The organism is Cupriavidus sp. JZ107 (assembly GCF_053903255.1).
Genome location: NZ_CP096481.1, coordinates 57,672 through 172,440, shown reverse-complemented (window position 1 = coordinate 172,440; position 114,769 = coordinate 57,672). Strand labels below are relative to the sequence as shown.

Genomic DNA, 114,769 nt, shown 5'->3' with positions numbered 1-114,769 from the left:
GGCGGCCGGTCGACGTGCGGGTGTCGACGCTGCCGACCGGCCACGGCGAGCGCGCGGTGCTGCGTCTGCTCGACAAGGAGGCTGGCCGGCTCGACCTGGCCAAGCTCGGCATGGCGCCCGCGACGCTGCACGCGTTCGACGAGCTGATCCGCCAGCCGCACGGCATCGTGCTGGTGACCGGCCCGACGGGCTCGGGCAAGACCACCACGCTGTACGCGGCGCTGTCGCGGCTCGATGCGCGCACCACCAACATCATGACGGTCGAGGATCCGATCGAGTACGACCTGGACGGCATCGGCCAGACCCAGGTCAACGCGCGCATCGACATGACCTTTGCCAAGGCGCTGCGCGCGATCCTGCGCCAGGACCCGGACGTGGTGATGATCGGCGAGATCCGCGACCTCGAAACCGCGCAGATCGCGGTGCAGGCCTCGCTGACCGGCCACCTGGTACTGGCGACGCTGCACACCAACGACTCGGCGTCGGCGGTGACGCGCCTGGTCGACATGGGGATCGAGCCCTTCCTGCTGTCGTCGTCGCTGCTCGGCGTGCTGGCGCAGCGGCTGGTACGCCGGCTGTGCCCGCAGTGCAAGCGCGAGGAGACCATCACGGTAACGCCGGCGCAAGCGCAGACGCTGCTGGCCGAGGGCAAGCCGTTGCAGAAGCTGTGGCACCCGGTCGGCTGCGACAAGTGCGGGCAGTCGGGCTACCAGGGACGGATGGGCGTCTACGAGCTGCTGGTGGTCGACGACCGCATCCGCACGATGATCCATCGCCAGACGCCCGAATCGGAAATCAAGCAGACCGCGCTCGCCAACGGCATGCACACGATGCGCGGCGACGCGCAGCGCTGGATCGACAGCGGCGCGACCTCGCTGGAAGAGGTGCTGCGCGTGACACGCGATTGATCCCGTTGACCTGAGCCATGCCAGCCTATCGCTACGAAGCCGTCGACGCCGCCGGCAAGACCGACCGCGGCGTGATCGAGGCCGACAGCCCCAAGCAGGCCCGGACGCATCTGCGCACGCGCGGGCTGACTCCATTGACCGTCGATGCGCTGGGCAGCGCGGCGCAGGCCGCGCGCGGCACCGCCGGCGGCTTCGGCCGCAAGCTCTCGACCCAGGAACTGGCGCTGTTCACGCGCCAGCTGGCCAGCCTGATCGTCGCCGGCCTGCCGCTCGACGAAGCGCTGGGCGCGCTGGCCGACCAGGCCGAGCGCGCCTACGTGCACGAGTTGCTGGCCGGGGTGCGCGCCGAGGTGATGGGCGGCAGTTCGCTGTCGGTCGCGCTGATGCAGCATCCGCGCGACTTTCCCGATATCTATCGCGCGCTGGTCTCGGCCGGCGAGCATTCGGGCCACCTGGGCCTGGTGCTGGAGAAGCTGGCCGGCTATATCGAGACCCGCAACGCGCTGACCGCGAAGATCCGGCTGGCCTTCACCTATCCGGCCATCGTCACCGTGGTGGCGTTCGCGATCGTGATCTTCCTGCTGTCGTACGTGGTGCCGCAGGTGGTCAGCGTGTTCGCCAACACCAAGCAGAAGCTGCCGTTGCTGACGGTGATCATGCTGGCGCTGTCGGATTTCGTGCGGCAATGGTGGTGGGCCGCGCTGATCGTGCTGGTGCTGGCGGTGATGGCGGTCCGCGCCCTGCTGCGCCAGCCGGGCGTGCGGCTCGAATGGCATCGCTGGCTGCTGACCGCGCCGCTGGCCGGCAAGCTGATCCGCGGCTACAACACCGCGCGCTTTGCCAGCACGCTGGCGATCCTGGTGTCGGCCGGCGTGCCGATCCTGCGCAGCCTGCAGGCCGCGGGCGAGACGCTGGGCAACGAGGCACTGCGCGCCAACGTCGACGACGCCACCACGCGCGTGCGCGAGGGTTCGTCGCTGGCCCGCGCGCTGGCCGCGCAGAACCAGTTTCCGCCGGTGCTGGTGCACCTGATCCGCTCGGGCGAGGCCACCGGCAATCTGCCGACGATGCTGGAGCGCGCCGCGCAGGGCGAGGCGCAGGAACTGGAACGGCGCACGCTGTTCCTGACCAGCCTGCTCGAACCGCTGCTGATCCTGACGATGGGCGTGGTGGTGCTGCTGATCGTGCTGGCGGTGCTGATGCCGATCATCGAGATCAATCAGCTGGTGAGGTAGCGGGCCTGACACGGGCTCCGCGGAGATTAAACCGCCTCCCTCTCCCCAACCCTCTCCCCCTGAGGGGGAGAGGCAGAACACCGTCGGTACACGGCGGAGATTTGCCTCTCTCTCTGCCCCCCGATCGCTCCCTGATGCCAGACCGGCTGACCCGAAGTGGCACACCGCTGGTCTTCTCCCCTCTCCCGCTTGCGGGAGACGGGTGGGAGGGCAAGCGGCGTTCGCTGTTGCGGGCAGGCTTATTCCGCTGCCGCCGTCTTCTTCGCCGCGCGCTTGCGCGGAGCCGTGCTGCGGCGCTTGCGGGCCGGCGGCGCGGGCTCGGCGGCCTGCGCCGATTCGGCGGTCTCGACGGGCTGCTCAGGCTCCGCGATTGCTGGCGCTTCCGCACCCGGTACCTCCAGCGCTTCGCTGGCCGCCGCCGGCGCGGCAAACACCGTGCTGTCGATCGGCCAGGGCGTGTCGCTGAGCTTCACGTCGGGGCGACGCGAGCCGCGGCGGCCGCGCGACGAGCGCGGCGGCGCGGCGGGTTCCGGCGTGGCGGCATGGCCGGCGGTCTCGATGACATCGGCCGCAACGGGCTCGTCCGCCTGCAACGGCTCCGGCGCAGGCACCGGTTCGCCGATCTCGAGCTGCGTCTGTTCGGCCGCTACGGCGGACGTGGTGGATACCGCTGCCTGTGCCGGGGCGGCGTGGCCACGGCCGCGTCCGCCTTGCGTGTCGTGGCTGCCCTGCCCCTGGCCGCCTTGGCCACCCTGGCCGCCCTGGCCGCCCTGGCCACCTTGACCTCGTTGCTCGCCCTGGCTGCGCTGCTCGCCGTGCCCACCCTGGCCGCGCTGATCACCCGCATGCCCCTGCCGCTCGCCACCGCGTTGTTCCGCAGGGCGCTGCTCGCCGCGGCGCTTGAGCCGGACCCAGATGGTCTTGTTGTTGCCGCCGTTGCGGGTCTCGACCTCGAACAGGCCGGTCGCGGCAACCAGCTCCGACAGCTTGCCGTAGCCGTAGTTGCGCGAATCGAATTCGGGCGCCTGCTTGGCGATGTGGGTGCCCATGCTGCCCAGCGTGGTCCAGCCTTCCTCGTCCGAGACCGCCTGCGCGGCCGATTGCAGCAGCCGTACGAGGCGCGTGTCCTGCCGTAGCTCGCCGCCGCTGCGGCGGCGCGCCGGCGCAGCGGCCTCGTCCGCTTCGTCGGCACCGACGTCGCCGCGCAGCAGGTCCGAGTAGATGAACTTGTCGCAGGCGGTGACGAAGGGCTTGGGCGTCTTGCGCTCGCCGAAGCCGTAGACCGTCAGGCCCTGCTCGCGGATGCGCGAGGCCAGCCGCGTGAAATCGCTGTCGCTGGAGACGATGCAGAAGCCGTCGAATCGGCCGGTGTACAGCAGGTCCATCGCGTCGATGATCATCGCGCTGTCGGTGGCGTTCTTGCCGACCGTGTAGCGGAACTGCTGGATCGGCTGGATCGAATGCGACAGCAGGCATTCCTTCCAGCCCGACAGATTGGGCTTGGTCCAGTCGCCGTAGATGCGCTTGACGGCGGCCACGCCGTACTTGGCCACTTCGGCCAGCAGGCCTTCGACGATGCCCGGTCCGGCATTGTCGGCGTCGATCAGAACGGCCAGGGTCGCGGTGCCCTGGCGAGGATTTGGATTCATCGGTTTGTCCTGGGGGAGCGGTCGCTCCAGCAGTGGGAGGTTGCACCACCGCGGCGGGGGGCATCCGGCGGACGCCGCCCGCTGCCGGGCTTGGATGCAGTGCAGTGTACACGCCGGGGCTTGTCCATTCGGGAAATCGCCGAGCCGGAAGGGGCTTGGGATGCTGCGCCGCAGGGTGCCGTGTCAACGTCGCCGGTGCTACCATGCCGGGCAGAGACACGGTCGCCAACGCCTTCACAAGAGGCCTGCCGCGGCTGCCCACCACTGAAGTGTGTCGGCGATCCCGACAACATGCCCGAAGAGGAGCACCCATGAATGCCCCCCTGACCGCCCCGGTCAGCGACGCCATCCGTCGCGCGCTCGCCAACGTTACCCTCGACGACAAATACACGCTCGAACGCGGCCGCATCTACATCAGCGGCACGCAGGCGCTGGTCCGTCTGCCGATGCTGCAGCAGGAACGCGATCGCGCCGCCGGCCTCAATACCGCCGGCTTCATCTCGGGCTATCGCGGCTCGCCGCTCGGTGCGCTGGACCAGGCGCTGTGGAAGGCCAAGTCGCACCTGGCCGGCCACAACATCGTGTTCCAGCCGGGCCTGAACGAGGACCTGGCCGCGACCGCGGTGTGGGGCTCGCAGCAGGTCAACATGTACCCGGGCGCGCAGTACGACGGCGTGTTCGGCATGTGGTACGGCAAGGGGCCGGGCGTGGACCGCACCGGCGACGTCTTCAAGCACGCGAACTCGGCCGGCTCGTCGAAGCACGGCGGCGTGCTGGTACTGGCCGGCGACGACCACTCGGCCAAGTCCTCGACGCTGGCGCACCAGTCCGAACACATCTTCAAGGCCTGCGGGCTGCCGGTGCTGTTCCCGGCCAACGTGCAGGAATACCTCGACTACGGGCTGCATGGCTGGGCCATGAGCCGCTATTCGGGGCTGTGGGTCGCGATGAAGTGCGTCACCGACGTGGTCGAATCGTCGGCCTCGGTCGAGCTCGACCCGCATCGCGTGCAGATCGCGCTGCCGCAGGACTTCGCGATGCCGCCGGGCGGCCTCAACATCCGCTGGCCCGATCCCCCCCTCGAACAGGAAGCGCGGCTGCTCGACTACAAGTGGTACGCGGCGCTGGCCTATGTGCGGGCCAACCGCATCGACCGCATCGAAATCGATTCGCCGCATGCGCGCTTCGGCATCATGACCGGCGGCAAGGCCTACCTCGACACGCGCCAGGCGCTGACCGACCTGGGCCTGGACAAGGAGACCTGCGAGCGCATCGGCATCCGGCTGTACAAGGTCGGCTGCGTCTGGCCGCTGGAAGCGCAGGGCGCGCGCGCGTTCGCGCAAGGGCTGCAGGAAATCCTGGTGGTCGAGGAAAAGCGCCAGATCATGGAGTACGCGCTGAAGGAAGAGCTGTACAACTGGCGCGACGACGTGCGGCCCAAGGTCTACGGCAAGTTCGACGAGAAGGACAATGCCGGCGGCGAGTGGTCGATCCCGCAGAGCAACTGGCTGCTGCCGGCGCATTACGAGCTGTCGCCGGCGATCATCGCCAAGGCGATCGCCACGCGCCTGGACAAGTTCGATCTGCCCAGCGACGTGCGCGCGCGCATCGCCGCCCGCATCGCGGTGATCGAGGCCAAGGAGCGCGCGCTGGCCACGCCGCGCGTCGCGGCCGAGCGCAAGCCGTGGTTCTGCTCGGGCTGCCCGCACAACACCTCGACCAACGTGCCCGAGGGCTCTCGGGCGCTGGCCGGCATCGGCTGCCACTACATGACGGTCTGGATGGACCGCAGCACCAGCACCTTCAGCCAGATGGGCGGCGAGGGCGTGGCCTGGATCGGCCAGGCGCCGTTCGCCGGCGACAAGCACGTGTTCGCCAACCTCGGCGACGGCACCTACTTCCATTCCGGCCTGCTGGCGATCCGCGCGTCGATCGCGGCCGGCGTCAATATCACCTACAAGATCCTGTACAACGACGCGGTCGCGATGACCGGCGGCCAGCCGGTCGACGGCCAGCTGTCGGTGCAGGACATCGCCTTCCAGGTCGCGGCCGAGGGGGCGAAGCGGATCGACATCGTCACCGACGAGCCGGAGAAGTACAGCGCCGCGATCAAGCTGCCGCCGGGCGTGACGATCCACCATCGCAACGATCTGGACCGCGTCCAGCGCGAGCTGCGCGAGGTGCCGGGCTGCACCATTCTGATCTACGACCAGACCTGCGCGACCGAGAAGCGCCGCCGCCGCAAGCGCGGCAGCTTCCCCGACCCGGCCCGCCGCGTGTTCATCAACGACACCGTCTGCGAGGGCTGCGGCGACTGCTCGGTCAAGTCGAACTGCCTGTCGGTCGAGCCGCTGGAAACGGAGCTCGGCACCAAGCGCAAGATCAACCAGTCGTCCTGCAACAAGGACTTCTCGTGCCTGAACGGCTTCTGCCCCAGCTTCGTGACCGCCGAAGGCGCGCAACTGCGCAAGCCCGAGGCGCACGGCGTATCGATGGCAAGCCTGCCGCCGCTGCCCCAGCCGGCGCTGCCCGCGCTGGAGAAGCCGTACGGCGTGCTGGTGACCGGCGTCGGCGGCACCGGTGTCGTGACGATCGGCGGCCTGCTCGGCATGGCCGCGCACCTGGAACAGAAGGGCGTCACGGTGCTCGACATGGCGGGCCTCGCGCAGAAGGGCGGCGCGGTGCTGTCGCACGTGCAGATCGCCGCGCGGCCCGAGGACATCCATGCCACCCGCATCGCGATGGGCGAGGCGGACCTGGTGATCGGCTGCGATGCGATCGTGTCGGCCACCGACGAGGTCCTGTCCAAGGCGCAGGCCGGACGCACGCGCGCGATCGTCAATACCGCGCAAACCCCGACCGCCGAGTTCATCCGCAATCCGAAGTGGCAGTTCCCCGGTCTGTCTGCCGAGCAGGACGTGCGCAACGCGGTCGGCGAGCAATGCGACTTCGTCAATGCCAGCGCGCTGGCGGTGGCGCTGCTCGGCGACGCGATCTACACCAATCCGCTGGTGCTCGGCTATGCCTGGCAGAAGGGCTGGGTGCCGCTGTCGCTGGACGCGATGGTGCGCGCGATCGAACTGAACGGCGTGTCGGTCGACAAGAACAAGGCCGCGTTCGAATGGGGCCGCCACATGGCGCATGACCCGGAACATGTGCTGTCGCTGACCGGCGAACTGAAGCGCACCGCCGAGGGCGCCGACGTGGTCAAGCTGCCGACGTCGTCGGGCGCGCTGCTGGAGAAGCTGATCGCCCATCGTGCCGAGCACCTGACCGCCTACCAGGACGCCGCCTATGCGCAGACCTATCGCGACGCGGTCAATCGCGTGCGCGCGGCCGAGAGCGCGCTGGTGGGTGCAGGCAAGCCGCTGCCGCTGACCGAGGCGGTCGCGCGCAACCTGGCCAAGCTGATGGCGTACAAGGACGAGTACGAGGTCGCGCGGCTCTATACCGATCCGGTCTTCCTCGAGAAGCTGCGCAACCAGTTCGAGGGCGAGCCGGGCCGCGACTACCAGCTGAACTTCTGGCTGGCGCCGCCGATGATCGCCAGGCATGACGACCAGGGGCGGCTGATCAAGCGCCGCTTCGGCCCGTCGACGATGACGATCTTCAAGCTGCTGGCCAGGCTCAAGGGCCTGCGCGGCGGTCCGCTGGACGTGTTCGGCAAGACCGAGGAACGCCGCACCGAGCGCGCGCTGATCGGCGAATACCGGGCGCTGCTCGACGAGCTGGTGGCGGGGCTGAACGCCGCCAACCATGGCACCGCGGTCGCACTGGCCAGCCTGCCCGACGACATCCGCGGCTTCGGCCACGTCAAGGCCAACAACCTGAAGGCAGCGCGCTCGCGCTGGCAGACGCTGCTGGCGCAGTTCAGGAATCCGGCGCAGGGGCAGCAGGCGGCTTGAGTGCGCCTTCGCCCCCGCGGGCCGGCTCCCCTCTCCCACTTGTGGGAGAGGGGTCGGGGGAGAGGGCCGGGCGGCAGCTTGACGATGCTGCCTGCCATGCCCGACCGCCCTTGCCCTCTCCCCCGCCCCTCTCCCGCCGTGCGGGAGAGGGGAGAAAACCGACGGGAGATGGCAGTCGCCGCCCTACTCCACCTGCGCCAGCTTGTCCTCGCCCTTCTTCACATACATCGAGTTCTTCGGCTGCGCGAACACGCGCCGCACCATCGGCTCGAAGAACGACAGCGGCAGCGTGTCGTAGTCGGTCATGAAGGCCGCCGCATCGTACTTCGCGCAGAACTCCGCGGTGCGCTCGAACAGCTCGGGCTGGCCGCGGAATTGCTCGCGCAGGTTGCGGTCCAGGCCGAGGTGGTGGAAGAAGTAGTAGCCCTGGAACACGCCGTGCTTTTCCACCATCCACAGGTTCTCGGCGCTGACGAAGGGCTTGAGGATCGCCGCGGCGATGTCCGGATGGTTGTAGCTGCCCAGCGTGTCGCCGATGTCGTGCAGCAGCGCGCAGACCACGTATTCCTCGTCGCGGCCGTCGCGATGGGCCAGCGTGGCGGTCTGCAGGCAGTGGGTCAGCCGGTCGATCGGGAAGCCGCCGCAGTCGCCTTCCAGCAGCCGCAGATGGGCCAGCACGCGGTCGGGCAGCGCGGCGGCATAGGGCATGAACTCGGCCGAGATCGCGGCCCAGTCTTCGCGGGTGCCCTGCTCCATATGGCTGAATTGCGCGCGCGGCGCCTGGTGGGATTCGCTCATCGTGGTCTCCTGGTGGGGTCGGCGCTGATGCGCTCTTGGGGATTCCGGCATTGTGACACCGCTTGATGCCGCTACACTGTCGGGATACCGACAATCGCCGCCACCAGCCCGAACCCACCGGCTGGAGCCCACCCGCTGAAGCGACCCGCGGCACCTTCCACAGAATCGAGGAGAACACCATGCCATACCAGGGCAGCTGCCATTGCGGCCGCATCGCATTCGAGGTCGAAGGCGAGATTGACGCCGTGCTGTCGTGCAATTGTTCGATCTGCCAGCGTCGCGGCCATCTGCTGTGGTTCGTGCCGCGCGAGCGCCTGCACCTGAAGACGCCCGAGTCGGACTACTCGACCTATCGCTTCCACACGATGAAGATCGCCCACCATTTCTGCCCGGTGTGCGGCTGCGGCCCGTTCGGCGAAGCCATCGACCCGAAGGGCAACCCGACGGCGGCGGTCAATGCGCGCTGCCTCGAGGGAATCGACCTGGACAAGCTGAAGGTCATCCCGTTCGATGGGCGACGCCTGTAGTGTCGCCTGTACCGCCTCCGCCATGACGCCATGCTGACGATCCGGGGCATCGATCATCTGGTGCTGCGCAGCGCCGACGTGCCGGCGCTGCTGCGCTTCTACATCGACGTGCTGGGCTGCACGCTGGAGCGCGAGCAGCCGAAGCTGGGGCTGACGCAGTTGCGTGCCGGCGCCAGCCTGATCGACCTGGTCACGCTGGACGGTCCGCTCGGCAAGGCCGGTGGCGCGGGACCCGGCCCCGAGGGCCGCAACCTGGACCACTTCTGCCTGCGCGTCGAGCCCTTCGATGCGCAGGCCATCGCCGCCCATCTGCGCGCGCACGGCGTCGAAGCGGGACCGGTCGAATCGCGCTACGGGGCCGAGGGCACGGGACCGTCGATCTATCTGCGCGACCCCGACGGCAATGTGGTCGAGCTGAAGGGACCGCCCGACACCACGGCATAGCGCGCCAAGGCGCAGAGGCGGGACTGCGCGATGCCGCCGCGCAACGCCCCGCGCACGCGGCGCCGGAGCGCCGCTACAATCGGGTTTCCCCCTAACATGCGCCGCCGGCATCGCATCGGTGGCCACGGCGCCGGCCTCCCCGGCGCATGCCATGACGACACCCGACCTCTCCTCCGGCCCCCGCCCGGACACCGCCGGCTCCGCCCCCGCTGCGGCGAACGCCGCCGACCCCACGGAACCCACCGAACCACAGCCCCACCCCGCCCCCAGGTCCGAACCACCCCGACATCTGGCCTGGGTGCTCGGCCTGACCGAGACCATTTCGTGGGGCACGCTGTACTTCACCTTCACGGTCTTCATCGAACCGATGAGCCAATCGCTCGGCTACGGCAAGCCGTTCCTGGCGGGCGGCTATTCGCTGGGGCTGCTGGTGTGGGCGCTGTGCTCGTTCGCGGTCGGCCGGCTGCTCGACCGCGCACCGGCCCGCTGGGTCATGGGTACCGGTTCGGTGCTGGCCGGACTGGGACTGCTGCTGTGGGCGTGGTCGCCGAACCCGACGCTATTCCTGCTGATGTGGGTGCCGCTCGGCCTGGCGATGGCCACCACGCTGTACGAGCCGGCGTTCGTCGTGCTGCGCCAGGCCTACGGCGACGGCTACCAGAAGTCGATCGTCATCGTCACGCTGGTGGCGGGCTTCGCCAGCACCATCTTCATTCCGCTGGCGCAATGGCTGGTGTTGCATATCGGCTGGCGCGGCACGCTGCTGATCTTCGCCGCGCTGAACCTGCTGGTCTGCGCGCCGCTGCATGCCAGGTTGCGCTTCAAGCCGAATCCGACCTATGCCAGCGTGCAGCCGGTCGCGCCGCTGGGCGCCGGCTCGCCCGGCATCGCCACGCTGGCGCTGCGCGATCCGGTGTTCTGGTCGGTGGTGCTGGCCTTCACCGCGCTGGCGGTGGTGGCTTCGCTGCTGGGCGCGCACCTGATCCCGATGCTCAACGAGAAGGGCCTGCCGGTCGGCGAGCAGCTGATGGTGGCGGCGCTGATCGGGCCGGCACAGGTGATCGGCCGGCTGGCGATGGCACGCATGCCATCGCGGCAGCCGGTGCGGATCGCGATGCCGGTCTATCTGGTGATGTGCCTGGGCCTGCTGACGCTGGCGCTGGGCCACGGCAGATGGCTGATGCTGGCCGCGGTGCTGTACGGCTGCGCCAACGGCATCAACACGATGCTGCGCGCGATGGCGATGCCCGAGCTGATCTCGCGGCACCACTATGCGACGCTGAACGGGCTGATGATGACGCCGGTGCTGCTGATGCAGGCGATCGCCCCGTGGCTCGGCGCGCTGATGTGGAGCGCGGCCGGCGGCTATTGGCTGATGCTGTGGGTGATGGTGTTGCTGGGGCTGGCGGCGCTGGGCGCGTTCGCCTATGCGCTGCGCCGGCGCGGCATGCTGGGGGCGCCGCCGGCGGGCGCGTAGCCGGCCCCCTGAGTACTCACGTCGCGGTCGACGCGCCCATGCCTTCGAAGACGAAGGTATCCATTGCCAGCACGCCGTAGGTCACCGCATCGGTGGCACGCTCCACCTTGGCGCCCTTGGTGACGTTGGCCGCCTGGGCCGCCTCGGCCGCCTTGGAGGGCACGGGCGCGCCGGCGGCCCCTGCGGCGGGCCCGAGCGCGGCGCCCAGCGCGACGAAGAACGGCAGCAGATGCTCGTCGGTCGGATGAGCCCGGCGCGCATGCGGCGCCTCGCTGCGGTAGCGCGAGATGCGCGCGGTATCGCCGGTGCGCAGCGCTTCGTCCAGCGCCTGGACCATCCAGCCGCGAAACGCCTCGACATAGGGCTCGGCGTCGACACCATGCTGGCTGGGCCGTTCCTCGCGAAACACTTCCCTCAGGTTATGCGTGAAGCTGCCGGAGCCGACCACCAGCACGCCCTCGTCCCGCAACTGCGCCAGCGCGCGGCCGACCTCGATCTGCACGGCCGGGTCCAGATAGGGGTTCAGCGCCAGCTGCACCACCGGCAGGTCGGCTTTCGGGAAGAAATACCGCATCGGCAGCCAGGCGCCGTGATCGAGCGGCCGCGCTTCGTCCAGCGCGACGAAGCCCGCGCCCGGGATGCCGGCGGCCTCGATCAGCGCCTTGACGCGCCCCGCCAGCGCGGGAGAACCGGGCGCGTCGTAGCGCAGCGCATAGAGCTCCGGCGGGAAGCCGCCGAAGTCATGCCATGCCTGCTGCCGCTCGGCGGTGGTCACGGCCAGCGTGCTGTAGATCCAGTGCGCCGAGATCACCAGCACCGCGCGCGGCTGCTCGGCGCGCAGCCGCTCGCCCAGCGCATCGAACGCCGGGCCGACCGGCCCGGGTTCGATCGCCAGCATCGGCGAACCGTGGGAGACATAGAGCGCGGGCAGCATGGGGAGTCCTTTGGCATCGTGTGTTCATGGAATACGAGCCAAGTTTGACAAATCCCCACCGCCCGGGCGTGAAGCGTTGCGGACGGGTCGGTCAAATATTTTGAAATTCAGCGTTGCGGCGTTGTCCCTGCCAGCGGGGGCGAAGTGGCACTAACATGGCGGCTTGCCTGCCGGGTCGCCAGCCCCGGCTGATCAAAGCCCTCGAGACAACCCAGACTACCGAGACGACGGAGAGACAATGACCACCATGCCCGCCACCACCAGACCGAAGCAGGCCGGACCGGCGCCCGTCACGCCGCTGCCCCGCTGCGGCTGGTGCGGCACGCTCGAGGACTATTGCCACTACCACGACAACGAGTGGGGGTATCCGGTCGACGACGACCGCCGGCTGTTCGAGAAGCTGTGCCTCGAGGGCTTCCAGGCGGGCCTGAGCTGGCTGACGATCCTGCGCAAGCGCGAGGCCTTCCGCAAGGCGTTCGCCAACTTCGATGTCGAGAAGGTGGCGCGCTTCGGCGAGCGCGACATCGAGCGGCTGCTCGGCGATGCCGGCATCGTGCGCCACCGCGGCAAGATCGAGGCGGCGATCAACAACGCCCAGCGCGCGCTCGAACTGCTCGAGACCGAATCGTCGCTGGCCGCCTATCTGTGGCGCTACGAGCCGGATCCGAAGAGCCGGCCGGCCGTGCTGACGCCCGAGGTACTGCGCACGATGACGACCTGCCCCGAGGCGACCGCGCTGTCCAGGGACCTGAAGAAACGGGGCTGGCGCTTCGTCGGCCCCACCACGATGTATGCGCTGATGCAGGCGATGGGGATGGTCAACGACCACCAGCAGGGTTGCTGGGCGCGCGAGGAAGCGCAGCGTAAGCGGGCAGCCTTCCAGGTGCCGCGTTAACCGACGGCCGCCGTGGCCGTATCCGGGGCTGCTGCGGCTACGTTCGTAACGTGCATCACCTGCATAACGTGCGAAAACGCACGTCCAGCCTCCGCCCTGCGCAACGGTGCTCCATGGTCTTTAAAGATTGTTTACGTATACGTAGATAGTAGTAGTAGGTAAACGGCGCCCTCGGCAGTGGATAAGGGCGCCGCGCCCTTGTGGCACAAGCTCTGGCAGGCTGGACAACTCTCAGGGAAAACCCCGACGTATACGGGATAACCCGACACCCCCGCGGAAATGGGTTCGGGACGCGCCGGACTTGTCCGTCCGCCGTCCACAGGCGCCTCACAGTCTTCCCAGCGCTTGTCCCTCGTGCGGCGCACAGGACGGGCACAGGGTTGTCCCCGGAGTTATCCCCAAGGGGCGCCATTGCCAACCCTGCAGCATTCAGTGCGAACTCGGCCGCAACGCCCGCCGGCCCCGCTGCACCAGCATCACGCCGGCCAGCACGATGGCACCGGCGATCACGCCGCCAACCAGATTGATCAGCAGCGGTCCCAGCCAGGACAGGAAGGGCCCGACGCCAGGGATCGCGCCCAGCCATTGCGCGGCGCTCTCTTCCAGATGGTGCGCCCACGGCAGCCCGTGGACCAGGATGCCGCCCCCGACCAGGAACATCGCGACGGTACCGGCGACCGACAGCGTCTTCATCAGCATCGGCGCCAGCCGCAGCAGGCCGTCGCCGACGCGGCGCGCGAAGCCATTGCCGCGCTCGCTCAGATAGAGGCCGGCGTCGTCGAGCTTGACGATGCCGGCCACCAGCCCGTAGACGCCGACCGTCATCAGCAGGGCGATTGCGGTCAGCACCGCCAGCCGGGTGCCGAACGGCGCGTTGGCCACCGTGCCCAGCGAGATCACGATGATCTCGGCCGACAGGATGAAGTCGGTGCGGACCGCCCCCTTGATCTTTTCCTTTTCCAGCGCGACCAGGTCGACCGCGGGATTGGACGCCGCCTGCCGCAGCGCGGCGCGCTCGACCGCCTCCCTGGCGCGCTCGGTCGGCTCGGCGTGGCCGGGCAGGAAGCGATGGGCGAGCTTCTCGAAGCCCTCGTAGCAGAGGAAGGCGCCGCCGATCATCAGCAGTGGCGTGACCGCCCAGGGCGCGAAGGCGCTGATGGCCAGCGCCGCCGGCACCAGGATCACCTTGTTGCGCAGCGAACCGAGCGCCACCGCCCAGACCACCGGCAGCTCGCGCTCGGCCTTCAGGCCGGTCACCTGTTGCGCGTTCAGCGCGAGGTCATCGCCAAGCACGCCCGCGGTCTTGCGCGCGGCGACCTTGCTCATCGTGGCGACGTCGTCGAGGATCGTCGAAATATCGTCGAGCAGCGCGAGCAGGCTGGCACCGGCCATCTCAGCGGCCTCCCTGCGGCGGCTGGCCTGCAACGGTACGGCGATCGAAACTCGGCATGGTTCTGGCTCCTGTGAGGATGGACGATCGGCAAGGCGCGGCGGGCCGCGGGTGGCGCCGCCATCGCGCCATACTGCCATAGCCGGTTGCGCTTCCAGCATGGCCGGCATGTCGGATTTTGTCTGATTTTTTTACGTCACTCGGGCCGGTAGCATGGGGCGTCATGCGCAGGCACCGGGCGGCTTTTGCGCCGGGGCCCCCGCCTCCTTCCCATTCCACCCGGTCGCCCATGCCCCAAACCCTTGCGCGCAGCGATCTGCTGCGTACGCTCGTCATTCCGCTGCTGCTCGCCGCGCTGCTGTTCGCGGACCTGCTGACGCCGCTCGGCGTCGCCGAATGGATCTTCTATCTACTGCCGATCTGCCTGTGCGTGTTCGTCGACCGTCCGACGATGCCGCTGTGGACGGCTGCGGGCGCGACGCTGCTGATCGCCGCCGGCTATATCTTCTCGCCGGAAGGCGGCGATCCGACCATCGGCCTGATCAACCGTCTGTGCGGCGCCGTGGTGATGTGGTTCCTCGCCGCGGCAATCTATCGCTACGTCGCCAGCCAGGTGCAGATGCGGCGCTTCGTCTGGCTGCAGGAAGGCCAGGTCCGCGTGGTCCAGCAGACGCGCGGGCTCGATACCCCAGCAGAGGTCGGCACCGCGCTGCTGCGCGCGCTGGTGCCGCTGGCACAGGCCCAGGCCGGCGTGGTGTACGGACTCGAGAACGGCGGCCTGAAGCGGCTGGCGGGCTGGGCGGCGCCGGCCGACACGCCCGAGAGCCTGGCGCTCGGCGAGACGCTGGCCGGGCAGGCCGCCAGCGAGAACCGGCCGCTGCTGGCGCGCGGCCTGTCTTCGCACTATCTGCGCATCGCTTCGGCGCTGGGGCGCGACGTGCCGCAGGCGGTCGTGGCCGCGCCGCTGACCTCGGACGGCCATGTGGTCGGCGTGGTGGAGCTGGCGTTCGCCAGCGCGCAGCCGAAGCTGGACGATACCGTCGAACTGATCGGCCGCATTGCCGAGGCGGCCGGCGTGGCGCTGACCGCCTCGGCGTATCGCGCGCGGCTGGAGACGCTGCTGGCGCAGACCCAGCGCCAGGCCGAGGAACTGCAGGTCCAGCAGGAAGAACTGCGCGTCTCCAACGAGGAACTGGAAGAGCGCGGCCGTGCGCTGATGGAATCGCAGGCGCGGCTGGAGACGCAGCAGGCCGAGCTCGAGCAGAGCAACGTCCAGCTCGAGGAGCACACCCAGCTGCTGGAGGCACAGAAGCGCGACCTGCTGCAGTACCAGGCCGAGCTAGCCGCCGGCGCGCGGGCACTGGAGCGCGCCAACCAGTACAAGTCCGAGTTCCTGGCCAACATGTCGCACGAACTGCGCACGCCGCTGAACAGCGCGCTGATCCTGGCCAAGCTGCTGCAGGACAACAAGGAAGGCAACATGACGCCGGAGCAGGTGCGCTATGCCGCCACCATCCATTCGGCCAACACCGACCTGCTCAACCTGATCAACGACATCCTCGACCTGTCCAAGATCGAGGCCGGCCATCTGACCGTGCAGCCCGAACCGGTCGATATCGAGGCGGTGGTCGGCGGACTCGCGCAAGGCTTCGCGCCGATCGCCGCGCAGAAGTCCGTGCAGTTCCGCATCGAACGCGCGCCCGGCCTGCCGGCGACGCTGGTGACCGACAGCGTGCGGCTGCAGCAGATCCTGCGCAACCTGCTGTCCAACGCGTTCAAGTTCACCGAGCGCGGCGAGGTGGCGCTGTCGGTCATGCGCGATGGCGAGGACGGGGTGCGCTTCGCGGTGCGCGATACCGGCATCGGCATTGCGCGCGACAAGCAGGCCATCATCTTCGAGGCCTTCCAGCAGGCCGACGGCACCACCAGCCGACGCTATGGCGGCACCGGCCTCGGGCTGTCGATCTCGCGACAGCTCGCGCAACTGCTCAACGGCACGCTGACGGTCGACAGCGTGCCGGGCTCGGGCAGCACCTTCACGCTGACGTTGCCGCTTGAATTCGTCGGCCCCGCCGCGCCCGCGGCGGCGGTGTCGTCGGTGCCGCCGGCCCCGGCCGCGGTGCTCGAAGCGGCGGCGCAGGTCGCGGCCGACGGTGGCATCGACGTGACCGAGGCGCTCAGCTCGCCGCAGCCGGCGCCCGTCCCCGACGCGGTCGCCGACCATGCCGCGCCCGCCCACGCCACCGGCGGCGCCAGGCAGCCGCAGACCGCGCCCACCGCGCCGCCGATCACGATCAGCGCGCCGCCGCTGCATACGATGCTGGGCCCGGCGCCGATCGACGACGACCGTGACCGGCGCTCGCGCGGCAACCGCCTGATCCTGGCGATCGAGGACGACGTCGCGTTCGCGCAGATCCTCTACGACCTGGCCCACGAACTGGACTTCGACTGCCTGCACGCGACCACCGCCCAGCAGGGTCTGGAGCTGGCCCGCGAATACCAGCCCTGCGGCATCCTGCTCGATGTCGCGCTGCCCGACCATTCGGGACTGACGCTGCTCGACTGGCTCAAGCGCGACCCGGCGACGCGCCATATCCCGACCCATCTGGTGTCGATCAGCGACCATGCCGAAGCCGCGCTGCATCGCGGCGCGATCGGCTACACGCTCAAGCCGAGCGGCCGCGACGATCTCGCGAGCGTGATCCGCGAGCTGGAGGCGCGCATGGCGCGCGGAGGCATGCGCACGGTGCTGGTGGTCGAGGACGACGCGACGCTGCGCGACAGCATCCGCGCGCTGCTGCAATCGGCCGATATCGACATCGTCACCGCCGACACCGTGTCGGCGGCGCTGGCGCGGCTGTCGGAACGCCGCTTCGATTGCGTGGTGATGGACCTGGCGCTGCCGGACGGCTCGGGCCACGACCTGCTCGAGCAGATGGCGGCCGATTCCTCGTATTCGATGCCACCAGTGATCGTCTACACCGGCCGGCAGCTGTCGGCCGAGGACGAGCAGCAGCTGCGCCGCCATTCCAAGTCGATCATCATCAAGGGCGCGCGTTCGCCCGAGCGGCTGCTCGACGAGGTCACGCTGTTCCTGCACAGCGTGGAATCGGCGCTGCCGCCCGAACACCAGCGCATGCTGCGCGCGGTGCGCAGCCGCGACGATGCCTTCGAGGGCCGCAGGCTGCTGCTGGTGGAGGACGACGCGCGCAATATCTTCGCGCTGTCCAAGGTCATCGAACCGCTCGGCGCGCAGGTCGAGATCGCGCGCAACGGCCGCCAGGCCCTTGAAATCCTCGATGGCCGCGACGATATCGACCTGGTGCTGATGGACATCATGATGCCGGAGATGGACGGGCTGACCGCGATGCGGCACATCCGCCAGGATGGCCGCCATGCGCGGCTGCCGATCATCGCGCTGACCGCCAAGGCGATGTCGTCCGACCGCGAGGCCTGCCTGCTGGCCGGCGCCAACGACTACATCGCCAAGCCGATCGATATCGACAAGCTGCTTTCGCTGTGCCGGGTATGGCTGCACGCACGCTGACCCCTCCCCCCGCGCCGTCGTCCGCGCCGTCGTCCACGCGTTCGTCCGCGCCTTTGTCCGGATCGGCGCCGGCCGACGATGCCTTCGCGGCCGTGCCCGCCGACGACTTCGACATCGAGCTCGAACTGCTGCTCGAGGGGATCTTCCGCAAGTACCAGCACGATTTCCGCGGCTATTCGCGCGCCTCGCTGCGCCGCCGGCTGTCGCAGGCGCTGCGCGACCTGAAGCTCGACACGCTGTCGCAGCTGCAGGACCGCATGCTGCGCGATCCGGCGCTGTTCGGCCGGCTGTTCCAGTACCTGACGGTGCAGGTCAGCGAGATGTTCCGCGACCCGTCGTACTTCCGCGCGATCCGGGAGCAGGTGGCGCCGGTGCTCAAGACCTACCCGTCGATCACGGTATGGGTGGCCGGCTGCAGCAGCGGCGAGGAACTGTGGTCGCTGGCGATCCTGTTCGCCGAAGAGGGCCTGCACGAGCGCACCACGTTCTATGCAACCGACATCAATCCGGCGGCGCTGGCCGAGGCGCGCGCCGGGGTCTACGACGCCGGGCGGCTGCGGGGCTTCGGCCGCAACTACCTGGCCGCGGGCGGCCGGCATTCGCTGGGGGACTACTATCACGCCGCCTATGGCAAGGCGAAGTTCGACGCCGGCCTGGTTTCGCGCGCGGTGTTCGCCGACCACAGCCTGGCGACCGACAGCGTGTTCCAGGAAGCGCAGCTGATCTCGTGCCGCAACGTGCTGATCTACTTCGACCGCACGCTGCAGGACCGCGCGCTCGGGCTGTTCCGCGACGCGCTGGTGCGCCACGGCTTTCTGGGCCTGGGCAGCAAGGAGACGTTGCAGTTCAGCGCGCACGCCGAGGCCTTCGAGGCCGTGGTGCCTTCGGACCGGCTGTACCGCAAACGATGAGCGCCGCATGAACGACGCACCGTACGCGCCGCGCGCGGACCTGAATCCATCGCCCGAGGCCGTCGTCATCGGCGGATCGGCCGGCGGCATCGAGGCGCTGAACGTGCTGCTGCCGATGCTGCCCGCGGCCTTTCGTCCGGCGCTGATCGTGGTGCTGCATCTGCGGCCCGATACGCCGAGCCTGCTGCCGCAGCTGTTCTCGCTGCGCTGCGCGCTGCCGGTATGCGAGGCCGAGGACAAGATGCCGGTGCGGCACGGCCATCTGTACCTGGCCCCGCCCGACTACCACCTGCTGGTCGAACGCGACGGCGGGCACGGCGGCGGGCCGGCACGGGGTGTACGGCTCGCGCTGTCGGTCGATCCGCCCGAGCGCTTCTCGCGTCCGTCGATCGACGTGCTGTTCGATTCCGCCGCGCACGCCTGGCGCGAGGCGCTGCTCGGCATCCTGCTCAGCGGCGCCAACGATGACGGCGCACGCGGGCTCGAGACCATCCGCCACTGCGGCGGACGAACCTGGGTGCAGGCCCCGGATACCGCGTCGGCCGAGACGATGCCGGCGGAGGCGATCGCGCGCGGCGCGGTCGACGAGGTGCTGACCCTGGAAGCGATCGGCAGCCGGCTTCGGCTTGCCGTCCACTGAACCTTGCCATGTCCGATCCCATCAAGATCCTGACCGTCGACGACATCGCCAGCAATCTGACCGCGCTGGACGCCGTGCTGGCGCGGCCCGATGTCGAACTGGTGCACGCCAACTCGGGCCCGCAGGCGCTGGACCTGCTGCTGGAGCACGAGTTTGGCCTGGCCATTCTCGACGTGCACATGCCGGGCATGGACGGCTTCGAGCTGGCCGAGCTGATGCGCGGCAGCACCCGGACCAACCATATCCCGATCCTGTTCCTGACCGCGGCCGGCTACGACAGCCAGCGCACCTTCAAGGGCTATGCGACCGGCGCCGTCGACTTCCTCTACAAGCCGCTCGACGCCAACATCCTGGCCGCCAAAGTCGACGTGTTCGTGCAGCTGGCGCGGCAGAAGCAGCAGCTCGCCGAGCAGCTGGCCACCACGCAGCGGCTGCTGAAGGCCAACGAGATGCTGATGGCGGTGCTGGCGCACGACCTGCGCACGCCGCTGTCGGCGATCCTGGCCTCGACCTCCTTCCTGGAGCGCTTCTGCCACGACGACAGGGCCGCGCCGGCGGTCGAGCGCATCCGCCGCAGCGGCACGCGCATGGTGCGGATGGTCGATCAGCTGCTCGATGTCGCGCGGCTGCACGGTGGCCGCATGCAACCGGCGCTGCAGCGCGAGGACCTGCATGCGCTGTGCGCGGCGATCGTCGACGAACACGAGAGCCGGCACGGCAAGGGCCGGCTGCTGCTGGAACGCATCGGCGACACGGTCGCGACGGTGGACCCGGGTCTGCTGTCGCAGGTGCTGGCCAATCTGATCGGCAACGCGCTGCAGCATGGCGACACCGCGGTGCCGGTGCGCGTGCGGATCGAAGGCGGGGACGCGCGCGTGACCGTGGCGGTCAGCAACGGCGGCACCATCCCGGCCGATCTGCTGCCGCATCTGTTCGACGCGTTCCGCTCGGGGCGCTCCGCGACGGAATCGGAAGGGCTCGGGTTGGGCCTGCATATCGCGCGCGAGCTGGCGATGTTGCATGGCGGCGATATCGAGGTGGTGTCGCGCGAGGGGGCAGGGACGACCTTCACGGTGTGGGTGCCGCGCCAGGGTTCCGCGTAGCCGTTCGTTTTCCCTCGGCGCCGGTCATTCGGCTTTCGTCATTCGGCTTTCGTCATTCGGCGCGCAGCACACGCGCCATCTGCTGCGCGGCTTCCTGCAGCACCGGCACCGCGCGCAACAGCCCTTCCAGCGGCACGCGCGCGGTCGGCGCGTGGCAGGCGATCGCGGCCAGCACCGGACGGGCGGCCGTGGCCGCCGTGCCGTTCGCCTCCGCTGCCAGTTCGCGCACCGGTACCGCCACTGCGGTCATGCCGCGCACGAATTCCTCGTTGTCGACGCCGATGCCGCGCGCGCCGAGCCGATCCAGTTCGGCCTCCAGCAGCGACAGATCGGCCAGCGTGCGCGGCGTATTTCGCGTCAGCACCAGCCGCTGCAGCGTCTGCTGCCGTTCGAGCCGGCTCATCGCCGACAGGAACAGCTTGCCGCTGGCCGTGCAGTGCAACGGCACGTGAATGCCCGGCGACAGCTGCAGCCGCAGCGGCTCGTGGGTCTCGACACGTTCGACATAGAGCACGCGATCGCCGTCCAGTGCGGTCAGGTTGCAAGTCTCCCCTAGCGCGGCCACCAGCCGTCCCAGGATCGCGCGGCATTCGCGCAGCACCGGCGGGCTGCGCAAGGTCTGCAGCGCCAGTCCCGCGGCCCGAGGCCCCGGCACGAAGCCGCGCTCGGCCGGCATCTGCAGCACGAAGCCGGCACCCTCCATCGCCGCCAGCAGCCGCATCAGCGTGGTCTTCGGCACGTGCAGGCGCTGCGACAGTTGTGCCAAGGTCTGCGGATGCTGCGCTCGCGCGAGCGCATCGAGCACCATCAGCACGCGCAGGCTGCGCGCATCCTCGTCGGCCGCCCGCGAGTCCGCCGCATTGTCTGCTGCGCTGCGATTCTGAAACGGAATTTGCACGTTCTGTTTCACTTTCCGCGCCTCCACGCGTATTGCCTTTTCATTTCCGGCTCGACAAATAAAATCGGGACAAGTCGTTCCATTATAAGAACGTTGCTGGCTGGCCCCGCGGCCAATCCGCCCCGGACAAACCCTGCCCGCAACACCCGACCAGGAGACAGCGACGATGTCGCAAACCGTTGACTACATCGTGGTGGGCGCCGGCTCGGCCGGCTGCGTGCTGGCCAACCGGCTCAGCGAGGATGGCCGCCACGCGGTGTGCCTGCTCGAGGCCGGACCGCCGGACCGCTATCCGTGGATCCACATCCCCATCGGCTACGGCAAGACGATGTTCCACAAGGAGGTCAACTGGGGCTTCCATACCGACCCCGACCCCAACATGCTGAACCGGCGCATTTATTGGCCGCGCGGCCGCACGCTGGGCGGCAGCAGCGCGATCAACGGCCTGATCTACGTGCGCGGGCAACGCGAGGACTACGACCACTGGGCCGCGCTCGGCAATCGCGGCTGGAGCTGGGACGACTGCCTGCCCTACTTCCGCAAGCTCGAGAACAACGACCTGGGCCCCGGCCCGACGCGTGGCACCGATGGGCCGCTGAACGCGACCTCGATCGATCGGCGCCATCCGCTGGTCGATGCCTTCATCGAAGCCGGCCAGTCGCTCGGCCTGCCGCACAAGGCCGATTTCAATACCGGCGACCAGGAAGGCGTCGGCTACTACCAGCTGACCACGCGCAAGGGCTGGCGCTGCTCGACCGCGGTGGCCTATCTGCGGCCGGCGCAGTCGCGTTCCAATCTGCGCATCGAGACCGGCGCGCATACGACCGCGATCCTGTTCGAAGGGCGGCGCGCGGTCGGGGTGCGCTATATGCAGAACGGCCGCCAGCAGGTGCTGCGCGCGCGCCGCGAAGTGTTGCTGTGCGCGGGCGCACTGCAGTCGCCGCAGCTGTTGCAACTGTCCGGTATCGGTCCATCGGCCCTGCTGCGCGAATTCGGCGTGCCGGTGGTGCACGCGCTGCCGGGCGTCGGCGAAAACCTGCAGGACCATCTGCAGATCCGGCTGATCTACCAGGTGGCGCGGCCGATCACCACCAACGACCAGTTGCGCTCGCTGTTCGGCAAGGCCCGCATGGGGCTCGAATGGCTGTTGTGGCGGCAAGGGCCGCTGGCGATCGGCATCAACCAGGGCGCGATGTTCTGCCGCGTGCTGCCTCAGGAAAGTGCGACGCCAGACACGCAGTTCCACTTCGCCACGCTGTCGGCCGACATGGCGGGGGGCCAGGTCCATCCGTTCTCGGGCTGCACCTATTCGGTCTGCCAGCTGCGGCCCGAATCGCGCGGCACGGTGCGGATCCGCTCGACCGATCCGTTTACGCCGCCGTCGATGCAGCCCAACTATCTGTCGGCTGAGCTGGACCGGCGCAGCGCGATCGCCTCGGTCCGCTTCGCGCGCCGCGTGGCGCAGACCGAGCCGATGCGCACGCTGATGCAGGCCGAATTCCGGCCCGGCGACGCGGTGCAGTCGGACGACGAGATCCTGCATTTCTGCCGCGAGTACGGGGCCACCATCTTCCATCCGTCCGGCACCGCCAGGATGGGCCCGGCCAGCGATCCGCTCGCCGTGGTCGATGAGCGGCTGCGCGTGCATGGCGTGGCGGGCCTGCGCGTGGTCGATTGCTCGGTGATGCCGACGCTGGTGTCGGGCAATACCAATGTGCCGGTCGTGATGATGGCCGAGCGCGCGGCGGACTTCATTCGCGAGGACGCGCGCGCGGAGACCGTCAGCGAGATCGTCGGCGCGGCGGCGGCCGGTTCCGCCCGGGTCGAACGCGAGCCGGAGCATCAAGCCGAAGGCGATACCGGGCGCCAGGCTGAGGCCGGGACCGAGCGCCAACCCGAGCGCCAACCCGAGCGCCGCATCACCGAGCCGGTCTGACCCCGGCCCGCCATCGCGCCGCCAACGCATATCGCAGCGAACCCGGGCTCGGTTCGCTGCGCAACCGAAGGCCGAGCCCCAGTAGCGCGAGCGCCCGCATACTCATTCGACCAAGGGCGCCGTCCATCCAAAGGAGACAAGCATGGCAAGCCCCAACGAGCAGGCGGTACGCAAGGTCGCGATGGCCGCGGTGATCGGCGCCACCATCGAGTGGTACGACTTCTTCCTGTACGGCGTCGTCGCCGGCATCGTGTTCAACAAGCTGTATTTCCCGGCCGGCGATCCGGTGGTCGCCACCATGCTGGCCTACACCACCTTTGCGGTGGGCTTCGTCACGCGGCCGCTCGGCGGCGTCATCTTCGGCCACTTCGGCGATCGCGTCGGCCGCAAGAGCATGCTGGTGATCACGCTGATGATCATGGGCATCTCGACCTTCCTGATCGGCCTGGTGCCCACCTACGACAGCATCGGGCTGTGGGCGCCGATCCTGCTGCTGTTGCTGCGCGTGCTGCAGGGCATCGGGCTCGGCGGCGAATGGGGCGGCGCGGTGCTGATGGCCTACGAATACGCCCCGCCGGGCCGCAAGGGCTTCTATGCCTCGCTGCCGCAGATCGGGCTGTCGATCGGCCTGTGCCTGGCCTCGGGCGTGGTGGCACTGCTGTCGCTGACGCTGACCGACGCGCAGTTCCTCAGCTGGGGCTGGCGCGTGGCCTTCCTGATCTCGGCCGGCATGGTGTTCGTCGGCATGTATATCCGGCTGTCGATCAAGGAGACGCCCGAGTTCACCGCGGTCAAGCAGCGCAATGCCGAGACGCGCATTCCGTTCGTCGACATGATGCGGCGCTACCCCGGCAATATCCTGAAGGGCATGGGCGCGCGCTATATCGACGGCGTGTTCTTCAACGTCTTCGGCGTGTTCTCGATCAGCTATCTGACGCAGACCGTCAAGATCAGCCGCACCGAGGCGCTGACCGGCGTGATGGCCGCCGCCATCGTCATGTGTTTCTTCATCCCGTTCTTCGGCCACCTGTCGGACCGCATCGGCCGCACCCGCGTCTACTTCTGGGGATCGCTGATCACCGCGTGCTCGGCCTTCCCGGCGTTCTGGCTGATGCTCAACGGCGGCGGCAACGTGATGCTGCTGTGGCTGGCCATCATCGTGCCGTTCGGCGTCTTCTACGCCGCGGTCTACGGCCCCGAGGCGGCGCTGTTCTGCGAGCTGTTCGACGCCAAGGTCCGCTATACCGGCATCTCCTTCGTCTACCAGTTCTCCGGCATCTTCGCGTCGGGCATCACACCGATCATCGCCACCGCGCTGCTGAAGTCGGGCGAGGGCAAGCCGTGGCAGATCTGTGCCTACGTGATGTTTGCCGGGCTGGTGTCGGCGGTGTCGGCCGCGTTGATTGGGCGGTCGTCGGGGACCGGTGAGGTACGCGAGGCGTCAGGGGTGGCCGCGGCGCCTGCCAGGCCGATGCGTTAAACGTTAATCGTCGGCCAGGGCCGGAGCCGAGGCTTCGGCCTTTTCTTCGACCAGGAACTTGACGTTCAAGGTCGTCCACTCGGTGGACCGGATCACCAGCCGATTGCCCTCGATGGGATAGAAGCGCCCGTGCTCCTCCAGGCCGCGTCCCCGGTCGTCGGTCAATTTGCGGCGGGACGCGGCCGACAGGATGATCCGCTCCAGTTCCCCATCGCTCTTGAACTCGAAATCCTCCAGCAGGCCGGTGTAGAGATACGACTGGTCCTTCATTGGTACGACGGCGCTGACGACCACCATCGCGCCGTCGCTGATGCCCGAATCGATGCCGCTGAAGAGGTAGTACCAGGGCGCCTGCTGGCGGAAAAAAACCGCTCGCCCAGCTGTTCGGATGGTCCAGGTGAAATCGGCCGACCAGCCACCGGCGCAGCATGGCCAGCGCGAAGGCAAGCCCGAACGTCCCCGCAAAGTAACCGAACACCGGCCATGGATGTTCATTCAGCCATTCATAGCGGTGCGGCGGGACGCTGGCCGCCGCAGTACCGCCTGACAGCATGCGCAAGGCGTCGCCGAGATAAAGCTGGTAGCCGAAATATTCGGTGGCGGCGAGCCCGACCGCGGCATCCACGATCAGCGCCAGCACGATGGACTTGATGGCCGTCGCCCCGAAGGGCGTCATGTCGGCTTCGCGCGCCTCTCTGGCTTGACTGTAGTGGTGGTAAAGAAAGCCCGGCGCGACCAGGAAAAACAGCAGGATCGCGGGCAGCGCGATGTTCAAGGTCAGCCCTGCGCGGGAATCAGCTTCAGCTTGACCTCACGCTCAACGCCCTTGGCGGCGTCCCGGATCTTGAACGTCCTGGTGGAGTTCAGCTTCCCGGTGGCAATGAATTCGCGCAGCGCCTTGTCGCTCTCGGGATCGTTGCGGATCAGCTTGACCGTGGTCCTGACAGTGGCTTTCATCGCTTGTCCTCCAATGGGAAAAGTATAGTCGACGTGCCATGGACGGCATCGGAGATAAGCGGACGTGGAAATCAGCGCGTGGAAACAAACTCAGCCGCACCGAAGCGCTGACCGGCGTGATGGCCGGCGTGATGGCCGCCGCCATCGTCATGTGTTTCTTCATCCCGTTCTTCGGCCACCGGTCGGACCGGATCTGCCGTACCCGCGTCTACGTCTGGGGGCAAGCGCGCCAACAGCGTCGGCGCGGCAGATGCGATGAACCTGTTTCCCCGGAAGAGTCTGGGCGGCCTCAAAGTGCCATCTTCCACTGCCGCAGTACACCTACCGTTTGTGTCAGGCCTTGCCTGAGCAGGACATCGAGGTACTCATCGGCACTCTTTGGCGGATTTCTCAAAGAGCGCCGATGATTCGCCGCAGCCTGGCAGACCAGAGAGGGATGGAGGTCGAGCAGGTCGAAGATGAAGTCGTCCGGATGCTGCGCGCAAAGCTGGTAAGGCTGCAGGCTCGCGGCAGGGAAATCTTTCAGGTTGAACGTGACGATCAAGCTGGCGCCAGCCTGGATGGCCGCCGCGACGACATGCCTGTCATTGGCATCCGGCACGCTGATGGAGGGAATCAGATGCTGGAAGTTGGACACGAGGCAGTCTCGTACATTGGCGTTCATCAGCTCGCGTGTTCGCTCCAGAACTTCCCCGCTCAGGTGGGGACGGTCGCGCAGGACAGCGCGCATCCACTCGTCGTGTATCAGGTTGGTCCAGCGCGCCCGGAACAGGTCGGTCATCGCCAACCACATCAGGAAGTCGCGCAGCGGTGCCGAATAGAGGACGCAGGCGTCGTACACGACGGTGAAGTGCGAACTCATTCATACCCCATGTTCAGTTTCTGAGCCTGCTCGGCCAGGTCCTCCAAAGAACGCCGGCGCTGCGCGTCGATGCGTTCCTTGTAGTCGAGCACATCCTGGTAGCGGACCCGCCGATGCGTGCCCACCCTGTGAAACGGAATCTCCCCGCGCTCGAGCAATTGAACGAGGAACGGCCGGGAAACGTTCAGCACATCGGCGGCCTCCTGCGTGGTTAATTCGGCGTGGATCGGGATGATGCTGACCGCGTTGCCCTCGCCGATCTCCGTCAGCACATCGATCAGCAATCGAAGAGCGGACACCGGGAGCCGTACGGCATGCGACGATCCCTTGTCATCGATGATCTGGATCCGCTGCGTTTCGGCCCGCGTGGCCAGGACGGCGGAGAGGGTACGCCCCGATTCCCGCGCCAGTACGGCTTCTTCGGGAGAAGGCAGAGGAGTTGCGGGGGTGGTGTTCGTGGCCATTTCGTTCTCCGGTTCAGTACGAGCCAGTATAAACGAAATAAACGAACAATCGAAACAAACGAAACGAGGCTTGCCCGTGGGCGGCAAGACCAGTACACCCACTCTCGGCCTGCCAGGCATCCACGCATAAAAAAGTAACCCGCCGGTTCGAGGGTACGTATGTGCGCATAACCTTGGCGGGTTTTGTTCTGGGTATGGCAGGAGCACCGACGCGGGCTGCTGGAGATGGTCTCGTTCCATCGCCCGAATATGACCATGCCTATCCCACAGCGTCGACTTCAACGCCGCAGCGCAGTTTAGGTTTTCGCGTACCCGGTGACCGCCATCCCAAATGCAAAAAGGCCAGAGCGCACGCTCTGGCCTTTGAATTTTGGTGGACCGAAGGAGGATCGAACTCCCGACCTCTGCATTGCGAACGCAGCGCTCTCCCAGCTGAGCTATCGGCCCGTAGCGGGCGATTATAGCGTGAGCTTCCCGGCGATTTCAAGCCGGGGCGGCGCAGCCGGCGCCTCAGATTTCACGCCGCCATGCCGGGGTTGCCGCCCATCCCCTTGACCGACGGCAGGTTCAGCGGCGCGGCGGCCACTTCCTTGCGCTGGCGCAGCCAGCCGGCCATCAGGTCCCAGATGGGCGGGCCGCCATTCTGGCGGGCTTCCTCGGCGACCGGGGCCCAGCCGGCGACCTTGTAGGTCTTGCCGGCCTCGATCGGCTTGCCCTTCAGGCGCATCTCGGTGATGCGCTTGCCCATCGGGGCGGCCGGGTCGATGGTGTACTGCAGGCCGCCGACGCGGACCATGTCACCGCCCTGCTGGTAGTAGGGGTCGGGATTGAACAGGTTGTCGGCCACGTCTTCCAGCACGGTCTTGATGGTCTCGCCGCTCATCTGCGTCACCGTGGTGTACGGATAGGTGATCGCGGTCTGGTCCATCAGCCTTTCCATCGTGATGCCCTCGCCGGGCAGCAGCGTGGTGCCCCAACGGAAGCCGGGCGAGAACGCGATTTCGGCGCCCTGCACGTCCATCAGCCCGTCCAGGATCAGCTGGTCGAAGGTGCCGTTGAAGTTGCCGCGGCGGTACAGCAGTTCCTTGTTGACCGCCAGCACCTCGCCGAGCTTCTGCTCGTAGGGCGCGCGGACCTTGCGGATCAGCGCCTCCATCGCCGGATCGGCCGGCAGGTAGTCGGCGAACACCGGCAGCAGCCGGTAGCGGAAGTCTGCAACCTTGCCGCTGCGCACGTCGAAGTCGAGCACGCCGAGGAACTTGCCGTTCGAGCCGGCGTTCGTGACCAGCGTGGTGCCGCCGGCGTTGCGCACGCGGACCGGCGCCGGCACGCCGTCATGGGTGTGGCCGCCGAGGATCGCGTCGAGTCCGCGCACGCGCGAGGCGAGCTTCAGATCGACGTCCATGCCGTTGTGCGACAGCAGCACTACCGCCTGCGCGCCCTTGGCGCGGGCCTCGTCGATGATGCGCTGCAGGTTCTCTTCCTGGATGCCGAAGGTCCAGTCCGGCACCAGGTAGCCCGGGTTGGCGATCGGCGTATAGGGGAAGGCCTGGCCGATGATGGCGACCGGCACGCCGTTCATCTCGCGCAGCGTGTAGGCCTCGAAGACCGGGTCCTCGAAGTCCTTGGTCTTGACGTTCTGCGCCAGGAAGGCGACCTTGCCCTTGAAGTCGCGATCGACCACCTCGCGCACGCGTTCCGCGCCCAGCGTCATTTCCCAGTGCGGGGTCATCGCATCGACGCCGAGCGCCAGCGCGGCGTCGACCATGTCCTGGCCGCGCGTCCACAGCGCGGTCGCCGAGCCCTGCCAGGTGTCACCGCCGTCGAGCAGCAGCGCGCCGGGGCGGCTCGCCTTCAGTTGCTTGACCAGCGTGGCCAGATGGGCGAAGCCGCCGACCTTGCCGTAGCGGCGCGCGGCCTCGGTGAAATCCAGGTAGGTGAAGGCGTGCGCCTGCGCGCTGCCCCGCGCGATCTTGTAGTGCTTCAGCAGCGCCTGGCCAACCAGGTGCGGCGGCTTGCCGGCATAGTCGCCGATGCCCAGGTTGACGCTGGGCTCGCGGAAATGGACCGGCAGCAGTTGCGCATGGCAGTCGGTGAAATGCAGCAGGTGCACGTTGCCGAAGCGCGGCACGTCGTACAGCTTCGCCGCGGCCTGGGCCGCGTGCGCGTCGCGCGTGGGAAAAGCCATGCCCGCGGCGCTGGCGATGGCCAGCACCTGCAGGAACTCGCGTCGGTTCATTGTCGTCTTCCTCTCGATGGCGGCCGTGCCGTCCGGTGCGACACCGGGCACAGGCCGCGTTGCCGCAGCGTCAAGGCTTGGCGTACTTCGCCAGCGCGGCGACCTCCTCCTCCAGCATCTCGCCGACTTCCTTCTGGACGACCTTGCCCTTTGCGTCGATCACGTACAGCTCGGGCAGGCCCTTGCGTGGACCGATCGCGGCGCGCAGCGCCGGCGTGTCCATCGCCGCGGGAAAGGTATAGCCGCGCTGGCGCAGATAGCCGACGGCATCCTTCTGGTCCTTGTCGATGCTGATGGTCAGCACCTGCAGCGGCGTGCCGCGCGTACTGTCGTAGAGCTTCTGCAGGCGCGGGTTCTGCAGCGCGCAGAACGGGCACCACGAGGCCCAGATTTGCACCACCAGCGGCTTGCCGGCCCAGTGCTCGGGCGGCACGGTGCGGCCGTCGAGCAGCTGCACCGCCGGCAGCCGCACGGTGTCGCCGACTTCCAGCGCGGCGGCGGGCGTGGCAACTGTCAGTGCCAGGGCCGCCGCGGCGGCTAGCATCGCGCCATGCAGCCTCTCCCTCCAGCCGACCGTCACCACCGCCGCGGCCCGCATCGCCCGCCCCTTACTGGTTGACCGGCGAGGCCGGGTCCAGCAGTAGCGCCATCACGTCGCGGATCTGCTGCTCGGTCAGGATGCCCTTATGGCCGAAGCGCGGCATGTTGGAGCACGCGGCGAAGGCGTTCGAGTCCCAGATCTTGCCCCAGGTGTACTTGAGCACCGCCTCGGAGTTGCCGCGCAGCTTGCCGTACTGATACAGCGACGGGCCGATATTGCCGAACGAGATCTCGGCCTTGGTCATCTGGTGGCAGGCATAGCAGTTGCCGCCATTGACGCCGCCGGGCGGGTCGGAGAACTGCATGCCGCGGCCGAGCTGCGCCACCTTCTCGCCTTCCTTCCAGTCGCCGAGCCAGCGGTTGTCGGCCGGATAGCGAATCTTCTGCTGTTCGGCGGCCTCGATTTTCTTGGCTACCGGGGCCGGCACCTTGCTCCGGTCGGGGTAATCGCTGCACAGCTGCTGCATCTCGTCGCGCTCCAGCACGCCCTGCAGCGTGGCCGGACCTTTCGAGCTGAACGAGTTGGCAATCAGGCGTTTCATGTCGCCGTCGGAAACCGGCGGAATATTGGCCGCTGCCTTCGACGCGGCCTTGCCCTTCGAGGCGGCGCCGTCCTGCGCCATTGCCGGCGCCGCCAGCATCGCGAGCGCGCCGCCGACCGCCACGGCGGCAGCGGTGATGCCCAGCCGCGATTGTTTTTTCTGGATCATGTTCGTGCTCTCCCCCTGGTTCAGCGCTTCAGGCCGGGGCCGTCATAGGTGCCGCCGTTGGCATTGCGCGCCAGGAACATCGTGAGCGCGGTGATCACATCGGAGCCGTAGGCGGGCTCGGGGAAGCGCTGCTGGCGCAGGCAGTCGTAGAGCCGGTGCTGCATCGTGCGGACCTCGCCCTGGGACACGCGGTAGGCCGGCCAGGTGGTGTAGGCCGCCTGGGCGCCCTTGTCGGTCAGCAGGTTGGGCAGGTCCTGCAGGCGGATGCGCTGGCCGTCGACCGCATGGCAGGTCGCGCAGGCGAAGTCGTAGGCGCCGCCGCGGTAATAGAACATCTTCTGGCCGAGCGCGTAGACCTGCTTTTCTTCGGGATGGTCGAGCTTGACGTTCATCTTGACGCCGCGCGACTCGCCGGTGACGAAGGCCACCAGCCGCTCGATGTCGGAACGCTTGCCCGAGGACGAGAACGGCGTCGCCTTGGCCTGCTGCTCGGTCAGCCCCTGCAGCGTCGTGCGGCACCACACCAGCCGCTGCTCCAGGTCCATCACCTTGCCGGCGTCGGCGAAGTAGCGCGGCAGCTCGGCGTAGGCGCCCTTGGTCACACCGGGGCCCTTGCCGAGGTCGCAGCGCTCGAGCGATACGTTCTTCGGCCCGGCCGGCTTCTTCCACAGCTCCTCGCCGGCGGCTTCCCACAGCTCGGCGGGATTGCCCTCGGCCAGCATCTGCCGGTACTTGGCGATTTCGTCGGTGGTATTGCTTTCGCCCTGCGCCTGCACGGCCATCGCGCCGGTCAGCGCGACGGCGCCGGCGACGGCCAGCGCGGGCCAGCCAAAGCGGCGTCGATTCGGTCTCATGGGGTTTCTCCTCTCGGTCTCGCCGACCAGGCGGGCCGCTGTTGTTCTATGCGCCAATCGTTCGACGCGCGAATGGTGCCGCACGTGGCGCCACACATCCCGCTACGGCTTGATATAGGCGTAGCCTTCGTCCTGCTGCAGCCTAGCGATCTCGACCACGCCCGCCTGCACGATCTTCGTTTCGAGCAGCAGCTTGTTCTCGGGAATCTGGCGCGCGGTCAGCGTGTTGCGGCAGACGCGGAACTCGACGCCCATGCCGGCCAGCGCGCCGACCGCGGCATCGAAGGTGTTGCCGCGCGCATCGCGGGCGCCCTCGACCAGGAAATCCACGCCATAGCCCAGCGCGACCACGACGATCTTGGTATTGGGCGCGCCCGCCAGATGGTTGCGCAGATTGCCGATCGCGCGCACCGCCTGGTCGTTGCCTTCCGACAGCTGGTACACCACGCGGTGGCGTCCGCCCCCGCTCCGGGGAGCGGCCGCGGTCTGGGCCGCGGCCCGGCTTCCGAGTCCGACCGCCGCCAGCGCGGCGGCGGCCTTTGCAAAGAATGCTCGACGCATGATCTTCCTTCCGCCGTGTCCGCCGCGCCTCGTGCGCGGCCGCCGACCCGGCTACCGAAGCGGGCACCTTACCAGAGCGGCCCGCAACGTGCCGGCCGCCCCGGCATCAGGAAATGGTCGCCTCGTCGGTTCGCTTGTCGCCGCGGTTGTCGACCCAGGTCACCGTGACCTTGTCGCCCTTGGCGCCGCCCTTGAACTTGAAGTTCAGGAACGGGTCCTTGGACACCGCCGGGCCGAAGTTCGCATGGAAGACCTCCTTGCCCTTGCACTGGGCGCTGACGGTCTGGATGTGCCAGGCCGGGATGGTCTTGCCGGATGCGTCCTTACGCTGGCCGGTCTCCATATCGTGTTTCATCAGAATCTTGACGTCGACCACGCCGCCGTTCTCGGTGGCGCGTACGCGCATCGGGTCTGCCATGTCGTTCTCCTGTTGCGATGGGCAGTCTGGGAAAGCGGAATCCGCGCTCGGCTTGTCAGCCGCCGCAGCCGCCCAGCGTCACCTTGATCTCCTTGGAGGCGACATACCACTTGCCGCCGGCCTTGACGGCCGCATGCACCACGGAGGTCTGGCCCATCTTCACGCGCGTGGAGACGAACGGCTCGGTGCCGGCCGGGATCACGAAGTCCGCGGCCAGCGTATTGGGATTCTTCTCGACCAGGATCGCGATCTGCTCGGTGTCGGGCAGATTGCTGGTGACCGCCACCGGCACCACCGCGCCGTTTTCGGCGATATCGGGCGCGTTGAATGCGATCGCGCCGCTCTTCTCGGGCGAACCGCCGCCCAGCGCCTTGATCACGTCGTTGACGCTCTTGCCCTCGAAGGCCGCCTTGTTCCATTCGGCCGCCTGCGCCTCGCCGATCAGGCCCGCGGCCGCCATCAGCGACACGACGGCGCTGACCCGCAGCATCTCTCGTCTTGTGATGTTCATGGTGTCGTGCACTCCTGCTTCTACCCGCCCCGCGGTATTCGTTTGGCCGCCAGGCCGGCCGGCCTGGCGCGGGCGGTGCATCGCCGCCCGTTTACTGCTTGTGCTGCTGCAGCTGCTGTAGCCGCTGCCGTTCTTCTTCGGGCCGGCTACCGCGGCGCGACTGCGATCGCCGCCGGCACGCCGGCCCCTCACCAGGCAATTACTTGGCCGGTGCGCCCGCCAGGACCCACTCCAGCACGGTCTTCACGTCGGCTTCGCTGATATTCGGGTTGGCCGGCATCGGCACCGGGCCCCAGACGCCCGAACCGCCCTTCTTGACCTTGTCGGTCAGCTTCGCCATGGCGCCCTTGTCGCCCTTGTATTTGGCGGCGACTTCCTTGTAGGACGGCCCGACCAGCTTCTTGTCCACCTGGTGGCAGCCCATGCAGGCGTTCTTGGTGGCGATCTCCTGGGCCTTGGCCGCGTCGACGGCGGCGTGGGCGGAGGCCGCACCGGCCAGCATCATGGCTGCGATCACGAACTGCTTCATTGTTCTCCTCTCCAAACTGGAATGAGCCGTGGGGACGGCACGGCCGTGTGGCAGTGGATCTGCCCGGCACGGCGGCGTATTGGTCCGGCCCGGCCCCCTTCGATGGAGGCGCCAGGCGGCCCAATACGCTATTTTGCCTCAAGTATCCACTTCACCATGGCTTGAATATCCGATTCTGGAACCTGCGGTTGCGGCGGCATCGGCACCGGTCCCCACACGCCTTGGCCGCCGCCGCGGATTTTCTGCGCGAGCGCACCGTGGGCATCCTTGCCGCGATAGCGCTGGGCGATCTCGTGGAACGACGGTCCGACCAGCTTGCGGTCCGGCGCGTGGCAGGCCAGGCATTGGTACTGGCCGGTCAGCCTGGCGCCCAGGGGTTGAGCGGACGCCGCGGTGGCCTGGCCCTTCCCCTGCTGCGAGGCTGGCGGCTTCGCCTGGTCCTCCGGGGAACCGGTCGCGACGCCCCGCACCGGCCCGAAGCCGCGCTGCTGCTCCGCCAGGTCGCCGTGCGCGCCGCGCGCGTATTCCGGGATCAGCGAGCTGACTTCGACCTTGCCGGCGCAGTTGGACATGCACGCGGTATTGCGCGTGTCCGGCTTGCCGCGGCCCGGCCACAGGCCGTGCTCGGTGGTCATGCCGTTGCGGTTCGGCAGCTTGCGCTGGACCTCGCCGATATTGGCGTCCGACAGCGTGAAATCGGCCGGCACGATATCGCCCAGGTTCAGGATGTAGGCGGTCACCGCGTAGACCTCGTCGACGGTCAGGCTCCTGGGCTTGTCCCAGGGCATCGCCCGGTGGATGTAGTCCCACAGCGTGCTGACCGTGCTGAGCTTCATCAGCGAGGTGCGGTAGGGCTGCGAGCCGGTCATCGCCGCGACGCGTCCGCTGGCGATATCGGCCGCGGTGGTGCCGCCGGCGATCGGCGTGAAGACCGCGTTGGACTCGCCGAAGTCGCCGTGGCAGGAGGCGCAGCGCGCGTCCCAGACGGCCTGGCCCTGGGCGACGGTGCCGCGGCCGGGCGGCAGGCCCTGGAAGTCGGGGCGGACGTCGATGTCCCAGGCCTTCAGTTCGGCTGCGGTGGCGGTGCGGCCGAGCTGGGCGCGGGCCGCCCTGGTGTCCTTGCTGTCCTTGCTGTCGGCGCGCGCCGCGCCTTTCGGCTCGGCCTGCGCGGCTTGCGGCAGGACCGCCGCCCCCGCGATGCCGAGCAGCAGGCAGGCCAGCATGGCGCCACGGCGCCAGCCCGCGCGGGCGCCGGCGCGGGCCGGTTTGCCGCTATCGCACCTGGACATTGGACACCTCGCCGCTGGCCGCGACCAGCCAGCTCTGGATCGCGTTGTTGTGATAGATCGAACGCGTGCCGCGTACCGCGCGCAGCTGCGCGATGGTCGGCTGCACGTAGCCGGTCTCGTCGATCGCGCGGCTCTGCAGGATCGCCGGCGAGCCGTCCCAGACCCAGTCCAGATTGAAGCGCGTCAGGCATTTGGACAGCACCGGCGTTTCCAGCCGCGCGGTGCGCCAGTTGCGCCCGCCGTCGACCGATACGTCGACGCGCCGGATCTTGCCGCGGCCCGACCATGCCAGCCCGCTGACGTTGTAGAAGCCCTTGCCGGTCAGGCGCTGGCCGCCCGACGGCGTGGTGATCACCGACTTGCACTCCTGAATCGACGTGTACTGCCGCAGCATGCCGTCCGGCATCATGTCGACGTAGTGCAGCGTCTCGTCCTTGGCGTTCCAGGGGCGGTCGCCCAGCTCGAGCCGGCGCAGCCATTTGACCCATGACACGCCCTGCACGCCCGGCACCACCAGCCGCAACGGGTAGCCGTTCTCGGGCCGCAGCATCTCGCCGTTCATGCCCCAGGCGACGATGATCTCGTCGGCCAGCTCCATCGGGATCGTGCGCGTCATCGCCGAACCATCGCCGCCCTCGGCCAGCAGATAGCGGCCGCGCCGCTGGTCGGCGCCGGCGTCGTCGAGCAGCACGCGCAGCGGTACCCCGGTGAACTCGCAGCAGGACAGCATGCCGTGCGTGTATTGCACCGTCGGCACCGCGACATTGCCCCACTCCATGCCGGTATTGGCACCGCATTCGATGAAATGCATCCGCGACACCGACGGCAGCCGCATCAGCTCGTCCATCGTATAGACGCGCGGGGCCTTGACCAGGCCGTTGATCATCAGCCGATGGCGAGTCGGGTCGATGTCGTGCCAGCCCTGGTGATGCCGCTCGAAATGCAGGCCGTTCGGCGTGATGATGCCGAACAGACCCTGCAGCGGCGCGAAGCTGACCGAGGCCGCCGAGACGCGCGTCAAACCCGGCGATTCGCGCCGCATCAGCGCCGTTTCGTGGCTCGAGGGCTGGCCGTAGGGCCGTGCGGCGACCGGTTGTCCGAGCGAGGTGGCCCAGGGTTGGGGTTTCAGGATCGCGGGATCGCCTTCGGCAGCGCTGCTGGCTGCGCCGTTGGTTGCGCTATCCGCGGCCGCGGCGCGCGCCGGCCTGCCCAGGCCCACCGCTGCCGCCGTGGCGCCGGCCGCAGCGAGAAAGCTGCCGCGCAGCAGATCGCGCCGGCGGCTGTCGAAGCCGTGGCGCCCGATCTCTTGCCGCAGGTCAGTGCTGACGAAGTGTTCCGGCGCGGGCACGATGCGGCCCGGGCGACTACGGTCCGGCACGTTCGGTCTCCTCCGGCTGCTCGCCGCGCTCCGGTGCGGGCGCGGTCGGCATGCCTTGTTCGTATTGGGTCGCGCGCCGGTGGGGACCGATGCGCGCTTCGTCGTGATCTCGGTGTCCTGCCCTCGGCTCGCCTGCGCTCAGCGCATCGCGCCGGCCGCGCCCGGCTTGCGCCGCACCGCCGTGCGCCGCTTCGGCTCGGCGGGCATGAAGCGGTCCACCATCGCGACCTGCTGCGCGTCGTCCTCGATCCGCGCGGCAACCTGCACGCACACGGTCCGGCACAGCTCCACCACGCTCTGGTCGGCGATCGCGTAATACACCAGGTTCGCTTCCTTGCGCCGCGCCAGCACGCCGGAGCGGAACATTGCGTTCAGGTGGCGCGACACATTGGCCTGCGACGAACCGACCGTCTCGACCACGGCGCCGACCGGCTTCTCGCCGTCGCACAGCGTGTGCAGGATCTTCAGCCGCGTCGGCTCGGCGAGCAGCGCGAAGTAGTGCGACACCTGTTCGAAGACGCGATCCAGTTCGTTCATGCGATTCACTATATGCGTATATGCGCGAAGACGCATATATCGTTTACCCCCGCCCGGAGCGATGGCGGCGCGCAGGCCATGCTGGCCGTGCCGGGCCATGTGGCCGCCGCCGGGCAGGGTCGTGAGAATCGAGGCCACGCTCGCAGCCTTGCTAAAGTCCGCGGCATTCGACGATCGAGCCGTGGTACTCGGCGCCCATACATTGCGTTCCTCCACCACGACGAAGGAGCAGCGAAACATGGCCCGGATCTATCCGACTCCCTGTTCCCCCGAGGCGCTATTGCAAGCGGCCGAAGGCACGGCAGCGGCCGCACATGGCGACGCGGCCGGCGCGATGGGCGCTACGGCGCCGTACTTCGAAGCAAAGGGCGCCGTGCAGATCGGCCCCTATTCGGGCCGTCTGCGCTATCTGACGCCACCGCTTGCAAAGCGGCCGACGCGCGCCATTGCAGAGCTCGATGAAGCGGTGCAAAAACAGCGCAGTCTCTGCAGGAAACTGTTCGACAAGGTGTTTCGAGGCATCGGCCTGGACGGCCAGGTATTGCTGACCGAGACACAGTTCCACACGTTCCGGTACGTGGACAGCCTCTATGGACTGGCAGTGGATTCGCTCGGGCAAGGGAAGCGAACCGAGGCAGGCGAGGACATTGCGTGCATGGCGGCTTCCATGGAGGCCATCCGGGACGCGTCGGCGGCATTGGCGCGAATTCGGACGGCCGGCCGAAAGGGCGATCACTCCGCGCTCGAGCGGATTGCCGTCTCGATCTCCGTGCCGATCGTCGCCGAAGCGGCGTGGCGCGACGCCGTCAACATTCGGCGGCTCGTCGCGTTGTGCAGCACCAGCCGGCACATTCTTTCTCTCGCGGAAACCGGCGATCCGATGCACCAGGGAAGCGCGGTGGCGGGCCTGTGCCGGATGCTGGACGACGATGCGACCATCCAGCGTATTGCCGACACACTGGCCAACGAAATCCGCGGCATGTCGTTCAGCGACGCCCGCAGGCGGGTGCTGCCCTTCCTGATTCAGGGCGCGCACTCCTCGTTTGCCATCAATCGCGCGGGCCAGGACCGCGTGCCGCAACTGTGGATCGCGCTGCGCGACACCGTGGCGACGAGCGAGGACGCGGCCATCCTGGCGAACGATCACGTCGCCTGCGGCCTGGGGGCATATCACCGCGCGATGAACTTCGTGCTGTCGGACAAACCGGCCAGCGATCGGATACGACTATCCTTGCTGGACCTGCTTCATATGGATCCGCTCGGCAACGGCTGGCGCATCAGCCCGGAAAACGGGCGCAAGGTGACGGCGTTTCTGACGGGCACTGCCGTGGAAAAGCAGGCGCAACCCGGCACGGCCTTGTCGCGCAGTGCGCTGCAGCTGGTCTGGGGCCACTCGGTCATCGCGACCGCCATCGACAAGTCGGCGCGGGACGCCATCGCGGCGGACGGCGACATCAGACCGTTGCAGCCGCTGCTGCGCACGCATCCAAACAAGAACTACGTCGCGCAGTATTGCCGCATTTCGCCCGTCATCGACACATGGAGCCGCGTATGCACCAGCCGCTATGGCGCACGCGAGGAGATTCATGCCGGCGCAAGCGGCAAGCCGCGGCGCGACGCCGCAGCGGTCACGTCATTTGCGGTGGCTTGACGCCGGCATTGCCGAGTCCTCGCTTGGCGCGGCGCTGCCCCGGGCGCTGCCCGAGCGCTGCCCGGGCGCTACCCGGAGGCTTATCCGGCTTATCCGAGCGCGTCCGCCCAGATCGCGTTGGCCCAGGCGAACGCGTAGGTGCCTTCCAGCGTATTGGGCGCCGTCGACACGCCGCCGGAGTCCGGCACCGTCACCATCGTCTTCTTCTGCGGATCGTAGCGATGCACGCTGGCAACGTGGATCACCTCGCGATCGGACGTAAAGCTGTAGCAGGTGTTGTTGTACAGCGGCTCGGGATTGGGCTGCCGGCCCGACAGCAGCGCGACGATCGCGGCCGCCGCGATCTTGCCGTGCTGGTTGGCCATGTGGCCGGACTTGGGCATCAGCGGCGCGATCTGGATCGCGTCGCCCAGCACGTGGATGTTCGGCACGGCCTTCGATTCGAAGGTCAGGAAGTCGACCTCGCACCAGCGGCCGTTGGCCGTCGCCAGTCCGGTATTGACGGCGATCGCGCCCGCGCGCTGGGCCGGTACCACATTGGCGACGTCGACCCGCTCGTCGTCCTGGACCTCGAACTTCAGCGTGCGCGTGGCGGGATCGATATCGACGGTCTTGTACTGCGGCCGGTATTCGACGATGCCCTTGTACTTGCTGGCCCAGACCTGCTTGAACAGCGCGGCCTTCGACGTCACGTCGGGGTTAGCGTCGAGGATCAGCACCTTGCTGCGCGGCTTGGCCTGGCTGAAATAGTGCGCCACCTGGCAAGCGCGTTCGTAGGGTCCCGGCGGGCAGCGGTAAGGCGCCAGCGGCACCGTCAGCGCATAGGTGCCGCCGTCGCGCATCGCTTCGAGCTGGCGGCGCAGCGCCACCGTCTGCGGACCGGCCTTCCATGCGTGCAGGATCTGGTCGCCCCCGGGCCGCTTCAGTCCGGGCACGTCGTCGGGCATGAAGTCGACGCCCGGCGACAGCACCAGCCGGTCATACGGCAGCGTACCGCCGCTGGCCAGGCGTACCTGGCGCTTCGACGGGTCGATCGCGGCGACGGTGTCGCGCACGACCTTGACGCCGTGGCGCCGGCTCAGCGCGTCGTAGGAAATCGTCAGGTCCTCGATCCGCTTGCTGCCGCCCAGTACCAGGTTCGACAGCGGGCAGGAGATGAACGTCGGATTCGGCTCGACCAGCGTCACGTCGATCGTGTTGTCGCTCCATTCGCGCAGATAGCGCGCGGCGGTCGCGCCGCCGTAGCCGCCGCCGACCACCACCACCTTGCCGCCGCTGGCGCGCGGCGTGCCGGCGCTGGCGCAGCCGCCGAGCAGCGTGCCGAGGGTCGCCGGACCGACGGCCGCGGCGGCCGCGGCCGCACCGAGAAATTTGCGTCGTTGCATGTCAGCCTCCCCTTGCTCGTTCGTGGGACCGCATTACTTGACCGCGGCGAACCACTTCGCCATCGCCGCGATCTGCTCGTCGGTATAGCCCCTGGCGATCTGGTGCATCACCGTGGCCTCGCGCTTGCCGGTCTTGAACGCCTGCATCTGTTCGATGAAATAGGACTGCGGCCGGCCGGCCAGTCCCGGCACCGGGCTTCCGGCGGGCGCACGCCCGGACGGCCCGTGGCAGGCGGCGCAGGCGGCGGCCCAGTTGCGCGCCTGTTCGGTCGTGGCCTCGGCGGCGCCGGCCGGCGCCATCGCGAGCATTGCCAGGGCGGCCAGGCAAGCCGCGGCAGTTCGCAGGGGATCGTTGTTCTTCATGGTCTCGCTCCTCGGATCGGCACTTCGGCGCATCGATCGGCCGCGCGACGCGGACCGGACGAGCGACCGGCCGGGGCGCGTGAGTGACGCGCAAGGCAGGGCAACCCTATCACATCGGCCCGCGCGGGCGTACTGCGGTTTTCGCAGATGGTCGGACGGCGAACGCCATTGGGTCGCCGCAACACCAGCGTAGGTCAGCCGGAGGCGGGGCGGGAGGGAGCCGGACGGTGGAGGGAGCGGGCCAGGCGCGCCGGGCCGGTTTGACGGATCGCCGGCGCGCCTGTGCGGTCAGGCAGGGTCAGGACAGAATCGGGACAGAATCAGGGCAGATTGCGGCCCGGAGGCAGGCCGACCGGGCCAGGGACGGGCGAAGTCGTCGGCGCGGTGACCGGCGACGACAGATCGGCGCCGACGGGGGCGGGGGCCGAGTTGCCCGGCGCCGTGGTGCCCGGCGTGGTCTGCACCGGTGCCGGGGTGCCGCCGACCGGTTCGCCCGGCGCCGCGTTCTGCGACGAGGCCGCCGCGTCGAGGCGGGCGCGCTCGGTTTCGTCGATGTAGTCGAATACCTTGACCACCTTGCTGACGCCGCCGACATTGCGCGCCGTCTCGGTGGCGCGATCGCCCTCGGGGCGGGTCACCAGGCCCATCAGATAGACCACGCCGCGTTCGGTGGTGACCTTGGTGGAATTCGACGGCACGCCTTCGGCGGTCATCAGCATCGTCTTGACCTTGCTGGTCACGAAGGCGTCCTGGCTTTGCGCCGCGAACGACGGTGACGACACCACTTCCAGCTCGTTGATGACCTCGCGGGCGTTCGGCAGGCCCCGCACGTACTGCTCGATCTGCTGGCGCAGATTGGTGTCCTTGACCTCGCCGGTCAGCAGCACCTTCTTGTTGAACACCGTGACATTGACGCGCGCCGTGCCGCTGTAGCGCGTCGCCAGCGTGTTTTCGATCTCGAGCTGCAGGCCGCGATCGACCGCCTGGATCGACGTGGGCCGGCGGTCGGTGGCGCTCATCACGCCGGCGCCCATGGCACCGGCGATCACCGGAAAGCAGCCGCTCAACTGCGTGGCGGCCGTCAGCATCAGCGTGGCGGTGGCGGCGGCGCGGGCGACGGCGGCCAGCCGGCTGGCGCCGCGGACGGGCTGGGCACGGCCCGGCGTCGATTCAGCGAGCGCGTCGCGCGAAAAAAGCGAAGTCTTCATGCGTTCCTTGCTGTAGCGGTAATGCGAAAGAGGATCGGCAGCCGGCACGGCGGCCTGCGCCGCGCTCGGGCATGCCCGGTCGGCCGTGCGCCGCAACGCGCATTATGACGGACAGCCTGCCGGCGGCGGCCACGGTGCGATGCAAACGTCCGGCGACGAAGCGCTGTCCGGTCATTCCGACTCGCCCGCGCCGAACGCATCGCGCAGCCATTCGAGCCGGCGCGGTCCGATCGCGACCACATCGAGCCGGCAGCGCGGCGCGTGGTCCAGCGTCGCCAGATAGTGATTGGCGGCCTGCAGGATGCGCTGGCGCTTGGTCACCGTGATGCTGGCCAGCGCGCCGCCGAACGCGTCGCTGCTGCGCGAACGGACCTCGACGAAGACTAGCGTGCCGTCGGGCGCGCGCATCACCAGGTCCAGCTCGCCGCCTTTGCAGCGATAATTGCGCACCACCAGCGCCAGACCCTGGCCCTGCAGATAGGCCAGCGCCCGCGCTTCGGCGCGTTCGCCGCGCGCTTTCGACGTGTCCTTCGCCTCTGTCTCGGAACCTGCCGCCGAGCGTCGTGCCGGGTCGCGTGCCGTGGATTTGAATGTGCGCATCAACGGAAGTTCTCAAGCATGACTGACTGGATCTCGCTGGCAACCGGCCAGTCCTATCCCACCGGCACGTTGTACGTCGTCGCCACGCCGATCGGCAATCTCGCCGACCTGACGCTGCGGGCGCTGCACGTGCTCGGCCTGGCCGACGCGATCGCGTGCGAGGACACCCGCAATACCGGCCAGCTGCTGTCGCGCCTGGGCTTGCAGCGCCCCTTGCTGGCGGTGCACGAGCACAACGAGCGCGAGGCCGGCGCGCGCGTGGCCGAGCGGCTCGCGGCCGGCGATCGCATCGCCTATGTCTCCGATGCCGGCACGCCCGGCATTTCGGACCCGGGCGCACGGCTGGTGGAGGCGGTGCGCGCGGCCGGCCATCGCGTGGTGCCGCTGCCCGGACCGAGTGCCGCGGTGACCGCGCTGTCGGTCGCCGGCGACATGCTCGACACCGGCGCGGGCCGCTTCACCTTTGCCGGCTTCCTGCCCAGCAAGGCGAAGGCGCGCACCGAGGCCATCGCCGCGCTGGCGACGCTGGAACATGCCTGGGTCATCTACGAAGCGCCGCACCGCATTGCCGACACGCTGGCCGCGCTCGCGCAGCAACTGCCGCCAACGCGCAGGCTGTTGATCGGCCGCGAACTGACCAAGCTGTTCGAGCAGGCCGAGACGATGACGGTCGCCGACGCGCCGGCCTGGCTGGCCGCCGATCCGGGCCGGGGCAAGGGCGAATTCGTGCTGGTGATCGAGGGGGCCGGCGCACCGGCCAAAGGGGAGGCGGCGTTGGACGCGAACGCACAGCGGGTACTGGGGCTGCTGCTGGAGGAATTGCCGGCGAAGCGCGCCGCCAAGCTGGCCGCCGCGATTACGGGGGCCGATACCGCGGCGCTCTATCAGTTGGCGCTGGCGCGCCGCGAGCAGGAATAAGGCCGGAGAGATGCGAGGCGGAGCCATGCGCGCCGGCATCGTGGTCCGCGCCGCTCAGGCGCTCCGGTAAAGGTGCCGGGTGGAACCGGCGAAGAGACCAACGTGGTGACCGAGGCAAACACCGATACCGCGGGTCGCCGGGTCGGCGGCGACGACGCAGCCGGAGCCGCGCCGGTGCGCGAGGAAGGAGGCGAGGAAAGGGGTACCGGCCTCAGCGAGCATTCGCCTTGCTGGTCGTCTTGCGGGTCTTCAGCACCACGCGCTTGGGCTTGACGGTCCTGGCCGCGGTGTCGTCGTCGACGCCGTCGCCACCGCCGTCGGTGGCGCCATCGTCCATGCCGGGCTCGCGCAGCGGTCCGAGCGCGGCCAGTTCGGTGCGCGACAGCCGGCGGATTTCGACCTGGGTGTGCCCGCGGTCGACAAAGCCGAGCCGCTTGGCCGCGCGATACGACACGTCGAGCACGCGGTTGCCGTGATAGGGGCCGCGGTCATTGATGCGCAGCACCGCCACCTTGTCGTTGCGCAGGTTGCGGACCAGCACCCAGCTGTCCAGCGGCAGCGACGGGTGCGCGGCCGTCATCGCGCCCATGTCGAAGCGCTCGCCGTTGGCGGTCTTGCGGCCATGGAATTGCTTGCCGTACCACGAGGCCGTGCCGCGCTGCTCGAAGGTGCCGATATCCGCGCGCAGGCCTTCCAGCGACGAGCCGCGCGTCGTACCGCGCGACGCGGACTCGCTGTCGCTGCTGTCGTCATCGCCCCAGCTGAACAGGCGCCACGAGCCGGTCGGGGCCGGCGTTTCGGTATTCGGGGCGCTAGACGTCTCGTTGCCGGCGGCGGCGCGATTGTCCTGGTTCGGGACTCGGGACTTGCGTGCCTGCGCCTGTTTCGCGGCGGGCGTGGCAGCCGTCGGCGCCGCATTCTGGTCGGCGGCGGCGCCATCGGGATTGTCGTTCGGCGACACCGCGCAGGCGGCCAGCGTCAACGCGCAGACGGCGTGAAAGCCGTAGCGGAGCGCGCGGCGAGCATGGGTCAGAGGGTGGGTCGGCCAAAGCATCGCGCGAGTCTAACATCGGTCGTCCGCGCGATTTACAGTGATTTTGTTACGAATTGTCTGGCTACGGCGTGCAATTGCTCGCAATCCACGAACTGACAACGGATTGCGGCGATTCTGCGGACTATCCCTGGCGTTGACATCGATGCAACGAAAAAGGATGACTCGTCACATATCTTGTGCCGGACGGTGTCTACCAAAGGCCGACGCTACAATGCGACGACACAGGCCGGCACATCGGCCGGAACGTCGAATCGAACCCACTCGCCGCGGCTGCCGCGCGCTCGTCCAAACCCCTTCACGATGAAAGTCCTGCTGATCCCCGTCACGCCGTTCCAACAGAATTGCTCCCTGCTGATCGACGAGCGCACCGGGCGCGCCGCGGTCTGCGATCCCGGCGGCGATCTGGACCGGATCCACGCCGCGCTGAAGGAACAGGACGTGACGCTTGAAAAGATCTTCCTGACGCACGGCCATCTGGACCACTGCGCCGGCGCCGCCGCGCTGTCGCGCGAGTTCGGCGTGCCGATCGAGGGGCCGCATCGCGACGAGCAGTTCTGGATCGACCAGCTGCCCGAGCAGACCCAGCGCTTCGGCTTCGGCCACGCCGAGGTGTTCGAGCCCGATCGCTGGCTGGATCAGGGCGATACGGTGCAGTTCGGCGACGAAACGCTCGAGGTCTACCATTGCCCTGGCCATACGCCCGGCCACGTGGTGTTCTTCTCCCGGCCGCACCGTGTGGCGATCGTCGGCGACGTGCTGTTCGCCGGATCGATCGGCCGCACCGATTTCCCGCGCGGCAACCACGCCGACCTGATCCGCTCGATCCGTACCAACCTGTGGCCGCTGGGCGACGACGTGACCTTCGTGCCCGGCCACGGACCGGTCTCGACCTTCGGCGACGAGCGGCGCGACAACCCCTTCGTCGCCGATCATCTGATCAACGTGGGTTAACAGCGCATCCGACCATGGCCAGGCAACAGGCTCCCGACACCCGCCCCGAAATCTATGTCAGCACCGACGTCGAGGCCGACGGTCCGATCCCGGGTCCGCATTCGATGCTGTCGTTCGCCTCGGTGGCGATGCTGGCCGACAAGACCGTGCTCGGCACTTTCTCGGCCAATCTGGAAACGCTGCCGGGCGCGGTCGGCCATCCGGTGCAGATGAAATGGTGGGAGACCGAGCCCGAGGCATGGGCCGCGTGCCGGCGCGACCTGCAGCCGCCCGAGCAGGCGCTGGTGCGCTACGTCGAATGGGTCGAGAGCCTGCCCGGAAAGCCGGTGTTCGTGGCCTTTCCCGCCGGCTTCGATTTCACCTGGATGTTCTGGTACATGATGCGCTTCGCCGGCCGTTCGCCGTTCGGCTGGGCCGCGCTCGACATCAAGACACTGGGTTTCTCGCTGACGGGCCTGCGCTACCGCCGCACCGTCAAGGCCGCGCTGCCGGACGCGTGGAAGGACCCGCTGCCGCATACGCATGTCGCGCTGGACGATGCGCACGAGCAGGGCGCGCTGTTCTGCAACATGCTGGCCGCCTTGCGCGAGCGCGAAGCGGCCCTCGCCGCGATCGCCCCGCAGCCCCCCGCCGAACCCGCCAAATCCGCCGAACCGGCCAAACCGGCCGAACCGGCCGAACCCGCCGAACCCGGCGACACCTCCGCGCCGCCCGACGACCTCGCACAGCAGGGTTGACCCTTAGGTCGCGTCCGCGCCACGCCGCGGCGCCCGCCATGCCGCCATCGCCTATAGTAAAAGCGTGCATGGCCGTTCCGACGCCGCGCCGTGCGCAACTGCGGCGGCCTCGCCATGCATGGCGGTCCGCCGCTTTGGTCAAGACCGCCTGACGCGCGTTCCTGTCGAGGAGGTGTCGATCATGCGTTTCCATCCCGATCTTCACTGGCGGCATCTGGCCGAACGGCTGCACCGGCCACCGCACGCGCGCAGTGTCGCCCACTCCCACCCCGCCGACGATGAAGCGGACATCGCCAAGGCCACGGTCTACGTCAGCACCGTGGCGCTGGTCCTGCTGCTGATCGTCCTGGCGGCCATCGCTTTCGGTCAGGAGGCCATGCACTGGCTGGGTGTCCAATAACGACCCGCCTGAAGCTACCGCGCCTCCAGCACCGGGCCGGCCTCCACGCGGAGGCCGGTTTCTATTTGGGGCTCAGGAAAGCAGCGCGGCGACGCTCTCGGGCGGCCGGCCGATCGCCGCGCGCTGGCCGCGCACCACGATGGGCCGCTGCAGCAGGATCGGATGATCGGCGACGGCCTGCAGCACCTCGGTATCGCTGAGCCCCGGATCGGCCAGGTCGAGCTCGGCGTAGATCGCCTCGTTGTCGCGCACCATCTGCCGCACCGGCACGTCGAGCAGCGCCTGCAGTTGCTTGAGCGTGGCCAGCGTCGGCGGCGTCTTCAGATACTCGACCACCTCGACCGGTTCGCCCAGGCGTTCGGCGGCCTGCTGCACCAGCGCCAGCGTGTCGCGCGACTTGGAACAGCGCGGATTGTGGTAAATCTTGATCATCGGTCCGTCACCTCGAAACACAAACGTTGTCATCTTCGAACACGACGGACTATACAAGCAGCGCCGGCGAACCGGTACGCCGCGCGTTCCCTTCCGTACTACTGCAGACGCCATGACCACGAACCAGGCCACCCTTGCCGCGCCGACCGTGCGCGATGCCGCTGACGACGATCTCCCGGCGATCCATGCGATCTACACCCACCACGTGCTGCACGGCCGAGCCTCGTTCGAGGAAGTCCCGCCGACGCTCGATGAAATGCGCGAACGCCGCGCCGCCGTGCTGTCCAAGGGGCTGCCCTATCTGGTGGCCGAGCTGCAGATCGACGGCCGCCCGGTGATCGCGGGCTACGCCTACGCGTCGAGCTATCGCACGCGCAGCGCCTACCGCCACACCATCGAGGACTCGATCTACCTGGACGAGCGCCACCGCGGCCGCGGCATCGGCGCGGTCCTGCTCGCCGCATTGCTAGCCCGCTGCGAGAACGGCCCCTGGCGCCAGATGGTCGCCGTGATCGCCTGCCCGGCCGGCGGCGAAGGCAACGGCTCGATCGCGCTGCACGAACGCATGGGCTTCCGCATGGCCGGCCGCCTGGAGGCGGTCGGGTTCAAGCATGGACAGTGGATCGATACGGCGCTGATGCAGAGGGCGTTGGGGCCGGGTGCGACGGCGTTGCCGGATGGCCAAGTTTCCGGCCGTTAGCCCGGCCCGCGGTTCCTGGTCGGCATTGCCGCCGCCATGGTCCGCATGTTTCTTGTCGTCCTGACGCAAGGCATCAGAATTCGTCGATTCACGACAGCAAGGGGGAGTATCGCTCGATACGCTGCGGGCGGCCGACCGGTCCGGCCCCAAGCAGCCTCCTTCCCTGGCGTCGTCATGAATCCACCGTACCACTCAGACAATTTCATTGCGCTTGTTCGCGAGCTTTGCTCCTTGCCGGTCGAAACAGAATGGCTTGAATTCAAGCGCAACCGTGCGGATGCGGAACAGATCGGCGAGTACTTGTCCGCGTTGTCCAACTCTGCTGCGCTCGCGAACAAACCGCACGCCTATCTCATTTGGGGCGTTGACAACGAGACTCACTGCATCGTCGGTACCGACTTTGCCCCTCGGGAAGCAAAGGTAGGAAACGAAGAGCTCGAGAGCTGGTTGCTTCGGTTACTCAATCCCAAAATCTCGTTTCGATTTCTGGAGACCGAAATCGACGGAAAGCGAGTCGTCCTCCTTGAAATCGGTCGCGCGTATCGCCATCCCGTTCAGTTTCGGCATAACGAGTACATCAGGATCGGTTCGATAAAGAAGAAGCTCAGGGACTTCCCGGAGAAAGAGCGCGCGCTCTGGCGCATCTTCGACGATACCCACTTCGAAGTCATGGTCGCGCATGCCGGTGCGACCGACGAAGACGTCCTTACCCTGCTCGACTATCCGATTTATTTCGAACTGACCGGTACACCGCTACCGGATGGTCGAGCTTCGATTCTGGAGCGCTTGAGAGCGGAGGATCTGATCCGACGCAACAATGGTCGATGGGATATCACTCACTTGGGTGGTGTCCTGTTTGCCAGACGAATCGATGACTTTCACAGTCTGCGACGCAAGGCCGTACGAGTCGTCGCGTATCGGGACAATGACCGTATCGCCACGTTGCGCGAGCAGATTGGCGAGAAAGGCTATGCGGCCGGTTTTCAGGCGCTGATCGGCTATATCGGCGCCCTGCTGCCCGGCAAGGAAGTCATCGGTAGCGCGCTGCGAAAAGATGTGCCGATGTATCCAGCACTGGCCATCCGGGAACTGCTTGTCAATGCATTGATTCACCAGGACTTCGCGGTCGGCGGTGCTGGCCCGATGGTGGAGATCTTTCGCGATCGAATTGAGATCACCAATCCCGGTACGCCGCTAGTCGATGTCCAACGCTTTCTGGATACCCCCCCGCGCTCGAGAAACGAGAGGCTCGCATCCATGATGCGCCGCTTCGGCATTTGCGAGGAACGGGGCAGTGGCGTGGATAAGGTCGTCCATCAATCGGAGGTGTACCAGTTGCCGGCGCCGGAGTTTGCGATCGTGTCCGACCACACACGGGCTACGCTCTTTGCCCATCGGAACCTGTCGAAAATGGATCGGAACGATCGGATACGGGCGTGCTATCTGCATGCCTGCCTTCGATATGTACAGAGAGATTCGATGACAAACGCGTCGCTGCGCGAGCGCTTCGCTATCGAAACACACAACAGCGCAGTGGCGTCGCGGCTCATCAAGGAAGCCGCCGAAGCGGGAATGATCCGCGCCCACGACGAGTCTGCAGGGCGCAAGTACATGAAATATGTGCCTTTCTGGGCGTAACGCTAATTTGATCGCTGCTTGACCCCAAGGGCACCCCGGCCGCGCCGCTGCGTTATGTTTCATATAAAAATCAATAACATAGGTCTGCCATCGTCATTTGATGGTCATTTGACGCAAGACTTCACCGGCCTACCAGGCGCCCGCGGTGGGCGATTGCCGGCGGCCGCGGGATGCCACAGAAAAACACCCCAATGTTGGAGCGCGGCCAACATCGGGGTGCAGTCGCCAATTCATACGCTCGGTAGCGCGCTACATCGCTACTCGGCGGATGAACTCGATCAGCTCATCAAATCCGACAACGCCAGCGCCACCACCTTGGTGGCCCGGTTCAGGTCGTTCAGCCGCAGGTTTTCGTCGGAGTTGTGGCCGCGGGCTTCCATCAGCGTGCGGGGGCCGGCGCCGTACAGCACGGTCGGGATGCCGCGGCTGGTGTAGTGGCGGGCGTCGGTGTACAGCGGCACGCCGTGCACCGGGATGTCGACGCCGAACACTTCCTCGGCGCGGCTCTTCAGGGCGCCGATCAGCTTCTCCACGCCCGGCAGTTCGGACAGCGGCTCGGCCAGGATGATGCGCTCGACCTTGACCTCGATGCCCGGGCGGTCCTTGGCAGCCTTCTCGACCACCGCGCGGATCTCGCCTTCGGCGTCGAAACCGAGCTCTTCGGGGATCATCCGGCGGTCGATACGGAACGTCACCAGGTCGGGCACCACGTTGGTGTTGATGCCGCCCTTGATCAGGCCGACGTTCAGCGTCGCGGTGTCGATGCCCGGCACCTTGGACTTGCGCGTCGCCAGTTCGGCGCGCAGGCCGTAGACGGCCTGCAGGATGTGCGTCGCGGCCTCGATCGCATCGACGCCGGTATGCGGCATCGCGGCATGGCCCTGCTTGCCCTTGACGGTGACCTCGACGTGCAGGCAGCCGTTATGGGCCGACGTGATGCCGTACGAGAAGCCGGCCGAGATCGCGTAGTCCGGCTTGGTCAGGCCCTGGTCCAGCAGGAACTTCGGGCCGATGTCGCCGCCGGTTTCCTCGTCGTAGGTGAATTGCAGCTCGACGGTGCCGTTCAGCTTGGCGCCCTGCTTCTCCGCTTCCATCAGCGCCAGCACCGCATAGGTGTAGGTGGCGAAGTCCGACTTCGACACCGCCACGCCGCGGCCGTACATCACCGGGCCGTGTTCGCTGTCGGCAATCTCGCCGCCGTACGGGTCCTTGGTCCAGCCCAGTCCCGGCGGCACCACGTCGCCGTGCGCGTTCATCGCGATGGTCGGGCCGCCATTGCCGAAGGTCTTGCGCACGATCAGGTTGGTGGCGCTGATCATGCCGGCGGCCTTGACCAGTTCGTCGGGCACCTTGTGTGCCTCGACCTGGAAGCCCAGGCCTTCGAGCAGCTGCCGCGCGCGCGCCCCGTGGGCGTCGCAATCTCCCGGCGGGTTGTCCGAGGGCACCTTGACCAGTTCGGCAAGGAAGGCCTCCTGCGCCGGACGATGCGCGTCGATGAAGTTGGTCAGCGTGGTTTGCGTGGGATTCATGTTGTCTCGTGCGGTCATGGCTCTTCGCTTGTCGTTTGTGGGCGCGCTCGGCGCGGGAATGTGTTCGGAATCAGGGCGGCCGGCAAGGGCCGAAGTCAAGGACGGGCGCTGAAGTGTTCGACGAAATCGCTGAACACGCGCGCGGCGAGCGCGGCGTCCTCGACCGTCATGGTCTCGGTCGGATGGTGGCTGATGCCGCCGTTGCCGCAGCGCACGAACAGCATCGCCACGTCGGCGATCGCGGCGATGGCCATCGCGTCGTGGCCGGCGCCCGACGGCAGCAGGCGGACCGGCGCGCCCTGGCGCTCGATCGCCGCCGCCCACTGCTGCTGCAGCCACGGCGCGCACGGCACGCTGGCGGCCTCGTGGGTCTTGCGGACCTGCGCGCGGACCTTGCGGCGCGCGCAGATGCGTTCGATCTCGGCCAGCACGTCGGCGACGGCGGCCTGGCGCACCGCGTCCTCGCCGGCGCGGATATCGATCGAGAACACCGCACGGCCCGGCACGACGTTGGCGGCGCCGTTGGGCACGTTGAACTGGCCGACGGTGCCGACCAGGCCCGGCGAGCCGCTGCAGCGGCGCTCGATGAACAGGCCGATCTCGGCGCCGGCCATCGCGGCGTCCCGCCGCATGTCCATCGGCACGGTGCCTGCGTGGCCGGCCAGGCCGTCGAGTTCGACGATGAAGCGGGTCGCGCCGGAAATCGCGGTCACCACGCCCACCGGCAAGTTCTCGTTCAGCAGCACCGGCCCCTGCTCGATATGCACTTCGACGAAGGCCAGCACCTTGTCAGGCGAATGGGCCGCGGCCGGCAGGCCAGCCGGATCGAAGCCGGCCGCGCGCATCACGTCGCGCATGGTCTTGCCGCTGTCGTCGACGTTCTCGAGCACGTTCTGATCGAAGGTGCCGGCGATCGCGCGGCTGCCGAGCAGCGTGGCCTTGAAGCGCACGCCCTCTTCCTCCGCGAAGCCAACCACCTCGATCGCGAACGGAAAGCGCTTGCCCTGGCGATGCCATTCGGCGACGCAGGCGATCGGCAGGATCACGCCCAGATTGCCGTCGTAACGGCCGGCGTCGCGCACGGTGTCGAAATGCGACCCCGTCAGCAGCGCTGGCGCGTCCGGCTCGGTGCCTTCATAGCGTCCGATCACGTTGCCGGCGGCGTCGCGGCGCACCGTCATGCCGGCCGCTTCCATCCACGCCGCCAGCTGGGCGGCGGCGCCATGGTGCGCGTCGGTCAGATAGGTGCGAGTCAGCATGCCGGGCTGCTCGGTGTGAACGGCAAGGGCGTCGGCCCAGGCCATGATGCGCGCGCCCACTTCGGTGCCGGACACCGAGGAGGGCGTTGTGGATGCTGCCATGCGTGTCTCCTGCTGAACGGATCGTGCCGGCTGTCGGCCGGCACCCGGGCCCCCGGACGGGGATGCGATGACTGTAGCGCGCTCGCTCGTGGCTTGGCGAGCCTGTTGGGCTGCCCGCCTGGCGCGGTGGCTGTTGTGCTTGTGTGGTGCGCTGTTTCCCGGCGCAAAGGCGCGCCCCGGGAGCATCGATGCGAACCATGTTAGCACAGTGAATTCAAAAATTGCATACAAAAAAGATATGCACTATATTCCGGTCCAGGTTCCGACAAAGCGCTGCGGACAATCCGGTCCAGACAGTCGTCGGCGTGAATTCCGCCCCAACAGGGGGGCCTTCCACGCGAGCCCACGCCCCGTCCCGGGGAGGTGTGCCGGATCCGAGACACCGTCGCCGACAAGCGGCGCCGGTGGCAGTCCTGAATCGAACAGGGCGAGCCGTCACACCGACACGGACTCGCCCGTCTGGAGACAAGTCATGCAGCAACCCGCCCTGCCCGGCGCCGGCCGGCCGCACACGCCTACCCCGAATTCCTCCCCCCGCCATCCGATCCACCGCTTCACGCGCTCGCTGTTCGGCCAGGTGCTGATCGCGCTGGTGCTCGGCACGGTGCTCGGCCTGGCCTTCCCCGAGTTCGCCGCCAAGCTCAAGCCGCTCGGCGACGCGTTCATCAAGCTGATCAAGATGCTGATCGCGCCGATCGTGTTCTGCGTGGTCGTCGCCGGCATCTGCGGCGCCGGCGAGCTGAAGAAGGTCGGCCGCGTCGGCGTCAAGGCGGTGGTCTACTTCGAGATCGTCACCACCATCGCGCTGGCGCTCGGCATCCTGCTGGCCTACGTGTTCCAGCCCGGCGCCGGCATGAACGTCAACCCGGCTTCGCTGGACGCCTCGGCGATGAGCGCCTATGTCGACAACGCAGCCAAGGTGGCCAGCGGCGGCACCGTCGACTTCCTGCTCAAGCTGATTCCGTCGACCGTGATCGGCGCCTTCTCGTCGGGCGACGTACTGCAGGTGCTGCTGGTCTCGGTGCTGTTCGGCTGCGCGCTGTCGCTGATCGGCGAGCCGGGCCGGCCGCTGGTCAGGCTGATCGACACCTTCTCGCAGACGCTGTTCAAGATGATGGGCTTCATCATCAAGCTGGCGCCGCTCGGCGTGCTGGGCGCGGTGGCCTTCACCGTCGGCAAGTATGGCATCGGCTCGCTCAAGCAGCTCGGCTTCCTGGTGGTGCTGTTCTACGGCGCGGTCGTCGTGTTCGTCGCCGTGGTGCTGGGCACCGTGATGCGGATGTCGGGCTTCTCGGTGTTCAAGCTGATCAAGTACCTGCGCGCCGAACTGCTGGTGGTGCTCGGTACGGCCTCGTCGGACAGCGTGCTGCCGCAGGTCATGCGCAAGCTCGAATTCATGGGCATCCGCAAGTCGGTGGTCGGCCTGGTGATCCCGACCGGCTATTCCTTCAACCTCGACGCCTTCTCGATCTATCTGACGCTGGCGGCGGTGTTCATCGCGCAGGCGACCAACACGGCACTGTCGATGGCCGACCTGCTCGGCATCCTGGCCGTCGCGCTGGTGACCTCGAAGGGCGCGCACGGCATCCCCGGTTCCGCCATCGTGATCCTGGCCGCGACGCTGTCCGCGCATCCGGCGATCCCGGCAATCGGCCTGGTGCTGGTGCTGTCGGTCGACTGGTTCATCGGCATCGCCCGCGCGCTGGGCAACCTGATCGGCAACTGCGTCGCGACCGTGGTGGTGGCGTCCTGGGAAAAGGACATCGACCGCGAACGCGCGCATGCCGTGCTGAACGGCCAGATCCCGGCGGCCGAACTGGACGAAGGGCTCAGCGCGCCGGTGCTCGACGGCCTGGACGGCGTGGAACGAAGCCAGGCCCCCGGGTATGCGCCGGTGCCGGGTAAAGCCACGGGACGATAGAATTCGGCATTTCCCCCAAGCGCGCCGCCCGCGCTGCGCCCCATGCCCGAGCATATCGACCCTGCCATGACCGCCGAAGCGATTGCCGACGACATCGTCGCGGCGATCGTTTCGCACCGCCTGCCGCCCGGCACCAAGCTGCGCGAGGAGGCTCTGGCGGCGGTCTACCGGGTCAGCCGTACCAAGGTGCGCGCGGCGCTGCTGATGCTGTCCAAGGACAAGGTGATCCAGATCGTGCCCGACAAGGGCGCGTTCGTCGCCAAGCCCAGCGCCGAGGAGGCCCGCGAGGTCTTCGCCGTGCGGCGCATCCTCGAGGCCGCGCTGGCCCGCGAGTTCGTCGCGCGCGCCACCGCCGCCGACTACAAACGCATCGACAAGCATCTGGCCGCGGAGAAGAAGGCGCTGGCCGGCAACGACGCCCAGACCCGCACCCGCCTGCTCAGCGACTTCCATATCCTGCTGGCCGAGGTGGTCGGCAACAAGGTGCTGACCGAGATGCTGCACGAGCTGTCGATGCGCAGCGCGGTGATCACGATGCTGTATCAGTCGCGCCGCGATGCGGCTTGCTCGTCGGACGAGCACCGCGAATTCATCGAAGCGGCGCGCGCCGGCGACGCCGAGCGCGCGGTCGAACTGATGGTCGGCCACCTGAGCCATGTCGAAGGCGCGCTGCACTTCGACGAGGTCCCGGCGCCGGCCGGCAAGGACCTGGTGACGGCGCTGCTGGCCTGACGTCCTCGTCGCCTGTGCATTGCGTCAAAGCCGGGGCCGGCGCCGCCGCGACCACCACCACAGCGCGTACACCGCGACATTGATCCCCACCACCAGCGCGCCCAGCCACAGCTGCGTCTCGCGCGTCAGCGCCTGCGGGTACAGCAGCGGCAGCAGATACTGCTCGACGAAGCCGCCGGCATAGCCTTGCTCGCCGGCGGCATGCCGCAACCGATTTTCCAGCGGCGTCAGCGGGCAGATCCAGCCGGTCCATTCGACGGTGGCGCCCCACAGCGCGGCCGGCAGATGCAGCCACGCGACCCGGGGCCAGCGCCACAGCAGCACGCCGCCCGCGACGACAAAGGCGACGAACAGCAGGTGCAGCACCACCACGGCATCGGCCAGCCAGGCAGCCATCGGCCCTCCCCTTCGAAGCCGGCACCCCGGATGCTTACGCGCCGCCGGCGCGCGCGGTCCAGTAGCCCGGGCGGTTGAACTCGGTCTTCAGGTGCTCGATGAAGAAGCGGATCTTCGCGGGTACGGGTCGCTGCTGCGGGTACACCGCCAGGATGTCGTAGTCGGGCAGCGCGTATTCGTCCAGCACCGTGATCAGCTCTCCGCTCTCCAGCTGCGGCAGGATCTCCCACGTCGAGCGCCAGCCCAGCCCCAGGCCTTCGCAGGTCCAGCGGTGCAGCAGCTCGCCATCGTTGCAGTCGAGATTGCCGGTCACGCGCACGCTGACGGCCTTGCCGTTGTGGCGGAAGTACCAGCCGCGCTGCTGTCCGCCCTGCAGGTTGAACGCCAGGCAGTTGTGCTGCGCCAGGTCATCCAGCGTACGCGGCACGCCGTGCTTCGCGAAGTAGGCGGGCGTGCCGCACACCACGCGCTTGTTGGTCGCCAGCTTGATTGCGACGAAGTTCGGGTCGATCGCGCCGCCGATGCGGATGCCGACATCGTAGCCCTCGCGCACCAGGTCGACGACACGGTCGGTCAGGTTGAACGAGATCTGCACCTCGGGATTGCTGGCGAGGAAGGCCGGCGCGTGCGGGGCCACGTGCTTGCGGCCGAACGCCGCCGGGGCCGAGACAATCAAATGGCCGGTGGCCTTGTGGCGGCCCTCGGCGATCAGCATCTCGGCGCGGTCCAGGTCCGCCAGCGCCTTCTTGCACTGCTCCATGAAGGCGGCGCCCTGCTCGGTCACGACGATGCGGCGCGTGGAGCGGTGCAGCAATTTGACCCCGATGCGCGCCTCGAGCGCGTTGATGCGCCGGCCGATCATCACCGGCGTGACGCCCTGGGTCAGCGCGGCGGCCGCCATGCTGCCCTGCTCCACCACCGAGATGAAGGCTTCGATCTGTTTGAGTTTGTCCACTCTTTGTCTCCTCCCGCGCCCGATTGTGCGCCGCGCCGCGATGCCCTGGCATCCGCCGCGCGCTATGCCGGCAATGCGCCGGAACGCATGACGCCGATGAACGCCAATCAACGCGGACGGTGCGCCGGCGCACGCGCCAGACGACATCATTCCAAACCTCAGGTATGGAATCAACTGATCTCTCTTCCCTTTATCGCCGCGCCAAGGCGGTAATAGGATCGACTCCAACGGAAATTCATCACCATTGGAGACAGACATGCCGAAGATGAGAGCAGTGGACGCGGCGGTGGCCGTGCTGGAAAAGGAAGGCATCACCGTGGCGTTCGGCGTACCGGGCGCGGCCATCAACCCGTTCTATTCGGCGATGCGCAAGACCGGCTCGATCGACCACTACCTGGCGCGCCACGTCGAGGGCGCCTCGCACATGGCCGAGGGCTATACGCGCGCCGAGGCCGGCAATATCGGCGTCTGCATCGGCACCTCGGGCCCGGCCGGCACCGACATGATCACCGGGCTGTATTCGGCCTGGGCCGACTCGATTCCCATCCTCTGCATCACCGGCCAGGCCCCGCGCGCCCGCCTGTACAAGGAGGACTTCCAGGCCGTCGATATCGAATCGATCGCCAAGCCGGTGACCAAGTGGGCCGTGACCGTGCGCGAGCCGGCGCTGGTGCCGCAGGTCTTCCAGCAGGCGTTCCACCTGATGCGTTCGGGCCGTCCGGGTCCGGTGCTGATCGATCTGCCGTTCGACGTGCAGGTCGCCGAGATCGAGTTCGATCCGGAAACCTACCAGCCGCTGCAGCCGTACAAGCCGGCCGCGTCGCGCGCGCAGATCGAGAAGGCGATCGCGATGCTGAACGCCTCGGCCAAGCCGCTGATCGTCTGCGGCGGCGGCGTGATCAACGCCGATGCGGCGGACCTGCTGGTCGAGTTCGCCGAGCTGGTCAACGTGCCGGTGGTGCCGACGCTGATGGGCTGGGGCGTGCTGGCCGACGATCATCCGCTGCAGGCCGGCATGGTCGGGCTGCAGACCTCGCACCGCTACGGCAACGCGAACCTGCTGGCGTCCGACTTCGTGATGGGCATCGGCAACCGCTGGGCCAACCGCCATACCGGCAGCGTCGACGTCTACACCAAGGGCCGCAAGTTCGTGCACGTCGATATCGAGCCGACGCAGATCGGCCGCGTGTTCGGTCCGGACCTGGGCATCGTCTCCGATGCGAAGCTGGCGCTGCAGCAGTTCGTCGAGGTCGCCCGTGAAATGAAGCAGGCAGGCCGGCTGCCGTGCCGCAAGGCCTGGGTCGCCGAGGTGCAGAAGCGCCGCCGCACGATGCATCGCAAGAGCGATTTCGACAACGTTCCGGTCAAGCCGCAGCGCGTCTATCGCGAGATGAACCAGTACTTCCCGCGCGACGTGCGCTACGTCAGCACGATCGGCCTGTCGCAGATCGCCGCGGCGCAGTTCCTGTCGGTCAACCAGCCGCGCCACTGGATCAACTGCGGCCAGGCGGGCCCGCTGGGCTGGACCATTCCGGCCGCGATCGGCGTCAAGGTCGCCTCGCCCGAATCGGACGTGGTGGCGATCTCCGGCGACTACGACTTCCAGTTCATGATCGAGGAGCTGGCGGTGGCGGCGCAGTTCAAGGTGCCGTACATCCACGTGCTGGTCAACAACTCCTACCTCGGCCTGATCCGCCAGGCGCAGCGCAATTTCGAGATGGACTACTGCGTGCAGCTGGCCTTCGACAACATCAACGCGCCGGAGCTCGACGGCTATGGCGTCGACCACGTCAAGGTGGTCGAAGGCCTGGGCTGCAAGGCGATCCGCGTGTTCAAACCCGAGGACATCGCCCCGGCCTTCGCCGAGGCGCGCGACCTGATGGCCCAGTTCTCGGTGCCGGTGGTGGTCGAAGTGATCCTGGAGCGCGTGACCAATATCGCGATGGGTACCGAGATCGACAACATCAACGAGTTCGAGCCGATCGACGATCGCGTCGACGAGGAAGCCGACACGGCGATCCTGACGGAAGAAGCGGAAACGGCCTGACGCGCGCGCAGGCGGACGCGGGCCGATGCATCGGCGTGCCGTCCGCCGCCCTCGGGCCGTAACGACATCACCACCCAGACTGTTGGAGACACCCATGCCGAAACTGGCTGCCAACCTGACCATGCTGTTCAACGAGGTCGGTTTCCTCGACCGCTTCGAAGCCGCCGCGCGCGCGGGCTTTCGCGGCGTCGAGTTCCTGTTCCCCTATGCCTTCCATGCCGATCAGATCGCCGATCGGCTCAACCGCTTCCAGCTCGACCTGGTGCTGCACAACCTTCCGGCAGGCAAGTGGGAAGCGGGCGAGCGCGGCATCGCCTGCCATCCGGACCGCGTCGGCGAATTCCAGGACGGCGTCGGCGACGCGATCCAGTACGCCAAGGCGCTGGGCGTGCAGCAGCTGAACTGCCTGGTCGGCATCCTGCCGCAGAACGTCAGGCGCGAGCAGGCGCAGGAGACGCTGGTCGAGAACCTGCGCTTTGCCGCCCGCAAGCTGGCCGCCGAGAAGATCGACCTGCTGATCGAGCCGATCAATACCTTCGACATCCCGGGCTTCTTCCTGTCGCGCACGCAGCAGGCGCTCGATCTGATCGACCAGGTCGGCGAGCCCAATCTGTACGTGCAGTACGACATCTATCACATGCAGCGGATGGAAGGCGAGATCGCCGCGACGCTGAAGGCCAACCTGCCGCGCATCAAGCATGTGCAACTGGCTGACAACCCGGGCCGCAACGAGCCGGGCACCGGCGAGCTGAACTACGGCTTCCTGTTCGGCTGGCTCGACCAGATCGGCTACACCGGCTGGGTCGGCTGCGAATACAAGCCGCGCACGACTACCGAGGCGGGACTGGGCTGGCGCGCGCAGTTCGGCGTGCAGTAAGTGGGGGCTGGTACGAACCTCCACGGCAGGCCGTAGGGCTCCCCTCTCCCCCTCGCGGGAGAGGGGAGAAGCCCCCTGCGAGCGGACGGTCCAAGCACTGCCCCAACAATCGGATCCGATTTCTTCCATCACCAAATCCAAGGAGACTCACCATGGCAAACCAACGCAACGTCGGCTTCATCGGCCTGGGCATCATGGGTGCGCCGATGGCCGGCCACCTGCGCGCGGCCGGCCACACGCTGTTCGTCCATGACGTCAATCCCGCGCCGCAGGCGCTGGTCGACGCTGGCGTCACGGTCTGCACCAGCGCCGAGGAGGTCGCCAAGCGCGCCGACATCGTGATCATCATGGTGCCCGACACCCCGCACGTGGAAAGCGTGCTGTTCAGCGAGAAGGGCGTGGCCGCCGCGCTGAAGGCGGCCGGCAAGGAGGCCTCGCACAGCAAGATCGTGGTCGACATGAGCTCGATCTCGCCGATCGCCACCAAGGACTTCGCGGCGCGCATCAACAAGCTGGGCGCGGCGTACCTCGACGCGCCGGTGTCGGGCGGCGAAGTGGGCGCGAAGGCGGCCACGCTGACCATCATGGTCGGCGGCCCGGCCGAGGCCTTCGAGGAGGTCAAGCCGCTGTTCGAGCTGATGGGCAAGAACATCACGCTGGTCGGCGGCAATGGCGATGGCCAGACCACCAAGGTCGCCAACCAGATCATCGTCGCGCTGAACATCCAGGCCGTCGCCGAGGCGCTGCTGTTCGCCTCGAAGGCCGGCGCCGATCCGGCCAAGGTGCGTCAGGCGCTGATGGGCGGCTTCGCCTCGTCGCGCATCCTCGAAGTGCACGGCGAGCGCATGGTCAAGCGCACCTTCGATCCGGGCTTCCGCATCGAGCTGCACCAGAAGGACCTGAACCTGGCGCTGCAGGGTGCCAAGGCGCTGGGCGTGGCGCTGCCGAACACCGCGACCGCGCAGGAGCTGTTCAACACCTGCGCCGCCAATGGCTTCGGCAAGCAGGATCACTCGGCGCTGTGCCGCGCGATCGAGCTGATGTCGAACCATACGATCGCGAAGTAAGCCGCCGGCCGGGGGCGCTACCGGCGCCCTCGTCCTGGCCAACCCTGGCGTCGTCCCCGCGAATGCGGGGACCCAGTGACTTCGGAAGCCGCTGGGTTCCCGCGTTCGCGGGAATGACGTGTCGATATCCGCCCAAGCTCATCCCGCACCGCCATGTATTCCGATTCCCACGCCGCCCTGCTGACGCCGCCGCGTCGCGACAGTCTTGCCGATCCGCGCGCGCTGCTGCGCGAGCTGTTCGATACAGCGGTTGCCGCGGTCAGTCCGGGCCAATGCCTGCCGCCGCAACTGCCGCCACCGTCCAAGGGCCGTACCGTGGTGATCGGCGCGGGCAAGGCCGCCGCGTCGATGGCGCAGGCGGTCGAGGCCAACTGGCAGGGCGAACTGTCGGGACTGGTGGTCACGCGCTACGGGCACGGGGCATCGTGCTCGCGCATCGAGGTCGTCGAGGCCGCGCATCCGGTGCCCGACGCCGCGGGACAGCAGGCCGCGCAGCGCATGGTCGAACTGGTCAAGGGACTGAGCGCCGACGACCTGGTGCTGTGCCTGATCTCGGGCGGCGGCTCGGCGCTGCTGGCGGCGCCCGCGCCGGGGCTGACGCTGGCCGACAAGCAGGCCGTCAACAAGGCGCTGCTGCGCAGCGGCGCCAATATCGGCGAGATGAACTGCGTGCGCAAGCATCTGTCCGCGCTCAAGGGCGGCAGGCTCGCGCTGCAATGCGCGCCCGCGCGCGTCGAGACGCTGCTGATCTCCGACATTCCGGGCGACGATCCGACGCTGATCGCCAGCGGCCCGACGTTGCCCGACGCCACCACCTGCGCCGATGCGCTGGCGGTGATCGACAAATACGGCATCGAGGTGCCGGCGGCCGTGCGCGCGCATCTGGAGAGCGGCGCCGGCGAAACGCCCAAACCCGGCGACGCGCGCTTCGAAGGCCATCGCAGCGTGACGCTGGCCACCGCGCAGCAGGCGCTGGAAGCCGCCGCCGCGCGTGCGCGTGCGCTCGGCATCGAGGCCCATATTCTCTCGGATTGCATCGAGGGCGAGGCGCGCGAGGTCGCGCTGGTGCATGCGGCGCTGGCGCGCCAGGTGTCGCAGCGCGGCCAGCCGTGGCGCAAGCCGTGCGTGCTGCTGTCGGGCGGGGAGACCACCGTGACCGTGCGCGGCAATGGCCGCGGCGGACGCAACGCGGAATTCCTGCTGTCGCTGGCGGTGGCGCTCGACGGCCTGCCCGGCGTGCATGCGATCGCCGCCGACACCGACGGCATCGACGGCTCGGAGGACAACGCCGGTGCGCTGCTGTCGCCCGACACGCTCGAGCGGGCCGCCGCGCGCGGCGTGTCGGCGCGGGCGCGCCTGGCCGACAACGACGGCTACGGCTTCTTCGCCGCGCTCGACGATCTGATCGTCACCGGGCCGACGCGCACCAACGTCAACGACTTCCGCGCGATGCTGATCCTCTGACGATGGCCCTGCGACGCCGCCGCGCCTGCCGGGAACGACAACCACAACAGCAACGGTATCGAATCGCAATCGGCACGCTGACGTGCCGGATCCCTCCGCATCAATGCGAACAACGCGATCACTGCGAACACCGCACCACTGCAATCACCGCAACAGGAGACACCATGAGACGCCAGCGCAAAGCCAAGATCGTTGCCACGCTGGGACCGGCGAGCACCGATATCGCGGTGATCCGGCAGCTGTTCGAGGCCGGCGCCGACGTGTTCCGGCTGAACTTCAGCCACGGCACGCACGAGGACCATCGCCAGCGCTATGACGCCGTGCGCCAGGTCGAGGCCGAGACGGGCCGTCCGATCGCGGTGCTGGCCGATCTGCAAGGACCGAAGCTGCGCATCGGCACCTTCGCGGTCGGCAAGGTCGCGGTCAAGGCCGGCGATCCGTTCGTGCTCGACAGCGATCCGACCCCGGGCGATGCGACGCGCGTGCATCTGCCGCATCCGGAGCTGTTCCGCGTCGCCGCGCCGGGCCAGTCGCTGCTGATCGACGACGGCAAGGTGCAGCTGCGGATCGAGTCGGTGTCGGCGGGCAGCATTACCACGCGCGTGGTCAATCATGGCACGCTGTCGGACCGCAAGGGCGTCAACGTGCCCGACGCGGTGATCCCGATTCCCGCGCTGACCGACAAGGACCGCCGCGATCTCGAGTTCGCGCTGTCGCTCGGCGCCGACTGGATCGCGCTGTCGTTCGTGCAGCGTCCCTCGGACATCGTCGAGGCGCGCGAGATCATCGGCACGCGCGCCGGCGTGCTGTCGAAGATCGAGAAGCCGGCCGCGCTGCAGCAGCTCGACGAGATCGTGCGCGTGTCCGACGCCGTGATGGTCGCGCGCGGCGACCTCGGCGTGGAACTGCCGCCCGAGCGCGTGCCCGGCGTACAGAAGCGCATCCTGCGCGTGTGCCGGCAGCTCGGCAAGCCGATCGTGATCGCCACGCAGATGCTCGAATCGATGATCGATTCGCCGGTGCCCACGCGTGCCGAGGCGTCCGACGTCGCCAGCGCGATCTACGACGGCGCGGATGCCGTGATGCTGTCGGCCGAGTCGGCCAACGGCCGCCACCCGGTGCCCGCGGTCGCGATGATGAACCGCATCATCACCGAGGTCGAACGCGATCCGCTCTATCGCAATCTGCTCGACGCCCAGCACGAGGCGCCGCTGTCGACTCGGCAGGACGCGATCTGCGCCGCGCTGCGCGAGGTCACGCAGATCATCGGCGCGGCGGCGACGGTGGCCTACACGTCGTCGGGCGCCACCGCGCTGCGCGCGGCGCGCGAGCGGCCGTGCGCGCCGATCGTCAGCATCACGCCGCATGTCGAGATCGCGCGGCGGCTCGCGCTCGCCTGGGGCGTCCATTCGACCGTCAGCCCGGACGTGCAGAGCGTCGACGAGATGGTCGATGCGGCGACGCGCGCGGCGCTGGCCGAGGGCTATGCCCAGCCGGGCGACCAGATCACCATCGCGGCCGGCATGCCGTTCGGCCAGGGAGGCACCACCAATCTGCTGCGCGTGGCCGAGGTCGGCGGCACCAGGGTGCCGGCCAGCGTCGCGGCCGAGGCTGCCAGCGCCGTGCCCGCGTAACCGTGCCCGCGTAACCGGGCCCGCATAACCGTGCCCGCACAAGCCGGGGCGCCCTCCCCGCAATCCCGCGCGGTGCCGCCATTGCTATACTTGGCGGCACTTTGCGGCCGGGCGCCTTTGCCCGTTTCCCGTGGCCGCGACCCTGAACCAGCGGAGCCACCATGCGCCTTGACGACGAAGCCGAAAGCCAACATGTGGAAGACAGGCGAGGCAGCAGAGGCTTCGGCGCCGGCCGCAAGACGATCGGCATCGGCACGATCCTGGTCGCCCTCGCCGCCTCCTACTTCTTCGGCATCGATCCGACCGTGATCATGCAGGGCGCCTCGGTGCTGCAGCAGTCCGAGGCGCCGCAGCAGCAGGCCACCCAAGGCCCGCCCGCCACCGACCCGATGTCCGTGTTCGTCCGCAAGGTGCTCGGCAGCACCGAGCGCACCTGGTCGCGGTTGTTTGAAACCGAGCTGAACCGGCGCTACGAGCCGCCGACGCTGGTGCTGTTCACCGGCGCGACGCAGACCGCCTGCGGCATGGGCCAGTCTGCGATGGGCCCGTTCTATTGCCCGGCCGACCAGAAGGTCTATATCGACCTGGCGTTCTATGACGAACTGCGCAAGCGCTTCGGCGCGGCGGGCGACTTCGCCCAGGCCTATGTGATCGCGCATGAGGTCGGCCACCACGTACAGCACCTGCTCGGCGTGGCCGACAAGGTGGACAGCGCGCGCCGCCGCATGGGCGAGGCCCAGGCGAACCAGCTGTCGGTGCGGATGGAACTGCAGGCCGATTGCCTGGCCGGGGTCTGGGCCGCGGCCGCGCAACGCGCCAACCAGCAGTTGCTCGAACCCGGAGATATCGAAGAAGGGCTGCAGGCCGCCGCCGCGATCGGCGACGACCGTCTGCAGCGCCAGTCGCAAGGCTATGTCGTGCCGGAAGCCTTCACGCACGGCACCAGCGAGCAGCGGGTCCGCTGGCTGCGGCGCGGACTCGAATCGGCCGATATCGGCCGCTGCGACGCGTTCGCGGCGCGCCAGCTGTAACGGCCAGCGCGCTCGGCAGGCAACGGACTGCGGAATAAAAAACACCCACCCGGAGAGAGAGAGAAGGAGGAAAGGAGGTCAACCGGGCAGGTGGGAGATAAACCGGTGTGGCCGGCGCGCTTGCCTGGGGGTGGCCTGGGATGGCTACCCGTGGCGCGGCGCCGGCCCGGCGTCAGACGCGATAGCCGTACAGCGAGCCGTCGCCGCTGCGGGCGTTGTCCAGCGAGCTGGCGGCAATCTCGCCGCTCGGCGCACGGGCGCCCTCGCTGAAGCTGTCGAACTGGCCTTGGCGGGTGCCTTCGCTATAGGGATCGAACTTGCCCTGGCGCGCGCCTTCGCTGAAGGTATCGAACTTGCCCTGGCGGGCGCCGTCGGTGAAGGTGTTGAACTTGCCGGCGCGCAGCGCATCGGCGTAGACGTCGAACTTGCCGACCTTGCTCGAGGTGGCGGGTGCGGCCACGGCGACCGCCGAGGTCGCAGCGACGATGACGGCCAATGCGCCGCGGATGATACGGCTGGTGATCATTTGGGACTCCTTCAACTGAGCTTTATTTGTGTGTCAGCTACCTGCTGCCCCTGAGCGATCTATGTCGCCATGTGAGCACGGGTTGAAGGTTAGTCCCTGGCCTTTCGGCCACAAATGGGGCTGCGACGAACGGTGAGTTGTGCGCCGTGAAACGACAACTTGGCGGAATCAGCGGCGCCCCGCGCGAGGCGCCGCCGCCGGGCCGCCGGCGCCTTACAACGCGAAGTACCGCGCCAACTGCAGCGCCAACTGCAGCGCCAACTGCAGCGCCAACTACAGCGTGAACTGGCCGTTCGCCTCGGGCTGATAGGACAGCTCCAGCACCGTCACCCGCTGCTCGCGGCCGTCCGGCAGCCGATAGCTAACCGTCTCGCCGGCGCGGGCGCCCAGCAGCGCCTGGCCAACCGGCGAGAACACCGAGATCCGGCCCGCCTCAAAGTCGGCGTTGTCCGGGTACACCAGCGTCCACTGGCGCGGCGCCGGGTCGCCTTCCAGCGCGCAGCGCACCGACGAGTTCATCGTCACCACGTCCTGCGGAATCGCCTCGGGCGGCACGATCGCCGCACGGGCCAGGATGTCGTCCAGCATCTCGGCGATGCCATTGGCGGGGGCCCGGCTGGCGATGCGCTCCAGTCGGGTCACGTCGAGTTCGGTCAGGTACAGCGTGGGCTGCAGCGAAGCGGATGCGGTCATGGCGGCTCCTGTATGGTGCGCGCGCCTGGGCGCGCTTGTCTGGCTTGTCTGTTGGATTCGGCCGGATCGGCGTCCGCGCGGCGATGGTGCCGGTGGACGCCCGGCGTGCGGCTACTGCGAGCGGCGCGCGTGGCGGGAAAACGATCCGGAAAAGGAGGCTCGGGCCCGGTTCGGCTGGCCCGGCGCGACTGCGGTGCGGCTAGGCTGGGAACCGGGCGGGATCAAGCGGGGCGGGGATTCGGCGCGTGATCCGGCGGGAAGGGACGGCGGCCAGACCGGCCGCCATACGGGGTGCGCGCATCAGCGGTGCGCGCATGCGGGCCGCGTTCGCAATCTGCCGCGCCACGCGCACGCCGGCCAGCCGGGCAAGGCGGCGGGCCTGGGCGAACGAGACGAAGCGGCGAGCGAACATCGGCAAGGGGTGCGGTTTGGGAATGCGGCGCCGTGGCCGCGGTCCCGAAAGTCGTAGTTCGGAAGCTAAAACCGGCTGCTCAAAAAAAAAAAGCGGGCGCGACGAATCGCGTGACCGGTTAGCGGGATGCTAGCACAGCACCGGCAAAGTGGCTCGGCCCGGACCGCCGCGGCTCAATGCGGATGGCCGGCTTCGGTGCGGTGGCACTCGCAAGGTCCGCCGCCGGCCGCCTGCTGCAGGTTCTGCAGGATGCCGCATTCGCTGGCGCGGTGGCCTTCCTCGCAGGTGTGCCGCAGCGCCCGCAACTGGCTCTCCAGCGCCTCCAGCGCGAGCCGCTGCGCGTGGATCTGCTCGATCTGCCGGTCCAGCAGCGAATTGATGCCGTCGCAGGCCGCGCTCGGATCGCGCGCGAAATCGCGCAGCCGGCGCACGTCGGACAAGCTCATGCCGAGCGAGCGGCAGTGGCGCACGAAGTTCAGCTGCACCAGATGGGCGTCGCCGTAGCGGCGATAGCCGTTGTCCTCGCGCTGGGGCGCATCGAGCAGCCCTTCGCGCTCGTAGTAGCGGATCGTCTCCGCATCGCAGCCCGACTGGCGGGCGAGTTCTCCGATTCTCATGATCCCCACCTTGTAGCGATTACAGGGTTTTCAAGGGGCAGTGTAGTGCAGCGGTGTGCGCTTTGCCTTTGACCCGGTGCCTGCAATGGTCTCTGGTCCTCGGTGGTGCTCCGAAGCCGCTGGGCCCCCGCCTTCGCGGGGGCGACGGGAACGGACCGATTTCCCGCCCGAATGGCGCGTTCGCATCTCGGGTAGAATCGCCCAACCGGGTCGGCCCGAGAAGCTGGCCCGGATCGCTTTCGATACCCCACGCGAACCTCGTGCTGCGCTCCGCCACCTTCGTGCGATCGCTGCAGCGACTGCTCCGGCTGTCGCTGTTGCCGCTGCTGCTTGCCCTGCTGCCGCTGCATGGCTGGGCAGGCGCCGGCATGCCCGCAGGCGGCGTGGCCACACACGCGACCGAATCGGTCGAGGCCGCCAAGGCGATCGACGTCGTCGCGACCATCGACACGGTACTGGCCGGCGCTTCGGATCTGTTGAGCGCCACCGCCGACCCGGCATCGGACTGCGGCGCGCCCGCGCCCTCCCCGTTCGCCGATGCCGGCGAAGCCGCGCCGTCCGGCGCCGATCTGGCCGAACAGCTGCTGCTTCCCTCGGCGCCCGCCATGACCGATGCCGGCGGCCGCACCGGCCCGCCCGCCTACGCCGCGCTGCGGCTGCCCGAACCCGACCTGCCACTGCTGCCGCGCCCGCCGCGCGGCTGAATCCCGGCCGTCCGCGCCGATCCCGAACCCGAAGCCCCGCGAGCCTTCGCGGGCCTTCGCCATGCGGCCCTGTCCGCGCCTTTTCCCTGTTGACTGAACCAAGATGAAACGCGTCCTGCTTTTCCTGGCGACCAACCTCGCCGTCATGATCGTGCTGAGCATCACTGCGAGCCTGCTCGGCGTGAATCGCTTCCTGACCGCCAACGGCCTGAACCTCGGCATGCTGCTCGCCTTCGCCGCGCTGATGGGCTTCGGCGGCGCCTTCATTTCGCTGCTGATGTCCAAGACCATCGCCAAATGGTCGACCGGCGCGCAGGTGATCACCCATCCGAGCACCAGCACCGAACTGTGGCTGGTGCAGACCGTCGAGAAGCTGGCGCAGCGCGCCGGCCTGCCGATGCCCGAGGTCGCGATCTACGAGGGCGAACCCAATGCCTTCGCCACCGGCGCGACCAAGAACAGCTCGCTGGTGGCGGTGTCGACCGGCCTGCTGCAAAGCATGTCGCGCGAAGAGGCCGAGGCCGTGCTGGCGCACGAGGTCGCGCACGTGGCCAACGGCGACATGGTGACGCTGACGCTGATCCAGGGCGTGGTGAACACCTTCGTGATCTTCCTCGCCCGCGTGGTCGGCTACTTCGTCGACTCGATGCTGCGCCGTAACGACGAGGAATCGAGCGGCCCCGGCATCGGCTACATGGTCACCGTGATCATCTGCGAAATCGTGTTCGGCATCCTCGCCAGCATCATCGTCGCGGCGTTCTCGCGTTATCGCGAATTCCGCGCCGACGCCGGCGCCGCCCGCCTGATGGGCACGCCGTCGCCGATGGTGGCGGCGCTGCGCCGCCTGGGCGGCATGGAAGCCGACGGCCTGCCGCAGAACATGCAGGCGATGGGCATCTCTGGCGGCAAGTCGTGGATGGCGCTGTTCTCCAGCCATCCGCCGATCGAGGCCCGCATCGCGGCGCTGCAAGGCACCCGCTGAAACCGATCCGCGCAGACCGGCCGCGGCCGCATCAGGCGGCCGCGTTCACCGGTTCCCGCGGCGCCCCGGTCTGCGTCTGCGTTTGCGTCGACTGCGCGCGGAACGCGGCGCGATAGCGTTCCGGCGTGGTGCGCAGATGGCGCAGAAAGGCCTGCCGCATGCCGTCGGCACTGCCGAATCCCGCCATGCGCGCCACCGTCTCCAGCCGGCGGTCGCTCTGTTCGAGCGTCCGCCGCGCCGCCTCGACCCGCTGCGTCTCGACGTAGCGGGCCGGCGTCTGCCCCACCTGCCGCGCGAACACCCGCGCGAAATTGCGCGGGCTCATCGACACACGCTCGGCCAGCGCGCCGACCGACAGGTCCGCGTCCAGATGGTCTGCGATCCATCCCTGCAAGTCCCTCAGTTCCGGACTCTGCGCCGCCTGCGCCTGCAGCGCGCTGGAGAACTGCGCCTGGCTGCCCGGCCGCCGCAGGAACAGCACCAGTTCGCGCGCCACCGCCAGCGAGACCGCGTGACCCAGATCGTCCTCGACCAGCGCCAGCGACAGGTCCATGCCCGCGGTGACGCCGGCCGACGTGTACAGGCGCCCGGCCTGGATCCAGATCGGATCGGCATCGACCATCACGCGCGGATGCCGCCGCGCCAGTTTCTCGGCATGGCGCCAGTGCGTGGTGGCGCGCTGCGTATCGAGCAGCCCGGTGCGCGCCAGCACGAAGGCGCCGGTGCACACCGCGCCTAGCCGTCGCACGCGCGGTGCCATCTCCCGCAGCCAGTGGATCAACGCGGCGTTGTCGGCCGCCGCCGCGTGCCCGGCGCCGCCGGCCAGCAGCAGCGTGTCGACTGGGCCCGGCAAGGCCTCGGCGATCCGGTGAAATGGCGCGTCGGCCAGCAGCCGGATGCCGCTCTCGGTACGGATCACCGCGTCGTCGCTGACGCTGGCGATGCGGATCTGATAGGGCGGATTGGGCCGCCCGGACAGCCGGTTGGCCTGCCCGAACACCGCCGTGGGGCCGGTGACGTCGAGCTCCTGCGCCGGGTCCGGGGCGACGATCAACACCACGCGCGGCGTGTCCGAGACGGAATGCAGATGGCTGGGCATGGGCTTGGTGGGCTTGGTGGGCTTCCTTGGCGAACGCGGCAAGGCCCTCGCCAGAGCGAGCGTGAAGGCCGGTATGCGGCCGATCATACCGGTGCGAGCGCCCGGCTGCGCCGCTGCCAGCCCAGCGTGATCATCAGCGCCACGGCCAGCGCCGGCAAGGCCGCCAGGTTCACCGCATCCCAGCCGTAGTGGTGCAGGATCTGGCCCGCCGCCAGCGTCGCGGCGGCGGTCAGCACCGCGGTCGAGAACTCGGCCACCGCCTGCGTCCGCGCCCGCTCCGCATCGCGATAGCTGCTGGTCAGCAGGGTCGTGCCGCCGACGAACATGAAATTCCAGCCCACGCCCAGGCAAAGCAGCGCGGCATAGAACGCGGGCAGCGAGGTCGAGGCCAGCGCGATCACGCTGGACAGCGCCGACAGCCCGATGCCGGCCATCAGCATCGCCGGATTGCCGAAGCGCTGCAGCAGCCAGCCCGACACGAAGGACGGCGCGTACATGCCGACCAGATGCCATTCGATGATCTGCGCGCCCTGCGCGATCGTGTGGTTGCAGGCGACCGCGGCGATCGGCGTGGCCGTCATCACGAACATCATCACCGCGTTGCCGATGCCGTTGTTGGCGAAGGCCGCCAGGAACACCGGCTGGCGTACGATCTCTCCCAGCGGGCGCGCGGGCAACTGGGACTCCGGATTGCTCCCGGCCGGTGGCGGAGGCGGCTCGCGATAGGCAAAGGCCAGCAGCAGCACCGTCGCCACGCCGAAAGCCGCCACCACGGCATAGGAACCGGCGAACGGCAGCGGGCTCATCAGGTCGGTCGACCAGGCGGCGATCGCCGGGCCGCAGACCGCGGCCACCACGCCGCCGGTCAGCACGGCCGAGATCGCGCGCGGCTTGTCCGCGGCCGGCGCGGCATCGGCGGCGGCCAGGCGATAGAAGCGCGCAAAGGCCTGGAACACGCCGACCAGCGCGGTGCCGGCGCAGAAGGCCAGGAAATCGTGGCGGGCGATGGCCCAGACCGAGATCAGGCCGCCCGCGGTGCAGGCGATGCCGCCCAGGCAGAAGGCCAACCGCCGCCCGAGCCGCTCGATCAGAAAGGCCGCCGCGATCGCGGTGACCGCCGATGCGACCGTGATCAGTGCGAACGGCACGGTGGCCAGCGCCTTGTCGGGCGCCAGCGTGTAACCGACCAGTCCGGTCAGCGTCAGGTCGACGGACAGGGCGGACGTGAACAGCGCCTGGCAGATCGCCAGCACGCGGGCATGGGTCATCGGGGTCATCGGCTTCATCGGGACTTCCTCGGCTTCTGTGGATTGGCAGGGATGCCACCGAGCTTAAAAGTCCCGCGAGCTGGCCTTCGGACAACGATCCGTGGATTTCTGCCAAGCGGCCGGACCAGGGGCGCGAGGCGACGAGGGATGCGAGGAATGCGAGGGATGCAAGGTACGCGAGGGCGCCGCGGTGCGAGCGGCGCAGGTCCCAGGGCGAGAAGACGAGAGGGCGAAGGCGCGCGCCGCCGCCCTACTCCGCCACCCGGCCGCGCAAGGCCTTGATCTGGCTGCGCTGCGTCTTGCCCTCCAGCCGCCGCAGCTTCGACGCGAACGTCGGCCGCGTCGGTCGACGCACCGGCGGCGGCACCGCCACGCTGTCGACCAGCTCGTGCAGCCGCCGGACCGCTTCGTCGCGGTTCAGTTCGAGACTGCGGTGTTGCTGCGCCTTGATCACGATGACGCCGTCACGGGTAATGCGATGGTCGTGCAATTGCAGCAGGCGCTGCTTGTGGTCGTCGGCCAGCGAGGACGCGCGGACGTCGAAACGCAGATGCACCGCGTTCGATACCTTGTTGATGTTCTGCCCGCCCGCCCCCTGCGCGCGGATCGCGGTGATCTGGTACTCGTGGTGGGGGATGGCGACGGGCATGGTCGGTCAACTTGGGGTGGGGCGGCGCGCTTCAAGGTCAGTCCGGCGCGCTTCGGGCAAAGTTCCGACGGCCGGAGCGGCCGGACTCCGCGATGCGCGCGGCTATCCCCGCAGTCTTGGGGTCCAGTCCTCGATTGCCCCGCTCTGGCGGCGGCGCTCGAACAGCCGCCGCCACGAATCGACCAGCGGCAAGGCCAGTACCGCGTCCAGCAGTTCCGGATCGGTCTCGCGGTCGCGCACCAGGCCGGCCAGCCGCGCCACCGACCAGTCGGCATGCGGCCGCTCCAGCAGCACCGCGGCATCGCCAGCCCGCAGTGTGCCCGGCTCCAGCACGCGGAAATACCAGCCGATGCGCAGGCTCTGCTGCACCAGCGCCGACATGTCTTCGCGGCCGAACCGCACGTTCAGCTTCCAGCATGGCTGCCGCGGTTGCGACAGCTGCAAGGTGGCCGAGCCGATCCGCCAGATGTCGCCGATGCAGACGCCATGCTCGTCGCCGCCGGCCCAGCTCAGGTTCTCGCCGAATGCGCCGGCGCGCTCCAGCACCGGCAAGGGGCCGATGTCGTGCCGCCAGCTGGCGTAGTGCTGCCACGGATAGCAATGGACCGCCTTCTCCGGCCCGCCGTGGATGCGGCGGTCGCCCTGTTCGTCGCCGTGCAGCCCCAGCGTACCCACCGCGACGGGAGCGCAGAGGGGATGCTTGTCGATCGCGCTCTGCTTGCCGGGCTTGCTGGGTCCGCCATAAGGCTTGGCGGTGCCGGTCAATACCTCGCGGATCGTGACCTGGGACGGGCTCACGGCTGACTCTCCTGAACGGGATGGATATAGGCCGACGCCGGCGGGACGCCGGCGTGCATCGAGCCGGCAAGTGTAGCGCCGAACACAGGAAGGCTGCCGGGGTACGGCACGCTCCTCAGCAAGCGGTGGCCTTCGCCGCCTTCAGCAAGCCGTCCAGCGAGCGGTCGGGCGTCTGGTGGAGAACGCTGCCGGGGCGCCGCATGCCCCTCAGTAACCGGTCGCCTTGACGGCCTTCAGGAAGCCGTTCAGCGAACGGTCGGGCGTCTCGTGGAAACGGTCGTCCAGCATGCGGATCGCCCGGCAGCGATCCAGGCGAAAGCTGCGATAGTCCTCGCGCGCGGTGCACCAGGCGGCCAGCAGCCAGACATTGCCCCAGAAGAACAGGCCCAGCGGCTGCACCACACGTTCCGTGAGCCGCTGCTGCGCGTCGCAGTAATCGAGCCGCAGCAGCCGCTGCTCGCCCATGGCGCCGTGGACGACGTCGAAGGCCTCGCGAACCTTGCTGTCGTGCATATAGGCCGGCGCGAAGACCCGGCTCTGCTGCGCCGACAACCGGCGCGTCGGTGGCAGCGCCGCCACCAGCTTCTCCAGCGCCGGATCGGCCGCGGCGGCGAGCGCGCCCCCGCCCCAGGCCTTCAGCATCCTCAGCCCCGCCACCAGCGCCTCGACTTCGATCCCGGAAAACATCAGGGGCGGCACGTCGAAGTCCGCCCGCAGCCGATAGCCGATCCCGGCCTCGCCTTCGATCGGCACGCCGGAAATCGACAGCGCCTGGATGTCGCGATAGACCGTGCGCTCCGACACGCCCAGCCGCTGCGCCAGCAGCGCCGCCGTGGTCAGGCGGCGGCCGCGCAGGACCTGGACGATCTGGAACAGGCGGTCGGCGCGGCGGCTCATGAGCGTGGGTCGGACAGAGGCACGGTCAAAGGCACGGTCAGCGGTTGGCCGGCACGGGCTCGTGCAGGCCGATCTTGTTGCCTTCGCTGTCGATGATGTGGGCGATCCGTCCGATCTCGTCGGGCAGCTCCATCGGACCGAACACGGTCTTGCCACCCGCGCCGGCCACGCGTGCCAGCAGGTCGTTGAGCGCCGGCGTATGCAGATAAGGCAGGCTGCCCTCGGTACTCGGCTTGAACCCCTCGCCGGCCACCAGCGCGCCACCGGAATGGGAATGCGGAAAGATTGCCATGTCGATCTCGCTCATCGTTTCCCGGCGCAGCTTCGTCTCGAATACCCGCTCGTAGAACTGCACGGCGCGCGCCATATCGACGACAGGAATCTCCAGCCAGTTGATCAGAACGTTTTGCATGATGCCACCTCGGTGGTCGTTGAAGGAGACCGCAGTTTGCGAGGGGGCTGCTGACAGCGTGGTGTCAGGAGGCACGATGTTGGCCGGCATCCGGGTATCCGGAAGGCGGGGCGGAGACATCGACGGTACTAAACTAGCCTAGCGCGAATGCGACGATATCTGGGTCTCCATCATGGCGCAGAACATTTACGACAATCCGGATTTCTTTATTGGCTACAGCCAATTGCCTCGCCAAATCCATGGCCTCGACGGGGCGCCCGAGTGGCCGGCCATACGAGCCATGCTGCCCGATTTGACAGGTAGCCGTGTCGTCGACTTCGGCTGTGGCTTTGGCTGGGCAACGAGATGGATGCGCGAGCAAGGCGCAGCTTCGGTTCTTGGGCTGGATATCTCCGAGAACATGCTAACGCGGGCAAGAGCGGACACGACGGATCCGAACATCGAATATCGGATCGCAGATATCGAGACGGTGGAGTTACCCGAGTCGGCTTTTGATTTCGCCTACAGCGCGCTGACGTTCCACTACATCAAGGACTTCGAACGTCTGGCCCGGATGATTTATCGGGCCCTGGCGCCGGGCGGCAGCATGGTGTTCACGATTGAACATCCCATCTTCACGGCTGCCGCCGATCCACGCTGGATCGTCGACGGGGACGGCCGCAAGACGTGGCCGGTCAATCGTTATTCGGTCGAGGGGGAACGCCGGACCTACTGGTTTGCGAAAGGCGTGTTGAAGTACCACCGGACCATCGCCACCACGCTCAATACGCTGATACGAGCCGGATTTACGGTCCAGGACGTCGAAGAATTCGCTCCCTCCGCGGAACAGATCAGATTGAATCCCGGGCTGGAAGAGGAAATCGAGAGGCCGATGATGCTTCTCGTCGCCGTAGCGAGATAGCGTGATTGGCGCGCCCGGCTGGGATCGAACCAGCAACCCCTGCCTTCGGAGGGCAGTACTCTATCCATTGAGCTACGGGCGCACGAGAGGCGGCGGGAGCCGCGCGGTCGACTGCGGCGAATGCCGTCGTCGGAAAGTCGCATAGGATACCGTGTTTGCCGTGGCGCGTCCATGCCGGCGCACGTTTTCTCCAGCCCTACGGGTTTCGTCCGAGGCGCTTTTCGCGCCATCGGGAGGGGCTTTGCGGCTATAATCGCCCGTTATTTGCGCAAAAGCGGGGCTGCGTCTCGTCCACTCGGACGGCGCGCCAGGCGGCATGGGGTGTGGCTGTCAGGCTCGGCAGACTCGAAAGCGCGGAGGGGGCGGCAGTCAGGCCCAGACACGGACCAACGAAAGGCCGCCAAGCGGAGCGGTCACGGGTTTCCTGCAAAATCGAGAGTTCAGCATGAGCGACGTCCATAACGAACACGAGTCTCCCATCAAGACCCCGAAGCAGCTGATCGCTGTGGTGATTGCCGCCTTCGTGGTGCCGATCACCGTGATCATCCTGCTGGTCAGCTTCGTCGGTTACGGTGGCCCGGAAGGCGCCGGCTCCACCGATACGGCGGAAGCGGTGGTTGACCGCATCAAGCCGGTTGCCTCGCTCGAACTGCGCGATCCCAATGCCCCCCGCGTCTACAAGACCGGCGAACAGGTCTATACCGCCGTCTGCGCGGCCTGCCACGCCACCGGCGCGGCTGGTGCGCCGAAGTTTGGCGCCGCCGGGGACTGGAGCGCCCGCCTCGGCCAGGGCCACGACGGCCTGCTGAAATCGGTGATCGCCGGCAAGGGCGCGATGCCCCCGCGCGCCGGCACCTCGCCGGACGATTTCTCCGATTACGAACTGGACCGTGCGATGGTGCATCTGGTCAACTCGGCCGGCGGCAAGCTGCAGGAGCCTGCCGCGCCCGCGCCGGCCGCAGCGACCACCGCTGCGGCTTCGGAACCCGCCGCACCGGCGGCTGACGCTGCGGCGGCCGCTCCGGCTCCTGCTCCTGCCGCCGCTGCACCAGCGGCACCGGCCGCTCCGGCTCCGGCAGCCGCTGCACCGGCTCAAACGACGGCTGCAGCCCCGGCCGCCGCGTCGGCGGAAGTCGGCAAGCGTGTCTACGATCAGGTCTGCGCCGCGTGCCACGCCGCCGGCGTTGCCGGTGCGCCGAAGGTCGGCGACAAGGCCGCCTGGGCGCCGCGCATCAAGGAAGGCATGGACGCCATCCACAACTTTGCGCTGAAGGGCAAGGGCGTGATGCCGCCGAAGGGCGGGTACGCCGGCCCCGACGCCGACGTGATCGCGGCGGCGGACTACATGGTCAACGCGTCGAAGTAAGGCTGCGACACCGGGGCGCCAGCGCGGCGCCCGACTCCGCAGCACAAAAAAGCCAGCGGCATGCCGCTGGCTTTTTTACGTCTGCCGTTCGGCCGCGCTATACCACACGCGAGTATCGGGGCGTCGGCGCCGCCCCGGAGCGGGATGTCGGCGGCATCCGCAGCAGCGGGTGCGCCACCGCCTGTTCAGAAACGGGATCCGACTCGGTTGTGGGTTGCGCCGCGGCCGTCCTGTCGTCCCGCAGGTAGCGATCGAACACCATGGCCACGCGTCGCACCAGCAGCCGTCCCAGCGGCGTCACGTCGATCCGCTTATCGGATATCCGCACCAGCCCCTGCTCCGCGAGCGACGCCAGCTCGGCGCGCTCGGCGGCAAACCTGGCGTCGAAGTCGATGCCGTGCCGCCGCGCGACCGCCGCAGTATCGAGTACGCCGTGGCACATCAGCGCGCCGATGATGTCCTTGCGCAGCCGGTCGTCGGCGTCGCATCGATGGCCGCGCAGCACGGGCAGCCTGCCGGCATCGAGCGCGCCGTAGTACTCGTCCAAAGTACGCGCGTTCTGCACGTAGCGGCCGGCCACCGCGCCGATCGCCGAGATGCCGAAACCGAGCTGGTCGTGACCGGCGTGGGTCGCATAGCCCTGGAAGTTGCGCTGCAGCCGTCCTTCGCGCTGGGCGCGGGCCAGCGCGTCGTCCGGCAGCGCGAAGTGGTCCATGCCGATATAGACATAGCCGGCCGCGGTCAGCCGCTCGATGGCCGAAACCAGGATGTCCAGCTTTTCGCCGGCCGACGGCATCGCGGCCTCGTCGATCCGCCGCTGCGGCTTGAAGACATGCGGCAGATGCGCGTAGCTGTACAGCGACAGCCGGTCGGGCCGCATCTCCAGAACCCGGTCGATGGTGGCGCCGAAGCGGGCCGTGCTCTGGTGCGGCAGGCCGTAGATCAGATCCATGCTGACCGACAGTAAACCGAGCCGCCGCGAGGCGGCCACCACGCGGCGGGTGTCCTCCACCGGCTGCACGCGATGGATCGCGGCCTGCACCTGGGAATCGAAGTCCTGCACGCCGAGGCTGACGCGATTGAAGCCCAGCTCGGCCAGCAGCGCCATCCGTTCTTCGTCGACGCGGCGCGGATCGATCTCGATTGAATGCTCGCCGTCCGCGCGCAGATCGAAGTGCCGATGCAGTGCGGCCATGACCTGCCGCATTTCGGCGGGATCGAGGAAGGTCGGCGTACCGCCGCCCCAGTGCGATTGCACCACGGGCCGGCGCTCGCCCAGGCGGGCTGCCACCAGCGCCATCTCGCGCGCCAGATAGCGGACATAGCGCGCACTGCGGCCGTGATCGCGCGTGATGATCTTGTTGCAGCCGCAGTAGTAGCAGATGTTCTCGCAGAAGGGGATATGCAGGTAGAGCGACAGCGGCGCGTCGGCGCCCCCTGCCCGGCAGTCGTCCAGCGCCGACAGGTACGCGTCCTCGCCGAAGCCGGCATGGAAGCGATCTGCGGTGGGATAGGACGTGTAGCGCGGTCCGTTGACGTCGATCCGCTCGGCGAGGGCGCGGAAATCGGCGAGGTCGGAGCGGCGGATGACGGAGTCGGGAGCGGCGGCGGGAGCGGAATGGAGGGGGGTCGTTGCCATGCTGCGGCCTTTTGAGGAATCCGCTTCGATGCTAGCCAGATCGGCACGCGCCGGACTTGACCGACATCAAGCCCGACGCATCGAGCCCGGCGCGGAGCCTTCGGCGCAACACCCTTGCGCCGAAGGCTGCAGCCAAACCACCGTGGCGGAGTTACCGGCTTACTCCCGCGGCAGCGTCACCGTCGCCCGCAAACCGCCTTCCGGCCGGTTCTCCAGCATCAGTTCGCCGCCATGGCGCGCCACCGCGTCGGCGGCGATGGCCAGGCCCATGCCGACGCCGCCGGTGGCCCTGCTGCGCGAGGACTCGATGCGGTAGAACGGCTCCATCACGCGCCCCAGTTCGTCCGGCGGAATGCCGGGGCCATCGTCGTCCACATCGATGACGACCTTGTCCGGCGCATCGGTCAGCGTCACGCGGGCGCCGCCGCCATAGCGGTGCGCGTTCTCGATCAGATTGACCAGCGCGCGGCGCAGCTCGGCCGGATAGACTGCCAGCGGCTGCGCCGAGCCGCTGCACGAGACCTGCTGGCCCAGTTCCATCGCATCGTCGACGACGGCCTGCACCAGCGCGGCGATGTCGACGCGCTGGCGCGGGCCGACGGCGCCTTCGCGCTCGCGCAGATAGCCGAGCGTGGCATCGATCAGCGCGTTCATCTCGGCGAGGTCCTGACGCAACCGCCGGCTCGTGTCGGCATCGTCTAGCCGCTCGATGCGCAAGGCCATCCGGGTCAGCGGCGTGCGCAGATCGTGCGAGACCGCGGCCAGGAAGCGAGCCTGCTGCGCCAGCTGGGTCTGGATCCGTTGCTGCATGCGATTGAAGGCGCGCGCGGCCTCGCGCGCCTCGTTCGGTCCGCCCTGTTCGTCGAGCGGTGGCGCGTGGACGTCCTGGGTCAGCCTGCCGGCGCCGCGCGCGAGCTGCTGCACCGGGCGCGCCAGCACGCGCGCACCCACCCAGGAGGCGGCCACGATCGCGGCGAACTGGAACAGCATGCCGAATGGCGGTGGCCTGCCCGGACCGGGCGGGCCTGGGGGACGCGGTGGGCCCGGCGGCGGACGCTGGCCCTCGTGCGCCGGTGCGGCGGGCCGGTCGGCGGTACCACCGACGGCGTGGCTGCCGTGCCGGGGACCGTGCCGCGGAAACACGCTCTCCACCACGGTCACGCCGAGGATATGCACCGCAACCATGATCGCCGCCATCGCGACGAACAGGCGCACGAACATCGTGTCGAAGCGACGCGCCGCCACAGGCTCAGCCCTGCACGCTGGCGGTAAAGACGTAGCCCTCGCCGCGAACCGTGCGGATCAGGCCGGGCTCGCGCGGGTCCTCGCGCAGCTTCTGCCGCAGCCGCGACACCAGCAGGTCGATGCTGCGATCGAACAGATCCAGTTCGCGGCCGCGCGCCAACTGGATCAGCCGTTCGCGATCGAGGATCTGCTGCGGATGGTCAAGAAAGGCCAGCAGCAGCCGGAATTCCGCGTTCGACAGCGGCACCACGGTATCGTCGCGGTCGACCAGCTGGCGCAGCACCGTATGCAGGCGCCAGTCGCCGAAGCGCAGTTCGACCCGGGCGCGAGCTGCCGCACAAGGGCCGGCCCGCATGCCGCGCTCGCCGCCGCGGCTGCGCCGCAGCACCGTATGGATGCGGGCGACCAATTCACGCATTTCGAAGGGCTTGGTGACGTAGTCGTCGGCCCCCACCTCCAGGCCGACCACGCGATCGGCCAGCTCCGCCCGCGCGGTCAGCATGATCACCGGCAGATCGCCCTGCTCCCGCAGTTCGCGGCACAGCGCCAGGCCGTTCTCGCCCGGCAGCGACAGGTCGAGGATCACCAGGTCGTAGGCTTGGGCGGCCAGCGCGGCCCGCATGGCGGCGCCGCCTTCGACGCCGTCCGCAGCGATGCCGAAGGTCGACAGGTAGTCGGCAAGCATCGTGCGGATTTGCGCGTCGTCATCGACGATCAGCAGGCGGATTGCCGCGGGCGCGGCATCGGGAAGACTCAGGTCCATCGAGGAGGAAGGGAAGAAGCGGTGTGCCGCGGCGCCGAGCGGCCTCGGCGATCCGGCACTGTAGCAGCCCGATGTTGCAGGCCCTTGGCCGCTTTGTATCGGCGCTGATACGAAAGGCCGCGCGTACCCGGCGCTGCGCTTCAGCCGGCCGCGGCCTTGGTGCCGAGCAGCGCCTTCAGTCCCGCCAGCCGGTCCTTCGGGCTCATCGCCGGCGTCTCGTCCTTCGGTGCCGGGGCTTCCTCGAGCTTCATCTCGCCGATGAAGCGCGACGGCTGGCACGAGTAGGTGTCGCGCGCGCGCTTGCGCTTCTTGCACCAGCTGATATGCAGGCTGCGCTGCGCGCGCGTGATGCCGACGTACATCAGGCGCCGCTCCTCCTCGATCTTCTCGTCGCTCAGGTCCTCGTCCTCGCGGCAATGCGGCAGGATGCCCTCCTCCACGCCGACCAGGAACACGTGCGGATATTCGAGGCCCTTGGACGCATGCAGCGTCGACAGCCGCACCGCATCCGGATCCTCCTCGCGGCCCTCGAGCATGCTCATCAGCGCGACCGTCTGCGTCAACTCCAGCAGGTTCTTGCCTTCGTCGCCGAAGCCGTCGGCGGTGTCGAAGCCGGTCGCCTCGCCGTCCGCGGCCTCCGGCTTGGTGCCCTTGCGCTTGAGCCAGTCGAGGAATTCCAGCGTATTGGTCCATTTGGCCTGGGCCTGGCGCTCGTCGAAGGTGTCGTACAGATAGGCTTCGTAGTGGATGCCTTCCATCAGATCGTCGAGCACCTCGGTGGCCGGATCGCGCGCGGCACGGTCGGCCAGCCGCACCATCGCCTCGCAGAAGGTGCGCAGCGGCTCCAGCTGGCGCGGCTGCAGCTTGCCTTCGATGCCGCCCATCATCGCCGCCTCGAACAGCGACACCTTGGCCTGCCCGGCGAAGGTGCCCAGCACCTCCAGCGTGGTATTGCCGACCCCGCGCCGCGGCGTGGTGACCGCGCGGATAAAGGCCGGATCGTCGTCGGGATTGGCGATCAGCCGCAGATAGGCACAGATGTCCTTGATCTCGGCCTTGTCGAAGAAGCTCTGCCCGCCGGACAGCACATACGGGATGCGCTCGCGGCGCAGGATCTGCTCGAACAGCCGCGCCTGGTGGTTGCCGCGATAGAGGATCGCGTAGTCGCGGAACTGCGCGCGCCGCTCGAACTTGTGCGCCGACAGCTTGAACACCACCGACTCGGCCTCGTGCTCCTCGTCGTTCATCGGCGTCACGGTGATCGGGTCCCCCATGCCGTGCTCGCTCCACAGCGTCTTGTCGAACAGCTTGGGGTTGTTGGCGATCACCGCATTGGCGGCCTGCAGGATGCGCACCGTGGAGCGATAGTTCTGCTCGAGCTTGATGACCTTCAGGTTCGGGAAATCGGTCTGCAGCAGGCGCAGATTGTCCAGCGTGGCGCCGCGCCAGCCGTAGATCGCCTGGTCGTCGTCGCCGACCGCGGTGAAGGCGGGCGCGCGCAGATGCGAGCCGCCGGCCAGCAGCTTCAGCAGCTGGTACTGGCAGGCGTTGGTGTCCTGGTATTCGTCGACCAGGAAGTAGCGCAGCCGGTTCTGCCACTTGAGCCGCACGGTTTCGTCGCGTGCGAACAACTCGGCCGGCAGCCGGATCAGGTCGTCGAAGTCGACCGCCTGGTACGCCGCCAGCGTGGCGACGTAGTTGCGGTAGATCAGCGCGGCCTGGTGCTGGTCGGCGTCGGCGGCCTCGGCGATCGCGGTCTCGGGATCGACCATGCCGTTCTTCCACAGCGAGATCGTGCTCTGCACGCTGCGGATCAGCTTCTTGTCGGTGGTCGCCAGCTGCTCCTGGATCAGGCCGAAGCAATCGTCGGCGTCCATGATCGAGAACTGCGGCTTCAGGCCCAGGTGCTCGGCCTCGGCACGCAGGATCTGCACGCCCAGCGAGTGGAAAGTACAGACGGTCAGCTGGCGCAGCGGGATGCGCTTGCCGTCCCGGGTCTTGCCCTCCATCAGCTTGGCGATCCGCTCCTGCATTTCCTTGGCGGCCTTGTTGGTGAAGGTCACCGCGGCGATGTGGCGGGGCTCGAACCCCTTGTCCTCGATCAGATGCGCAATCTTCTGCGTGATCACCCGGGTCTTGCCCGAACCCGCGCCGGCGAGCACCAGGCAGGGGCCGTCCAGATAGCGGACGGCTTCGGATTGGGCGGCGTTCAGTCCGTGGGTCATCGGTCGGGGGCGGAGTTCGGGTACGGCAGGAGGTCGGACCGCACCGCGAGGGAGGCGGGCCGCAGGCGCGACGCGTTCGGGCACGGGTCGCGGATGGATCAAAGCGGGCGATGTTAACACGGGGGCGGGTCCGGCCGAGCCACCAGAACCGTGGCCTGCAACGCGCCGCTCTCGCGTTGACAGCCGGCAGGCCTGCGGTTAGAGTCGCGCCATCCGTCCGGGAGAGCGCGCGACAGACCATTCACTCGCGCCGCCGAAGGGGAATCACCCGAAAACTCTCAGGCACCATGGACCGGGCGGATCGGCATGCAGCATGCACACGATGTATGCCGAACTCTGGAGAGCGACACCCGCCATTCATCAATTGAATGATGAGCGTGTCCACCGAAGGGGCGCACGGCGGGGCCGGCGGGTTCGAAGCGAACCGCAGGACCAGTCCGTAATCTCTCAGGTATCGAGGACAGAGGGGGTCATCCGTCGCGACGGTTCCAACGAGCCGTGCGACGGATGACCCTTTTTTGTTTGGCGCGCCGCGCGCGCCGGACCGAACGATGCCACGCTCCGAGGAATCCATGACGCTCCAGGCCACCCCGCTCAACGCCATCCACCGCGCCCTCGGCGCCCGCATGGTCGATTTCGGCGGATGGGACATGCCGGTCAACTACGGCTCGCAGATCGAGGAACACCATGCGGTGCGCAGCGATGCGGGCATGTTCGACGTTTCGCACATGTGCGTCGTCGACCTCGCCGGACCCAATACCCGCGCCTTCCTGCGCGGACTGCTCGCCAACAACGTCGACAAGCTGCAAACCCCGGGCAAGGCGCTGTATTCCTGCATGCTCGACCCGAATGGCGGTGTGATCGACGACCTGATCGTCTATTTCTTCGCCGAGGACCGCTTCCGCCTGGTGGTCAACGCCAGCACCGCGACCGGCGATATCGACTGGATCCGCCAGCGCAATGCCGACACCGGCGCCGGCGTGACCATTTCTCCCCGTCGCACCGACAACGCCTCCGATAACGCCGCGCCGCTGGCCATCGTCGCCGTGCAGGGCCCGAACGCGCGCGCCAAGGTGTGGGCGGCCTTCCCGTCGACCCAGCCCAGCGAGGCGCTCAAGCCGTTCAATGCGATGGTCGTCGAGGATGCCGCGATCGGCGAAATCATGGTGGCGCGCACCGGCTACACCGGCGAGGACGGCTTCGAGCTGGTCGTTCCGGCCGACAACGTCGCCGCGGTCTGGGAAAAGCTGCATGCCGCCGGCGTGCGTCCGGCCGGGCTCGGCGCGCGCGACACGCTGCGGCTCGAAGCCGGCATGAACCTGTACGGCCAGGACATGGACATCCACACCTCGCCGCTCGACGCCGGCCTGGCCTGGACCGTCGACCTGCAAAGCGAGCGCGATTTCGTCGGCAAGGCCGCGCTGGTGGCCAACGGCCAGCGCCAGCAGTTTGCCGGCCTGATCCTGCGCGACAAGGGCGGCGTGCTGCGCGCGCACCAGACCGTGCTGACCGCCGCCGGCGAGGGCGAGATCACCTCTGGCACCTTCAGCCCGACCCTGTCCCAATCGATCGCCTTCGCGCGCCTGCCCAAGGATGTGGCGCTCGGCAGCGAAGTCCAGGTGCTGATCCGCGACCGCAAACTGACTGCGACTGTGGTTAAACTGCCGTTTGTGCGCAATGGCAAGGCACTTGTGAGCTGACGGCTCACTGCGGACATCGTCCACCCGGTCACGCTGCGCCCCGCGGCCCCTTTCACCGATGGCACGCGGCGGCGCGACACAAGAATCTGAAATTGGAGAATCTCGATGAATTTCCCCGCTGACCTGAAGTACACCGAGTCGCACGAATGGGTGCGCGTCGAAACCGACGGCACGCTGACGATCGGCATCACCGATCACGCGCAGGATGCGCTCGGCGACATCGTCTTCCTGGAACTGCCCGAGGTCGGCAAGACGGTCGGCGCCGGCGACGCGCTGGCGGTCGTCGAATCGGTCAAGGCCGCGTCGGACATCTACGCGCCGGTGGCCGGTGAAGTGGTCGCCGTCAACGACGCCGTCAAGGACGCGCCCGAGAGCGTCAACGCCAACGCCTTCGATGCCTGGCTGTTCAAGATCAAGCCGGCCAACGGCGACGACGTCAACGGCCTGATGACGGCCGACGCCTACAAGGCCAGCGTCGGCGCCTGAGCCCGGCGCCCCGCCCGCGGCGCCGATGCATGGCTGACCACCATGCCCCGGCCCGCCTCTCCGAGTCACTTGCCATGAACGCTCCCCTGCCCATGAACGCCGCTCAATCCGCTCGCCCTTCGCTGGCCGAACTCGAAGCTCGCGACGCCTTCTCCCACCGCCATATCGGTCCCGACGCCGCCGAACAGCAGCACATGCTGAAGGTGCTGGGCTACGACAGCCGCGCCGCGCTGATGGACGCCATCATCCCGGCCGCGATCCGCCGCCGCGACGGCATGCCGCTGGGCGAATTCACCGAGCCGCTGAGCGAGGAAGCCGCGCTGGCCAAGCTGCGCGGCATCGCCGGCAAGAACAAGGTGTTCAAGAGCTTCATCGGCCAGGGCTACTACAACACGCTGACCCCGGGCGTGATCCTGCGCAACATCTTCGAAAACCCGGCCTGGTACACCGCCTACACGCCGTACCAGCCGGAGATCTCGCAGGGCCGCCTGGAGGCGATGCTGAACTTCCAGCAGATGGTCACCGACCTGACGGGCCTCGATATCGCCAATGCGTCGATGCTCGACGAAGGCACGGCCGCGGCCGAGGCGATGACGCTGCTGCAGCGCGTGAACAAGCACGCATCGAATACCTTCTACGTGGCCGACGACGTGTTGCCGCAGACGATCGAAGTGGTGCGCACGCGCGCGCTGCCGCTCGGCATCGAGGTCAAGGTCGGTCCCGCCGCCGACGCGGCGCAGGCGCACGCGTTCGGCGTGCTGCTGCAATTCCCGGGCGTCAACGGCGACGTGGCGGACTACCGCGCGATCGCCGATGCGGTCCACGCGGCCGGCGGCCTGGTGGTCGCCGCGGCCGACCTGCTGGCGCTGACGCTGCTCACCGCGCCGGGCGAATGGGGTGCGGACGTGGCGGTCGGCAATTCGCAGCGCTTCGGTGTGCCGCTGGGCTTCGGCGGCCCGCACGCCGGCTATATGGCCGTCAAGGACGCCTACAAGCGTTCGATGCCGGGCCGCCTGGTCGGCGTCACCGTCGACGCGCAGGGCAACAAGGCCTACCGGCTGGCGCTGCAGACGCGTGAGCAGCATATCCGCCGCGAGAAGGCGACCTCGAACATCTGTACCGCGCAGGTGCTGCTGGCGGTCATGGCGTCGATGTACGCGGTCTACCACGGGCCGCAGGGCCTGAAGCGGATCGCGCAGCGCGTGCACCGGCTGACCGCGACGCTGGCCGGCGGCCTGCAGGCGCTGGGCTACGCCCGCACCAACCAGACCTTCTTCGACACGCTGACGATCGAGACTGGTGCCGCCACCGAGGCGATCCACGCCGCGGCCGCCGCGCGCCAGATCAATCTGCGCCGCGCCGGCGCCACGCAGGTCGGCATCTCGCTGGACGAGACCACCAGCCGCGACGATGTGGTCGCGCTGTGGGAGATCTTCGCGCAGGGCAAGCCGGTGCCGGCCTTCGACGCACTGGAAGCCGCGGCCGATGATGGCTATCCGGCGGCGCTGTCGCGCCAGAGCGCCTACCTCACGCACCCGGTCTTCAACACCCACCATGCCGAGCACGAGATGCTGCGCTACCTGCGCATGCTGGCCGACAAGGATCTGGCGCTCGACCGCACGATGATCCCGCTGGGCTCCTGCACGATGAAGCTCAACGCGACCAGCGAGATGATCCCGGTCACCTGGCCCGAGTTCTCGAGCATCCATCCGTTCGCGCCGGACGACCAGACCGTCGGCTACCGCGAGATGATCGCCCAGCTCGAGGCGATGCTGTGCGCGGCCACCGGCTACGCCGCCGTCAGCCTGCAGCCCAACGCCGGCTCGCAAGGCGAATACGCCGGCCTGCAGATCATCCACGCCTACCATGCGAGCCGCGGCGAGAGCCATCGCAACATCTGCCTGATCCCGTCGTCGGCGCACGGCACCAACCCGGCGTCCGCGCAGATGGCCGGCATGCAGGTGGTGGTCGTGGCCTGCGACGAGGACGGCAACGTCGACCTGGCCGATCTGGAGAAGAAGGCCGCGCAGCATGGCAAGAACCTGGCGGCGATCATGATCACCTACCCGTCCACGCACGGCGTGTTCGAGGAAGGCGTGCAGCGCATCTGCGAGATCGTCCACAGCCACGGCGGCCAGGTCTATGTCGACGGCGCCAACATGAACGCGATGGTCGGCACCGCCGCGCCGGGGCAGTTCGGCGGCGACGTGTCGCACCTGAACCTGCACAAGACCTTCTGCATCCCGCACGGCGGCGGCGGCCCGGGCGTCGGTCCGGTTGCGGTCGGCGCGCACCTGGCCCCGTTCCTGCCGAACCACACCAGCACCGGCTATCGCCGCGCCGATGACGGCATCGGCGCCATCTCTGCCGCGCCCTACGGCTCGGCCAGCATCCTGCCGATCTCGTGGATGTATATCGCGATGATGGGCGCGCGCGGACTGACCGCCGCCACCGAGAACGCGATCCTGGCGGCCAACTACGTCGCCAAGCGGCTGTCGGACTACTACCCGGTGCTGTACACCGGCGGCAACGGCCATATCGCGCACGAGTGCATTCTCGACCTGCGTCCGATCCAGAAAGCGACCGGCATCAGCAACGAGGATGTCGCCAAGCGGCTGATGGACTATGGCTTCCATGCGCCGACGATGAGCTTCCCGGTGCCCGGCACGCTGATGATCGAGCCGACCGAGAGCGAGGCGCTGCACGAGCTGGACCGCTTCATCGACGCGATGATCGCGATCCGCAAGGAAATCGCGCGCGTCGAGGACGGCAGCTTCGACCGCGAGGACAACCCGCTGAAGAACGCGCCTCACACCGCGGCGGTCATCACCGCCAACGAGTGGAATCACAAGTACACGCGTGAGGAAGCCGCCTATCCGGTCGCCTCGCTGCGGACGCAGAAGTACTGGCCGCCGGTCGGCCGGGCCGACAACGTCTACGGCGATCGCAACCTGTTCTGCTCCTGCGTGCCGATGAGCGCCTACGAGGAGTAAGCGGGCACGCTTCCTGCAGCAGCAGGCACGGCGACGCCATCGCCGCCCGGACGCAGTCCGGCGTCCAGGAGGATTCCGGCCCCCGGCGCTTGCGCCGGGGCCGTCATCGTCAAGGAGGACTGTCGATGTGGGAACTGAACGCGCCGTGGTGGGAATTCGTTGTCCGGGGTCTGATCATCTATTTCGCCCTGCTGGTGCTGATGCGGCTGGGCGGCAAGCGCCAGATCGGCCAGATGACACCGTTCGATCTGGTACTGCTGCTGATCCTGTCCGAAGGCGTGCAGAACGCCATGGTCGGCGACGACAAATCGGTATCGGGCGGGCTGATCCTGGCGGTCACGCTGATCGGCGGCAACCTGCTGGTCAGCTGGCTCAGCTGGCGCAGCCGCGGCATCGAATATGCGGTCGAGGGCAAGCCGCAATTGCTGATCCGGGACGGCAAGGTGTTCCAGGACGTCATGAAAGGGGCGCGCATCACCAGCGACGACCTGATGAAGGTTTTGCGACGCGAAAACTGCAATAGCCTCGACGACGTGCATGTGGCCATCCTCGAGAACGACGGTGCCATCAGCGTACTGAAGCACAAGGACCGGCCGGAAAAGCCGCCCGGCCCCGGCGTGTCGCTGTGGCAGCGGCCGGAGGACGACAAGCCGGTGTAGTGCCCGGGGGCAAGGCCGGCGGGACCGCCGCCGGTCCGTCGGTTGGCCGGTCCCAACCGGTGGTGAAAGGAGATTCAATTGGCTGTCAGCGTTTTCGACCTGTTCAAGGTCGGCATCGGGCCATCGAGCTCGCATACGGTGGGACCGATGCGTGCGGCCGGCATGTTCGCGCACGGACTGGAGCGCGACGGCCTGCTGCCGCAAGTGGCCAGCGTGCGGGTCGAACTGTACGGCTCGCTTGGCGCGACCGGCAAGGGACACGGCACCGACAAGGGCGTGATCCTCGGCCTGCTCGGCGAGGCGCCGGACACCATCGATCCGGACACCATCGACGCCAGGCTGGCCCAGCTTCGCGCGTCGCGCACGCTGGCGCTGCTCGGCAAGCATCCGATTCCCTTCGTCGAGAAGGAACACATTGCGTTCTACCGGCGCGAGGCGATGGCCGAGCATCCGAACGGCATGAAATTCCATGCCTTCGATGCCGCCGGCGCAACGCTGCGCGAGGGCCGCTATCTGTCGGTCGGCGGCGGCTTCGTCGTCAGCGCCGGCGCCGCCAACACGCAGGTGCTCGAAGCGGACCGGCAACTGCCGCATCCGTTCCGCAGCGGCCGCGCGATGCTCGACATGGCGAGCAGCACCGGCAAGTCGATTGCGCAGCTGATGCTCGAGAACGAATGCACGTGGCGCAGCGAAGCCGACGTGCGCGCGGGCCTGCTGCATATCTGGCAGGTGATGCAGGCCTGCGTCGCGCGCGGCTGCCGCACCGATGGCGAGCTGCCCGGCCCGTTCAAGGTCAAGCGGCGTGCGCCCGAGCTGCACCGCAATCTGACCGAGCGCGCCGAACGGACGCTGTCGGACCCGCTGTCGGTGATGGACTGGGTCAACCTCTATGCGATGGCCGTCAACGAGGAAAATGCGGCCGGTGGCCGCGTGGTGACCGCGCCGACCAACGGCGCGGCGGGCATCATCCCGGCCGTGCTGCATTACTACGATCGCTTCGTGCCGGGCGCGAACGAGCGCGGCGTCATCGACTTCCTGCTGACGGCCGGCGCGATCGGCCTGCTGTACAAGCTGAACGCGTCGATCTCCGGCGCCGAAGTGGGCTGCCAGGGCGAGGTCGGCGTCGCGTGTTCGATGGCCGCCGGCGCGCTGGCCGCGGTGCTTGGCGGCACGCCGGAACAGGTCGAGAATGCCGCGGAGATCGGCATGGAACACAACCTCGGCCTGACATGCGATCCGGTCGGCGGGCTGGTGCAGATTCCCTGCATCGAACGCAATGCGATGGCCTCGGTCAAGGCCGTCAACGCGGCGCGCATGGCGCTGCGCGGCGACGGCAATCACTATGTCTCGCTCGATTCGGTGATCAAGACCATGCGCGAAACCGGCGCCGACATGAAGACCAAATACAAGGAAACGGCGCGCGGCGGACTCGCGGTCAATATCGTCGAGTGCTGACCTTCGGCCTGCCGTTCGAACACTAAAGTAGCACGTACTTTTGTGGAATCCCGCGTCTCCCCGGCGCGGCATTCTCTCGGCTCCGCCACTGCGATGCGTGTGCCATGCCGAACCACGATGCCTGCTACAAGACCTTGTTCTCCACGCCGGAACTCGTCCGTGACCTGCTGCGCGATTTCGTGCCGGGAGACTGGGTTCGAAGCCTGGACTTCGATACCCTCGAACGGCGATCCGGAACCTACGTCACCGATGCGTTTCGCCAGCATGCAAGCGACATGGTATGGCGCATCCAGGCCGGCGGCGAGTGGGTCTATCTCTATCTGCTGATCGAGTTTCAAAGCACCGTCGATCGCCATATGGCGATTCGCATGACGAATTACGTCACGTGCCTCGATCTCGAGCTGATCCGTGGTCAGAATATGCTCGACGGAGGCCGCCTGCCCCCGGTACTGCCTGTTGTCATCTACAACGGCGAGGGCAGGTGGACTGCGACGACCGACATCGCCGACCTGTCACCACGACTGCCCGGCGAACTATCTGGCTACCAGCCCCGCTGCAAGTATCTGCTGGTCGACGCAAGCCGATACTCGGACGAGGAACTGGCCAGGCTCGACAATCTGGTCGCCACCGTGTTCCGCTTCGAAAACGCGACCAGCGAGGATACGTTGCTCGACACGGTCCACTGGCTCAGGCAGCGCGTCGCCGATAACCCGGTTCTGTCGAACACTTTCGTACGCTGGCTGAAGGATGTAGGCTCACGGCATCGCCATGCCGGTCTGGATTTCACGAATGTACACAACCTGATGGAGGCTGAAATGTCGCTGTCGACGAATATCGCACGGTGGAAGGCCAACTACAGACTCGAAGGCCTGCAAGAAGGCCGACTGGAAGGCCTGCAGGAGGGCCGGCAGGAAGGTCTGCAGCAAGGCCAGGCCATGATGCTGCGAAACATGCTTGCCAAACGGTTCGGTCCTCTGCCGGCCGAGCTGGAAACACGATTGAACGGCGCCTCGGCCGAACAATTGCAAGCCTGGGGAGAAAGGTTGCTCAGCGCCCAACACCTCGCCGACGTATTCGAAGCCTGAACCCTGGCGACCGATTGCCAGTATTCCCGCAGATGCAAACCTTCCATCAACTCTTCGACCCCGAGTCCTGCACCTACACGTATCTGCTGATCGATGCGGCGACGCGCGATGCCGTGCTGATCGATCCGGTCGACCGTCAGCTCGAACGCGATCTGGCGCTGGTGCAGCAGACCGGTGTACGCCTGGCCTGGGTCATCGAAACCCACGCGCACGCGGACCACATCACCTCGGCAGGCCATGTCGCGCAACGTACCGGCGCGCATACCGCCGCGCCGTCGGGCTGCGAGATCCGGCCGGCGCTGAAGCAGTTGATCGACGGCGACACCATCGCGTTCGGCACGCAGGCGCTGCGCGCGGTCCATACCCCGGGCCATACGGCCGGCAGCATGAGCTATCTGTGGGAAGAGCCGCAGCCGGACGGCGGCGTGGTGCGCCGCGTCTTTACCGGCGATGCGTTGTTGATCGATGGCTGCGGACGCACGGACTTCCAGTCGGGCGACGCCGGCACGCTCTACGACAGCCTGACGCGCAAGCTGTTTGCGTTGCCCGACGACACGCTGGTGTATCCGGCCCATGACTACAAGGGCCGCACCCATTCAACGATCGGGAACGAGCGGGCGACCAACAGCCGGCTGTGCGGCCGCACGCGCGAAGAATTCATCGAAATGATGAAGGGGCTGAACCTGCCGCCGCCGAAGCTGCTGGCGGTCGCCGTGCCCGCCAACCAGCGGCTGGGCCTTGGCGACGGCGACAACATCCCGCACGGGATCTGACCCCCGCGCTCGAACGCAGAATGCGCGGCGGGCGCGCTGCCGTCAGCCCGCCCAGCGGTCGCAGCTCTGCCGCACCGCTTCGCGCAGGCTGCGCGTATCGGCATCGACCTGCCGCGCCCATTCCGCGTCGCCACGGCGGCTGGCAGCCAGCATGCGGATATTGGCCAGCGCCTCCAGCGAACCAAGCGCTTCGGCATGCGGCACCAGCACGTCGCAGATCGACAGGATATGGTCGGCGATCGGCATCCGCGTCAATTCGTTGGGATGCACGTACTCGCCGTCGAGGCCGAAGCGGCAGGCCTGGAAGCGGTTGAAGGTGTAGACCAGGTAGTCGTCCTCTTCCGGCATGAACGGCCGCGACAGCAGCAGATAGCGCGCCAGCGCCTGGATATAGGCCGCGATATCGCAGGCGCGCGCAACCGTCAGCGGCGTGTCCATGACGCGGACTTCGATGGTGCCGAACTCCGGCTTGGGACGGATATCCCAGTAGAAGTCCTTCATGCTCTCGATCACGCCCGTCTTGCGCATCTTCTCGAAGTACGCGGTGAAGGCGTCCCACGTCAGCATGAAGGGCGCGCGGCCGCTCATCGGGAAGGCCGCGACCGAATTCAGCCGCGCGGAAGCAAAGCCGGTATCGACGCCCTGTACATACGGCGACGACGCCGCCAGCGCGATGAAGTGCGGCACGTAGCGGCCGATCGCATGCAGCAGGAACAGCGAATCGTCGGCGGTCGGGCAGCCGATATGCACGTGCTGGCCAAACACCGTGAATTGCTTGGCCAGATAGCCGTACAACTCCGAGATGTACTGGTAGCGCGGCGAGTCGGAGATCGTGCGGTCGGCCCACTGCTGGAACGGGTGCGTGCCGCCGCCGCAGATGCCGAGATTCAGCGAATGCGAGGCCTCGACCATCAGGTCGCGCATCGTCGTCAGCTCGGACAGCGCCTGCGCGTAGTCGTGGCAGATCCCGGTGCTGATCTCGATCATCGACGGACTGATCTCCGGCTTGATATCGCCGGCATGCTGGGCCCCCTTCAGCAGCCGCAGCAGGTCGGGCGCGAACGGCGCCAGATCATAGTCATGGCGATTGACCAGCTGCATCTCCAGCTCGACGCCGAAGGTCAGCGCCTCGGATTGCTTGAACGGTTCGAGTGACATCAGCGCCCTCCTCCATTGCCTCTGACCTCGCCGGCATAGCGAAGTGCCCACGCGGCCAGCACCGGCGCCGCGATCTGCTCGATCGCCAGCGCGCACAGCACGATCGCGTTGAGCATTTCCCCGGTCTCAGGATAGAGCCGCGCCACATCGCTCATCAGCAGGTAGGCCAGACCCGACATCGGCCCGAGCGCCACGCCAAGCGCCACGCACTGCCGCAGGCTCAGGCCCGAAAACGAACCCAGCGAGACCACGCCCCCAAGCTTGGCCAGATGCCGCAGCAGCACCAGCACGATCGCGGCGACGCCGGCGATGGACCAGTCACGCACGGTCACCGGCAGCCCCAGCGACACCACCATCACGATGATCAGCAACGTGCCGGCGCTGCCAAAATGCGCCGGCCACACACGCGGCTGATTGTCCTGATGCTTGAACACGACGCCGGCCAGCAGCAACGTCAACGGCATCGACAGCTTCAGCAGCCGCGTCAGCGCCAGCGTGAACAGCACGATGCCGACCAGCACCAGGAAGCTGTACTGATCGTCGGCCGGCATCCGCGCATAGACCGCCTGGCTCAGCTTGCCGACCAGCCACGCCAGCAGGCAGGAGCCGACCAGCAGATACAGCGGATGCAGCAGCGCGGCGCCGAGATTGCCGTATTCCGAGTGCAGCCAGCCGGTCGCCAGCTGCACGATCACCGCCGCATACATGCTGTTCAGCGCGGTCATCGCCATCAGCCGTTCGGTGACCTGGCCCTCCGCGCGCAGTTCGTTCTTCAGCTGCAGCACGATCGACGGCGACGTGCTGACCGCGATGCCGCCCGCGAGGATCGCGACGGTCGGGCTTACGCCGATCCATTGCAGCACCGCGGTGACGAGGCCCCAGGTCAGCAGGGACTCGGAGGCGCTGGTAAACAGCAGCCAGCGATTGGCGCGCAGCCAGACCAGCGACAGCCGATGCCCGAGTTCGAACAGCGCCAGCGCCAGCGCCATGTCGATCAGGATGCGGGTCTGGGCAATCATCGTCTGGTCGACGATGGGCCGCCCCAGCGTGCCGGCCAACAGACCGGTAGCGGCATAACCGACGATACGCGGCAATCTCAGATACATCCGGCAGACTTCGCCGGCAAGGCCCGCGCCTACCAGCGCGAGGCCGACCCAGAACAGCCCGCTGGGAGCGAGCGGCCAGGTCGGAAATAGTTGGCTCAATCCATTCATGGGTGACATCCTAACGGAAGGGCCTTTGAACCCGTGTCCGGGTTTGTCCGACAAGGCACGAGTTTTGCTGAGGTTTCTGCCAGTGTTCTTTCGGATCGCGTCTGCGCTGACCTCACCCACTGCACCGCTGGTCTACACGCCCCAGATTTTCCAGGCCGGCCGCGTCGCCTTCAGTGCGTTTTCGACCTTCGCGTACAACGCGCGCGTGCGGCCCTGCGCGGCCCCGCGCGCCCGCGCCTGCAGGAACAGCGCCCGTGCCTCCTCGCGCCGGGCCAGGCCCAGCGCAGCCTGCGCGGCGTGCAGGTGCACGTCGGCCTCCCAATCGTCGCGCACCGCGAAGGCGGCTTGGAAGTCGGTCAACGCCTGCGCGTACTGCTCGGCGTCGAGGCGGATCAGTCCGCGCTGCAGCCGCGCGGCCGCCTGGTCCTCGGCATCGCCCTCGGTCAGCGCGATCGCACGCTCGAACAGCGGCAAGGCGCGTTCGTTGTCGGCCAGGCCACGCCAGATACGGCCGAAGGCGTCGTAGACCCAGGCGTCCTCGATCGCCACCGCACGCGCCTGCAAGGCCTCGATCTCGTCCAGCGCCAGCGCGCGCTCGCGCGCTTCCATCGACGCGGCGGAGTTCGCCAGCAGCGTGGCGAAATGCGTGCGCGCATGCGCCATCGACAGCGCGGCCTCGCTGCGCTCCTCGACCGGCAGCGCATCGAGCCTCGCTTCCATATGCGAGATCGCCGCGCGCGCCGCAGCGATCGCCTCGTTGCCGCCGATCGCCTTCCAGGCATGGATCAGCCGGCTGAACACCCAGGTCACCTGGCCCGCATGGCGGTCCAGCGGATAGCGGTTCAGTACCTCGCCGGCGATTTCGACCACGCGCTGATGGCGACCGGCCGCGTCGTGGCAGGCCAGCAGATCCAGCCAGTGCTCGATGAAATCGCTGGCCGCGATGCCCTTGTCGTGCAGCGCGATGCGTTCGTCGCGCTGCGCGGGGTCGTCGAGGTCGAGGCGGCGCGCCAAGCGGTCGCACAGCAGCGAATAGATATGCGGATCGGCGTCGTCGTAGCCGCCCTCGCCGGTGGCGAAATACTGTTCGAAGCGCGCCAGGCCCGTCTGCCAGGCGCGCAGCAGCTGCGGCCGCAGCACGTCCGCCGACGCGGGTACGCGCTCGATGAAGTCCGCCAGCGCGAGACCGGCAAGGTAATAGCCATGCGCGTCGGTGGCCGCCCCGGTCAACGAGAAATCGCGCCAGGGCTCGGCCTCGCCGCCCTGGTGGCGCCACTCGAGCTCGCGCACCTGCGCCTTCGGGTCCGGCACCTGGCGCTGGTAGACCGCCAGATCGCTGCGCGCGCCGGCCAGATCGCCGGAGCGCAGGCGCAGCGGCGCGAGGATGCGCCGCGCGTGCGGGTGGTCCGGCTCCTCGGCCAGCACCATCTGCGCCTGCTGCGCGGCCAGCGCGTCGCCCTGCTCCTCGCTCATCTCCAGCAGATCGGCATTGTCCAGGCCGATGCGGGCCAGGCACAGCCGCAGCATCGGCTCGGCGCGCCGGCCCTCGGCCTCCGCGCCCTGCACGTGGTCGGCGGCCAGGCCCAGAATGTCGTGCGCGCCCAGATCCGGGGCGCGATACAGCAGGTCGTACCAATAGCGCCCCGCCTCGGCGAACTGGCCCAGCCGGTAATGCGCGAGTCCCGCATGCAGCTGCGCGCTCCATTCGCCGGTCGCCAGCCCATTGCGCCGCGCTGCTTCCACCAGCCACGGCAGCGCCTCGGCGAAACGCTGCTGGTTCATCAGCAGCATGCCGTAGCGATGCGCGAGCACGCCGCGCGAGGCCCAGCGGTGCGCCGGCTGCAACGGCAGGTCGGGCAGCCGGGCCAGCGCCGCGTCGAGCGCGGCCAGCGCCTGCTCGGGCTCGCCCTTGTCGAACAGCAGCCGGGCGCGCAGCGCCTCGTAATCGACGACCTCGGGCCGCTGGCGCGCCAACGCGTCGATCACCGCCAGCGCTTCGTCGTAGCGCTCCTGCGTGGCGAGCTCGATGGCGTGGTCGTAGCTGACTGGCTGCGCGGACACGGGTACTCCTTCAGGGTGATGGGCAAAGAGGGACAACTGGGATAGCGAGGAAACGGCAAGACCGCGATTATGCGCCACCGGCGAGGCAAGGCCGCGGAACGGGCCCAGCCGCCGCCAGCGGCACGGCCGTCACGACCGGCGCGGCCACCAAAGAAAACGCCACCCCGGGGGGTGGCGTTCCGAACTGCGAGTCAACGGTGGACCAACCTTGGGCAACCGCCAGGCTTACTTGCCGCCCAGCGTTTCCAGCACGGTCCACTTGCCGCCGACGACCTTGTAGACGGTGATGCCGCCGTCCTTGAGGTCGCCGCGCGCGTCGTAGGCCAGCGTCTTGGTGGTGACGCCCGGCATGTTGGTCGCCGCCAGCACCGGCAGGTAGCGCGCCGGATCGGCCGAACCGGCCTTGACCATCGCGGTCATCAGCGCGGTGGCGCCGTCGTAGGCGTACGGCGAGTAGGTCTGGACCTTGCTCTTGAAACGCTTCTCGTAGTCCTGCGCATACTTGGCGCCGCCCGGCATCTGCTCCAGCGGCAGGCCGGCCAGCGACACCACCGTGCCTTCGGCGGCCGGACCGGCCAGCTTCAGGAAGTTGTCCGTCTTGGACATCTCGCCCGATACCAGCGGCGCCTTCAGGCCCAGTTCCTTGATCTGCTTGGCCATCGGCGCGGACTGCGTCTCGGCGCCGCCGAAGAAGATGATGTCCGGGTTGCTGCGCTTGATGTTGGTCAGCACGGCCTTGAAGTCCACCGCCTTGTCGTTGGTGTACTCGCGGCGCACGATCTTGCCGCCCGCGGCCTTGGCGGCCTTCTCGAACTCGTCGGCCAGGCCCTGGCCGTAAGCTGTGCGGTCATCGACGATGGCGATGTTCTTGGCACCCAGCTTCTTGACCACGAAGGTGCCGATCACCGAACCCTGCTGGGTGTCGGACGTCATCATGCGGAAGGTGGTCTTGAAGCCCTGGCGGGTGTATTCCGGCGCGGTCGCCATCGCGATCTGCGCGATGCCGGCGCGGTTGTAGACCATCGAGGCCGGGATGCTGGTGCCCGAGTTGAAATGGCCCAGCATGCCCTGGATGCCGTTGTCGACCAGCTTCTGCGCCACCACCGAACCGGTCTTCGGATCGGCCTGGTCGTCCTCGGACAGCAGCACGAACTTGACTTCCTTGCCGCCGATCTTCGGCTTGGTGGCGTTCATCTGCTCGATCGCGAGCACCACGCCGTTCTGCATGTCCTTGCCGTACTGCGCCTGGCCGCCGGTCATCGGCGCGGCAAAGCCGAGCTTGATCTCCTGCGCCTGCGCGAACGCGGCGGACGCCGCGGTCAGGCCGGCGATCGTCAGTGCGACGGTCAGCGCCGTCTTGTGGAAGGTCGTGTTCATCCGTTCTCCTTGGGTAGCCTGTAGGCCGGTTCACTGCACTGTTGGAAGCGTTCGGCCCACCCCTGCGGACCACGCTTTCTTTGGTGGCACAGCGAGGGCGGGATCACCGCCGCACCTGCGCCTGTCTGGCGCCCAACCCGGACGTCTGACGATACGTCAGCCGATACGTCGGACCAGGTCGGGCGGTCAGTCTTGCGGTCGGTCGTTGCGGTCAGCCGATCGTCATCAGGCTCGCGTTGCCGCCGGCCGCCGCGGTATTGACCGACAGCGAGCGCTCCATCAGCAGACGCTCCAGCGCGATGCCGGTGTCGCCATGGCCCAGCCCCTGCACGCCGACGATCGGTCCGGGCCGCTGCGCGACCTGTTCGCATACCGCGCGCAGCTGGTCCGAGTCGCCGTGGTGCAGCACCGCATCGAAGGCCACGTCGGCCGCGGTCCAGTCGGCAATCAGGCGGACGCGCGATTGTACTGCCTTCGGCAGGCGCGCATACAGCGTGCGCGCGGGTTCGACGTCCGGCCACAACACGCCGGCACCGACCGCCAGCACGGCCGCCAGTTGCGTGGCCAGATCGGCCTCGTTTGGCGCCAGGCACAGCACCGTTTCGCGCGGCAGCAGCGTGTAGGTATTGCGCTCGCCGGTGGGGCCCGGCAGCGTCACCGTCATGCCCGAGGTCGAGGCAGCGGCAAAGCGCTCGCACTGCTGCGCCAGCTCCGGCATGGCGGCGGCGCTCGCCGCCCACTGGCGGTAGGCGTCGAACGCGGCCTGAGCCTCGGGCCGCAGCGTCGCGCGCGGCTCCGCGGCCGGCGCGTCGGCCGCCGCGGCGGCACGGGCGGCGGCAACGAACGCGTCCTGCGGACAGGTCGACAGCAGGCGGTGCAGATACAGCGGGCCGCCAGCCTTCGGGCCGGTGCCCGACAGGCCCTCGCCGCCGAACGGCTGCACGCCGACCACCGCGCCGACGATGTTGCGGTTGACGTAGAGATTGCCGACATGGGCGCGCGCGACGATGTGCTCGATGGTTTCGTCGATGCGGGTGTGCACGCCCATCGTCAGGCCGTACCCGGTGGCGTTGATCTGGTCGAGCAGCGCGTCCAGGCGCGCGCGCTGGTAGCGCACCACGTGCAGCACCGGACCGAACACCTCGCGCTGCAGCTCGCCGATGTGGTTCAGCTCGATCAGCGTCGGCGGCACGAAGGTGCCATGGCGGCATGCGGCCGACTGCGCGGCGTTGGCATCGGCCTGATGGACGCGGCGGCCCTTGGCCCGCATCGCCTCGATATGCTTGACGATGCCGGCGCGCGCCTCCTCGTCGATCACCGGGCCAACATCGGTCGACAGACGATCCGGATTGGCCATCGTCAGTTCGGCCATCGCGCCCTTGAGCATCTCCAGCACGCGGTCGGCCACATCTTCCTGCAGGCACAGCACGCGCAGCGCGGAGCAGCGCTGGCCCGCCGAATCGAACGCCGAGGTCACGACATCGGCGACCACTTGCTCGGCCAGCGCCGACGAGTCGACGATCATCGCGTTCTGGCCGCCGGTCTCCGCGATCAGCGGCACCGGACGGCCGGCGGCATCGAGGCGGCCGGCGAGGTTACGCTGCAGCAGCCGCGCGACCTCTGTCGAGCCGGTGAACATCACGCCCTTGACGCGCGCATCGCCGACCAGCGCCGCGCCGACGGTCTCGCCGCGGCCCGGCAGCAGCTGCACCGCGCCGGCCGGCACGCCGGCCTCGCGCAGCAGGCGCACCGCCTGCGCCGCGATCAGCGGGGTCTGTTCGGCCGGCTTGGCCAGCACCGTGTTGCCCGCGGCCAGCGCCGCGGCCACCTGGCCGGTGAAGATCGCCAGCGGGAAGTTCCACGGGCTGATGCAGACGACTGGACCGAGCGGGCGGTGCGTGTCGTTGGAAAAATGCTCGCGCACCTGCACCGCGTAGTAGCGCAGGAAGTCGACCGCTTCGCGCACTTCGGCGATCGCGTTCGAGAACGTCTTGCCGGCCTCGCGCATGATCACGCCCATCAGCGCCTGCATCTGCGCTTCCATCAGGTCGGCGGCACGCTCGAGTGCGGCGGCGCGGACCTCGGGCGGCGTCGCCTGCCAGATCGGGGCGGCGTTGATCGCGGCCTGCAGCGCGGCCTCGACGTCGGCCGCGCTGGCCTCGGTGACCTGGCCGACCACATCGCGATGGTCCGAAGGATTGAGCACCGGCGCGGTGTCGCCGCCTCCCACGGCGTCAACGCCCAGCATCGGCTCGGCGCTCAGGCGCTCGGTGGCGCCATGCAGCAGCGCCGATGACAGCGAGGCCAGCCGATGTTCGTTCGACAGGTCGAGGCCCGCCGAATTGGCGCGCGCCTTGCCGTACAGGGTGCGCGGCATCGGAATGCGCGGGTGCGGCAGGCCCAGCGTGCCTTCTTCCTTGTGCATCCGTTCTACCTGAACGACCGGGTCGGCCACCAGCTCGTCCAGCGAAATCGTGTCGTCGGCAATGCGGTTGACGAACGACGTATTGGCGCCGTTCTCCAGCAGGCGCCGCACCAGATAGGCCAGCAGCGTCTCGTGCGTGCCGACCGGCGCATAGATCCGGCACGGCCGGTTCAGCTTGCCCTCGGCGACCGGGCCGACCACCTGGTCGTACAGCGGCTCGCCCATGCCGTGCAGGCACTGGAACTCGTACTGGCCCGGGTAATAGCTATGGCCGGCGATCTGGTAGATCGCCGCCAGCGTGTGCGCGTTGTGGGTGGCGAACTGGGGATAGATCGCGTCGGGCACCGACAGCAGCTTGCGCGCGCAGGCCAGGTACGACACATCGGTGTAGACCTTGCGCGTGTAGACCGGATAGCCCTCCAGGCCGTCGACCTGGGCGCGCTTGATCTCGCTGTCCCAGTAGGCGCCCTTGACCAGCCGGATCATCAGGCGGTGGCGGCTGCGGCGGGCCAGGTCGATCAGATAGTCGATCACGAAGGGGCAACGCTTCTGGTAGCCCTGCACGACGAAGCCGATGCCATTCCAGCCGGCCAGTTCCGGCTCGAAACAGAGCCGCTCCAGCAGGTCCAGCGAGATCTCCAGCCGGTCGGCTTCCTCGGCGTCGATATTGATGCCGATGTCGTACTGGCGAGCCAGCAGCGTCAGCGACTTGAGCCGGCCGTACAGCTCGCCGAGCACGCGCTCGTGCTGGGCGCGGCTGTAGCGCGGATGCAGCGCCGACAGCTTGATCGAGATGCCCGGGCCCTCGTAGATGCCGCGGCCGCGCGAGGCCTGGCCGATCGCGTGGATCGCCTGCTCGTAGGAGGCCAGGTAGCGCTGCGCGTCGGCCTCGGTCATCGCGGCCTCGCCCAGCATGTCGTACGAATAGCGGAAGCCCTGGGCCTCGTACTTGCGCGCGTTGGCCAGCGCCTCGGAGATGGTCTCGCCGGTGACGAACTGCTCGCCCATCAGCCGCATCGCCATGTCGACGCCCTTGCGGATCAGCGGCTCGCCGCCCTTGCCGATGATGCGGGTCAGCGCGCGGGTCAGGCCCGCCTCGTTGTGGGTCGACACCAGCTTGCCGGTGACCAGCAGGCCCCAGGTCGCGGCGTTGACGAACAGCGACGGGCTCTGCCCCAGGTGCGACTGCCAGTTGGCGCCGCTGATCTTGTCGCGGATCAGCGCGTCACGGGTGGCCTTGTCCGGAATGCGCAGCAGCGCCTCGGCCAGGCACATCAGCGCCACACCCTCCTGCGAGGACAGCGAGAACTCCTGGATCAGCCCTTGCACCAGCCCCTCGCGGCCGCTGCCGACTTTCTGCTGGCGCAGATTCAGGGCCAGCTTCTTCGCCATCGCCAGCGCGGCGTCCGCCTGCTGCTGCGGCAGCCGGGCCTGCTCGAGCAGCACCGGTACGCAGTCGGTCTCGGGCCGGCGGTAGGCGGACGTGATGGCCGCGCGCAGCACCGACTGGGGCTGGATGCTCTGGGCGAATTCGAGAAAGGGCTGGGGCGCGCCCTCGCCGGCGACCGCGTCGAGCGTGTCGGCACCATCGGCCTCGGGCTGGCCGCTGCCGTTGACATCGTGCGGCGCCTGTCCGCGCTCGATCTGCTCCAGGTAAGAGAAGATCGCCTGCTTGATCAGCCAGTGCGGCGTGCGGTCGATCGACTGGGCAACGCGCTTCAGGCGGTCGCGGGAGGCGTCGTCGAGCTTGACGCCGAGGGTGGTGGTGGCCATGCGAGGAGATCTCCGAGGAGCGCGCTTGCCGCTCTGGATGGCCAAGCCAAGCCAATGCGGGCCGGGATGGTCGGTGCGGAAGTCGCGCGATGTGACGCAAACTGGCGCGATCATACTCTCGAAGAAAGCCTGGGTGCAACTTGGTATAACCCACTAGTGCAACCCCGTCCCATCCGCTGACGTCAGGCGGTTGCACCACAACTCCGGCCGACCTCGATGTTCGGGGCTTTCGGGCGCTCCGGCTCAGATCCGCAGCGGGTCGATCTCCAGCTGCCAGCGCACCCCTTTGACGGTGGCCCCGACCTCGCCGAAAGTTTGCGTCCACTCTCCGACAAAGCGTTGCAGCGCCATGCGCGAGCCGCTCTCGATCAGCATCTGGGCGCGCTCCCGGTTGGCGATGCGGACCATCGACATCGGCACCGGATCGTGCAGTTGCACCTCGGCGGCCAGCGCCATGCCGTCGGCGCGCTCGCGCGCGGCATGCAGGAAGTCCAGCGCTCGTTGCAGTTGCCCGTGCTCGGCCGTCACCAGCACTTGATGGACGAAGGGCGGCAGCCCGGCCTGGCGCCGTTCCCGCAGCTGCGTGGCGGCGAAGCCGTCGTAGTCGTGCCGTACCAAAGCCTGCAGGGCGGGCGCGTCCGGATACCGCGTCTGGATCAGCACCTCGCCCGCCAGGCCGGCGCGTCCGGCGCGGCCCGACACCTGCATCAGTGAGGCGAACAGGTGCTCGGCCGCGCGGAAGTCGTGGCTGAACATCGCCGCGTCCGGATGGACGATGCCGACCAGCGTCACGCGCTGGAAGTCGTGGCCTTTGGCGATCATCTGGGTACCGACCAGGATGTCGACCTGGCCGGCGTGAACCTCGTCGAACATCGCCTGCGCGCTGCCTTTGCGGCGCGTCGAATCGGCGTCGATGCGGGCGATCCGGGCCTGCGGGAAGCGCGCGGCCAGCGCCTCTTCGATCCGCTGGGTGCCGCGGCCCAGCGGCGCGATGTCGACGTTGCCGCAGTCTGGGCAATGGTGCGGGATGCGGGCCTCGAGCCCGCAGTGATGGCAGCGCAGGCAGCGCTCGGGACGATGCAGCACCAGGTACGCCGAGCAGCGCGGACAGCCGGACAGCCAGCCGCAACTGTCGCAGGCGATCACCGGCGCATAGCCGCGCCGGTTCAGGAACAGCAGGCTCTGCTCACCGCGGGCCAGGCGCGCCTCGATCGCCTGCAGCAGCGGCGCCGACAGGCCCTCGTACAGCGGCCGCTGGCGCTGCCGCTCATGGTTCAGGTCGATCAGCCGCACCGTGGGCAGCACCGCGTCCGCCTGCGCGCGTTCGCGCAGTACCAGCTTGCGGTAGGCGCCCTGCTCGGCGCGCCACCACGATTCCATTGACGGCGTGGCCGAGCCCAGCACCACCGGGATGCCGAGCTGCTTGGCGCGCCAGACCGCCAGATCGCGAGCCGAGTAGCGCAGGCCCTCCTGCTGCTTGTACGAGGTGTCGTGCTCCTCGTCGACGACGATCAGTGCCAGCGTCGGCAGCGACGCCATCACCGCCATCCGCGTGCCGAGCACGATGCGCGCCTCGCCGCGATGCGCCGCCAGCCAGTGCAGCGTGCGCTCCTGGTCCGCCATGCCGCTGTGCAGCACCGCCAGCGGTGCCGCCGGGAAGCGCGCGGCGATGCGCGCCTGCAGCTGCGGCGTCAGATTGATTTCCGGCACCAGCATCAGCACCTGCGCGGCGGGGTCACGGGCCAGCGCGGTGGCGATCGCGTGCAGGTAGACCTCGGTCTTGCCGCTGCCGGTCACGCCGTGCAGCAGGAACGGCGCGAAGCCGGTGCCGGCGGCGATGGCGTCGACGGCCTGGCGCTGTTCCGGATGCAGCGCCGGGACCGGCAAGACTGGCGGCGCGGTGGCGGGCGGTGGCGGTTCGGTCGCTGCCGCCGTGTCGGCCTGATCAGCCGGAGCGCCCGGATCGCCCTGCCAGGTTGATTCCTGCGCGTCGACGGCCGTCAGCAACGGCCGGTCGATGGTCTCGCAGTCGATCCAGCCCGCCTCCGCCCATTGCGCCAGCCGCGCCGGCGCGGCCGTGCAGAGTGTCCGCGCGGCCTCCCGCGTCAGCCACTGTCCTTGCGAGGCGGCATCGACCAGCGCCTTCGCCAGCGCGCCGACCGAGCGCGCGCGCGGCGGCACCGCGGCCAGCAGCGCTTCGGCGCAGCCGTCGCGCAGGCGGAATTGCTCGGTGCGCGCGCGTGCCGCCAGCCGCGGCCACGCCTGCGGGTCACGCAAACCGGGCGGCAAGGCGGGCAGGATCACCTCACCGAGCCGCCGGTGGTAATAGGCAGCCGCGAAAGCGGCCAGTGCGAGCCAGTGCGCATTCAGCGGTGGCAGCCAGGCCAGCCGGTGCGAGACCGGCCGCAGCTTGTCGGCCGGTACCTCGCTGCGATCGGTACCGGCAATCGCCACGCCAACCATCTCGCGTCGGCCGAATGGTACGGCCACGACCTCCCCCGGGCGGACCCGGCCGCCGTCGGGATCGGCGTTCAGATAGTCGAAGCGGTCGTCGGCGGGCGTGTCCAGCGCGATCTGTACCAGCGGCGCTACGGTGCCTGCGGCTTCGTGTTGCGGCGGCGAGCTTGACGGAGATGATGACAGGGAGGACACGATCAGCGCGGGCGGCGATGGCAGACCGGGTCGGCCGCCGCTGGAGTGCGCACCATACCCGACACGTCGTCGCCGAGACTGTGCATCGGCGGCGCGCTGTCCGGAGTACGGCGGCGAGGCGCCGTCGATTGGGTGCAGTGCAGCATCAACTTAAAGTAAAACTTCAAATGTGGGGCTAAGTCGATGATAGATGACCAGTTTTCCCCTCTCTCCACATCGCCTGTGGATAACTTTGTTGAAAACTTGGGCCTACTTGCCGTGAAGGCGCGCTAAACAAGGCTTTCTGGGTCACCACCACGCTCCAAGGCCTGCTGTCAAGTCATTAAAAATCAATGACTTAGCAATATCCCCCAATCGTGTTAAGTAATAACCCGGTCGTGCACTGCGGAAAGCCCATTTGTGTGCATAAGTCAAGCCTTGACAGGCACCGATTCATCGCCGAAGCGCCATGATGGCGCCCCGCAAGCGCACGAATCGGCAGCACAGACGGCTTGCAGCAGGCGGCTGGCCTATGCCTGCGTGCCCTCGCGCTGCCGCAGCACCCGGCTGTGGCGATGCACTTCGTTCACCAGCACCGACACGCTCTCCGGCGGTGTGAATTGCGAAATGCCATGTCCGAGGTTGAAGACATGGCCATCGCTGCCACCGCCGGCCGCGTAATCGTCCAGCACGCGGCGCGCCTGTTCGCGAATGCCGGCCTCGTCCGCGAACAGCACGGTCGGGTCCAGGTTGCCCTGCAAGGCCACGCGGCCGCCGGTGCGCCGGCGAGCGGCGGCCAGATTGACGGTCCAGTCCAGGCCGATGGCGTCGGCGCCGCTGTCCGCCAGCTGCTCCAGCCACAGGCCGCCGCCCTTGGTAAAGACGATCACCGGCACGCTCTCGCCCTGATGCTCGCGGCGCAGGCCGGCGATGACCTTGCGCATGTAGTCCAGCGAGAAGCGCTGGTACATGCCGTCGGCCAGCGTGCCACCCCAGGTATCGAACAGCATCACGGCCTGCGCGCCGGCCTCGATCTGCGCGTTCAGGTAGGCGGATACCGCCTGCGCATTGATCTCCAGGATCCGGTGCATCAGGTCGGGACGGGCGTACATCATGCCCTTGACCAGCCGGAAGTCGTCGGAGCCGCCGCCTTCGACCATGTAGCAGGCCAGCGTCCACGGGCTGCCGGAGAAGCCGATCAGCGGCACGCGCTGGCGGCCGTCCTGCACCAGCGCGCGGCGGATCGACGCGACCGCATCGAATACGTACTGCAGCTCGCTCATGTCCGGCACCGCCAGCCTGGCGACATCGGCCTCGGTGCGCAGCGGCCGTGCAAAGCGCGGACCTTCGCCCTGCGCAAACGACAGGCCCAGGCCCATCGCATCGGGTACGGTCAGGATGTCGGAGAACAGGATCGCGGCGTCGAGCGGAAAGCGGTCGAGCGGCTGCAGCGTGACTTCGGTGGCAAAGGCCGGATTTTTCGCCAGGCCCAGGAAGCTGCCGGCCCGTGCGCGCGTGGCGTTGTACTCGGGCAGGTAGCGCCCGGCCTGGCGCATCAGCCACAGCGGTGTGTATTCGGTCGGCTGGCGGCGCAGCGCGCGCAGGAAGATGTCGTTTTGCAGTGCGGTCATGGCGGTCCTCGTCAGCAGCCCGCCATTCTACGGGATCGCCACCCCGGCGCCGCCACTATCAGCGGTATGGCGCTGCCATGATGCCGCGCACGCTTGCGCCCGGACTCATTCCTCGTCCAGCAATTGCACGAAGGCCTGGGCGCCGCGCCGCATCCATTCTCGGGCCCGCGGCGATTCGCCCTGCAAGCGGGCGAAGCCATGGGTCATGCCACTCGCCTCGATCGTGATCACCGCGGCGCCTTCGCGGACCAGATGATCGGCGTATGCGAGGCCGTCGTCGCGCAGCACGTCGTGAGCCGCGACCAGCACCACCGTCGACGGAGGGGCCGCGCCGGCGCCGCCGGGAAGCCGCGTCATCAGGTGCAGCCGGGGATCGTCCATCGCGGTACCGTCGGCGAGGCGGGCTTCGCCGACGAACTGCGCCCAGTACCACGCCATTTCGTCGCGGGTCAGGCCCGGCCCTGACGCAAAGGCGCGATAGCTCTCGCTGGCGAACCGGGGCGCGGTGACCGGATAGATCAGCAACTGCGCGCGCACCAGGCCAGGCGTATCGGCATTGGCCAGCGCCGCGGCCTGCGCCGCGAGATGGCCACCGGCGCTGTCGCCGGCGACGGCAAGGAAACGCGGATCGACGTCGAGCGCGTCGCGCCGTTCCGCCAGCCAGCGGATCGCGTCGAGCGCGTCGTCACAGGGGGCGGGATAGGCATGCTCGGGCGCCAGCCGGTAGTCGACGCTGACGACCGCGCAGCCGGTATCGAGTGCCAGCGCCGCGGCGACGCCATGATGGGTGTCGTGCGAGCCCACGACCCAGCCGCCGCCGTGGAAATAGACCAACAGGCGGGGCTTGTCCGGCTCGGTCGGCCGGAACAGTCGCGCGTTCAGCGCCCTGCCCTGCAGCGCGATTTGCAGCTCGGATATGGCCAGGCCATCCGGATCGGGGCGGCGCGACAGCGCCGCGACCTCGCGGAAGCGGGCGCGCCGCTCTACCGCATTGGCAGGCACCGGCGCGCCGGCATAGCGCTCGGCGAGTCCGCGATAGTAGGCAAGCAGGTCTGGGTCGATGGCCATGGCGCGCTGGGCAACAAACGTGGAGTGGAACGAAAGAGGGAATGCGAGGGGCGAAGCGAAAGGTCGAATCGAAAGGTCGAGTCGAAAGGTCGAATCGGAGGCCCGAATGATAGGCGAGAGCGACAATATGCGGCGGCGGCGCTCAACTGCGCATCGACTCAATCTTGCTGCAGCGGTCCTGCACCGCCATCAGGCCGGCGCGCTTCGCACGGGCCAACGCCTCGTCGTTGACGATGCCCAGTTGCAGCCAGACCCCACGGGCGCCGATCGCGATCGCCTCGTCCACCACGGGCGGCACATCGGGCGAGCGCCGGAAGATATCGACCCAGTCGATGCGCGCGCCCTCCGCCGCCAACGCCTTGGCGGCGTCGTGCAGCGAGGCATGGCAGCGCTCGCCAAGGATCGACTCGCCGGCGTGGTTCGGGTTGACGGGCACGATCCGGTGGCCGTGCCGCTGCAGGAAGGCGGCCACCTCGTGGCTGGCGCGCTCGGGCTTGTCGGACAGGCCGACCACGGCGACCGTGCGCAGCTTCAACATGCCTTCGATATCGGCCTGCAAGGCGTCCATTCAGTGCTCCTCGACAAGCGGGCGGGTCGCCCGTTGCGATGGAACACTGCCGGTGCACGCCCCCCGCGTCAACCCCGGCGGGGTGACGCGGGGAGCAGTGCCGAAACGGAAATAGTCATGCACCAGAACGATGCCAGCGTGCGGCAGCCAACAAAGTGGCCCGATTTTTGTGGCTATTGCGGCGAATTTGCCGTCTTTTCGCTTTCAACTACTTGCAAACCGATACACTTTGTTACTGCCATCAGGGGAAGTTTCCCCCACAATGCTTTGACACAATGTGAACTTTGTGACGGCGCCGCAAGCCAGAGAGCCCCAGGCGCCCTGAAGAAAGCCCAGCAGCAGAATGTATTACCGGTGTCCCGATAGACGTCGCGAATAGTAGTGGATCGAGCGCGTGGTTGGATGCCGGTACGCGGCGAAAGGTAGCGAAGCCTGCAAGACAGGTTGTCCATGCAACAGGACACGCTACACATCGCCCGACCGAACCCGTTCCTTCGAATTGACCCCTCGAAGGGATTTTCCCGTCCGCGCGGAGCCTCCCCGGCCCGCGCGCTTTTTTTTGTCGTTTTAGTTTTTTGTCAGTGTTTGTCTGACTTCAGCCAACAGCATAGCTCGCATCATGAAAAAAGGCAGCCTCGCGGCTGCCTTTTTCCTTCGCGCTGACGAAAAAGCAACGCCTGAGCCGGCCGTGCTTACTTCTTCCGGCGCAGACGCGCGATGGCCGCCAGCTGGGCAGCGGCGACCGCCAGCTCGCTCTGCGCACGCGCCAGATCGAATTCGCTGCTCTGGTTCTGCAGCAGCTCCTCGGCCGCGCGCTTTGCTTCCTGCGCCTTGGCCTCGTCGAGGTCGGCGCCACGGATCGCGGTGTCGGCCAGCACGGTGACGTGCTTGGGCTGGACTTCCAGAATGCCGCCGGCGACGAACACGAACTCTTCGCTGCCGTCTTCCTTCTCGATCCGCACCGCACCCGGATGGATGCGCGTGATCAGCGGCGTGTGCCCGGGCAGGATGCCCAGCTCACCCGACTCGCCCGGCAGCGCCACGAACTTCGCCTGGCCGGAGAAGATCGAGGCTTCCGCGCTGACGACGTCTACAAGAATGGTTGCCATGTGAATTCCTTTGTCCAGTCGCTTCGCTTGCAACGGCGGCGCGCCCGCGCACGCAGACCGTGCCGGCGCGCCGTCGCATGGCGAGGCTTACTGGAGCTTCTTGGCCTTCTCGAAGGCTTCGTCGATCGAGCCGACCATGTAGAACGCCTGCTCGGGCAGGTGATCGCACTCGCCGTCCACCAGCATCTTGAAGCCGCGGATGGTTTCCTTCAGCGGCACGTACTTGCCCGGCGAACCCGTGAACACTTCCGCAACGTGGAAGGGCTGCGACAGGAAACGCTGGATCTTCCGTGCGCGCGCCACCGCCAGCTTGTCTTCCGGCGACAGTTCGTCCATGCCCAGAATCGCGATGATGTCGCGCAGTTCCTTGTAGCGCTGCAGCGTCTGCTGGACGCGGCGGGCCACTTCGTAGTGCTCGGTACCAACGATCTGCGGGTCGAGCTGACGCGAGGTCGAGTCGAGCGGGTCGACGGCCGGGTAGATACCCAGCGCGGCGATGTCACGCGACAGCACGACGGTCGAGTCCAGGTGCAGGAAGGTGGTGGCGGGCGACGGGTCGGTCAAGTCATCCGCGGGCACGTAGACGGCCTGGATCGAGGTGATCGAGCCGGTCTTGGTCGACGTGATGCGCTCCTGCAGCTTGCCCATTTCCTCGGCCAGCGTCGGCTGATAGCCCACGGCCGAAGGCATACGGCCCAGCAGTGCCGACACTTCGGTACCGGCCAGCGTGTAGCGGTAGATGTTGTCGACGAAGAACAGGATGTCGCGGCCTTCGTCACGGAAGCGCTCGGCCATGGTCAGGCCGGTCAGCGCCACGCGCAGACGGTTGCCCGGCGGCTCGTTCATCTGGCCGAACACCATGGCCACCTTGTCGAGCACGTTCGAGTCCTTCATTTCGTGGTAGAAGTCGTTCCCTTCACGGGTACGCTCGCCCACGCCGGCGAACACCGACAAGCCGCTGTGCTGCTTGGCGATGTTGTTGATCAGCTCCATCATGTTGACGGTCTTGCCGACGCCGGCACCGCCGAACAGGCCAACCTTGCCGCCCTTGGCGAACGGGCAGACCAGGTCGATCACCTTGATGCCGGTTTCGAGCAGGTCGACCGAAGGCGACAGCTCATCGAACTGCGGGGCCTTCTGGTGAATCGCGCGCACTTCGTCCGCGGCGATCGGGCCCGCTTCGTCGATGGGACGACCCAGCACGTCCATGATGCGGCCCAGCGTGCCGTGACCGACGGGCACCGAAATCGGCGCGCCGGTGTTCTTCACCGCCATGCCGCGGCGCAGGCCGTCGGACGAGCCCAGCGCGATGGTACGGACCACGCCGTCACCGAGCTGCTGCTGCACTTCGAAGGTCAGGCCCTTCTCGGCGAACGACGCTTCGTTGCTCTCTTCCAGCACCAGCGCGTCGTACACCTTCGGCAGCGCGTCGCGGGGGAACTCGATGTCCACCACGGCGCCAATACACTGCACAATATTTCCGATACTCATTTCGTATCTCCGATAGCTTGAATTCTTGACGCCCAGTCTCGTCAGTTACACCGCTGCCGCACCGCTGACGATTTCCGACAATTCCTTGGTGATCGCTGCCTGGCGGGTCTTGTTGTAGTCCAGCTGCAGTTCTGCAATCACGTTCTTGGCGTTGTCGGACGCCGCCTTCATGGCCACCATGCGTGCCGATTGCTCGGACGCCATGTTCTCGGCCACGGCTTGGTACACCAGCGCTTCGACGTAGCGGACCAGCAGGTCTTCCACCACCGTCTGGGCGTCGGGCTCGTAGATGTAATCCCACGAGTAAGCGCGCTTTTCCTCTTCGGTCTGCGCCATCCGCTCGGCGGACAGCGGCAGCAGCTGCTCGACCATCGGCTCCTGCTTCATGGTGTTGACGAACTTCGTGTACGCCAGGTACACGGCGTCCACCTCACCATTGGTGAAGGCGTCGAGCTGGACCTTGATCGCGCCGATCAGCTTTTCCAGATGCGGCGTATCGCCCAGATGCACCACGTGCGAGACCACCTTGGCGCCAACGCGGCCCAGGAACTGCATACCCTTGGTGCCGATCGCGGTGCTTTGCACCTGCACACCGCGGTTCTGCCATTCGCGCAGCTCGTTGGTGACGGCGCGCAGCACGTTGGTGTTCAGGCCGCCGCACAGCCCCTTGTCGGTCGTCACCACGATCAAGCCGGCGCGCTTGACGTCGCGCGCCTGCAGGAACGGATGCTTGAACTCCGGGTTGGCCGTGGCCAGGTGCGCGGCAATGTTGCGCACCTTCTCGGCGTACGGACGGGCAGCCCGCATCCGCTCCTGCGCCTTGCGCATCTTGGATGCGGCGACCATTTCCATCGCCTTGGTGATCTTGCGCGTGTTCTGCACGCTCTTGATCTTGGTTCGAATCTCTTTCGTTCCGGCCATATCTTCCTCTCCAGTCGTGCCGCGCCCCCGGCTGCCTTCCCTTTCAGGCGCAGGCCGGTTGCGCGGTCCGTGGAATCACGCGGTTAGAACGCGGCGGACTTCTTGAAATCCTCGATCGCGGCACGCAGGGCGGCTTCGTCGTCCTTCGACAGATCCTTGGTGTCTTCGATACGGTTGACGAGATCGGCGTACTTGGTCTTCAGGTGGTCGTGCAGGCCCTTTTCGAACGGCAGGATGTCCTTCACTTCCACGTTGTCGAGGAAGCCATTGTTGGCGGCGTACAGCGACGCGGCCAGCTGCCACACCTGCAGCGGCTGGTATTGCGGCTGCTTGAGCAGTTCCATCACGCGGCGGCCGCGCTCGAGCTGCTTGCGGGTGGCATCGTCCAGGTCCGAGGCGAACTGCGCGAACGCAGCCAGTTCACGGTACTGGGCCAGGTCGGTACGGATACCGCCGGACAGCTTCTTGATGACCTTGGTCTGGGCGGCGCCACCGACGCGCGACACCGAGATACCGGCGTTGATCGCGGGGCGGATACCGGCGTTGAACAGGTCGGTTTCCAGGAAGATCTGGCCGTCGGTAATCGAGATCACGTTGGTCGGCACGAACGCGGACACGTCGCCGGCCTGCGTTTCGATCACGGGCAGCGCGGTCAGCGAACCGGTCTTGCCCTTGACTTCGCCGTTCGTGAACTTCTCGACGTAGTCGGCGTTGACGCGCGCGGCGCGCTCCAGCAGACGCGAGTGCAGGTAGAACACGTCGCCGGGGTAGGCTTCGCGGCCCGGCGGGCGGCGCAGCAGCAGCGACACCTGGCGATAGGCCCAGGCCTGCTTGGTCAGGTCGTCATAGACGATCAGCGCGTCTTCGCCGCGATCGCGGAAGTACTCGCCCATCGTGCAGCCGGCGTAGGCGGCCAGGTACTGCATGGCAGCCGAGTCCGAAGCGGCGGCGGCCACCACGACCGTGTACTCCATCGCGCCGGTCTCTTCCAGCTTGCGCACCACGTTGGCGATCGTCGAAGCCTTCTGGCCGATAGCGACGTAGACGCAGAAGACGCCCTTGCCCTTCTGGTTGATGATCGCGTCGACGGCGACGGCGGTCTTGCCCGTCTGGCGGTCGCCGATGATCAGCTCGCGCTGGCCGCGGCCGATCGGCACCATCGCGTCGATCGACTTCAGGCCGGTCTGCACCGGCTGGCTCACCGACTGGCGTGCGATCACGCCCGGGGCGACCTTCTCGATCACGTCGGTCTGCTTGGCGTTGATCGGGCCCTTGCCATCGATCGGCTGGCCCAGCGTGTTGACCACGCGGCCCAGCAGTTCCTTGCCCACCGGCACTTCCAGAATGCGGCCGGTGCACTTGACCTGGTCGCCTTCCGAGATGTGCTCGTAGTCGCCCAGCACCACGGCGCCGACAGAGTCGCGCTCGAGGTTCAGCGCCAGGCCGAAGGTGTTGCCGGGGAATTCCAGCATCTCGCCCTGCATCACGCCGGACAGGCCGTGCACGCGGCAGATGCCATCGGTCACGGAAATCACCGTGCCGGTGTTGCGCACTTCAGCTTCGGCGCCAAGGCCCGAGATGCGGGACTTGATCAGCTCGCTGATTTCTGAGGGGTTCAGTTGCATCACAATGCTCCTAATTCTTCAATCCGTCGGCTGTCCGCACATCAGGCGGTCAGCGCGGCTTGCATGGCGGCCAGGCGCGCGCGCACCGAGGTGTCCAGCACTTCGTCGCCCACCTTGACGCGAACGCCGCCGATCAGCGAGGGGTCGACCGTCACGGCCGGCACCAGCTTGCGCCCGAACTTGCGTTCGAGCGAGGCGACCAGATCGGTCAGCGGCGCGCCGTCGAGCGGGAACGCGCTGGTGATTTCGACGTCGGCCGAACCTTCTTGGGCGTTCTTCAGCGCATGGAACTGCTCGGCAATCTCCGGCAGCACGGTCAGGCGGTCGTTGTCCACCAGCAACTGCACGAAGCGACGCGCCTCGTCGTTGACCGGAGACTTCAGCACCGACAGGAACAGTTCGGCCAGCTTGTCGCCGGGAACGTTCGGATCGTCGGCCAGCGCCTTGATCTCCGGGGTGGCCGCGACCTGCCCCATTTCCGAAACCAGCTCGGACCATGCACCCAGATTGCCGGCGTTGGCCTCGCTGGCGACGCGGAACAGCGCCTCGGCGTAGGGACGGGCAATGGTTGCGGTTTCTGCCATGATTAGAGCTCGGCCTTCAGTTGGTTGAGCAGGTCGGCGTGGACCTGCGCATTCACTTCACGCTTGAGGATCTGCTCTGCACCCTTGACGGCCAGCACGGCGACCTGGTCGCGCAGCTGCTCGCGTGCCTTGGTGACCTGCTGCTCGGCGTCCGCCTTCGCTTGCGCGATGATGCGTGCGGCTTCGGCCTGGGCGTTTTGCTTGATCTCTTCGGCGACCATCTGGGCGCGCTTCTCGGCGTCGGCGACGCGTTGCGCACCTTCGGCGCGGGCTTCGGCCAGAGCCACGTCCACGCGCTTGTTGGCCAGCTCGAGTTCGGCCTTGCCCTTTTCGGCAGCCGCGAGACCGTCGGCGATTTTCTTTGCGCGTTCGTCGAGCGCCTTCACCAGCGGCGGCCAAATGAATTTGGCGACAACCCACCACAGGATGAAGAACACGACCATCTGCGCAAAAAACGTTGCGTTCAGATTCATGGTGTGTTCCTTTCGGTAATCAAACTACAGATAAATGCGCAAAGGCGGCCAGGCTAGTGGCCTGCGCCGCCCGTCAGCATCATGCAGACCGAAAAGATTTACTGAATGACGGCCAGCAGCGGGTTGGCGAACGCGAACAGCATGGCCACGCCCACACCGATCAGGAATGCCGCGTCGATCAGGCCGGCCAGCAGGAACATCTTGGTCTGCAGCGGGTTCATCAGTTCCGGCTGACGCGCGCAGGCTTCGATGTACTTGCCACCCATCAGAGCGATACCCAGGCACGCACCGATCGCGCCCAGGCCGATGATGATGCCGATACCGATGGCGGTCAGACCCTGGATGTTGGCGAGAAATTCTTGCATGACGACTCCTTTAATTTGAGAAGAGACTTAGAACCAAAAAAACCAAAAACCAAAAAACCGGAAATCAGTGCTTGTCGTGTGCCTGGCCGAGGTACACCAGCGTCAGCATCATGAAAATGAAGGCCTGCAGCAGCACGATCAGGATGTGGAAGATCGCCCAGACCGCGCCGGCAATCACGTGGCCGACGAAGCCCAGAGCCGACAGGTCGGCGCCGAAGGTCCACATCGAGCCCAGCAGCGCGATCAGCAGGAACACCAGTTCGCCGGCGTACATATTGCCGAACAGTCGCATGCCGAGCGAAACGGCCTTGGCCAGGAATTCGATGATGTTCAGCACCAGGTTGAACGGGGCCAGGTACCACTTGCCGCCGAACGGGGCCGACAGCAGTTCGTGCGCGAAGCCGCCCGCGCCCTTGATCTTGAAGCTGTAGTAGATCATCAGGATCAGCACGGCGAACGACATGCCCAGCGTGCCGTTCAGGTCGGCGGTCGCGACGGCCTTGTGGTGCGGCAGGTGGAAGCCGAACACGCCCAGCAGGTGGTTCAGGCCGTGGACCCAGTCAACCGGGATCAGGTCGATCGCGTTCATCATGGTGATCCAGCAGAACACCATCAGCGCCAGCGGCGCAATCCACGAGCGGTCGCCGTGGATGATGCCCTTGGCCTGATCGTCGACCATCTCGACGATCATCTCGACGAAGGCCTGGAAGCGGCCCGGCACGCCGGCGGTGACACGGCGCGCGGCCATGTACAGGAACAGCACGGCGATCGCGCCGCACAGCACCGACCAGATCACGGTGTCGTAATTGATCACGCTGAAGTCGACCACGGAGGCCTGCTTGCCGCCGATCGAATTCAGGTTCTGCAAATGTTCGGCGATATAGCCGGATGGGGTGAGCGCGTTTTCAGCGCCTTGAGCAGTTGCCATGTCGAATCGAACCGTATATTGCGAAACCTGTTTGACCGGCATTCGCCATCGCGAACACTCGGTATGCTTCTTGCACCGCCTTCGGCTCGTCGGCCGGTCACCGCAATGCAAGACGCTTCGTTACTTCCCGACGCCGCGCCCGATTCCGATCGGTGCGACATCCAAACCTTGTTTTCTCGAAACCGGCCCTCAATTGCCCTGAATCAGGACAACGCGGCACCGGTTCGGGGCATGGCGTTCCGCAAATCGACGAATCGAAAATCGATCGAACCCTCTATCGAATCGCCAGCGCCACCCAGTACGTCTTCAACGCAAGCAGGAACGTGACCAGCATCGGCACCCAACGCAGATCGCGGTACAGCACCACCACCAGCACGAACAGCGCGACGGTGGCCAGCACCTTGATCGCCTCGCCGATCACCAGGCCGCCGATCGACGCACGGTCCCGCGCGAGCCACAGCCGGAAGGCGAAGAACGCGCTCGGCACGCAGCACACCGCGCCGCCGAACAGCGCCGACCAGCCGTACGGTCCGGCTTCGGGGCCGAACACCGCCCAGCCGATCGCCGACAACAGCGTCACCGCGACTTGCGCCAGTACCACCTTGCCCGGCGTCATCCGCGACGGCCGCAGCGCGCGTTCACCGAACAGCGACACCGCATCGTCGTGCGACAGTGGCCGGATCGGCGCGGGGCGCTCATCGTCGTCGCGCCAGTCGTCCTGGTCCCAGTCATCCGGCTGAGGCACGGAATTCCGCTCGGTACGGTCGGTATTCGATCCCGCGCGAGGCGGCTTGGGGTCTGTCGCCACTACAACTTGTCGGTCTGCCTGCTTGCAGTTCTGACCAGGAACTTTTCGTCCTCGGCCAGTATTCAAACCGCACGATTTTACGGGGAATGCGGATAACGAGTCAATCTGCTTACAGTTGCCTTGCAAGGCAAAACACCACAACTCTTGCTATCTCGCCTTGATCATGCTTGCGCGGATATTGCGCGGCAATGACCTGACACGTAATCGGATTGCGTAGCAAAAAAATGGCGCCGGGGGAAGAACCCGGCGCCATTCGCTTGGCTCCATTGGGCGATCATCGCCCAACCGTCTTCATGCGACCTGCCGCCCCGCGGCCGGTTCGCGCAGGCGGGCGAGCACGCCGTCCAGCGCATCGTTGCTGGAAAACTGGATCGTCAGCTGGCCCTTGCCGCGGGCGCCGAGCTTGATCTGCACCGGCATGCCGAGCGCGTCGGACAGCTCCTCCTCCAGCCGTGCCACATCGCGCGCGCCCTGGCCGGTCTTCTGCTTCAGCGACTTCAGATCGAAAGGCTTCAGCGTCGAGGTGACCAGCTTCTCGGTCTCGCGCACCGACAGCCGCTTGTTGACGATCTGGT

101 protein-coding genes, 2 tRNA genes and 2 riboswitches (2 of these 105 only partly in view) are annotated in these 114,769 nt (G+C 67.9%); of the genes, 39 read left to right on the top strand and 64 right to left on the bottom strand.

The genetic code is table 11. The features are described from left to right. A protein-coding gene (gspE, locus tag M1D55_RS10315) for a type II secretion system ATPase GspE (RefSeq protein ID WP_456282139.1) crosses the window boundary here: on the top strand, positions 1-908 show its 3' portion. It extends 685 nt beyond the left edge of the window; only the last 908 of its 1,593 coding nucleotides appear in the window; the start codon falls outside the window, past its left edge; the stop codon is at positions 906-908. A 17-nt stretch (positions 909-925) separates the two neighbouring features. Further along, on the top strand, positions 926-2,143 hold the full coding sequence (gspF, locus tag M1D55_RS10310) for a type II secretion system inner membrane protein GspF (protein ID WP_023264354.1): 1,218 nt from the start codon (positions 926-928) through the stop codon (positions 2,141-2,143). A gap of 239 nt (positions 2,144-2,382) precedes the next feature. Here the strand turns inward: gspF and M1D55_RS10305 are convergent, their stop codons facing one another. After that, positions 2,383-3,792, bottom strand: a complete 1,410-nt coding sequence (locus tag M1D55_RS10305) for an NYN domain-containing protein (protein WP_456282138.1) — start codon at positions 3,790-3,792, stop codon at positions 2,383-2,385. Positions 3,793-4,103: 311 nt separating this feature from the next. Between M1D55_RS10305 and M1D55_RS10300 the strand changes: the two genes are divergently transcribed. Next, positions 4,104-7,697, top strand: coding sequence for an indolepyruvate ferredoxin oxidoreductase family protein (locus M1D55_RS10300; protein ID WP_456282137.1), 3,594 nt, complete (start codon positions 4,104-4,106; stop codon positions 7,695-7,697). Positions 7,698-7,880: 183 nt separating this feature from the next. Here the strand turns inward: M1D55_RS10300 and M1D55_RS10295 are convergent, their stop codons facing one another. Then, positions 7,881-8,495: an HD domain-containing protein gene (locus tag M1D55_RS10295; RefSeq protein WP_023263442.1), complete on the bottom strand. Its 615-nt coding sequence runs from the start codon at positions 8,493-8,495 to the stop codon at positions 7,881-7,883. Between the two features lie 179 nt (positions 8,496-8,674). Between M1D55_RS10295 and M1D55_RS10290 the strand changes: the two genes are divergently transcribed. The 3 genes from M1D55_RS10290 (at position 8,675) to M1D55_RS10280 (ending at position 10,943) form a co-directional block, all read left to right on the top strand. After that, positions 8,675-9,022, top strand: a complete 348-nt coding sequence (locus M1D55_RS10290; protein ID WP_023263443.1) for a GFA family protein — start codon at positions 8,675-8,677, stop codon at positions 9,020-9,022. 30 nt (positions 9,023-9,052) lie between these two features. Next, positions 9,053-9,466 carry a VOC family protein gene (locus M1D55_RS10285; protein WP_456282136.1) on the top strand — a complete coding sequence of 138 codons (414 nt, stop codon included), beginning with the start codon at positions 9,053-9,055 and terminating at the stop codon, positions 9,464-9,466. 151 nt (positions 9,467-9,617) lie between these two features. Continuing rightward, the gene (locus tag M1D55_RS10280; RefSeq protein ID WP_456282135.1) at positions 9,618-10,943 is read left to right on the top strand and encodes an MFS transporter; all 1,326 of its coding nucleotides are present in this window, start codon (positions 9,618-9,620) and stop codon (positions 10,941-10,943) included. Between the two features lie 16 nt (positions 10,944-10,959). Here the strand turns inward: M1D55_RS10280 and M1D55_RS10275 are convergent, their stop codons facing one another. Continuing rightward, positions 10,960-11,877: a dioxygenase family protein gene (locus M1D55_RS10275; protein ID WP_456282134.1), complete on the bottom strand. Its 918-nt coding sequence runs from the start codon at positions 11,875-11,877 to the stop codon at positions 10,960-10,962. 247 nt (positions 11,878-12,124) lie between these two features. On the opposite strand from M1D55_RS10275, the gene M1D55_RS10270 reads away from it, so the two are divergent. Next, positions 12,125-12,772 carry a DNA-3-methyladenine glycosylase I gene (locus M1D55_RS10270; RefSeq protein ID WP_043437051.1) on the top strand — a complete coding sequence of 216 codons (648 nt, stop codon included), beginning with the start codon at positions 12,125-12,127 and terminating at the stop codon, positions 12,770-12,772. Between the two features lie 429 nt (positions 12,773-13,201). Here the strand turns inward: M1D55_RS10270 and M1D55_RS10265 are convergent, their stop codons facing one another. Further along, on the bottom strand, positions 13,202-14,164 hold the full coding sequence (locus M1D55_RS10265; protein WP_023263445.1) for a DUF808 domain-containing protein: 963 nt from the start codon (positions 14,162-14,164) through the stop codon (positions 13,202-13,204). Positions 14,165-14,451: 287 nt separating this feature from the next. Between M1D55_RS10265 and M1D55_RS10260 the strand changes: the two genes are divergently transcribed. The 4 genes from M1D55_RS10260 to M1D55_RS10245 are packed head-to-tail and all read left to right on the top strand — an operon-like array spanning position 14,452 to position 20,363. After that, complete coding sequence (locus M1D55_RS10260; protein ID WP_456282133.1) at positions 14,452-17,709, top strand: response regulator; 3,258 nt, start codon at positions 14,452-14,454, stop codon at positions 17,707-17,709. Continuing rightward, entirely contained in the window at positions 17,691-18,620 is a 930-nt protein-coding gene (locus M1D55_RS10255) for a CheR family methyltransferase (RefSeq protein ID WP_082928388.1), read from the top strand. The genes M1D55_RS10260 and M1D55_RS10255 overlap by 19 nt, the downstream gene beginning before the upstream one ends. 7 nt (positions 18,621-18,627) lie before the next feature. Then, entirely contained in the window at positions 18,628-19,260 is a 633-nt protein-coding gene (locus M1D55_RS10250; protein ID WP_006579231.1) for a chemotaxis protein CheB, read from the top strand. 8 nt (positions 19,261-19,268) lie between these two features. Beyond that, the gene (locus M1D55_RS10245; RefSeq protein ID WP_456282132.1) at positions 19,269-20,363 is read left to right on the top strand and encodes a hybrid sensor histidine kinase/response regulator; all 1,095 of its coding nucleotides are present in this window, start codon (positions 19,269-19,271) and stop codon (positions 20,361-20,363) included. Positions 20,364-20,415: 52 nt separating this feature from the next. Here M1D55_RS10245 and M1D55_RS10240 read toward each other — a convergent pair whose 3' ends face one another. After that, entirely contained in the window at positions 20,416-21,273 is an 858-nt protein-coding gene (locus tag M1D55_RS10240; RefSeq protein ID WP_006579233.1) for an IclR family transcriptional regulator, read from the bottom strand. A 154-nt stretch (positions 21,274-21,427) separates the two neighbouring features. Here M1D55_RS10240 and M1D55_RS10235 point away from each other — a divergent pair, with 154 nt between their 5' ends. Further along, positions 21,428-23,197, top strand: a complete 1,770-nt coding sequence (locus M1D55_RS10235; protein WP_456282131.1) for a GMC family oxidoreductase — start codon at positions 21,428-21,430, stop codon at positions 23,195-23,197. A 142-nt stretch (positions 23,198-23,339) separates the two neighbouring features. Beyond that, on the top strand, positions 23,340-24,677 hold the full coding sequence (locus M1D55_RS10230) for an MFS transporter (RefSeq protein ID WP_064574648.1): 1,338 nt from the start codon (positions 23,340-23,342) through the stop codon (positions 24,675-24,677). 3 nt (positions 24,678-24,680) lie between these two features. Here the strand turns inward: M1D55_RS10230 and M1D55_RS10225 are convergent, their stop codons facing one another. The 16 genes from M1D55_RS10225 to M1D55_RS10150 all read right to left on the bottom strand — a co-directional run bounded on the left by M1D55_RS10225 (position 24,681) and on the right by M1D55_RS10150 (position 36,586). After that, a complete protein-coding gene (locus M1D55_RS10225) occupies positions 24,681-25,172 on the bottom strand; it encodes a hypothetical protein (protein WP_456282130.1) in 492 nt (163 codons plus the stop codon). Between the two features lie 282 nt (positions 25,173-25,454). Continuing rightward, positions 25,455-25,634 (bottom strand): hypothetical protein, encoded by a 180-nt coding sequence (locus M1D55_RS10220; RefSeq protein ID WP_023265082.1) that lies wholly within the window; start codon positions 25,632-25,634, stop codon positions 25,455-25,457. Between the two features lie 289 nt (positions 25,635-25,923). Beyond that, positions 25,924-26,496, bottom strand: coding sequence for a PIN domain-containing protein (locus M1D55_RS10215; RefSeq protein ID WP_456282129.1), 573 nt, complete (start codon positions 26,494-26,496; stop codon positions 25,924-25,926). Further along, positions 26,493-26,960 carry a helix-turn-helix domain-containing protein gene (locus tag M1D55_RS10210; protein WP_006577466.1) on the bottom strand — a complete coding sequence of 156 codons (468 nt, stop codon included), beginning with the start codon at positions 26,958-26,960 and terminating at the stop codon, positions 26,493-26,495. The genes M1D55_RS10215 and M1D55_RS10210 overlap by 4 nt, the downstream gene beginning before the upstream one ends. A gap of 371 nt (positions 26,961-27,331) precedes the next feature. Continuing rightward, positions 27,332-27,407, bottom strand: a tRNA-Ala gene (locus M1D55_RS10205). Positions 27,408-27,477: 70 nt separating this feature from the next. Continuing rightward, the gene (gene soxB / locus M1D55_RS10200) at positions 27,478-29,199 is read right to left on the bottom strand and encodes a thiosulfohydrolase SoxB (protein WP_456282128.1); all 1,722 of its coding nucleotides are present in this window, start codon (positions 29,197-29,199) and stop codon (positions 27,478-27,480) included. A gap of 70 nt (positions 29,200-29,269) precedes the next feature. Beyond that, complete coding sequence (locus tag M1D55_RS10195) at positions 29,270-29,743, bottom strand: TlpA disulfide reductase family protein (protein WP_456282689.1); 474 nt, start codon at positions 29,741-29,743, stop codon at positions 29,270-29,272. A 64-nt stretch (positions 29,744-29,807) separates the two neighbouring features. Further along, positions 29,808-30,509 carry a sulfur oxidation c-type cytochrome SoxX gene (gene soxX, locus M1D55_RS10190; RefSeq protein ID WP_456282127.1) on the bottom strand — a complete coding sequence of 234 codons (702 nt, stop codon included), beginning with the start codon at positions 30,507-30,509 and terminating at the stop codon, positions 29,808-29,810. Positions 30,510-30,529: 20 nt separating this feature from the next. Further along, on the bottom strand, positions 30,530-31,363 hold the full coding sequence (soxA, locus tag M1D55_RS10185) for a sulfur oxidation c-type cytochrome SoxA (RefSeq protein ID WP_006577469.1): 834 nt from the start codon (positions 31,361-31,363) through the stop codon (positions 30,530-30,532). A gap of 102 nt (positions 31,364-31,465) precedes the next feature. Then, on the bottom strand, positions 31,466-31,924 hold the full coding sequence (locus M1D55_RS10180) for a DsrE family protein (protein WP_053822785.1): 459 nt from the start codon (positions 31,922-31,924) through the stop codon (positions 31,466-31,468). A 106-nt stretch (positions 31,925-32,030) separates the two neighbouring features. Next, complete coding sequence (gene soxZ, locus M1D55_RS10175) at positions 32,031-32,342, bottom strand: thiosulfate oxidation carrier complex protein SoxZ (protein ID WP_006577471.1); 312 nt, start codon at positions 32,340-32,342, stop codon at positions 32,031-32,033. A gap of 55 nt (positions 32,343-32,397) precedes the next feature. Beyond that, positions 32,398-32,853 carry a thiosulfate oxidation carrier protein SoxY gene (gene soxY / locus M1D55_RS10170; RefSeq protein ID WP_006577472.1) on the bottom strand — a complete coding sequence of 152 codons (456 nt, stop codon included), beginning with the start codon at positions 32,851-32,853 and terminating at the stop codon, positions 32,398-32,400. Positions 32,854-33,052: 199 nt separating this feature from the next. Next, a complete protein-coding gene (locus M1D55_RS10165) occupies positions 33,053-33,382 on the bottom strand; it encodes a c-type cytochrome (protein WP_006577473.1) in 330 nt (109 codons plus the stop codon). Positions 33,383-33,510: 128 nt separating this feature from the next. Next, entirely contained in the window at positions 33,511-34,605 is a 1,095-nt protein-coding gene (locus M1D55_RS10160) for a c-type cytochrome (protein WP_456282688.1), read from the bottom strand. A 49-nt stretch (positions 34,606-34,654) separates the two neighbouring features. Beyond that, positions 34,655-36,049, bottom strand: a complete 1,395-nt coding sequence (gene soxC / locus M1D55_RS10155) for a sulfite dehydrogenase (protein WP_456282126.1) — start codon at positions 36,047-36,049, stop codon at positions 34,655-34,657. 138 nt (positions 36,050-36,187) lie between these two features. Next, the gene (locus M1D55_RS10150; RefSeq protein WP_456282125.1) at positions 36,188-36,586 is read right to left on the bottom strand and encodes an ArsR/SmtB family transcription factor; all 399 of its coding nucleotides are present in this window, start codon (positions 36,584-36,586) and stop codon (positions 36,188-36,190) included. A 238-nt stretch (positions 36,587-36,824) separates the two neighbouring features. On the opposite strand from M1D55_RS10150, the gene M1D55_RS10145 reads away from it, so the two are divergent. After that, positions 36,825-38,237 (top strand): hypothetical protein, encoded by a 1,413-nt coding sequence (locus M1D55_RS10145; RefSeq protein WP_456282124.1) that lies wholly within the window; start codon positions 36,825-36,827, stop codon positions 38,235-38,237. A gap of 89 nt (positions 38,238-38,326) precedes the next feature. Here M1D55_RS10145 and M1D55_RS10140 read toward each other — a convergent pair whose 3' ends face one another. The 4 genes from M1D55_RS10140 to M1D55_RS10125 all read right to left on the bottom strand — a co-directional run bounded on the left by M1D55_RS10140 (position 38,327) and on the right by M1D55_RS10125 (position 41,793). Then, positions 38,327-39,622: an NAD(P)/FAD-dependent oxidoreductase gene (locus M1D55_RS10140; RefSeq protein WP_064574664.1), complete on the bottom strand. Its 1,296-nt coding sequence runs from the start codon at positions 39,620-39,622 to the stop codon at positions 38,327-38,329. A 33-nt stretch (positions 39,623-39,655) separates the two neighbouring features. Continuing rightward, on the bottom strand, positions 39,656-39,985 hold the full coding sequence (locus M1D55_RS10135) for a c-type cytochrome (protein ID WP_064574666.1): 330 nt from the start codon (positions 39,983-39,985) through the stop codon (positions 39,656-39,658). 320 nt (positions 39,986-40,305) lie between these two features. Further along, positions 40,306-41,193, bottom strand: coding sequence for a BON domain-containing protein (locus tag M1D55_RS10130; RefSeq protein WP_082928390.1), 888 nt, complete (start codon positions 41,191-41,193; stop codon positions 40,306-40,308). Between the two features lie 171 nt (positions 41,194-41,364). Further along, the gene (locus tag M1D55_RS10125; protein ID WP_064574668.1) at positions 41,365-41,793 is read right to left on the bottom strand and encodes a YraN family protein; all 429 of its coding nucleotides are present in this window, start codon (positions 41,791-41,793) and stop codon (positions 41,365-41,367) included. 18 nt (positions 41,794-41,811) lie between these two features. Here M1D55_RS10125 and rsmI point away from each other — a divergent pair, with 18 nt between their 5' ends. Beyond that, positions 41,812-42,711 (top strand): 16S rRNA (cytidine(1402)-2'-O)-methyltransferase, encoded by a 900-nt coding sequence (gene rsmI / locus M1D55_RS10120; RefSeq protein ID WP_064574670.1) that lies wholly within the window; start codon positions 41,812-41,814, stop codon positions 42,709-42,711. A 211-nt stretch (positions 42,712-42,922) separates the two neighbouring features. On the opposite strand, the gene M1D55_RS10115 is transcribed toward rsmI, so the two are convergent. Beyond that, positions 42,923-43,765, bottom strand: a complete 843-nt coding sequence (locus M1D55_RS10115) for a septal ring lytic transglycosylase RlpA family protein (RefSeq protein WP_440268220.1) — start codon at positions 43,763-43,765, stop codon at positions 42,923-42,925. 300 nt (positions 43,766-44,065) lie between these two features. Between M1D55_RS10115 and M1D55_RS10110 the strand changes: the two genes are divergently transcribed. The 3 genes from M1D55_RS10110 (at position 44,066) to M1D55_RS10100 (ending at position 45,853) form a co-directional block, all read left to right on the top strand. Beyond that, positions 44,066-44,716: an MBL fold metallo-hydrolase gene (locus tag M1D55_RS10110; RefSeq protein ID WP_006578824.1), complete on the top strand. Its 651-nt coding sequence runs from the start codon at positions 44,066-44,068 to the stop codon at positions 44,714-44,716. A gap of 14 nt (positions 44,717-44,730) precedes the next feature. Further along, complete coding sequence (locus M1D55_RS10105; RefSeq protein WP_456282123.1) at positions 44,731-45,453, top strand: exonuclease; 723 nt, start codon at positions 44,731-44,733, stop codon at positions 45,451-45,453. A 181-nt stretch (positions 45,454-45,634) separates the two neighbouring features. Beyond that, positions 45,635-45,853 (top strand): hypothetical protein, encoded by a 219-nt coding sequence (locus tag M1D55_RS10100; protein WP_043437993.1) that lies wholly within the window; start codon positions 45,635-45,637, stop codon positions 45,851-45,853. A gap of 72 nt (positions 45,854-45,925) precedes the next feature. On the opposite strand, the gene arsC is transcribed toward M1D55_RS10100, so the two are convergent. Further along, the gene (arsC, locus tag M1D55_RS10095; protein ID WP_006578827.1) at positions 45,926-46,285 is read right to left on the bottom strand and encodes an arsenate reductase (glutaredoxin); all 360 of its coding nucleotides are present in this window, start codon (positions 46,283-46,285) and stop codon (positions 45,926-45,928) included. Between the two features lie 112 nt (positions 46,286-46,397). On the opposite strand from arsC, the gene M1D55_RS10090 reads away from it, so the two are divergent. After that, positions 46,398-46,985: a GNAT family N-acetyltransferase gene (locus tag M1D55_RS10090; RefSeq protein ID WP_006578828.1), complete on the top strand. Its 588-nt coding sequence runs from the start codon at positions 46,398-46,400 to the stop codon at positions 46,983-46,985. 174 nt (positions 46,986-47,159) lie between these two features. Further along, positions 47,160-48,623 carry an ATP-binding protein gene (locus M1D55_RS10085; protein ID WP_456282122.1) on the top strand — a complete coding sequence of 488 codons (1,464 nt, stop codon included), beginning with the start codon at positions 47,160-47,162 and terminating at the stop codon, positions 48,621-48,623. Positions 48,624-48,901: 278 nt separating this feature from the next. Here M1D55_RS10085 and M1D55_RS10080 read toward each other — a convergent pair whose 3' ends face one another. Next, positions 48,902-50,170, bottom strand: a complete 1,269-nt coding sequence (locus M1D55_RS10080) for a M20/M25/M40 family metallo-hydrolase (RefSeq protein WP_456282121.1) — start codon at positions 50,168-50,170, stop codon at positions 48,902-48,904. A gap of 77 nt (positions 50,171-50,247) precedes the next feature. Continuing rightward, positions 50,248-51,513, bottom strand: a complete 1,266-nt coding sequence (locus M1D55_RS10075; protein WP_456282120.1) for an allantoate amidohydrolase — start codon at positions 51,511-51,513, stop codon at positions 50,248-50,250. Between the two features lie 472 nt (positions 51,514-51,985). Between M1D55_RS10075 and M1D55_RS10070 the strand changes: the two genes are divergently transcribed. Together M1D55_RS10070 and M1D55_RS10065 are read left to right on the top strand one after the other, a co-directional pair. After that, positions 51,986-53,434 (top strand): C4-dicarboxylate transporter DctA, encoded by a 1,449-nt coding sequence (locus M1D55_RS10070; protein WP_456282119.1) that lies wholly within the window; start codon positions 51,986-51,988, stop codon positions 53,432-53,434. 42 nt (positions 53,435-53,476) lie between these two features. Then, complete coding sequence (locus tag M1D55_RS10065) at positions 53,477-54,166, top strand: GntR family transcriptional regulator (RefSeq protein WP_023265202.1); 690 nt, start codon at positions 53,477-53,479, stop codon at positions 54,164-54,166. Between the two features lie 24 nt (positions 54,167-54,190). Here the strand turns inward: M1D55_RS10065 and M1D55_RS10060 are convergent, their stop codons facing one another. Beyond that, positions 54,191-54,562: a DUF2784 domain-containing protein gene (locus tag M1D55_RS10060; RefSeq protein ID WP_456282118.1), complete on the bottom strand. Its 372-nt coding sequence runs from the start codon at positions 54,560-54,562 to the stop codon at positions 54,191-54,193. A gap of 34 nt (positions 54,563-54,596) precedes the next feature. Then, entirely contained in the window at positions 54,597-55,517 is a 921-nt protein-coding gene (locus tag M1D55_RS10055; RefSeq protein WP_064574685.1) for a LysR family transcriptional regulator, read from the bottom strand. Positions 55,518-55,773: 256 nt separating this feature from the next. On the opposite strand from M1D55_RS10055, the gene gcl reads away from it, so the two are divergent. The 6 genes from gcl (at position 55,774) to ypfJ (ending at position 63,637) form a co-directional block, all read left to right on the top strand. Further along, the gene (gcl, locus tag M1D55_RS10050; protein WP_456282117.1) at positions 55,774-57,564 is read left to right on the top strand and encodes a glyoxylate carboligase; all 1,791 of its coding nucleotides are present in this window, start codon (positions 55,774-55,776) and stop codon (positions 57,562-57,564) included. 94 nt (positions 57,565-57,658) lie between these two features. Continuing rightward, on the top strand, positions 57,659-58,441 hold the full coding sequence (hyi, locus tag M1D55_RS10045) for a hydroxypyruvate isomerase (RefSeq protein WP_456282116.1): 783 nt from the start codon (positions 57,659-57,661) through the stop codon (positions 58,439-58,441). Between the two features lie 152 nt (positions 58,442-58,593). After that, positions 58,594-59,508 carry a 2-hydroxy-3-oxopropionate reductase gene (gene glxR / locus M1D55_RS10040; protein ID WP_149317512.1) on the top strand — a complete coding sequence of 305 codons (915 nt, stop codon included), beginning with the start codon at positions 58,594-58,596 and terminating at the stop codon, positions 59,506-59,508. A gap of 153 nt (positions 59,509-59,661) precedes the next feature. Further along, positions 59,662-60,972, top strand: coding sequence for a glycerate kinase type-2 family protein (locus tag M1D55_RS10035; protein ID WP_456282115.1), 1,311 nt, complete (start codon positions 59,662-59,664; stop codon positions 60,970-60,972). 164 nt (positions 60,973-61,136) lie between these two features. Then, on the top strand, positions 61,137-62,606 hold the full coding sequence (gene pyk, locus M1D55_RS10030) for a pyruvate kinase (protein ID WP_456282114.1): 1,470 nt from the start codon (positions 61,137-61,139) through the stop codon (positions 62,604-62,606). A 161-nt stretch (positions 62,607-62,767) separates the two neighbouring features. Then, positions 62,768-63,637 carry a KPN_02809 family neutral zinc metallopeptidase gene (ypfJ, locus tag M1D55_RS10025; RefSeq protein WP_006579708.1) on the top strand — a complete coding sequence of 290 codons (870 nt, stop codon included), beginning with the start codon at positions 62,768-62,770 and terminating at the stop codon, positions 63,635-63,637. A 172-nt stretch (positions 63,638-63,809) separates the two neighbouring features. On the opposite strand, the gene M1D55_RS10020 is transcribed toward ypfJ, so the two are convergent. The 3 genes from M1D55_RS10020 to M1D55_RS10010 all read right to left on the bottom strand — a co-directional run bounded on the left by M1D55_RS10020 (position 63,810) and on the right by M1D55_RS10010 (position 65,885). Beyond that, entirely contained in the window at positions 63,810-64,163 is a 354-nt protein-coding gene (locus tag M1D55_RS10020; RefSeq protein WP_456282113.1) for a hypothetical protein, read from the bottom strand. Between the two features lie 273 nt (positions 64,164-64,436). Then, the gene (gene rnk, locus M1D55_RS10015) at positions 64,437-64,856 is read right to left on the bottom strand and encodes a nucleoside diphosphate kinase regulator (RefSeq protein ID WP_023265197.1); all 420 of its coding nucleotides are present in this window, start codon (positions 64,854-64,856) and stop codon (positions 64,437-64,439) included. 585 nt (positions 64,857-65,441) lie between these two features. Further along, complete coding sequence (locus M1D55_RS10010) at positions 65,442-65,885, bottom strand: Cd(II)/Pb(II)-responsive transcriptional regulator (RefSeq protein WP_006579711.1); 444 nt, start codon at positions 65,883-65,885, stop codon at positions 65,442-65,444. Positions 65,886-66,145: 260 nt separating this feature from the next. Here M1D55_RS10010 and M1D55_RS10005 point away from each other — a divergent pair, with 260 nt between their 5' ends. Together M1D55_RS10005 and htpX are read left to right on the top strand one after the other, a co-directional pair. After that, positions 66,146-66,589 carry a hypothetical protein gene (locus M1D55_RS10005; protein WP_456282112.1) on the top strand — a complete coding sequence of 148 codons (444 nt, stop codon included), beginning with the start codon at positions 66,146-66,148 and terminating at the stop codon, positions 66,587-66,589. Positions 66,590-66,692: 103 nt separating this feature from the next. After that, positions 66,693-67,571, top strand: a complete 879-nt coding sequence (htpX, locus tag M1D55_RS10000; RefSeq protein WP_006579120.1) for a protease HtpX — start codon at positions 66,693-66,695, stop codon at positions 67,569-67,571. A gap of 31 nt (positions 67,572-67,602) precedes the next feature. Here the strand turns inward: htpX and M1D55_RS09995 are convergent, their stop codons facing one another. The 6 genes from M1D55_RS09995 to M1D55_RS09970 form a co-directional block, all read right to left on the bottom strand. Then, positions 67,603-68,670, bottom strand: coding sequence for a GlxA family transcriptional regulator (locus tag M1D55_RS09995; protein ID WP_456282111.1), 1,068 nt, complete (start codon positions 68,668-68,670; stop codon positions 67,603-67,605). 83 nt (positions 68,671-68,753) lie between these two features. Next, positions 68,754-69,956 carry an MFS transporter gene (locus M1D55_RS09990; RefSeq protein ID WP_456282110.1) on the bottom strand — a complete coding sequence of 401 codons (1,203 nt, stop codon included), beginning with the start codon at positions 69,954-69,956 and terminating at the stop codon, positions 68,754-68,756. A gap of 232 nt (positions 69,957-70,188) precedes the next feature. Then, the gene (gene arfB / locus M1D55_RS09985) at positions 70,189-70,587 is read right to left on the bottom strand and encodes an alternative ribosome rescue aminoacyl-tRNA hydrolase ArfB (RefSeq protein WP_006579117.1); all 399 of its coding nucleotides are present in this window, start codon (positions 70,585-70,587) and stop codon (positions 70,189-70,191) included. 102 nt (positions 70,588-70,689) lie between these two features. Beyond that, positions 70,690-71,385 (bottom strand): MOSC domain-containing protein, encoded by a 696-nt coding sequence (locus M1D55_RS09980; RefSeq protein WP_456282109.1) that lies wholly within the window; start codon positions 71,383-71,385, stop codon positions 70,690-70,692. A 207-nt stretch (positions 71,386-71,592) separates the two neighbouring features. Further along, a complete protein-coding gene (locus M1D55_RS09975; RefSeq protein WP_053822817.1) occupies positions 71,593-72,282 on the bottom strand; it encodes a helix-turn-helix transcriptional regulator in 690 nt (229 codons plus the stop codon). A gap of 37 nt (positions 72,283-72,319) precedes the next feature. Continuing rightward, on the bottom strand, positions 72,320-72,694 hold the full coding sequence (locus M1D55_RS09970) for a VOC family protein (RefSeq protein ID WP_006577973.1): 375 nt from the start codon (positions 72,692-72,694) through the stop codon (positions 72,320-72,322). Positions 72,695-72,866: 172 nt separating this feature from the next. Here M1D55_RS09970 and M1D55_RS09965 point away from each other — a divergent pair, with 172 nt between their 5' ends. After that, positions 72,867-73,595: a class I SAM-dependent methyltransferase gene (locus tag M1D55_RS09965; RefSeq protein ID WP_064574707.1), complete on the top strand. Its 729-nt coding sequence runs from the start codon at positions 72,867-72,869 to the stop codon at positions 73,593-73,595. A gap of 6 nt (positions 73,596-73,601) precedes the next feature. On the opposite strand, the gene M1D55_RS09960 is transcribed toward M1D55_RS09965, so the two are convergent. Next, a tRNA-Arg gene (locus M1D55_RS09960) sits at positions 73,602-73,677 on the bottom strand. A 363-nt stretch (positions 73,678-74,040) separates the two neighbouring features. On the opposite strand from M1D55_RS09960, the gene M1D55_RS09955 reads away from it, so the two are divergent. Continuing rightward, complete coding sequence (locus tag M1D55_RS09955) at positions 74,041-74,961, top strand: c-type cytochrome (RefSeq protein WP_456282108.1); 921 nt, start codon at positions 74,041-74,043, stop codon at positions 74,959-74,961. Between the two features lie 97 nt (positions 74,962-75,058). Here the strand turns inward: M1D55_RS09955 and hemN are convergent, their stop codons facing one another. From hemN to M1D55_RS09935, 4 genes are all read right to left on the bottom strand, one after another. Continuing rightward, positions 75,059-76,600, bottom strand: a complete 1,542-nt coding sequence (hemN, locus tag M1D55_RS09950) for an oxygen-independent coproporphyrinogen III oxidase (protein ID WP_456282107.1) — start codon at positions 76,598-76,600, stop codon at positions 75,059-75,061. Positions 76,601-76,759: 159 nt separating this feature from the next. After that, a complete protein-coding gene (locus M1D55_RS09945; protein ID WP_456282106.1) occupies positions 76,760-77,845 on the bottom strand; it encodes an ATP-binding protein in 1,086 nt (361 codons plus the stop codon). A 4-nt stretch (positions 77,846-77,849) separates the two neighbouring features. Next, entirely contained in the window at positions 77,850-78,608 is a 759-nt protein-coding gene (locus M1D55_RS09940; protein WP_456282105.1) for a response regulator, read from the bottom strand. Positions 78,609-78,748: 140 nt separating this feature from the next. Further along, positions 78,749-80,833 (bottom strand): UvrD-helicase domain-containing protein, encoded by a 2,085-nt coding sequence (locus tag M1D55_RS09935; protein WP_023265003.1) that lies wholly within the window; start codon positions 80,831-80,833, stop codon positions 78,749-78,751. A 208-nt stretch (positions 80,834-81,041) separates the two neighbouring features. Next, a riboswitch (glycine riboswitch) is annotated at positions 81,042-81,138 on the top strand. A 21-nt stretch (positions 81,139-81,159) separates the two neighbouring features. Further along, positions 81,160-81,307, top strand: a riboswitch (glycine riboswitch). 98 nt (positions 81,308-81,405) lie between these two features. Between M1D55_RS09935 and gcvT the strand changes: the two genes are divergently transcribed. The 7 genes from gcvT to M1D55_RS09900 all read left to right on the top strand — a co-directional run bounded on the left by gcvT (position 81,406) and on the right by M1D55_RS09900 (position 89,984). Continuing rightward, the gene (gene gcvT, locus M1D55_RS09930; RefSeq protein ID WP_456282104.1) at positions 81,406-82,533 is read left to right on the top strand and encodes a glycine cleavage system aminomethyltransferase GcvT; all 1,128 of its coding nucleotides are present in this window, start codon (positions 81,406-81,408) and stop codon (positions 82,531-82,533) included. A 105-nt stretch (positions 82,534-82,638) separates the two neighbouring features. Next, a complete protein-coding gene (gcvH, locus tag M1D55_RS09925; protein ID WP_006576219.1) occupies positions 82,639-83,019 on the top strand; it encodes a glycine cleavage system protein GcvH in 381 nt (126 codons plus the stop codon). Between the two features lie 74 nt (positions 83,020-83,093). Next, the gene (gene gcvP, locus M1D55_RS09920) at positions 83,094-86,012 is read left to right on the top strand and encodes an aminomethyl-transferring glycine dehydrogenase (RefSeq protein WP_456282103.1); all 2,919 of its coding nucleotides are present in this window, start codon (positions 83,094-83,096) and stop codon (positions 86,010-86,012) included. Between the two features lie 125 nt (positions 86,013-86,137). Further along, positions 86,138-86,671: a DUF421 domain-containing protein gene (locus M1D55_RS09915; protein ID WP_064574718.1), complete on the top strand. Its 534-nt coding sequence runs from the start codon at positions 86,138-86,140 to the stop codon at positions 86,669-86,671. 78 nt (positions 86,672-86,749) lie between these two features. Continuing rightward, a complete protein-coding gene (locus M1D55_RS09910; protein ID WP_006576221.1) occupies positions 86,750-88,126 on the top strand; it encodes an L-serine ammonia-lyase in 1,377 nt (458 codons plus the stop codon). A 104-nt stretch (positions 88,127-88,230) separates the two neighbouring features. Further along, positions 88,231-89,211 (top strand): Rpn family recombination-promoting nuclease/putative transposase, encoded by a 981-nt coding sequence (locus M1D55_RS09905; protein ID WP_456282102.1) that lies wholly within the window; start codon positions 88,231-88,233, stop codon positions 89,209-89,211. Between the two features lie 32 nt (positions 89,212-89,243). Further along, positions 89,244-89,984, top strand: coding sequence for an MBL fold metallo-hydrolase (locus tag M1D55_RS09900; protein ID WP_456282101.1), 741 nt, complete (start codon positions 89,244-89,246; stop codon positions 89,982-89,984). A 42-nt stretch (positions 89,985-90,026) separates the two neighbouring features. On the opposite strand, the gene M1D55_RS09895 is transcribed toward M1D55_RS09900, so the two are convergent. From M1D55_RS09895 to M1D55_RS09805, 19 genes are all read right to left on the bottom strand, one after another. Further along, on the bottom strand, positions 90,027-91,142 hold the full coding sequence (locus M1D55_RS09895; RefSeq protein ID WP_064574724.1) for a YbdK family carboxylate-amine ligase: 1,116 nt from the start codon (positions 91,140-91,142) through the stop codon (positions 90,027-90,029). Then, positions 91,142-92,365, bottom strand: coding sequence for a cation:proton antiporter (locus M1D55_RS09890; protein WP_064574726.1), 1,224 nt, complete (start codon positions 92,363-92,365; stop codon positions 91,142-91,144). Before M1D55_RS09890 ends, M1D55_RS09895 begins: the two co-directional genes overlap by 1 nt. A gap of 123 nt (positions 92,366-92,488) precedes the next feature. Further along, on the bottom strand, positions 92,489-94,417 hold the full coding sequence (locus M1D55_RS09885; protein ID WP_456282100.1) for a tetratricopeptide repeat protein: 1,929 nt from the start codon (positions 94,415-94,417) through the stop codon (positions 92,489-92,491). Positions 94,418-94,642: 225 nt separating this feature from the next. Continuing rightward, positions 94,643-95,794, bottom strand: a complete 1,152-nt coding sequence (locus M1D55_RS09880) for a branched-chain amino acid ABC transporter substrate-binding protein (RefSeq protein ID WP_006579690.1) — start codon at positions 95,792-95,794, stop codon at positions 94,643-94,645. 211 nt (positions 95,795-96,005) lie between these two features. Next, positions 96,006-99,992: a trifunctional transcriptional regulator/proline dehydrogenase/L-glutamate gamma-semialdehyde dehydrogenase gene (gene putA / locus M1D55_RS09875; protein ID WP_456282099.1), complete on the bottom strand. Its 3,987-nt coding sequence runs from the start codon at positions 99,990-99,992 to the stop codon at positions 96,006-96,008. A 243-nt stretch (positions 99,993-100,235) separates the two neighbouring features. After that, positions 100,236-102,635, bottom strand: coding sequence for a primosomal protein N' (locus tag M1D55_RS09870; protein ID WP_456282768.1), 2,400 nt, complete (start codon positions 102,633-102,635; stop codon positions 100,236-100,238). A gap of 518 nt (positions 102,636-103,153) precedes the next feature. Continuing rightward, the gene (hemE, locus tag M1D55_RS09865) at positions 103,154-104,254 is read right to left on the bottom strand and encodes a uroporphyrinogen decarboxylase (protein WP_456282098.1); all 1,101 of its coding nucleotides are present in this window, start codon (positions 104,252-104,254) and stop codon (positions 103,154-103,156) included. A gap of 105 nt (positions 104,255-104,359) precedes the next feature. Then, the gene (locus M1D55_RS09860) at positions 104,360-105,322 is read right to left on the bottom strand and encodes an alpha/beta hydrolase (RefSeq protein ID WP_006579586.1); all 963 of its coding nucleotides are present in this window, start codon (positions 105,320-105,322) and stop codon (positions 104,360-104,362) included. 142 nt (positions 105,323-105,464) lie between these two features. Further along, on the bottom strand, positions 105,465-105,890 hold the full coding sequence (locus M1D55_RS09855) for a CoA-binding protein (protein WP_006579587.1): 426 nt from the start codon (positions 105,888-105,890) through the stop codon (positions 105,465-105,467). A gap of 692 nt (positions 105,891-106,582) precedes the next feature. Further along, entirely contained in the window at positions 106,583-106,999 is a 417-nt protein-coding gene (locus M1D55_RS09850; protein ID WP_006579588.1) for a F0F1 ATP synthase subunit epsilon, read from the bottom strand. Positions 107,000-107,086: 87 nt separating this feature from the next. Further along, positions 107,087-108,490, bottom strand: a complete 1,404-nt coding sequence (gene atpD, locus M1D55_RS09845) for a F0F1 ATP synthase subunit beta (protein WP_023264072.1) — start codon at positions 108,488-108,490, stop codon at positions 107,087-107,089. A gap of 45 nt (positions 108,491-108,535) precedes the next feature. Beyond that, positions 108,536-109,411, bottom strand: a complete 876-nt coding sequence (atpG, locus tag M1D55_RS09840) for a F0F1 ATP synthase subunit gamma (RefSeq protein ID WP_006579749.1) — start codon at positions 109,409-109,411, stop codon at positions 108,536-108,538. Positions 109,412-109,494: 83 nt separating this feature from the next. Next, complete coding sequence (atpA, locus tag M1D55_RS09835) at positions 109,495-111,036, bottom strand: F0F1 ATP synthase subunit alpha (protein WP_006579748.1); 1,542 nt, start codon at positions 111,034-111,036, stop codon at positions 109,495-109,497. A gap of 41 nt (positions 111,037-111,077) precedes the next feature. Next, a complete protein-coding gene (locus M1D55_RS09830) occupies positions 111,078-111,620 on the bottom strand; it encodes a F0F1 ATP synthase subunit delta (protein WP_064574737.1) in 543 nt (180 codons plus the stop codon). Between the two features lie 2 nt (positions 111,621-111,622). Next, the gene (locus M1D55_RS09825) at positions 111,623-112,093 is read right to left on the bottom strand and encodes a F0F1 ATP synthase subunit B (protein WP_006579746.1); all 471 of its coding nucleotides are present in this window, start codon (positions 112,091-112,093) and stop codon (positions 111,623-111,625) included. 98 nt (positions 112,094-112,191) lie between these two features. Then, positions 112,192-112,458, bottom strand: coding sequence for a F0F1 ATP synthase subunit C (gene atpE / locus M1D55_RS09820; protein WP_006579745.1), 267 nt, complete (start codon positions 112,456-112,458; stop codon positions 112,192-112,194). A gap of 64 nt (positions 112,459-112,522) precedes the next feature. Beyond that, positions 112,523-113,386: a F0F1 ATP synthase subunit A gene (atpB, locus tag M1D55_RS09815; RefSeq protein WP_043438836.1), complete on the bottom strand. Its 864-nt coding sequence runs from the start codon at positions 113,384-113,386 to the stop codon at positions 112,523-112,525. 274 nt (positions 113,387-113,660) lie between these two features. Beyond that, positions 113,661-114,131, bottom strand: coding sequence for an ATP synthase subunit I (locus M1D55_RS09810; protein ID WP_006579742.1), 471 nt, complete (start codon positions 114,129-114,131; stop codon positions 113,661-113,663). 354 nt (positions 114,132-114,485) lie between these two features. Further along, positions 114,486-114,769: the 3' portion of a ParB/RepB/Spo0J family partition protein gene (locus M1D55_RS09805; protein ID WP_023264074.1), read on the bottom strand. It continues 619 nt past the right edge of the window; 284 of the gene's 903 nt are visible here — the last part of the coding sequence; its start codon lies off the right edge, out of view; the stop codon is at positions 114,486-114,488.

Coding starts and splice junctions, on each gene's coding strand:
- gspF (WP_023264354.1), top strand. CDS start 926: ATGCCAGCCTATCGCTACGAAGCCGTCGACGCCGCCGGCAAGACCGAC.
- M1D55_RS10305 (WP_456282138.1), bottom strand. CDS start 3,792: ATGAATCCAAATCCTCGCCAGGGCACCGCGACCCTGGCCGTTCTGATC.
- M1D55_RS10300 (WP_456282137.1), top strand. CDS start 4,104: ATGAATGCCCCCCTGACCGCCCCGGTCAGCGACGCCATCCGTCGCGCG.
- M1D55_RS10295 (WP_023263442.1), bottom strand. CDS start 8,495: ATGAGCGAATCCCACCAGGCGCCGCGCGCGCAATTCAGCCATATGGAG.
- M1D55_RS10290 (WP_023263443.1), top strand. CDS start 8,675: ATGCCATACCAGGGCAGCTGCCATTGCGGCCGCATCGCATTCGAGGTC.
- M1D55_RS10285 (WP_456282136.1), top strand. CDS start 9,053: ATGCTGACGATCCGGGGCATCGATCATCTGGTGCTGCGCAGCGCCGAC.
- M1D55_RS10280 (WP_456282135.1), top strand. CDS start 9,618: ATGACGACACCCGACCTCTCCTCCGGCCCCCGCCCGGACACCGCCGGC.
- M1D55_RS10275 (WP_456282134.1), bottom strand. CDS start 11,877: ATGCTGCCCGCGCTCTATGTCTCCCACGGTTCGCCGATGCTGGCGATC.
- M1D55_RS10270 (WP_043437051.1), top strand. CDS start 12,125: ATGCCCGCCACCACCAGACCGAAGCAGGCCGGACCGGCGCCCGTCACG.
- M1D55_RS10265 (WP_023263445.1), bottom strand. CDS start 14,164: ATGGCCGGTGCCAGCCTGCTCGCGCTGCTCGACGATATTTCGACGATC.
- M1D55_RS10260 (WP_456282133.1), top strand. CDS start 14,452: ATGCCCCAAACCCTTGCGCGCAGCGATCTGCTGCGTACGCTCGTCATT.
- M1D55_RS10255 (WP_082928388.1), top strand. CDS start 17,691: ATGGCTGCACGCACGCTGACCCCTCCCCCCGCGCCGTCGTCCGCGCCG.
- M1D55_RS10250 (WP_006579231.1), top strand. CDS start 18,628: ATGAACGACGCACCGTACGCGCCGCGCGCGGACCTGAATCCATCGCCC.
- M1D55_RS10245 (WP_456282132.1), top strand. CDS start 19,269: ATGTCCGATCCCATCAAGATCCTGACCGTCGACGACATCGCCAGCAAT.
- M1D55_RS10235 (WP_456282131.1), top strand. CDS start 21,428: ATGTCGCAAACCGTTGACTACATCGTGGTGGGCGCCGGCTCGGCCGGC.
- M1D55_RS10230 (WP_064574648.1), top strand. CDS start 23,340: ATGGCAAGCCCCAACGAGCAGGCGGTACGCAAGGTCGCGATGGCCGCG.
- M1D55_RS10225 (WP_456282130.1), bottom strand. CDS start 25,172: ATGAACATCCATGGCCGGTGTTCGGTTACTTTGCGGGGACGTTCGGGC.
- M1D55_RS10220 (WP_023265082.1), bottom strand. CDS start 25,634: ATGAAAGCCACTGTCAGGACCACGGTCAAGCTGATCCGCAACGATCCC.
- M1D55_RS10215 (WP_456282129.1), bottom strand. CDS start 26,496: ATGAGTTCGCACTTCACCGTCGTGTACGACGCCTGCGTCCTCTATTCG.
- M1D55_RS10210 (WP_006577466.1), bottom strand. CDS start 26,960: ATGGCCACGAACACCACCCCCGCAACTCCTCTGCCTTCTCCCGAAGAA.
- soxB (WP_456282128.1), bottom strand. CDS start 29,199: ATGAACCGACGCGAGTTCCTGCAGGTGCTGGCCATCGCCAGCGCCGCG.
- M1D55_RS10195 (WP_456282689.1), bottom strand. CDS start 29,743: ATGCTAGCCGCCGCGGCGGCCCTGGCACTGACAGTTGCCACGCCCGCC.
- soxX (WP_456282127.1), bottom strand. CDS start 30,509: ATGATCCAGAAAAAACAATCGCGGCTGGGCATCACCGCTGCCGCCGTG.
- soxA (WP_006577469.1), bottom strand. CDS start 31,363: ATGAGACCGAATCGACGCCGCTTTGGCTGGCCCGCGCTGGCCGTCGCC.
- M1D55_RS10180 (WP_053822785.1), bottom strand. CDS start 31,924: ATGCGTCGAGCATTCTTTGCAAAGGCCGCCGCCGCGCTGGCGGCGGTC.
- soxZ (WP_006577471.1), bottom strand. CDS start 32,342: ATGGCAGACCCGATGCGCGTACGCGCCACCGAGAACGGCGGCGTGGTC.
- soxY (WP_006577472.1), bottom strand. CDS start 32,853: ATGAACATCACAAGACGAGAGATGCTGCGGGTCAGCGCCGTCGTGTCG.
- M1D55_RS10165 (WP_006577473.1), bottom strand. CDS start 33,382: ATGAAGCAGTTCGTGATCGCAGCCATGATGCTGGCCGGTGCGGCCTCC.
- M1D55_RS10160 (WP_456282688.1), bottom strand. CDS start 34,605: ATGCTGGCCTGCCTGCTGCTCGGCATCGCGGGGGCGGCGGTCCTGCCG.
- M1D55_RS10150 (WP_456282125.1), bottom strand. CDS start 36,586: ATGAACGAACTGGATCGCGTCTTCGAACAGGTGTCGCACTACTTCGCG.
- M1D55_RS10145 (WP_456282124.1), top strand. CDS start 36,825: ATGGCCCGGATCTATCCGACTCCCTGTTCCCCCGAGGCGCTATTGCAA.
- M1D55_RS10140 (WP_064574664.1), bottom strand. CDS start 39,622: ATGCAACGACGCAAATTTCTCGGTGCGGCCGCGGCCGCCGCGGCCGTC.
- M1D55_RS10135 (WP_064574666.1), bottom strand. CDS start 39,985: ATGAAGAACAACGATCCCCTGCGAACTGCCGCGGCTTGCCTGGCCGCC.
- M1D55_RS10130 (WP_082928390.1), bottom strand. CDS start 41,193: ATGAAGACTTCGCTTTTTTCGCGCGACGCGCTCGCTGAATCGACGCCG.
- M1D55_RS10125 (WP_064574668.1), bottom strand. CDS start 41,793: ATGCGCACATTCAAATCCACGGCACGCGACCCGGCACGACGCTCGGCG.
- rsmI (WP_064574670.1), top strand. CDS start 41,812: ATGACTGACTGGATCTCGCTGGCAACCGGCCAGTCCTATCCCACCGGC.
- M1D55_RS10115 (WP_440268220.1), bottom strand. CDS start 43,765: ATGCTTTGGCCGACCCACCCTCTGACCCATGCTCGCCGCGCGCTCCGC.
- M1D55_RS10110 (WP_006578824.1), top strand. CDS start 44,066: ATGAAAGTCCTGCTGATCCCCGTCACGCCGTTCCAACAGAATTGCTCC.
- M1D55_RS10105 (WP_456282123.1), top strand. CDS start 44,731: ATGGCCAGGCAACAGGCTCCCGACACCCGCCCCGAAATCTATGTCAGC.
- M1D55_RS10100 (WP_043437993.1), top strand. CDS start 45,635: ATGCGTTTCCATCCCGATCTTCACTGGCGGCATCTGGCCGAACGGCTG.
- arsC (WP_006578827.1), bottom strand. CDS start 46,285: ATGATCAAGATTTACCACAATCCGCGCTGTTCCAAGTCGCGCGACACG.
- M1D55_RS10090 (WP_006578828.1), top strand. CDS start 46,398: ATGACCACGAACCAGGCCACCCTTGCCGCGCCGACCGTGCGCGATGCC.
- M1D55_RS10085 (WP_456282122.1), top strand. CDS start 47,160: ATGAATCCACCGTACCACTCAGACAATTTCATTGCGCTTGTTCGCGAG.
- M1D55_RS10080 (WP_456282121.1), bottom strand. CDS start 50,170: ATGACCGCACGAGACAACATGAATCCCACGCAAACCACGCTGACCAAC.
- M1D55_RS10075 (WP_456282120.1), bottom strand. CDS start 51,513: ATGGCAGCATCCACAACGCCCTCCTCGGTGTCCGGCACCGAAGTGGGC.
- M1D55_RS10070 (WP_456282119.1), top strand. CDS start 51,986: ATGCAGCAACCCGCCCTGCCCGGCGCCGGCCGGCCGCACACGCCTACC.
- M1D55_RS10065 (WP_023265202.1), top strand. CDS start 53,477: ATGCCCGAGCATATCGACCCTGCCATGACCGCCGAAGCGATTGCCGAC.
- M1D55_RS10060 (WP_456282118.1), bottom strand. CDS start 54,562: ATGGCTGCCTGGCTGGCCGATGCCGTGGTGGTGCTGCACCTGCTGTTC.
- gcl (WP_456282117.1), top strand. CDS start 55,774: ATGCCGAAGATGAGAGCAGTGGACGCGGCGGTGGCCGTGCTGGAAAAG.
- hyi (WP_456282116.1), top strand. CDS start 57,659: ATGCCGAAACTGGCTGCCAACCTGACCATGCTGTTCAACGAGGTCGGT.
- glxR (WP_149317512.1), top strand. CDS start 58,594: ATGGCAAACCAACGCAACGTCGGCTTCATCGGCCTGGGCATCATGGGT.
- M1D55_RS10035 (WP_456282115.1), top strand. CDS start 59,662: ATGTATTCCGATTCCCACGCCGCCCTGCTGACGCCGCCGCGTCGCGAC.
- pyk (WP_456282114.1), top strand. CDS start 61,137: ATGAGACGCCAGCGCAAAGCCAAGATCGTTGCCACGCTGGGACCGGCG.
- ypfJ (WP_006579708.1), top strand. CDS start 62,768: ATGCGCCTTGACGACGAAGCCGAAAGCCAACATGTGGAAGACAGGCGA.
- M1D55_RS10020 (WP_456282113.1), bottom strand. CDS start 64,163: ATGATCACCAGCCGTATCATCCGCGGCGCATTGGCCGTCATCGTCGCT.
- rnk (WP_023265197.1), bottom strand. CDS start 64,856: ATGACCGCATCCGCTTCGCTGCAGCCCACGCTGTACCTGACCGAACTC.
- M1D55_RS10010 (WP_006579711.1), bottom strand. CDS start 65,885: ATGAGAATCGGAGAACTCGCCCGCCAGTCGGGCTGCGATGCGGAGACG.
- htpX (WP_006579120.1), top strand. CDS start 66,693: ATGAAACGCGTCCTGCTTTTCCTGGCGACCAACCTCGCCGTCATGATC.
- M1D55_RS09995 (WP_456282111.1), bottom strand. CDS start 68,670: ATGCCCAGCCATCTGCATTCCGTCTCGGACACGCCGCGCGTGGTGTTG.
- M1D55_RS09990 (WP_456282110.1), bottom strand. CDS start 69,956: ATGAAGCCGATGACCCCGATGACCCATGCCCGCGTGCTGGCGATCTGC.
- arfB (WP_006579117.1), bottom strand. CDS start 70,587: ATGCCCGTCGCCATCCCCCACCACGAGTACCAGATCACCGCGATCCGC.
- M1D55_RS09975 (WP_053822817.1), bottom strand. CDS start 72,282: ATGAGCCGCCGCGCCGACCGCCTGTTCCAGATCGTCCAGGTCCTGCGC.
- M1D55_RS09970 (WP_006577973.1), bottom strand. CDS start 72,694: ATGCAAAACGTTCTGATCAACTGGCTGGAGATTCCTGTCGTCGATATG.
- M1D55_RS09965 (WP_064574707.1), top strand. CDS start 72,867: ATGGCGCAGAACATTTACGACAATCCGGATTTCTTTATTGGCTACAGC.
- M1D55_RS09955 (WP_456282108.1), top strand. CDS start 74,041: ATGAGCGACGTCCATAACGAACACGAGTCTCCCATCAAGACCCCGAAG.
- hemN (WP_456282107.1), bottom strand. CDS start 76,600: ATGGCAACGACCCCCCTCCATTCCGCTCCCGCCGCCGCTCCCGACTCC.
- M1D55_RS09940 (WP_456282105.1), bottom strand. CDS start 78,608: ATGGACCTGAGTCTTCCCGATGCCGCGCCCGCGGCAATCCGCCTGCTG.
- M1D55_RS09935 (WP_023265003.1), bottom strand. CDS start 80,833: ATGACCCACGGACTGAACGCCGCCCAATCCGAAGCCGTCCGCTATCTG.
- gcvT (WP_456282104.1), top strand. CDS start 81,406: ATGACGCTCCAGGCCACCCCGCTCAACGCCATCCACCGCGCCCTCGGC.
- gcvH (WP_006576219.1), top strand. CDS start 82,639: ATGAATTTCCCCGCTGACCTGAAGTACACCGAGTCGCACGAATGGGTG.
- gcvP (WP_456282103.1), top strand. CDS start 83,094: ATGAACGCTCCCCTGCCCATGAACGCCGCTCAATCCGCTCGCCCTTCG.
- M1D55_RS09915 (WP_064574718.1), top strand. CDS start 86,138: ATGTGGGAACTGAACGCGCCGTGGTGGGAATTCGTTGTCCGGGGTCTG.
- M1D55_RS09905 (WP_456282102.1), top strand. CDS start 88,231: ATGCCGAACCACGATGCCTGCTACAAGACCTTGTTCTCCACGCCGGAA.
- M1D55_RS09900 (WP_456282101.1), top strand. CDS start 89,244: ATGCAAACCTTCCATCAACTCTTCGACCCCGAGTCCTGCACCTACACG.
- M1D55_RS09895 (WP_064574724.1), bottom strand. CDS start 91,142: ATGTCACTCGAACCGTTCAAGCAATCCGAGGCGCTGACCTTCGGCGTC.
- M1D55_RS09890 (WP_064574726.1), bottom strand. CDS start 92,365: ATGTCACCCATGAATGGATTGAGCCAACTATTTCCGACCTGGCCGCTC.
- M1D55_RS09880 (WP_006579690.1), bottom strand. CDS start 95,794: ATGAACACGACCTTCCACAAGACGGCGCTGACCGTCGCACTGACGATC.
- putA (WP_456282099.1), bottom strand. CDS start 99,992: ATGGCCACCACCACCCTCGGCGTCAAGCTCGACGACGCCTCCCGCGAC.
- hemE (WP_456282098.1), bottom strand. CDS start 104,254: ATGACCGCACTGCAAAACGACATCTTCCTGCGCGCGCTGCGCCGCCAG.
- M1D55_RS09860 (WP_006579586.1), bottom strand. CDS start 105,322: ATGGCCATCGACCCAGACCTGCTTGCCTACTATCGCGGACTCGCCGAG.
- M1D55_RS09855 (WP_006579587.1), bottom strand. CDS start 105,890: ATGGACGCCTTGCAGGCCGATATCGAAGGCATGTTGAAGCTGCGCACG.
- M1D55_RS09850 (WP_006579588.1), bottom strand. CDS start 106,999: ATGGCAACCATTCTTGTAGACGTCGTCAGCGCGGAAGCCTCGATCTTC.
- atpD (WP_023264072.1), bottom strand. CDS start 108,490: ATGAGTATCGGAAATATTGTGCAGTGTATTGGCGCCGTGGTGGACATC.
- atpG (WP_006579749.1), bottom strand. CDS start 109,411: ATGGCCGGAACGAAAGAGATTCGAACCAAGATCAAGAGCGTGCAGAAC.
- atpA (WP_006579748.1), bottom strand. CDS start 111,036: ATGCAACTGAACCCCTCAGAAATCAGCGAGCTGATCAAGTCCCGCATC.
- M1D55_RS09830 (WP_064574737.1), bottom strand. CDS start 111,620: ATGGCAGAAACCGCAACCATTGCCCGTCCCTACGCCGAGGCGCTGTTC.
- M1D55_RS09825 (WP_006579746.1), bottom strand. CDS start 112,093: ATGAATCTGAACGCAACGTTTTTTGCGCAGATGGTCGTGTTCTTCATC.
- atpE (WP_006579745.1), bottom strand. CDS start 112,458: ATGCAAGAATTTCTCGCCAACATCCAGGGTCTGACCGCCATCGGTATC.
- atpB (WP_043438836.1), bottom strand. CDS start 113,386: ATGGCAACTGCTCAAGGCGCTGAAAACGCGCTCACCCCATCCGGCTAT.